We start from the raw sequence: 115,343 nt of genomic DNA, 5'->3' as shown, positions 1-115,343 counted from the left end.
GCAACAATATCTGCATAGTCACCGAGTATTGCGCCGAACCATCAGGACCTGTAGTCACAGTCACTGCAGGCAAAATACCCTCTTGTGCACTCACCTGACCTGACAGGCTAAATGCTATAATCCCTAACGTTATCAGTATCCATTTCATGATTGTGATGACTTCGCTTGTCTTAATCGGCTGGCAAAAGATTCTTGCTCAATATGTACAGGATGTTCCAACTTATCAATCAGGTTTACTTGTTGCGGCGTCACCCCAAGTAAATATTGCTGGCCATCGACTTCAACCAACACCATTTTTTCTCGTTGACCTAAAGGTGTTACCGCAATTGTTTTTAATGCACCGTGGCTAGTGGGTACCAGCTTCAAGCGCTTTACAATATAAGCTAATACAAAAATTATCACTAAAACAACGATTAAACCACCCAGCATATTGGCCATGGTGGTGATTGCCGGCTCTTTTTCCAGTGTGGCAGGAGCTGCGGCACTTACTGTGGTCACAGCCCATGATGAAATACTCATTTAACGCCTCACTTTAATTTTTTAATGCGCTCTGTTTGGCTAATCACATCTGTAAGTCGGATACCAAACTTGTCATTCACAACCACCACTTCACCATGAGCGATTAATGTGCCGTTCACCATCACATCAAGGGGCTCACCGGCAACACGATCAAGCTCCACAACTGAACCTTGGTTTAACTGCAATAAGTTACGAATGCTAATAAAACTGCGACCAACTTCCATGGAAATAGTCACCGGGATATCCATAATCGCGTCGAGCTTAGCAGCATCATCTTCTGACAAAGGCGCTGACTCATTAGCAAGCTCATCGAGCTCAACAGCCTGCGCTTCCTCTATCGCTTGCTCTGCCATTGCAGCAGCCCAATCATCACCTGTATCTTCTGTACTCATGTTTACTTACCTTTTTTACTTATGTCGCTGATTTTTAAGCGCCATACTATAATTTAGATTTCTTGTCTCTCACGCGCTTTACCTTTACGCGTGACCAACTGTAACTCAGATTTAACGGTCTCTGGCCGTGGGATTTTTGAACTTACGCTTAATGCTAAGTTTTCTCGACTTCGGCCTAACTTACACCGATAAGTCGGTAAATCTTCTACGCGCATCACAATATGCTCAGGCATTTCCACTGGAATGACATCGCCAGCTTTTAACTCCATCACTTGTTTAAGCGTGATTTCATGCTCTACCACAGTGGCATCAATGCCGACTTCGACATCCATGATTTCATCTTTTAATGCTTGCGACCAGCGCATGTCGGTATCTTGAGTATCACTTTGCACACCGGCATCTAGCAGCTCTCTAATGGGCTCAATCATGGAGTACGGCATCGTAATATGAAAATCGCCTCCACCGCCATCAACTTCAATATGAAATGAGCTGACAACAACAACTTCTGTCGGGCTAACAATGTTCGCCATCGCTGGGTTAACTTCTGAATCTAAATAATCAAACTCTACGTCCATAACCGGTGCCCATGCGTCTTTGTAATCTTCAAAGATGATTTTTAGCAGCAGTTGCACAATACGTCTTTCGGTTGGGGTAAACTCACGTCCCTCAATCTTGGCGTGAAAACGTCCGTCACCACCAAAAAAGTTGTCCACTAAAATGAAAACTAGCCTAGCTTCCATCGTGATCAACGCAGTACCTTTTAACGGACTAAATCTAACCATATTGAGGCTGGTCGGTACAAACAAGGTATGTACATATTCGCCGAACTTGAGCATTTGAACGCCATTGATCGATACCTCTGCAGCGCGGCGCATCATATTAAACATGCTGATGCGCAAATGCCGCGCAAATCGTTCGTTAACGATTTCCAACGTAGGCATACGACCACGAACAATTCGGTCTTGGGAAGAGAAATCATAGGAGCGCGCATCTAAGCTGCCATCGCCCGCATCTTCCTCTTCTACGTCATCAACACCATGCAGCAGCGCATCAATTTCGTCTTGACTTAATAAATCACTCACATTAGAGCCTTATTTATCCACATAATGCATTCATCAATTACTGCATTACAAAACCAGTAAATAATACTTTCTCTACCACTTTACGCCCTGTCACTGGTTGCAATGTATTTTGCACATTAAGCAATGCCAACTGACGCAATTCATCTTTACCCGCAAGCGAGCTAAGTTTTTGTTCATCCGAACCACTAAAAGTGGTTAACAGCGCATCTTCTATTAGTGGAATGTGCTTCTTAATGAGTACATCATCATCTGCGCCCCTCACCATCATCTGCACTTTGATTTCCACTAACCGCGAGCGAGTTTTTCCAGGTAAATTGAACACGAACGGCCTTGGCATCGCCACATAGAACGCTTCACCTTGATTGACTTCTTCAACCTGCTCCACGGCCTCTTCGCTACCTTCAGCTGCTGCCGTTTCATCATCACCACTAAGGAAAAACCACAAAGCCCCAGCAATAACCAGCGCCAAAACCAATCCTATCACGGCAAAAATGATAATTTTCTTTTTGCTTTTGGGCGCTTCGCTATCTTCTAACTCTAGTGACTCTTCTTCGGCCATCTCAATTCCCCTATCAATCATCCCTCACGGGTTTGAACTTATTGCTCAACCTTAATCTCTATAGGTTACCTGCTTATGCGTAATAATCTATACCCGATTGATAAGTAGTTGCTTGATTCGCCGCCAAAAGAGTTTCTTCTGCTGTATTTTCATCCATTTCATTCCCTAGCAAGCCATTTTGACCTTGCTCGCCATCAGCACCTTCCTCACCCTGCTGCTGTTGAGATACATCACTGTCGGTTAATTGCATTCCTTGCTCAGCCAGCATCTCTCTTAGTCTGGGTAAGGCCTGCTCAACGATATCTCTTGTTTGATGCTGAGCCACCTGGAATTGCACCTGAGTCTGATCGCCCTGAACCTGAATTCTTACCATCATTTGCCCAAGCTCGGGCGGATCTAGCCGGATTTCGGCATGCTGAATCCCCTGGCTGACCATAGTCACTAGCTGCTGGCGCATTACTGGACTGAATTTTTGAATCATATCCTGCATCTGCTGGGCGCCTTCATGCTGACTTCTTATAGAAACTTGAATTTGCGCCACTTCATTACGATTGATCTGCTGGGTCGCGGTAAACAATGGGTTAGCTTTTTGTTCAGCTGAGATTGAGTGAGTACTAGTGGTATCTTTTGCCTCAGCAATAGCACTATTGTCTAGACTACCATTGGCATTCAGACTGACGGCTAACTTGGCATCTTTTAATTGCATTGCAGCTTGAAGTTCGCCTGATGATACATTGCTATTACTTAACGCTGCGACTTTTTTAATGCTCACATCGTCGCTACTTGAGGTAGCAGAATTGCTGGCTGTTACCCCTTTGCTAGTATCTTCACCCAATATATTCTTTATTGAGGCTGATGGTGCCGTAGAAGACACCCCGGCAGCCGCAGTTTTTTCAACGCCGACAGCTGACTGATTAACCTGACTCACCGCATGCTTGTCTAGAACTTTGGCATCAACATTTTTTTCTGATGCCAAGCCTGTCGCTTGTGCAAGCACGCTTGCATCTGATTTGGTCTTGGGATCGACATCAGCTGCTAAGGTGCTTTTATCCGCTGCATGCCCTTGTCGTTTTAATTCCTCTACAGCTAATAGCTGTGCAGCATGGAGCTTTTGTTGTTCTTCAACGGTTAAATTCGATTTTGCTTGGGGTTCCGTTGCATTCTGAACCAGATTAGTCAGCTCAGTGGCTTGTATAATTGGCTTATCTTCAGTCCCTATTTGACTTACTAACTGCAGAAAATCTTTAGGCGGAAGGGCAATAAGCTCTTGTTTCGACATGCCTGTTTGCATAGAAACTAACGTAAGCAATTCCTCATCGCTCTGTAATTGTTTGCCGCTATCAATAACCTGCTGCGACACAAACAAATCCTCCCCATCATCAAGCGGCAATGATTCGCCGCTATCATCTGGCAAAGACTCTTCAGCTACGGCGTTGGCCAAATTAATTTGAGACAGTACTAGGTCAATATCTGCAGAGTCATCGCTATTAAATTGCTCATTATCCACCACAACTTCATCTGTCTCGCCTTTAGTCGATTCAGGTTGCTTACCCACAACGGCGGTGACAGTTTGTCTAGTCGGCACTTTACTCTCACCTTTTGCGGCTTGTTCCATCGCAAAGGAAAAGTCGTTATTTTTCGTTTGCTTAGTGGCCTCTCCCGTCGCATCACTGCTCAGCAGGCTGTTAGATTTGATGGATTGGCTGTCTGATCCCACATCGCTTTTGGTGTCAGATTTAGCCAGCAAAATATTGTTCATTTGGGTCATGGTTCCTCCGCAGACGTTACACGATGACGAACTGCAGTTCAGCTAACAGTGTCAAAAACCCATACAGATTGGGAGTTATTGGTATAAACCTTTGCAATTATGGTGCCACTTGAAAGCATAGAGGCGATAGAATATTGAGGCTGGGGAAATAAAAGTAGATTAACGGCGAGATTGTCTAAAATATTGCTGAGATGCAAATTCATCAAACATTTTTTGCTCTGCTTTATGGGCTTTTGTTGCGGCTTGCATCGCTTTCTTTTCTAACAGTAGCTCTACCGCTTTACGTTTCTGTTGTTTCTCTTGCCAATGATTTTGTCGATAGGTCACTTGTTTGTTGGCCTCAGCCACCCCAAGGTGCTGCTTAGTGATGGCATCATCGATTTGACGAACAAACTGATGAAATTGATGATAGTAGCTGGCGCTGATTTGCTGACCTTGCTGACCTTCCATCTGTTTCATGTAATCTAAACGGTAATTTTGCAAAGCGCTTAGTTGCGCCTGAGATTTTTGTAGATCAAGCCTCGCGCTTTTTAACTGCAAAGCAGCTTGCTCTTCTGCTTCGCTAGCGAGCTTTAATACCGTATGCAGCGGATCGGGTTTGGCCATCAATTATTCGTAATGCCCTATGCTTGGCACTGCGCTCCTAGTTGGGTGAGCATTAACTCACTACTATCAAAGGTTATCGCTTCTTTCATAGTTTGACGTAGAAACGCATTCATTGCCGGTTGTAAACGTATGGCATTATCAATACGAGGATCACTTCCCTGAGTGTAGGCCCCAATTGAGATAAGATCTTTATTCTGTTGATACAGTGAATACACTTGTTTCACTTTTCGCATCGCTTCTAAATGCTCAGCGCTGATCACCATCGGCGCAACACGACTAATTGAAGCTTCAACATCAATGGCTGGATAATGACCGGAGTCAGCTAGAGTACGCGACAATACGATATGGCCATCTAAGATTGCCCTTGCGGCATCGGCAATTGGATCTTGCAGATCATCGCCTTCGGTTAATACGGTATAAAATGCGGTGATGGAGCCCTGCTTGCCACCGCCGTTACCTGCACGCTCAACCAGTTTAGGCAGTTTTGCAAAAACCGATGGCGGATAACCTTTGGTCGCAGGTGGCTCGCCCACTGCTAAGGCAATTTCACGTTGCGCCTGGGCGTAGCGCGTCAAACTATCCATCAGTAATAACACGTTATAACCCAGGTCACGAAAGTACTCTGCGATGCGAGTTGAGGTTTCACAGGCTCTTAATCGCATCAGCGGCGAGGTATCGGCAGGCGCTGCGACAACAACAGAGCGAGCGCGACCTTGTTCCCCCAAAATCTCTTCAATGAACTCTTTCACCTCACGGCCACGTTCGCCCACTAAGCCAACCACAATAATGTCAGCGGTGGTACCGCGAGTCATCATGCCTAGCAGCACACTTTTACCGACACCCGAACCCGCAAACAGACCCATACGTTGGCCTTTGCCCACGGTTAGCATCGCGTTAATGGCGCGCACGCCAACATCCAGCGGCTGGGTGATCGCCCGCCGCGCGAGCGGATTAATGGCGGTAGATTGACGTGGAGCATGCTGCTCTGTATGCAGTGCACCGGCGCCATCAAGCGGTTGGCCGTTGCCATCTAAGACTCGTCCGAGTAGCGACAACCCAACAGGAATACCGGCTTGTTCACCTAATGGGGTAACTTTGGCGCCAGGCAATACCCCACTGAGTTCCTCAATGGGCATCAAATAGAGTAATTTATCATCAAATCCAATGACTTCAGCAACCAGATCACCAGTGATGGTTTCTATGCTGCACAAACTGCCAACGGACGCACGGCAACCCGATGCTTCTAGCGTTAACCCCACAACTCTGACTAGCTGGCCGCTTGCCTCCGGCATAAAGTGTGGCACTTTAGCCGTGTAGTTTTTAAGCTGATTAAGAAGATTAAGCTGACGGGCTTTCATCAGGATTTTCCACAGTATCAGTCGTTGCTGATTCGGCTGACACCGGCTCAACACCCGCTTGGTCGACTTCTGTTTGCTCGGCAGGCATGGGCTCTTGAGCGGTCGTTTCGGTGTGATTTACTTCAGCATCATGTTGCTCTGCACTGGGTTTTGCAAGTGCATCAAGCTTAGCCTGTTGCTCTTTTTGCAATCTTTCTAAATGGCCATCAACATCACTTAGCACCGAGTCCATGCGAGTTTGCAAACGCATATCTACACTGCTGCGTTGACTATCAATCACGCAATCCCCCGCAGATAAGCTTGGATCAGCTTCAAGCTGCCAACGATTCTTATCTAATTGCGCTTGCTCATACAGGGTATTGACGATGGCAAGATCATCTGGATGTAAGCGGATATTGATGTTTTGATCTTTTATCGGTAGGGAGTCAACGCCATGACGTAAAGCCGCCAGCACATGTTCAGGATGGGTATGCAGTTCATGTCCAATCACTGAGCGAGCCAAAGCCCGGCTCAGGTTAACCATCTCTAACTCAATTTCAGTATCAAGCAAACTCAGTGGCGCTGCAAACTGTTCAATAATATGGTTAAACTGCTCGATAAGCTGACTTGCCTGATTAAGTCCTTCCTGCAAGCCTTGCTCTTTGCCTTGCTCGAAGCCTTGTTGATGACCTTCTTCGAGCCCAGTTAAACGGCCTTGTTCTAGCCCCTCAGCGTGACCTTTTTCTGCACCTTCAGTAAAGCCAGCTTGTTCAGCTTCAGCGCGAATCTGTTCTATTTCCGCAAGTGTCGGTGGCTTAATTGCCTCAGGCTCTCCAACGACTTCTCTTACTGCATCGCGGCGCCCAAAAGCATTTAATGTATCGGCTGGGATCTGCTGAGTAACATCCGGTATATGCCAATGATGAAACTCACCATCATCTTGAGACACGCTGGCTGATTTAGCTGCTTTATCGTCGTCATTGGCCATAATTATAAGAACTCTTCTCCGCCACCGCCGCCGAGCATGATTTCACCGGCATCACTGAGACGACGCGCAATCGAAAGGATCTCTTTCTGCGCCACTTCCACTTCACTGATACGGATTGGCCCCATCGCTTCTAAATCATCTTTAAGCAGTTCGGCTGCACGCTTAGACATGTTGCCCAAAATCTTATCTTTAAGCTGATCATCAGCGCCTTTAAGCGCCTTCATTAATACATCTTGCTGTACTTCACGCAGCAAGACTTGAATACCGAGATCATCAACATCGGCTAAGTTCTCGAATACAAACATCAGGTCTTGGATCTGTTGCGCCATCTCTTCATCAGACTCACGCATGGTTTCCATCAATTGACTTTCTACGCCAGTGTCTAAGTAGTTCATGATATTAGCAGCCGCTTTCAGGCCACCCATCTTGGCCGCTTGCGCGCCACCTTGACCAGCAAACTGTTTCTCCATGATATCATTCAACTCTTGCAAAGCTGCTGGCTGAACTTCTTCCAAGTTGGCAATACGCATCATTAAGTCTAAACGGGTATTTTCTGGCGCTTGAGCAAAAATCTCAGCTGCCTGATCTGGTTCTAGGTATGACAGTACGATAGTTTGAATTTGTGGATGCTCATTCTGGATTATCGTGGCAACCTGTCTCGCATCCATCCATTTCAATGACTCAAGGCCTTTGGCCCCGCCACCCATGATGATCTGCTCAATTAAGTTGCCTGCTTTATCCTCACCAAGTGCAGCAGTCAGTGCTTTTCTAACAAACTCTTCACTGTTGAAACCAATGGATGAATACTTTTGTACTTCGTCAAGAAACAGCTTGTGAACGCCAATCACTTTCTCTTGACCAAAGTCTTGCATTGCCGCCATCGCCATGCCCACTTTTTGCACCTGCTTAGGCTCTAAGTGTTTCAAAATTGACGCGGCATCTGCTTCGCTCAAGCTCAGCAGTAAAATTGCGGTCTTTTCAATACCGGTTAAATCGTCGGTATTAAATCCTGCTGCAACTGTTAGTTCACCCGTTTCTTCACTCATTGTCTTGTAACCAACCTTTCACGACTTGCGTCGATAGTTCAGGCTCATTCGCCACTAGTGCTCGTATTGCTTTAATCATATCATCATCTTTATGAAGATCTGGTATTAAAATTGACCCGTCATCTGCGTAGCTGTACTCCGCTTCTGGACGGTTCAACATACCCAGTGTATCGGCTGCATATTGATCTTCAATTTCTGCTAACTCGTCGCCTAAGCTAGGTTCATCAGGCATTTTCTCTGAGTCAGGATAAATAAGGCGCTTAAGCATAGGTCTAACGACAAAGATAATCAGCGCCAGAATCACCAAGCCCCCCATCAATAGACGCGCAGCTCGCCAGAACCATGGCTGCTCCCACATTTCAGGTGCCGGGACTTCTTCAATAAGCTGGTCCATAAACGGTACCGTAACTACTTCAATCATGTCACCGCGTTGGCCGTTAAACCCAACCGCGCCTTCTAGCAGTCGGCGGATATTTGCCAGTTCTTGCTCTGTGCGCGGAACACGATTTACTTGTCCTTCTTCACCCGCAGCGCCGGTTTTAAAGTCCACCGCGACCGAAACACTCACTCGACGCACCACGCCAACTTGCTGACGGGTATGGCTAATGGTGGTATCAAGCTCATAATTTCGTGTTGCTTCTCGATGGCTACTGCCTGTACTTTCAGCCGCTTGGTCTTGATTAAGCGCGTCCTGTGGAATATTTGACTCCATAGGTGGCTGATTAGTTAGCGCGCCCGGAATTCCGCCAATGGTGCCGCCGTTGGCATTATTCTCAACGGTCATCTCACTGCGAATCGCAGGCAGATCGGGGTTATAACGCTTGGCTGTTTGCTCTACCGCTGTGAAGTCCATGTTGACATCAACTTGCGAGGTAAAGTTCTCGGGGCCTAAAATGGGCATCAGAATAGATTCAACTTTGTTGCGGTATTCCGCTTCTTTTTGCTGAACAATTTCTAGCTCACGACGTGCTCTTGCTGATACGGCAGTTTGACTGCCAGAGTTTAATAGGCGGCCGTTAGCGTCGGTAACCGTCACGCGCGCAGGCTCCAGCCCTTGCACTGCTGACGCCACGATATCAACAATTGAATCAACTTCTTCTTGACCAAGCCCTGCGCGGCGTGTGCTCACAACAACAGTTGCACTTGGCTTAGAGCGGTTTCTAGCGAAGACATTTTCTTTTGGAATGGCCAAAATCACTTTGGCGCGGGTAATACTGCGCAGCTCTTCAATCGTTCGAGCTAGGTTTTGTTCTTGGCTATGCTTAAGACGAGCTTGCTCCATGCGCTGCGATACACCAAAACCACTATTTTGATTTAAATAGTCATTGGCCGCTTCATTGTTATCAAGTCCTGCTCGGCTGAGCATCATTTTGACATCTTGATAGCGATCTTCAGCAACCTTAATCACATCAACATCAATTTGGTACTTAACCTTATTCTTGTCCAGTACATCGAGTACTTGAACCATCTCTTGGGTATCCATTTTCCCTAGCGGACGATATTCAGGCTCCTGAGCCCAGAGCATGACAAATACTGCAAGCGCCAAACAGATAGCAAGTGCTAGAATCATTGTGATCTGACGGAGCATATCAACGCCACCAAAACCACCAATGCCGCCTGGTTTATGCTCTTCTTGAACGCCACCAGCCAAGGTCGTGTCTGCTGTGCCAGCGTTGTTGCCTACCACCATATCCGTACTCACGATAGATACCTGCTCTTTCTAATTAAATTATTGCAATGCTTTAAAAATCAATGAGTGCCGCCTTATACAGGCATACTCATGATCTCTTTATAGGCTTCAACAAGTTTATTTCTGACTTGTACTGTCGCTTCAAAAGCAACACTCGACTTTTCTCTGGCAATCACAGTATCAGACAATGTCACGGTACTGTCGCCCATATCTAACCGAGTCGCCAAAGAAGCGGCGTTGGATTGTAACTCGCCGACTGTGCCCACGGCTTGAGATAGCAGCTGCCCAAAGTCACTGCCACTGGTGTTGTTTACCTGCTGAGTGATGCCTGTCGACATACCTGAAGGTTTAATTTCACCACTTAAAGACTGCATTTCTTGGAATAATGAATTGGCACCGATCTGCATACTAAGCTCCCATCGTCGTGTTTTTGACGAAACTTGATTGTTAGTAATCAATAAAGCAATTAGCTTGCCAACTTTAGAATGAATGAATCAATGGTAGGGTTAATGAGGTTTAACTGTTCACTAAAGCAGCGAAAGCAGATTTAAGCGCTAATGACACACAAAAACATCATGATACCTAACCTCGTCAGTTTACGACTCGGTATTGAGTATCATGATGTCGATAGCAATTTTAAGCCGGGATTTGAATACCCATGTCGCGCATTTTAGCCATTTTGTAGCGCAGCGTTCTGGCACTAATGCCCAGTTTTTCCGCCACCGCTTTACGACTACCATTACACTGGGTCAATGTCTCAAGGATGATGACGTGCTCTTTGGCTTTTAGCTCATCGCCCAATCCTTCAGCCTCGGGCACTGGGTGCGGCGCATCAAAGTGAATATCAAGCTCACTATCTTGGCTATCTAGCACAATATCGGCCAAAGTGATCGCTTCACCACTATGTAAAATCAATGCCCGTTGAATCACATTATCTAATTCACGCACATTACCCGGCCAGCGATGGGTCAACAAGCGGCGACTCGCTGCGTCATCAAGTTGCGGCACTGTGGTGACTCCACTTCGCTCCGCATGGCGCTGTAACAGATGTCGCGCTAACGGTAAAATATCCGCAGGTCGCTGATTCAGCGCAGGCCAAGTGAGTGGAAACACATTTATTCGATAAAACAGATCTTCTCGAAACTCACCGTTAGCAGCAGCCGCTTTAAGGTCCCTATTGGAGGTCGCGAGTACTCGAACATCCAATTTAATGGTCTTTCTGCCACCAAGACGCTCAACTTCACGCTCTTGGAGAACTCGTAAAAGCTTAGCTTGTAAGCCCAAATCCATCTCTGATATCTCATCGAGCAACAAGGTGCCGCCTTGTGCTTGTTCAAATTTACCAGGGCAAGCTTGCACAGCGCCTGTAAATGCGCCTTTTTCATAGCCAAAAAGGGTCGCTTCAAGCATATTTTCAGGTATTGCTGCACAGTTTATCGCCACAAAAGGCGCTTGATGGCGAGGGCTATTTTGATGAATAAAGCGTGCTAAGACCTCTTTACCTGACCCACTGGGCCCCATAATCATCACTGACGCATCTGATGCAGCAACCTTGCGCGCTAAGGCAAGCAAGTTAAGGCTTTTTTCATCAGCGACAACCGGGCTATCAACCACCAGTGCAGGTTTAATATAACGTGACACTTGGTTAAGTAATACCTCTGGCGCAAACGGTTTGGCAAGGTAGTCAACCGCCCCCTGCTTGATAGCATTCACTGCATTATCAATCGTGGCATAAGCCGTCATCAACAACATCGGCAGTTGGCTATGATGCTGCTGTAAGTACTGCAGCAAGCCTATACCGCCAATACCCTCCATTTGAACGTCACTGACCACTAAATCATAACACTGAGCTTTGAGGGCGACGATGGCTTCTTCTGCAGAGCCAACATCATCACACTGGTATTGTGCTAACAACAAAGTATCAACCAGTGCTTCTCTTAAGGCGCAGTCGTCTTCGACCAACAGAATCCTACCTTCAGACATGAGCTCCCTCCTCAGTACCTATATTGCTCAGCAAGGGTAAGACTATACTGGCTTTACAGCCCTTACCTTTAACGCAATGAAAATCAAACTTGCCATCGTGATTCGATACCACCGACTGCACCACCGCAAGGCCTAAACCTGTACCTTGTGATTTGGTCGTATAAAAAGGCTCTAACACTTGTTTTTGCATGGCAGAGTCTAAGCCCTTGCCGTTATCTATGACATGTAAGCTGACATGTTGCTCCTCAAGGGTAACTTGCAAAGCAATGCGATTGGCGCCGGCTTCAATGCTATTAATCACGAGATTATTTACCGCTGAGCTAAGAGTAGAAACATTGGCACTCACCAAATGCTCACCATCACCCAGCAAGGTCAATTGACAAGATTTTTTTTCCGCAATAGGTTCACAATTAGCCATGACACTGGCAACGACATCACTCATTAGCACAGGGACCATCTGCTCTTGTTGGCGCCCTTTAGCCATCATCAACATATCGTTGACTTGCTGCTCTAATTCGTTGAGTCGATCAACCAATTTGCCTTGAAAGCGCTCACGTCCGCGCTGATCAAGTTTATTGCTGCCAAGGTTGGATGCGTATAACAAAGCAGCAGACAATGGCGTCCTGACTTGATGCGCTAAGGTCGCCACCATTTTTCCAAGCGCTGATAAACGCTGCATGTGTGACACATTTTTCTGCAATAAGCGTGTTTCAGTCAGATCGGTCAGGACAATCAATTGCCCCGGCTCGGGCGTTAGAGGCGTAATCGCTAATTTCACTCGACGGCCATTTTTTAATGACACCTCATGGCCATCATCATCTTGCGGCGAAAACGCTCGGTTGATGACTTGTATCCAGCGTAGCCCTTCAAGTGGTTGGCCAAGCAGTTGCACCGCCACAGGATTGGCCTGTGTTACGACACCGTCGCCATTAATGATCACCACACCTGATGGCATGGCTTGTAGAATATGATCCATTCGACTGGATGCATTGGCATTGTCACTGTTTGCAACAGCACGCACCACCGATTGCTCAGGGGAGGACTGCTCTGATACATATTGTGTCGCCAACATAAAAACTCCGTCAAAATATTGCTGCTAACGGGGTTAATGCATATATCAGGCCAATGCTCTAAAACTAATTCAAGGAGACAAGTCAAAAAGGGCTTTTTAAACAAATTAGCCCCTAGAAATGACAAAGCCTCCAGTTGTAAAAACAACAAGAGGCTTTATTGGTATGTGTTACGGTTAATCTTTACTCATGCCATACTTACGCATTTTCTCAACTAATGTTGTACGACGAATACCGAGCATTTCTGCAGCTCTGGCAACAACATTGTCTTGCTGATCCAACGCCTGACGAATCATATCGATTTCAAGCTCTGCCAATAGATCTTTTAGATTAACCCCTTCCGGAGGAAGTTCACTCGGGAAGCGTGTTTCTGGAATATCTACCGGCTCTTCATCGTTGAAGATTGACGCCAGCGCTTCGCGCTCAAGCTCTTCTTCACTGACCTGCACTTCATATTCAGGCACATCAATATGTCGATACTTCATCGGTAAATCATTAACATCGACGAGACCACCTGGATATAAAATGGTTAAACGCTCAACCAAATTAGACAGTTCTCGAACGTTGCCTGACCACCCATGTTCTTTTAGTGATTCAATCGCACGCTGGGTAAATCGTACTTTACCGCGGCCTTCGTTATAAACTCGACTAACTAACTCTTGCAACAGCAGTGGGATGTCATCTTTACGCTCACAAAGCGCGGGCATTTCAATTGGGAAGACATTAAGGCGATAATATAAATCTTCCCTAAAATCTCCTTTTTCAATCATCTCTTCTAAATCGCGATGAGTTGCCGCTACTACGCGTACATCGGCACTAATAGAACGATTGCCCCCGACCCGCTCAAAGGTTCTTTCTTGCAAAACACGCAATAGCTTAACCTGCATTTGCAGCGGCATATCACCTATTTCATCTAAAAAGAGTGTCCCTTTTTCAGCCAATTCAAAACGACCTTTACGAGCACTAATTGCACCGGTAAAGGAGCCCTTCTCATGACCAAACAGCTCACTTTCAAGTAACTCTGGTGGAATAGCGCCGCAGTTAACAGGAATAAAGGGGCCTTCTCGGCGCTCTGAGAGATAATGCATGTTGCGCGCAACCACTTCTTTGCCTGTTCCAGACTGACCTAGAATCAAAACTGTGGCATCAGATGCCGATACTTGGCTGATAAGGTGGCGAACATTGGCAATCCCCTCACTGCGACCAACGAGGCTGCGAAACAGCTTTGTTTGATTACCGCTAGTCGGGATATCGGGTCGTTTAGCTTGACCAAACACCTGACAAAAATGCAGCAGTTCAGTCAATTGAGGATAATTGAGAGGCTCTTCAATAAAGCCCAGAATATTAGATGCACCAATATCTTCAGCCGGTCCCATAACCAGTACAGGTTGCCACGGGATAGACGCAGCAATGGATTGGATCAGAGTTTTAGTTTGGGCATCAGAGGTAATCACCAAGGCGCGGTAACGAGCATCTTGTAATCGCGCTTCAAGTTTATCGACGGCAATTAAGTCTACTTGTTCACCAAGAAACTCAAATACACATGATAAGCGATTTATTCGCTCTGATTGACTACCTACAATGAGAATTCGTTGATCTATTTGCATCATTTAAGAAGGCCGTAAAGCGCTCAGTATTATTCGCATTAATTATTAGTGTTCGTTGCCTAAAAGCTGAAAGTAGTCTTACTTAAACATTCCGATAAACGACTACCATGAGGAATAGTGTATTATCGGCAAGCTATTAGCAAGCCTCAGTTGCATTTTATGCTGAACTCTCATGATTTTAGCTCAAAATCTCAACGTATGCAGCAGCAGATGCCAAATGTTTGACACCTGCCAAGACTCCAAAGGTAATTACTGCAGGGCTAAATAGCCTCAGGCTGAGACGCCATGTGGTGTTGGTCGCTAGGAATAGCATCCCAACCTTCTTTGATAGTGCGAAGAATCTCACTGACATCATCTATCGCTTGTACGTCATTATTCATATTCGCTTCGGAGATTCTACGAAGCATAAAGTCATACAAATCGCTTAAGTTATTGGCGATTTCTCCACCTTCATCCATGTTCAAGCTGTTATTTAAACCAGTAATGATGCCAATGGCTTTACCAATATAAATACCTTTGTTGGTCACATCGTTTTGTTCGATAGCATAGCGACCTTGAGCAAGACGCTGCAGTGCGCCTTCAAACATCATTTGGATAATACGATGGGGTGAAGCTACAGATATTTCGCTCTCCACCGATACCTTTCGATATGACTGTAATGACCTTCTCATACACACCTACCTATTAGAATCTATAGACTTATAAACATTAAGTTGACGTTTACTTTTACGGCCGATGTGAAGCAATTCCTGCCGATGTTGAAGTACAGCTTTTGCCTGCACTTCAAAATCCCGAGTCAATTTCAGTTGCAACTCTAACTGCTCTCGGTCTTCATCTTTTGGGGCTAACAACAAGCCATCGAGTAAAAGTTGACGCTTTGCAATCAACTCCTGCAAATCTGATACCAACTTATCAGTTGCTTCATCTTCTGCAGGTAGGGCTTCTAACTTAACCAAGGTATCTGATACTGCATTATTAACTTGTTCTATGGTTTGCAACGATACAACTCCTGTCTCACAACCTAGCTTTATGAGCTACTTATAACGCCTGGTAATGAATTTAAGCCGTTTACTATACCGGAAGCTTGCTGATTTAACTGCCCAACCACCAAGTCCATCGCATTGAACTGTTTAAACAGCCTAGCCTCAAGCATTTCCATTTTCAATGCAAACGCCTCTCGATCACTATCTAGTCTTCTCTTGTCACTGGTATAAGCGTTATTGCGAGAATCAATTAAGCCGCCAGTTTTTACGTAACCTTCTGCAAGTTCATCAAGACGATTGGCTAATCCGGTTGTTTCGGTAGCAAATAGTCCTTCAATGCTCGCCATGTCATTCTTAATCACTTCATCAAGCTTTGCTGAATCAACACTCAACTTCCCGTATCGATCAGCCTCAATACCGATATCATAAAGCGCGATGCTTTTACCATCTACATCAACCCGACTACTAATCATATTACGCATTTGCGATTCTAAAGAGCGAATCATAGAGTCACCTTGCAGTGCAGCTGCTTCTTCTTTTTCAGCATCATAAGAAGACATCTTATCGATGGAGCTCATTAGGCTGTTGTAAGCATCAACAAACCCCTGCACATTCTCTTTTACCGCTTCATCATCTTGTTCAATTTTTAGCGTAGTGGTTTTATTTACATCGGCATCAGTCAGGTTCAACGTAACGCCAGCAATCGCGCCGGTAATTTCATTGGTTTGTGAATTTAACTGTTGCCCATCAACATAGATAATTGATTCTTGCACGGCTTGAACTTCTGTTAAGTTAATACCGCCAAACATATCATTAAGACCGGTTCCGGCAGTATCTGTGGCGCCAACGGTAATTTGATTGTCTGGGCCTTCGGTATCTGAGCTCAGTACTAAGCGGCTTCCCGAGTTGGTTGTGACAATTGTCGCGGTAACGCCCACGTTTTCAGATGAGTCGTTAATGTTTTTAGCAATATCTTCAAGTGTATCGGTCGCACCGACATCAACAGTAAATGACTCACCATTGACGGTAAAATCTAGGCTACCCTCTCCAATCGCAGCAGTTTTATCTGCGGTAAATGCGCCGGCAACTTTATGTGCTGTCGCCAATTGTTCAACTTGGATATTGTACGAACCTGTAGTCGCCGTTTTATCCGCAGTAGCGCTTAAATAGAGGCTGTCACCAGTTGATACAATTCGCTGATTAAGGCTTGCACCATCAGTCAATTTCTCGAGCGCATCTTGGAATGTGGATAACACACTTTTTAGTGTCCCAATAGCAGACACTTTGGCATCGATGGTTGCTTCTTTTTGGTCAAAAATAGCTTCTTTAGGGACTTTTTCGGCATCGACCAGCACACCGACAATGGTGTTAATGTCGAGCCCTGAACCGATACCCGTTGCTGTTAATGCCATAAAAACCTCTACTTAAACTATTTTAATACCGACAACCGTGTTTACGCCTCGGTTTTCATTAACAGACCCGTCACTTCCGTTAGTTTTTGCGCTAATTTAAGCGCTTCTTCGTTAGGAATTTGACGAATCACATCACCTGACTCAATGTCCATGACACTAACAATATTTGTGCCAGAATTTTCATCAATCTTAAATGCCAATCCTTTGCGCATCACAGCCATCATGGTCGACATATCGTCAACTAATTTCTGCATCTGTTCGCTAGTGGGTTCTTCCTCTGCTTTGGCTGTTTTTTCACTTTCTTCAACCGCTTGAATCGCAGAAGTTCTATCCAGCTCAGCATCCTTTGCTGCTGTAGGTTTTATAGGTGTGGTTCCTATATCTATCTTAGCAGTTGCGGCATTGGATTGAGTTACCAAATTCATATCCGTCACCATACTACACCCCCACGTTAATCATTATCCTTAAAATACGACAAAAGGGAGACTCGTTGCCGAACCTCCCTTGTTTGGTCAAATTAGCCTATCAATACCCAATATTATAGTAAAGATAGCGCCACTTGAGGAAGCTGGTTAGCTTGAGCCAACATTGCAGAACCCGTTTGTTGCAATACTTGGTTCTTGGTCATTGTAGAAGTTTCTTTGGCGAAATCCACGTCCACAATACGACTCTTAGCGTCAGCAACGTTTGCTTGAGTATTAGCACTGTTACTAATGTTATGCGATAAACGGTTTTGAATCGCACCTAACTCTGCACGCTGTGTATCGATGGTTTTAATTGCAGCATCGATTTTTCCTAAAGCTGAACCACGTGCAGCTGAAGTACTGTTATCTAAACCACCAACACTTAATGAACCAGCGTCTGAAGTTCCCACTTTAACGGTAATATCTTCACCATCTTGGTGACCAACTTGGAAGTTTTTACCTGCTGAAAATGAGCCATCTAACAGTTTAGTATCACCAAATGCAGTGTTATTACCAATTTCAGTGATTTCCAGTGCTAGCTGATCCATTTCAGCTTTTAGCGCCGCTAAATCATCAGAGCTGTTTGCACCGTTTTCCGACTGAATAGTCAAGTCACGCATACGTTGCAGCATGTTGGTTTGCTCTTGCATTGCACCTTCAGAGATTTGCGCAATTGAAATCGCATCGTTGGCGTTACGCATACCGACTTCAAGACCGCGAACCTGTGAGTTCAAGCGGTTTGAAATTGCAAGACCTGCGGCATCGTCTTTCGCACTGTTAATACGTAAACCACTTGATAAACGCTCCATAGAAGTCGCAAGATTACTGCTTGAGTGATTTAGGTTCTTCTGAGCTTTTAGAGAAGTAACGTTAGTGTTTACTGTAATAGCCATAATCTGTTCCTCTTAATACCTGACTTAAAACTAATGCCTGTCTGCTTAAGCCAGGCTGAGCTAATTGGTTACAGTAAATTTAACGGCAGAGGATTTTATATCTTTAGCTTTTTTTTAAAAAAAATATCAAATTCAATTAACCAACTGAATTTGATATTATTTTTAAATAGGGTTTGTGCACAACATGAGCGTTGCGCACAAACTTCAGGCTATTTTTCTATTAACCAAGTAACGATAATGCAACTTGCGGCAACTGATTCGCCTGCGCCAACATGGCTGAACCTGTCTGTTGTAGTACCTGGTTTTTAGTCATTGTTGATGTCTCTTTGGCAAAGTCCACATCTACAATTCGGCTCTTCGCGTCGGCAACGTTAGCTTGAGTATTGGCACTGTTACTAATGTTATGTGCTAAACGGTTCTGCACCGCACCTAACTTAGCGCGTTGGGTATCAATGACCTTGATGGCGTCATCAATCTTACCAATTGCCGAGTTACGGCCAGCACTGGTGAGTACCGTCAGCGCGCCTACCGATAAAACTTGCGCATTTAGTGTACCAACCGAAATAGTGACATCTTCACCATCTTGGTGGCCTACTTGGAATAGTTTACCCGCAGAGAAATCACCTGTTAGCAATTTGGTATCACCAAATGCAGTACTGTTACCAATAGCGGTGATCTCAAGTGCTAGCTGATCCATCTCATCTTTCAATGCTTGTAAATCAGCAGTACTGTTGGCACCGTTTTCAGATTGAATCGCCAAATCACGCATGCGCTGTAGCATGTTGGTTTGCTCTTGCATCGCACCTTCAGAAATCTGTGCAATAGAAATCGCATCGTTAGCGTTACGCATACCCACTTCTAAACCACGAACCTGTGAGTTCAAGCGGTTAGAAATAGCCAGACCTGCCGCATCATCTTTAGCACTATTAATACGTAGACCACTTGATAAACGTTCCATTGACGTTGCCAAGTTTTGCGTCGACATGTTTAAGTTCTTTTGCGCCTTCATTGACGTGACATTGGTATTAACATTAATAGCCATTGTGTTTTCCTCTTCTTGGTTGCACTGCCAAGACTTCGAGCTTGGCTAAATTAAACAGTTAAATTGTTAACCGATAAGCATCAGTTAGATATAATCAAACAGGGTCGTTGAACCCACTTTTGTAAACACACTTGATACCGCATTAAGTGCCAGTTGTTGCTTCTCTAGCTCCGTGATTGCGGAGGCGTAATCAAGGTCTTCTAACATTGATAACGCAGAGCTATTGACCAGCTTCTCTTCAACGTGTGTCGAACTGTGGCTTTCAAGACTCTTTAAACTATTTCCTGATACGCCACGGGCAATACTGATCTGATTTATGCCGCTATCTACATCATTCAATATCTGTGCCAGTTCCGCTTTACCTTGAGCCGTGTTTATCTTATTAGGATCTTCTAGCAAGGTTATTGCTTCATTGATGGAGTCAAAAATACTGACCGAATCTTGCGGGCTGATGCTGAAACTATCGCCAGCAGCGGGCATACCATCGAGTTTGACTTCAATACCGTTAAAGCTAACCGGATTAGTGGGATCAAACGCAGGTACTGTTGTCACTAAGGCATTACTGGAATCTCTGACCTCTAAGCTCGTGCCCACCATGTTAAAAGTGTAATCATCTTCTACATAAGTCAGAGGATCGACGATCTCAGCGCTTTCTACATTGAAATCACCTACTTGAGATGCCAAATAGTTGACACGAAAATCACCCAATCCTCCTGGTGCGTTCATAAAAGCCTGATCGCCAGGAACATTAGTGCCAACGACCACTCCAGAGGCGATAATCGCATCACGTACACCACTATCACCGGCATACACCATCTGGCCCGCCGCATCGAACTCAAAGGGTTGCTTACCAGTTTCATAACCGGCAAACATGTAGTTACCCGATTCGTCTTTGGTATTAGCGATGGCAAGTAACTCTTCAAGGGTTCCCTTGAGCTCATCGGCAACCATTTGCCGCTCGGAATCAGAAAGACCACCATTTACTGCCCGTAATACTTGTTCACGCACAGAAGTTGCCAGTGTTTCCGCACTACCAAGCTTGCTTTCAGTCAAACTAAGCCGACCGGTCGCGTAGTCAATGTTCTTCATATACTGATCAACTAGCGCATTTTGCTGGTTAAGGTTGTCGATACCAATTGCCGCGACAGGATCGTCGCCAGCGGTATTCACTCGCTTACCACTAGAGATCTGTTCGATGATCTTGCTTGTTGAGGTTTGTCTATCCAAAATACCGTTAATATTTTGGGTAAACATCTGCGCTGTTGAAATTCTCATACCACTAACTCCTAACGCACCGAACTAAATAAAGTATTGAAGATTTCATTGGCCGTAGTCATGATCCTTGCAGACGCTTGATAGGCTTGTTGAAAACGCATTAGATTGGCGGCTTCTTCATCAAGGTTGACCCCCGACTCACTCTGTACACGGTTGTACGCTTGGGTGTACACCGCTTCAGCGGAGCCCAGTGCAACCTGGGCAGCTTTGGCTTTGCCGCCAATGGATAATTTGGTCTGCTCATATACATCACTGAGCGTCGATGTGCCGTTATTCATTATTTTAGAATCACTTAGGCCAGCCATGGCAACAGCATTGCTGTTGTCACCTGGGGCAAAAGACAAATCAAAAGTAAATCGATCGGTAGCGCCTGCGGTTGACTCAACTTCAAAGGTAAAACCATAGGCACTGATATTCGGTGGCGTATAAGCAGCTGGCGCACCCAATGATGTCCCGTTTGCATCGAATACTTCAAAGGTATTGGTGGTGGTGTTTATCTCGAAGGTCAGCTCAGAACCTGTCACTGGAAAGTTGGCAGCGTTACGATCATCAATGCTAACCATTCTGACATCTGTATTGCCGGAGTTAGCTGCATCAGCGCTAATTGTTGGGCCTGCCGCCGCCAGTTTTTTAGCATCGGTCATCTCAACGGCAATACCTGATGCTGCACCAGAGGTAGGACGGATTTCAAATCGATCGCCAGAAGCCAAGGCACCCGAGTCAATATGCAAAGTGAAACCATCGCCACCTTGAAGTTCGCTACCAACTAACGTCAGTGGTGTAACCGCACCAGAAACATTGTCCTTTAACTCATAGGTCGATGGCGCAGTAAACGACAGCTCATAACTTGAACCTGTTAACGCTCCAACGTCATCTATATTAACTCTCAGCGCCGCGTTGCCAGTGTTATTGCCATAAGCGCCCACTCGGCCGTTAGCCATTGAGGGGTCATTGATGTCAACAAAGATGTTTTCTCCCACTTCACCATAGAGATCAAAGCCATCTTGCTGTGCTTGGTTAAATGCATCAGCAACGCCCAGTGCAAGCTGATTCACTTCAAGCTGGGCGGGTATCAAGGTCTCATCTCTAAATTGGAATAAGGCCCCTAAACTGCCCCCCATTTTAGATGGGTCAACAACGAGGTTTTGAGCGCCTGACGAAGTTTGAATCCGCAGCTCACCGGGATAAGGGTCACCCGTTGTGGTGCTCATTTGCATTGAAATCTGGCCAGATACCAACATCACCGAGCCACCTAGCATGATGCTTTTAGCGCCAGACTCCAGCGGTATCACATTCACTTGACCATATTCACTCAACTCTTTAATGAGCGCATCTTGTTGATCAAGTAACCCCATATCTTGACCCTGCGACTTCATCAACTCTTGGTTGATATGGCCAAGCTCGGTGCTAATTTCGTTAATTCGGTCTGTAATTGCCGCTATCTGGTCATTAGTTTGAGACATTTGACCATCAAGGTGTGATTGCATCTGATTTAGCGCCGATGCTATTTGATCGGCGTTGCCTAATACGCTACCACGGATACCTAAATCATCAGGTAGATCCGCTAAACTATTAAACCCAGCAAACAGATCGCTTAACCCTTGTGGGATAGACTTACCTATTTGCGAGAACAGCTGGTCCATCTCGCTCATCTTAATATCGGTAGCTTGCGCTTGACTCATTGCCGTCTGACCAATACGTAACTCACGAGACGCATACTCGTTATATATACGTTTTACATCGGAGATGTAGGTACCAGCGCCAAAGTAACTATTACCCATTCTTTGGGTATCAAGGCTCGACTGCTGCGCTACCTGACGGTGATAACCTTCGGTATTGGCATTGGTAATGTTATTACTGGTGACAGCCAGCTGCGATTGCGATGCCAGTACGCCAGTTCTAGCAATATTTAGTAGATCCATCGACATCAGCTAACCCTCGTTAATTGTTCAAGTTGGTCACAACGACATCTGATTAACATTACTGACCTCCTCCTAAGCTAACTGACACATCCTTACCTATGGACTGCATCACTCGCATCACTTTTTCGGCATATTTAGGGTCTGTTGCATACCCTGCATCTTGTAACCCTTGAATGAAATCTGACGGGTTCGCGGCTTTTTCTAGTGCTTTTTGATAACGCGGCCCATCAGAAATAAACGAAACAAAATCATCGAAACTCTGCTTGATATCATCATAAACGCGAAAATCAGCCCGTTGCTGCACTGCAATGCCTTGTTCAAATTCGAGCGTATTCACTGCTGCTTTATCACCTTGCCAACGTTTATCCGCTTTAATGTTGAATAAGTTGTTACTTGGCTGGCCATCTTTGGCCTGAATCACCTTTTGTCCCCAACCGGTTTCAAGTGCTGACTGGGCAATGAGAACTTCTGGTGTGGTTCCCAGCTTGGCTGCCGCTGTTTCTGCATGGGGGTATAACTGGCGAATAAAATCTTGTTGGTCGTTAAAGTGTGTCCCGCTACGCGCCACTTCAGAAGGCAAACTCTTGCCGCTAACAATGTCATCCAGTGTTGGCATTGCCGACGATGACTGCTGCATTTGCTGACTGAGATGTGCAGGCTTGCTCTGACTAACAGGTGATGCCATATCACCGCGCAATACCGAAGCAGGGGTGACATCACTAGTGCCTGGAGACAACTGTTGAACCATTAAATCCGCTAAGCCAAGCATGCCCTTATCTGACAGATTGACCGACATTTGTTGGTCATGCATTTGCTCATAAAACTTGGTGTACTGGCTATTCATCGGACTATCAGATTCAAAGACCGCATTGGCATCACGCATGCTTTTCATCAACATCTGTACGAATATGCCTTCAAACTGCTGGGCAACTTCCTTTAGCGCTGCTTGATCGTCCTTCTGGGCTTTGGCGCGCAGTGAATCTAGGCCGCCAATGTCCAGAAAGTGCGATGAGTTTGATAGCTTATCCATTTCAATACCGACAAAATTTAGATGATGATAAGTTCACCATGCAAAGCGCCTGCCATTTTTAGCGCTTCAAGAATAGCAAGCACATCTGACGGTGCCGCTCCCACTAAATTTACTGCTCTGACTAACTCATCTAATGTTGTGCCAGGATTGAACAAGAACATGCGATTATCTTCTTCAGCCACATCAATCGTGGTATCACTGGTTACCACGGTATCACCACCAGCAAACGGATTAGGCTGCGAGACCTGGGTTGCTTCAGCAATGGTCACAGTTAGGCCACCATGGGTTACCGCCGCAGGCAGCAAACGTACGTCTTGACCGACGACAATGGTGCCGGTACGAGAGTTAACAATCACTTTGGCAGACTCAGCAGCAGGCTCAACCTGAATGTTTTCTAGTGTCGCTAAAAACGAAACACGTTGAGATACATCACGAGGAGCACTGACTTGCACAGATGAAGCATCTAATGGTCTAGCCATGCCAGGGCCAAGTAACTCATTGATTGCGTCGGCCAATCTTTTTGCGGTTGAGAAATCAGCTCGGCGTAAATTAAAGGTCAAGTGGTCGCCCGTTGAAAACGGCGTAGCAACGGTTCGCTCAACAATTGCGCCATTAGGTACACGTCCAACCGTTGGGGTATTTTGAATCACCTTCGAGCCATCAAGACCTTCAGCACTAAAGCCACTGACCACCAAACTGCCTTGGGCAATGGCATATACGTTGCCGTCTACCCCTTTTAGGAATGTTTGCAGCAGTGTGCCACCGCGTAAACTCTTAGCTTCACCTAAGCTCGATACCGTTACGTCAAGAGTTTGACCCGGCTTGATAAAAGGCGGCATATCAGCATGTACTGCCACTACCGCGATATTTTTGATTTTAGGGCGAAAGTTATCAGGTAGGTTGATACCAAAGTTCTTCAACATCGTTTTAAAGGTTTGCTCGGTATAACGTGTTTTTTCCCCTGTACCGGGCAAACCCACTACCAAACCATAACCAATCAATTGGTTATTACGCACGCCCTGTACATTGGCAATATCTTTAATACGCTGTGCGTAGCTAAGATTTGCTAACAATAGTAAGACGACGGTAAAAAACAGTTTAATCTTCATGTGAACTCCTTAGAAAGGCCACCAGCTACCCATAAAGAATGAGCTAAGCCAGCCGACTTTCTGCACATCAGCAAATGTGCCGGTACCGCTGTATTGAATGCGCGCATTAGCTACGCGCGGAGAGTCAATCGTGTTGTCTGGACGAATATCTTGCGAGCGCACGACACCGGTTAGACGAACAAATTCGTCACCATTATTGATGCTGATCCATTTTTCGCCACGAATGACTAAGTTACCGTTATTGAGCACTTGCATCACGTTGGCTGAAATACTGCCAGACAAGCTATTACTTTGGTCTGCGTCGGACTCACGCTTGGTATTCATGCTGTCTTTGTAACGCAAATCAATTGGCTGACCGCCAATAGTTATATTGCCACCGCCCGCATATATGGGGTCTAACGTCAGATCCGTTCCCTTCTTGATTTCGTTGTTAGCGCTTTTGCTCGCTTGCGTCTCTTCCATCAAAATTACAGTAATGATGTCACCAACCTTCAGTGCTTTAATGTCTGAATACAGGCTTGAAGCTTGGCTATCTTGATAAACTGAGCCAGTGGCTGCGATTTTAGTTGGCGGTGCTTCCGGGTAAACCGGCGCATAATACGGATCATCTGGAATAGGCTTAGTATTCGATGAACTGCAACCGGCCAAAATAGCAGCGGCGGTTAGACATATCAGTAATTTATTCATCAATGCCTCCGTTTACAGATTTTGGTTAACATAAGAGAGCATCTGGTCAACGGCAGAGATAACCTTAGAGTTCATCTCGTAAATGCGTTGACTTTCAATTAGGTTCACCAGCTCTTCTGTTACATTGACGTTAGAAGTTTCTAGTGCACCTTGACGAATCGCGCCCATGCCATCCAGTGAAGCCGTGCCTTGAATTGGCGTACCGCTCGCACCAGTCTCTAAATATAAATTTTGTCCCATCGGATCTAAGCCGCTTGGATTGATAAAATCCGTCATACTCAGCTCACCCACAACTTGGTTATCTGCAGTGCCAGGAGTTTTCACTGACACCTCGCCTTCCGCCGACACAGTGATACTGATGGCATCATCGGGAATGGTGATCGGTGGCTGTACCACATACCCTGAACCTGGCGTGACTATTTGCCCGGTGTCATCAAGAGTAAACTGGCCATTACGGGTATAAGCGGCTGTACCGTCAGGTAACTGCACTTCAAAAAAACCTGGGCCTTCTACCATTAAATCCAGAGAGTTATCGGTGGTCAGCATGTTGCCTTGGGTAAACATCTTTTGAGTGGCGACCACCTTGGTACCGGCACCAATATTCAAACCGTTCGGCAATTTGGTATTTGAGGCGCTTATGCCGCCAGCTTGATTGACAGTTTGGTACAGTAAATCTTCAAATACAGCGCGGCTTTTCTTATAACCAACAGTGCTGGCATTAGCGACGTTGTTTGATATGACCGAAATATCGGTTTGCTGGGCATCAAGACCAGTCTTACTTATCCATAACGCGGGATGCATACTCTTTCTCCTAGCTAATGCGCATTAATGTTGAAGAAGCCTGATCGGTTTCTTCTGCGGTTTTCATCATCTTGACCTGCATCTCAAATTGGCGTTGCATGTCAATCAGCGAGACCATCTCTTCAACAGCATTGACATTGCTGCCCTCGATAGCGCCGCTCTCTACTGAAACAAAAGGGTTAGCGGGCGCGATTTCACCGGATATCTGCCTAAATAGTCCATCTTCACCACGCATTAAGTTCTCGTTGCCTGGACTCACTAGCTTTATGCGGCCGACCTCTTCAATAACCTCAGCGGTTGAACCTAACGGTCTGACCGAGATTGTGCCATCTTGAGCAATCTCAACTTTCTCAATTGGCAGCGGCAACACTATGGGTCCAGCATCCCCCATGACAGGGTTACCGCGGTTGTTTGACAACAGACCCGTAGAGTCAAAACTTAAGCTACCGGAGCGCGTATAGGCTTCTCCACCATCAGCACCTTGTACTGCTATCCAGCCCTCACCGGCTACTGCAATATCAAGATCACGGCCAGTGGTTTTAATAGGACCACTTGCAAAATTGGCTGAAGGGTTCTCTGTCATCGCAAATACGCGAGTTGGCAAACCTTCACCGAAAGCCTGCATAGTGCGAGCCTGTTCAAGATCAGCTTTAAAGCCATCAGTATTTGCATTGGCAAGGTTGTTAGCTCGCACAGCGAGCGAATTCATATTCTGCTTAGCGCCACTCATGGCGACGTAGAGTAATTTATCCACTTGCAGCTCCGTCAATCTTTCAACTTAAACTTCTATTAACAAGTTAAAAGCAAACTTCGTGCCAATAAATGTTCATAATTTTGGCGCTGGGGAGTTTTTCAAAATCAAGCGGTTAAACCATTGAAGGGGTATCACAAAAAGGAAGGCAATAGCAGGAGGCAAGGTGTTGCCGCCATCGGCAACACCTTAATAAAATCTAGCGGATCTGTAACACGGTTTGTTGGAGGGTATTGTTAACTTCCAAAGTACGGGAGTTTGCTTGGAAGTTGCGCTGCGCTGAAATCAAATCAACTAACTCTGTCGTCAAATCAACATTGGATTGTTCAAGTGCCGATGAGCGAATACTACCAAATGTACCACTGTTAGCTTCACCCGCTAGTGCAGGGCCTGAATCCAAACTCGCTTTCCAAGAAGTATTACCGACTTGAGTTAAGCCTTGCTCATTAGAAAAACGCGCCAGCGCAACACGTGCTAGCGGCACGGTCGAGCCATTACTGTAACTGGCATTAATCAGACCATCAGCGCCCACTTCCACATTGGTCAAACGTCCAACTGTGGTGCCGTCCTGAGTCAATTCAGTGACTTCAAATGGTGATGCATACTGGGTCGGGTTATTGAAGTTAACGGTTAATGTTTGCGTACCATCGGCACCTGGGCCTAATACGTTAGCACCATTAACACCAAGCTCTTCAGTGGTTATCACAGCAGGGTCGCTACCGGTGTAGGCGCCTGTGTCGTTAAAGGTTAATACTGCTCCTTTCCAACCACCCGCATTGGTCGCACTGCCAGTACCATCTGGGGTGCCATCACCATTGGTATCTGTTTGATAAGTACCCGCAGGACCATCTAAATCAACTTGTTGGCCATCAACAGCATAAAATGCCACCCAGTTACTTTCACCGGTATAGGCCGCTTCTGGCGGACGCACAAAATAGGTCGTCATAATGTGCGGCTCGCCAAGTGAATCATACATGGTGACCGAAGTAGAATTGTTATAGGTATCGGGATCGTTGGGATCAAAGTTTGCTGGGTCTAATGTTGCTTCGCCGGCATTTAAGTTCATTTGCAGGCCGACATTTTCTGACATCTGCGGACTACCTGCAGTATCAGGAATCTTAACCGGCTGCGTAGTCGTTAAGCTCACTGATGTAGAGTTACCGTCGGCATCAACCGGGAAGGTTTGTAAAAAGTTACCCGCAGAGTCAACCAAATAGCTATCCGCGTCCACCTTAAAAGCACCAGCTCGTGTGTAACTATGATCTTGTGAGCCTAGTTCTGATGAGGTAACGAAAAAGCCACCACCATTGATGGCCATATCAAGTGCGTTATTAGTAAACTGCAAACTGCCTTGATGAAATTGCTGGGCAACTTGTGTAGTCGTTGCACCGCCACCCACCGCCGTTTTACTATTGGCAAAAATTGAGTTGGCATACACATCTGCAAACTCAGCACGTGACTCTTTAAAGCCAACAGTATTAACGTTGGAAATATTATTAGCCGTAGTATTTAGATCTTTTTGAGCCGCGGCGATCCCACTCAATGCAATGTTAAACGACATAGTTCACCCCTATCATAAAATTCTGTATAAATTAGGCTTAAAGCCAAATCTGCCCAAATGTTAAGTTTCAGACACTGCCAAAACATCACCGAGCTTAATGCCACCGATACCTCTTAAATTTAAGATGGCACCTGTGCTTGCTGTTCCGAGTGACACACTGGTTACGTGTGCATAGGTTGAGACTGGCAAATCTTGATTCTCGCCATCAACTCGTCCTGTCGCTTTAATTGAGTAATTTCCACTAGCAACAGGCTCACCATTCTTGTCTAGGCCATCCCAAGCCACATCAATATTGCCGCCGGCACTACCATCTACGGTATAGGTCTTAACTAGCTGACCTTTCTCATCTTCAATTCGTACCGTAATGCTTTCTATAGGCTCTGGCGTACTGACAATACCTTTTAGGCTTGGGTCCTCAGCTGAGATATGACCAGTATCTGACGGAATCAGTACTTTCTGGCCGACCAAGCCTGACGCCTGCAACGCCTGACTCGATGTCATGACGGTATTAAGGTTTACAATCTCTTCATTAAGATTATTGATACCATCTACCGTAGAGAATGAGGCCATTTGCGCAATCATCTGATCGTTATCAACTGGCTTAAATGGGTCTTGCATCGATAACTGCTGACTGAGTAACGAGAAAAAGTCTTCTTGGGTCAATTCCTGGCTGTTGGCTTCTGGAATTGACGACTCTTCTGGTAGTCGAATGCCATCAAGGAATGGATTACCTGTTAGCTCAGTCTGAGTTTGAGCCGATGCACTGGCTCTACCAATATCACTAGTCGCTTGTGCCGGCGCTATCGTCTTGTCTGCCGTTGATTGACTCGACAGTGGTTGATTAGTTAACGGATTAATGAGGCTCACTGCTTACCTCCTACTGTTTGCCAATACGTAGTGTTTGTTGCAACATCGACTTTGCTGCATCTGCCACTTGCACATTCATCTGATAAGACCGTGACGCTGAAATCATATTCGCCATCTCCTCCATCACATTGACATTGGGCTTATAGATAAAACCATCTGCGTCAGCCATAGGGTGAGAAGGTGAGAATTCTTTTTGCAACGGCATATCACTTTCTACAATGCCTGCGACTTTCACTGAAGTAGTCGCTTGTTGCTGGTGAGTGGCTTTCGCCATCTCTGCTTCAAAAATGGGGTGTCTTGCTCGGTAAGTGCCTTCAACACTGCTAGAAACCGCATCAGCATTAGCAATATTACTTGCCGTTGTATTCAATCGGACCGATTGCGCTGACATGCCTGAGCCGGCCACATTAAAAATATCGAATAAGCTCATAATTAACTTCCTCTCAGGGCTTTTTTAAGGCCGGAAAACTTACTATCGAGAAATCCAAGCGACATTTGGTATTCCAAAGCATTTTGCATAAATTCAGATTTTTCGTGTTGCACATCAACGGTATTGCCATCACCTGTATCTGGCTGATTAGGCACTCGATAAGCAACATGCTGTTGGGTCAATGCTTTTAAATCAAAGTGCTTACTATTGGTTTCGCTCATTGCTAGGCCACTTTGATTTGAACGTGCTGATTGCATTGCCTTATCAAAGTCAATGTCTTGTGCTTTATAGTGAGGTGTATCGGCATTCGCTATGTTTGATGAGATCACCTGAGCACGTTGAGAGCGCACTCCCAATGTGTATTGATGAACCCCCAACGCTTTGTCAAAACTGATCGCCATAAAATTGCCTCCTCAAATAGATGTAATAAATAAAGCAATAGTTGTGCCAATAAAAACAAGAGGAGAGTAACAGAAGTGAGTTAAACGAAAATGCCAACACAATGGTTGGCATTTTTAGGCAATTAAATGGTAGTAAATGTCTGCTTAATTACGCTTTTGGTAATAAATCCCTGGGTTGCACCGCACCATATCAAATTCTTCAGTTAAACCAGCAATAGACTCGGATGCGCCCAAAAATAAAATGCCTTTTGGATTTAAAGCGGCAGCAAATTGCCGCAAGATTTTTGCCTTTGCCTCTGGTGCAAAATAGATCAGCACATTACGGCAAAAAATAATGTCAAACTTGCCTAACAAGGTATAACTCTCAAGCAAGTTATGTGCTCGAAAATTCACCAAACGCTTGACGTTAGGCTTAATGGTCATGGTGCTATTGGCTGTCGCATCAAAAAACTGACGCTTTCTTTCCTCTGACAAACCACGCCCCAAAGCCAAGCTGTCGTATTCGCCGCTTTTACACTTTTCTAGCATAGAAGGTGACAAATCTGTTGCTAATATGGATGCGCTTCCCGGCAGAGTGCCAGGGCGTTTTTGCTGATACTCCAGAATGGTCATCGCTAGTGAATACGGTTCTTGCCCTGATGAGCACGCCGCTGACCATATTTTTAACGGTCGACCAAGACGGCTATATTCAGGCAACAGCGTGTTGCCTAGCAATTCAAACGGATACCGATCGCGGAACCATAAGGTTTCATTGGTCGTCATCGCGTCAATCACTTCTGCACGCAATTGCCGCTCGGTTGGCTTCATTGAATGCTTCACCACCTCAGACAATGACGGCAAATTATATTTGCCCATCAATGGCGCCAACCGGCTACGAACTAAATATTGTTTATTGTCACCCAGCACAATACCGCTGTGTTGCTCCAGAAATAATCTGAATTGATTGTATTCCGCTTCAGCGAGTGATTTATTCGGCACCGTGGCATCCCAATATTAAATTAAAATCAGCTACAACATACACTATAGCAAGTAAATGGCAGCGCAGCTTTATACATTAGCTAACTGTCTGATACAAGATAAAAAGTGCATCTTATATCAATTTGCAGTTATAAACTTAAATGTTTGTTTACTGCTGCGGCAAGTTCATCTGGGTTAAATTTGGCAATGAAGTCATTAGCACCCACTTTTTCAACCATAGCCTGATTAAATACCCCACTTAACGACGTGTGTAGAACCACTTTAATGTCTTTAAGTTTTGGGTTATCGCGAATCTCAGCCGTCAGTGTATACCCATCCATTTCGGGCATTTCAATATCAGAGATAATGAGTGGGATTTCTGTGGCCACATTATCCATTTCAGCTGCAACTGCTGTCAGTTTATCTAACGCTTCACGGCCATCTTTTGCTGTATCAATTTGCAAACTCAAAGACTCAAGTGCTCTGATGATCTGTTTACGCGCCACAGCTGAATCATCAATGACCATAATATGGTAATGCTGCTCTCTATCAATTGTTAACTGCTCATCAACCTCTTTACTGATTTGGGTTTTCACCGGCGAGATCTCATCGAGGATTTTTTCAACATCCAATATCTCGACCAACTCACCTTCAATTTCAGTCACCGCAGTTAAGTAAGAATAACGACCTGCGCCCTGTGGCGGCGGCATGATAGCTTCCCAATTCATATTGATGATCCGCTCTACCGAGCTGACCAAAAAGCCTTGTACGCTGCGGTTATACTCAGAAATAATGATGAAGCATCCTTCCGTGTTTTCTATTGGGCGCCCACCTGTCGCAGCACTCAAATCAATCACCGAAATCGTCTTGCCTCGAATGTGAGCCACACCACGAACAAAAGTATTGAGTTTAGGTAACCCCGTCAGTGGTGGACACTGCAATACTTCTTTAACTTTAAAGACGTTAATACCAAAACGTTGGCGACCGTTTAATTTAAACAGCAGTAACTCTAAGCGGTTCTGACCAACTAATTGAGTACGTTTATTAACCGATTCAAGAATATTCGACATAATGCCTTGCCTTGTTGCCTTCCCGGCGTGGTGAATGCTGACCTAAAAATCTCTCGCGTAACTTGAGTATAGGCATACTAATTGCTTTATCTACTTTATATGACAACCTGACCGATATTTTGTCAAACTTCTGACGCTATTTTTGTTTTATTAATTGCTGTCAGTATCAGGTCACAACGAAAGTATAGGTGTAATCTAGCTGATCAAGCTAGTCTATTCATTATGAAAGTAAATTTAGCGTACTTTTTCATCATTTTACTGTTACCTTGGCACCTGAGTGCTGAGGTAAAACCGCATACCCCTTCTCTATCGACCATTTCCCAATTAGCTATAGGCATAATTGAAGATAATATTGATGTTCCGCCCCATGCCAAGGTATCCATCACACCGCAAAACCTTGATACCCGATTAAGTCCACCACTGTGTATAGGTCCTGTGAATGCTGAACTCGCGACCACTCGCGCCATAAAACGTAATAACACCATTAAGATAAGCTGCGAGACGCCTCAAATGGCGTATCCATGGCAAATATTTATTTCTGTCAGAGTAGACATTCTCTACCCTGTAGTCGTAGCCACCGAAACACTAGGCCCTGGTGATGTGATCTCATCGAGTGCAGTGGGCATTGAATATATCGAGCAAAGTCAGCTTCGTGGTCAACAGTTTGACGATACCGCACTGGTTGTCGGTACCCGAGTGAAGCGGCGTATTAGCATGAACCAGCCACTTTTTACCGATAACTTATGTTTTGTCTGCAAAGGCGATACGGTCTCTATCTATGCCAAAACGGCAAACTTTGAAATTAAAACCGTGGGTGAAGCACTGAGGGATGGAAATTTGGGCGACCGGATTAGAATTCGCAACAGCCATTCCAATAAAAAAGTCAATGCGAGGGTGATTGGTGTAGGCGAAGTTGAGGTACGTATGTAAGTCGTGAAATCTGCTAGCAAAAAAATTATAATAATTGCGCATCTTCAGCTAAAGCTTTAGAAATGCAGGCCGATAGACAGGTATGTTGATCTCATTTATACAAGTTGGAACTCACAATGGCTATTGATATAAAGCATGTAAATACAGGAACTAACAACCGAATTACGACACCAACAGGCGGTAAAAGTGGCGCAACTTCTGCACCTCAAACTGCCAGTAATGGTGGCGCAGCAACTAAAAGCGATTCGGTGTCGATCACCTCGCAAGCGCAGCAGTTGCAAAATGTACAATCTAAATTAAACGATATTCCAGAAGTGGACAGTAAAAAAGTGGAAGAGATTAAAGCTGCCATCGCAGAAGGCCGCTATAAGATTGATGCTGAAAAACTGGCCAGTAATATTGAACAGTTCGAGAACGAACTCAATGAATTAAGCTAGGATACTATGACCCCGATTAACGACTTAATTGATAAACAATTAGCATTATTGGCAAACTTAAAAGCAGTGACCGAGCAAGAAAAACAAGCTCTCATCAACCAAAGTGCAGATGAACTGTTGAACTTAGCAGGTAAAAAGTCAGACTTGCTCAATGAGATCAAAGCCAATGATATGTCGTTATCGGCCCACCCTGACGTCGCCCAGCTCAAAAGCAATCCCGAGCTAGCGAGTAAAGTCGCTACCGCTCAAACTTGTTTAAATGAGTGTCAACAACTTAATAGTGAGAATGCGACGTTAATTGACCACTGTATGGCCAGCGTTAGCCGCTTTACTCAAGCACTACATGCCTCAAGAAACTCATCAAGTTTAACCTACGATGGTAAAGGGCAAACATCGACTATTGCCACCTTGGGTAATGACTTAAAAGCCTAATCCTGTATAACAAATACGAAAAAAGCCATCAATGATGGCTTTTTTCGTGTTTGATGCTTTGTAACCAGTTTTCAGGCAGTCTATGCCGGTTTATCAACGTCTTCCAAAGAACCTCGGTCTTTCAACGAAACTAAAAGTAAGTCACTTCTTTCACTTTTTGAGGTCGGTTATGTTGCTGATACAAGGCCCAAACTTGCTCAAAATCTAATTCAAGCTCAGTAACGTAGTGTTCACCTGCCGGGTAGCTTTTCACCACTCTTGCACCGCGAATCACCCCAGAAACAGACGCCTGGATATCATCGCTCGTTAGCATCCAATCGTTAACTTGACTAGAAGCAGATAATTGCTGACCATACACTTGCTCAGCCAATTCTCTATACGCCGCCATCTTGGATGCTTGCATCGCCATCAGTACTTTCTGGGACTGCTCTGTCGCAGGCTGAGTAGCCAAAGGAGCATAGCCTATGGCAGTAATCTTAGGAAAGCTGGTCGGCGCTTCGGTTTCCCACTGAATGTAGCGATCATTTTGAGCACACCCACCTATCAACAAGGCGCCCAACAATAACAGTATTCTCATTGCTGCTCTCCTATCAGGCTGACTTTGCCTTGACCCATTTCGCTATGACGATACAACATGCCGCCTTCTGAATAGACTTTCTCTGAGGGTTTAGCAACGCTCGTTAATGCTTCAAGCTCATAACTGGCTTGCGAGGCTGACACCACACGATTATTGGTTACATTCACAATGCGGCTGTTGACGATCACTCCTTGGGTAGTTTTCGTCATTGTCGACACCAATACATGCTCAACCGGCAAGTCAGTTGGTAATTGCTGCCAATCGCGGGTCAGCAAAAAATCCCCTTCAGGGGTCACCCGAATGTTCTGTGCCACATTAATATCTACCAAATTAAACTGGTGTGAATGCATTGCCGCAATTAGGCCTTGTTGTAACTGCAGACCTAGCTCATTGGAACCTTGTAAGCTCTCTAACATCACTGGTGTTGCCACTAGTAAAGGTTGCGTTGGCAATAGTGCATCATTTTGCTTAACCAGCTCATTGCTAATCTGCAACGCTAAATGATTGACCGCCGAGGTTGACGGCAAATGGTTGCCGTCAGCGAGTTGCCCCTGCATGTCATCACTTGTACTGGCACACCCACCCAGCACAAGAAAAACTGATAATACCGCTGCTAATCGCATGTTAATACCTTGAAAATTCGATTAAACAAATATAAATGCTAAACAGTTGCGTCCGTTTTTTTATCGGATATTTAGCCCAAAAACTGACAGTTAGTAGGAAAGTGAGCAAAATTTACGCCAATTGATTCAGAATGACTCACTTGCTTTTGTATTATCGGCTTAGAAACGAAGAACTTTAACCTCAAGACATTATCTAAGTATAAATTTTAAAAGCGATGAGCTCGAAAGCAGGCACGATAATTGCTAATTATTTTATGCAAACAATAAACATTGCCAAATTCGCCATAAAAGTGGCACTGGCAAGATTTAACGTTAATACAGATTATGGCTAACTGGACAACCAAATGAATCGATTAATATGGGGCGTGTTGTTGATACTAAGTGGCAGTTTAATGCCCACATTCGCTGCATGGGTTGATGTACAAGGCGAAGCAAAGATCATCAACAACAATGTGACTCAAGCACGAGAAGAGGCCATTCATCAAGCCCTCAGCTATGTGAGCTTACGATCTGGCGGTAGCTTTTCTAGCAGTCAACGAATTGAAAACGGCCGGCTAGTAAAAGATCAATTCTCGATGGATCAATCGATTAATATTACTCAAGTGGAACTCGTTAGCGAGCGTGTTGTTGGTGACCGCTTAATGGTTAACATACGCGCAGACGTCAACAATGGAGCAAGCAGCCTGTGCACTAACGAGTCACTGAAAGCGTCTATATTGGTCCCGCAAGCGCAACTGCACCATCGTGAGCAGCTACGTTACGGCAATATCGGCCACTTTGAGCGTCACCTATCAGAAAGACTCGGCCAAGTTATTGAGCGTCATGGTAAAGCCAGTTTTCCCCATGTTCATGCCAGTGAACGCCTAGATATCGAACAGGCTTTAATCGACATAAGAGGCTATCGCTTACCCACTTGGTTAAGCGAAATTACCGACAGCCAATACTTATTGTTGCCAGAGATCATCGACATCTCTACCGCCCCACCGGAAACAAGTTTGTTTGGCATGATAAGTGATGACCCTCAGCGCCAGTTCCAACTCAAGCTGTCGCTATACCATGGTATCAGTGGTGAGATGATCTGGAGTGAGTTATACAATTCGCCGGCACCGTGGGAGTTTAAAAAACAGCTTACAGTGCCATCTAATAGTAATATCTTTTGGTCATCAAGTTATGGAAAAAATATTGAAAACATCTTGGTCCAAGCTAGTGAAGATATAGATAAAATTCTAAATTGCCGCCCACTTCTCGGTCAAATAGTCGCCAAACAGCATGATCGTATTATCATCAATTTGGGCCGCCGCCATGGCATCAAAGTTGGCGATGAGTTTCAGTTGGTATTACAGCAGAACATGCCAGATAGACTTGATAAAATGCGCGCGATAGCTGGCCAAAGCCGCACATCTATTAGCATTGACCAAGTTACTGAAGAAAGTGCCACAGCATTACTTCAAGGGCAAAATGCCTCTTTGAATATTCAAATTAACGACCTGGCAATCAAGCAATAGCACAACAGGTCGTATAGGAATTAAGCAACTCTATTTAAAGCGCTTTAACCAGCTCTTTTCATCTAGAGTAAAACCAGTATAATCACTGGCGTCTCCCTATAGCTCAACAGGATAGAGCAGTCGCCTCCTAAGCGATCGATCGGGGTTCGAGTCCCTGTGGGGAGACCAGTTTTAATCGCTTAGTTCGCAGGCTACCGCCTCTATCCGGTTTTGCTGCTTGCCATATTTACAGGTCGTAGTATTGCTTGTACCAAGATACAAACTGTTTAACGCCTTCCGCTATTGACGTCTTTGGTCTGTATCCAGTCGCTTTTGTAAGTGCTTCGGTTGATGCCCAAGTTGCGGTCACATCTCCTGGCTGTTGCTCCATAAAGTTCTTCGCCGCTTCAATACCAAACTCTTTTTCTAGACAGGCAATAAAGTCCATTAGCTTTACCGGCGAACCATTGCCAATATTATAAATCGCATAGGGAGCGGAACTAACGTTAGGCTGACCAGTTTCACTTTTTTCGCCAGTAGGTGCTAACACCAGCACTTTCATAATACCTTCAACAATATCATCAATATAAGTAAAGTCCCTCGACATCTCACCGAAGTTATAAACATCAATAGTTTTACCAGTTGAAATCGCTTTAGCAAATTTAAACGGTGCCATATCAGGCCTTCCCCAAGGACCATAGACAGTAAAAAATCTTAAGCCTGTAGTGGGTAGACTATATAAATGAGAGTAAGTATGTGAGATTAACTCATTCGCCCTTTTTGAAGCCGCATACAGGGAAATAGGATGATCCACGGGGTCGCTTTCTAAAAAAGGCTGCTTGTCATTGAGTCCATACACGGAGCTGCTTGAAGCATAGATCAAATGCTTGATTTGATTGTTTCGACAACCTTCTAATATATTAATATGACCAATGAGGTTTGTGTCGGCATAAGTGTGAGGATTATCAATTGAATACCTCACGCCAGCTTGCGCACCAAGGTGTATAACGTAGTCAAATTTCTCAGTTTCAAACAACTCAACAACTTCTTGTCGATTAAAAATATCAACTTTAAGGAATTGAAAACTGGGATAGTTTTCGACTCTTTTTAATCGGTCAAGTTTTAAAGATACGTCGTAATAGCTATTAAGATTATCAATTCCTATGACATCAGCACCCTGTTCGCAAAGACGCAAGCAAACAGCATTACCTATAAAACCCGCCGCTCCAGTCACTAAATATTTCATACAAACCTTTATTTACCCCAAACTAATGTCAGTAGGCTACAAGAAGCAACTCCATCTATCAATCTTAAACCTGACATTGCTCAAATCAGCATCAACCGTATAACTATTTAAAATTTAAATTAAAAAAGTACAGTCTTGAGCGCTCAGATTTTGGCTTTCAACTTATTTATTACTCTTGTATATTAACTGCTACCATGCTGGCGCTGTGCCGCAGTTTACAGGGATACTAGATGACTGAGCTTTTTGATTTAAACCTGTCCATCATCGATAAGCGGTGGCCACAACTAGCCGCAAAACTCAGAAACACTTCCTTTGCTCATCTCAGCCCCAACCTTGTTGAGGGTAAAACTCAAACCATTAGTGTCGATAATATTCAACTGAGCAGTCGCCATGACAGATTTCATGAAGCAGAACTGTTGATAAGCCAATACCCTGCTGATGCTACTGAGCTATATCTTTACGGTATCGGGATGGGGGATGTCCCGAGCCTATTAATCGATATTGACCAAATTCGCTCCATTACTATTTATCCATTGAATTTAGCCTTGCTGTCGCTACTGCTGTCGTACACAGATCAAAGTGAGTGGTTGTCGAATCCTAAAGTCACATTGACAGAGCATGGTCCAGACCAACATAAACTTGCCAGCCCTCACATTGCGCTAGCCCCCGATCTTGTCTTAGCAGATGAGCAACACGCGTCACTGCGAAATTACCTCAGTTACGAGATAAATCGTCACTTTGCCAGTAATAATCATAAGAACGATCCTGATTTCGCCGCTCGTATAGCATCCAATAGATCGGTACTGGCAAGGGATGAAAGTGCGGCTGTTTTGATTGGAAGACAACAATATGACAGTGCATTAGTGATTGGTTCAGGTCCAACACTCGCAACACACTTTCGCTACCTAAAAGAGCAAAGTGAGCAGCGCCATTTAACAAAGCAACTTATCATCTGCGTAGATACCGCGCTGCTGCCGCTATTACTCAACGGAATAAAACCGGATATAGTTGTCAGTATTGATAAGAATATCCTCAAGCAGCATTTACCCCAGCCTCTTCCTGATGATGTTAAGTTAGTTTACTTCCCCACTATTAGGAACGAAATCATTGAGAGTTGGCCAGGGCAGAAGTACGTCGCCTATGCTACGCATGCGGCCTATGATGAAGTAAGCAAACAATGGCCAAAAATCCGACTATTTGCCAACGGTAGCGTGATCCATCCAGCCATTGACTTGGCGGTGAATATGCAAGTTAACGAACTGACTTTATTTGGCTGCGATTTTAGCTTCCCAAATAATAAGACTCACACCTATTGGAACCAAGGCCAGCTAGGGTCTCACCCCAAAAGTCATAAGCACTGGGTATTGAATGGTCATAATCAAAAGGTTACCACCAATCTCAACTTTAGAGCGTACTTATTAGGCCTTGAGCATTACATTCGCGCCACACCCAGCGTCACGTTTTACCAAGCAAGTAAAGACGGCGCTAACATCAATGGCTGTCAATATAGAGAGTGCTTATAGTGAACAACAACCAAATGTCTCAACTCACTAGCCTGCTAGTTGAAGCCGCGCATCATTACCGTTTAGCTCAAGAAGCTTACGGCGCGAGAAAGCTAAAACAATGTCTAACCATTATTGAACAACTCAACGGTCATCCCAGTTTCGATCAGATAATGCAAGTCATGCCAGAAATGATAACCGCCCAAGAAAATCATGATTGGCTCGGCCTCGCCGACATATTGGAGTTTGAGCTTACTGCCTTTATTGGTTCAAACTCACAACACTAGCTAGGCGTGAAAAGTTTTAGTTCAGTTTTTCCTACTCAGGGCGATAGTTAAAGTAAACTAAGGTCTCCAAAGGTCATTATGAATTCAATACCACTATTTATTGCTGAGGTTTCAAGCAATCACCACCGCGATCTGCAAAGGTGCATCCAATTTATTGAAACTGCAGCAAAGATTGGTTGCCAAGCTGTCAAGTTTCAGCTGTTTAAAATAGACCAGCTATTTGCACCGCAAATTTTAGAAAAAAGCGAAGAGCACAGAAGGCGCAAAGATTGGGAACTACCAACCGATTTCCTACCAGAACTGAAAGCCGCTTGCGATAAGAATAATATTCAGTTTGCCTGCACACCTTTTTATCTCGACGCAGTAAAAGAGCTAGCGCCATTCGTCAGCTTCTTCAAAATTGCCTCTTACGAGCTACTTTGGGATGACCTTCTCATCTCTTGTGCAAAGACATCAAAACCTGTTGTGATTTCTAGCGGAATGGCCACAATCGAAGAAATTGACCATGCCATTGATGTGTTAAAGCGTGCGGGATGCCAAGACATTACCCTGCTACATTGCGTATCAGCTTATCCCACACCGACTAAAGATTGTAATTTAGCGGTACTTGAGACTTTCCGCCAACGTTATGGCGTTAAGGTCGGTTGGTCCGATCACAGCGTATCGCCAGCCGTACTGCAGCGAGCAGTTCATAGATGGCAAGCAGATTGCATAGAATTCCATATCGATTTAGACGAAACCGGCGCTGAGTATGCGGCGGGACACTGTTGGTTGCCAGCACAAATAGCCCCGATAATTGCCGATAGCAAATTAAGTCGTATTATTGACGGTGAATCTCGCAAACAATTTGTGCCAAGTGAAGCTCCAGATAGAGATTGGCGCGCCGATCCTATTGATGGCCTTAGGCCACTAATTCATATGCGTAATTAGTCCGTATTTAATGACAGCCATAACCAATTTATATAGAGAGAAAAACTGATGGCCGACAGACGCTGTATTGTTTGCAATGAAACACAATCAACACAGGTTTTTTCTAAGCCTTATAACCTTACGGGGCTAGGCGAGGTACCGATGGAAATCCATGTTTGTGAACGATGTGGAGCAGTTTTTCAAAATCCATTACCTGATCTCGAAAAAATTCGTACGACCTATAGAGATATGTCTAACTATACAAACCCTGGGCGCTCAGGAAAACCATCGGCGACTAAAATTAACGCAGTTGAACGGCAATTAGACTATCTAAGCCAGCACGTTGATACTAAAGGCAGTGCTTTTCAAGTTGGGTGCTCCGATGGATACACGCTGCATAGGTTTCAAAAGGCTGGATGGGAAGTCGATGGCATAGATCCATCTACTTCTGCTATCGCATTAGCACACAAACAATACAACTTAACGCTGCACAATGGTTTTATAGAAGACTATATTCATGATGGCACCTTATATGACCTTATAATATTGACACATGTTCTGGAGCATTTTGTCGATCCAGCAAGTGTATTGCAGACGTGTAAAAAAATGTTAAAGGCAGATGGTTTTATATTTATAGAAGTTCCCTCACTCATTGACCAAAGCAGCTGGCCTACAGGGTATTTCACCTTTGAACACTTAAACTATTTCTCACCGGTTTCGATGCTAAACCTGATGAGTCAGTGCGGAATAGAGCCGGTAAGCCCAGTCGCAACAGACTTTGATATCAAAGACCCATATCCGATTCAAATGTGCATCGGTAAAAAAAGCGAACAGAACCTTACGATTGAGAAAGATAAAACTGCACTAAATATGTGCTGTACTTACGTTGAGCGAGATCAAAGCCTGTGGCATGAGATTAATAACAAGATAAAGAATGCCACTAATTTAGCAGAAAGAATTTGTATTTGGGGAGCAGGCGTGCATACCGCTCAATTGCTAAAAGAAACTGAATTACTCACTCTAAACAAGCCGATTATGATGGTTGATATCGATCGACAAAAATGGGGAAAACAACAAAATGGCATTCAAGTATGTTCGCCAGATGAGATTGCTATAGAGGATCCACGGCTTACAATCATTATTTCTTCGTTTGTTTTTGAACAAGAAATAAAACAAACCTTGTTGAACAAGCCATCGCTAGCTGCAACTGTCCTTACGCTTTACTCATAGCTTTTAAGATGATGATGGATATATTTGAAAGCTCAACCCAAAAGACAGAGCAAAAAAAGTGGATAATTAGCTTAGGAGGAGGAGATGCTCAACTTCCACTAATTAAAGTGGCAAAGGCAATGGGTTATCAGATTTGCATCATAGATAGAGATACTCAATGTAAAGCAGCGAAAATTGCGAACCATTTTATCCAAGAAAGCACGCATAACACGGAACTCGTAATGCTTGCATTGCAGTCATTTGACCATAAAATTAGTGCTATCTTTGCTCGAACCTCTGGTCAAGCTCTTTATACTTTTGCAGAGCTTTCGAAAAAGTACAGCATTTATGGAATAAATAAGAAGCTGGTAGCATTATGCACAGTAAAATCCATATTAAGAGAATTTGCCAAGCAACACTCCATTCCAACACCTTTTGGTAATACGAATAAACAGGATGAAAAACACACTTTCCCTCTAGTCGTTAGACCAAACTTCCCTGTCATAGGAAAACAAGCTGTTACTGTGTGCTCCAATAAGCAGGAGCTAAGTATCGCAGTTGACCATGCGGTATCACGGTCAGCGAATAAAACTGCGGATATAGCTCAATTTATCGAAGGTAAAGATATTACATTACTCGCGCACCTAAAAAGTGGGGTTGTCACACCTCTGGCCTTTTGGGATGAAATAAATCAATTTAACAGTGGTAAATTAACTGCAATTGGTTTAGCTACTCCCACAAGCTCTACAGCCAAGCTTCAACACCAGTTAATTAAATATGCAACCTTATTTGCCAAACAGTTTTTATCCTTAAATTACATCCTAGCATTCAGTTTTAGAGTGGATGAAGAGCAAAAACCTTGGCTGATTGAGGTTCACGTGGATTTAACCGGTGACCTAATTTTGGATAAATTGCTACCTACAGCTTCCGGACTAAATACTATCGAACTAATCACTCGTGGTCTGCTGGGCGAGGAATATTCTGAGCTAACAGGTCAATCAATAACGCCAACCGGAATTCTATTTAACGAGGGTGGGCATGAACTAATCAAAGTAAAAAAACAGCAAGACTTACAATCTATTTTTTATCCCAGAGAGGAAGTTAGCATCGATGAGTAATTCTAAATCTGCAATACTAATCATTGGTGCTGGTCATATGCAAATAGAGCATATTCGCTGGGCGAAAGCTTTTGATCTGCATGTCATAGTTACCGATTCTCGCAATACTGCCACAGCCATAGATTATGCCGACGATTACTACCAAATCAGTGGCAGCGACGTGACTAAACTGACTGAATTGGCAATCAAGCTCAACTCTCAATTTAACCTTATTGGTGCATACTCAGGAAGTGATTTTGGACTGGCGTCCGTAGCCGCTATTCATAAACGATTAAATCTACCAGGCTGCTCCCCTGATGCAGTAGCTTTAGCACTAGATAAGCCGAGGGCAAAGAAAATTTGGATTGACCTAGGGCTGCCGACACCTAGAATGGAGCTTTGGAAGGAACTTCCCTCATATAAACAAATAAACGAAATATCCTACCCTATAATAGTCAAACCCCTTGATTCTTGCGGTAGCCAAGGTGTTACGTCGGTTAAGGATTCTTCACAGCTCCCTGCCGCCTTCTCATTAGCGAGTAGTTTCGGTACTCCAGTTTTAATGGAAGAGTATTTCGAAGGGATTGGAATAGACACAATTGGGATAATGCGGAATGGAGAGTTCATTCCGTGCGGTATTGGCGACAGATACTTTTCTTCACCGCACCACTTTCCAACTCATGGGGTAGTGCCAACTTCTCTTGCTGATGATGACGTTAAGCAAGCATATGAACTTACTGAACAAGCGTGCCGCGCATTGGGACTAAACAATACCCCCGTCAAAGCAGACTTACTGTATCGAAATGGACAATTCACAATTATAGAAGTTTCGCCTCGATTTCACGGTGATGTATTTACTACCAAGTTAATCCCCTTCTCAACCGGCAATAGCCCAATACAGAATTGGTTTTCCTTGCTCGCAAACAAAGACACTGAAAAACAAAGCGATAAGCCAACTAAAACAGTGATTTGGAAAGCATTATTTCCCTTGTCGGACAAAATTGATTTTAACGAAGTAGAGTTATACCTAGAAAAAAACACTGCTCTTCTTGAGTTTTTTTATGAATCGAGAAGATACAAGAAACACCATAATCATCAAGATAATACTAGTTTAGTGGGCTTCTTCTGGGCCGCAGTAAACAACCAACAAGATATTGAGCCATTTTTGGATTCATTTTCTGCTCAATTTAACGGAAAACTTTTATGATTACTTTCAATTTTGATAGCAAAATTGCACTTGTCACAGGATCATCACGCGGAATAGGAAAAGCTATAGCAAAAGCGCTTCTAGAAGCTAATTGCCAAGTCATAGGTACCTATTCTAGAGATGAAAAATCCGCACGATTATGTCGACAAGATTTTGAAATATATGGCAATAGGTTTCACCTGGTTAAGAGCGACGTAAGCGATAGAGAACAGGCTAAAGCACTATTCGCACAAGCTGAAGCATATTTTGAAAAGCCTATCTCTTACCTAGTTAACAATGCGGGAATCTTAAATCAAGGTGACTTCCTAGCGCTAACTGATGAGCAATGGGACAACACGTTTGCGGTCAACTTGAAAGGCCCCTTCATCTTAAGTCAAGAGCTAATGAAACAAACTGCTCACGGCGCGGCAATTGTGAACATATCTTCAGTTGGTGGCCAAATTGGCGGTAATAAAGCGCCAGATTATGCAGCAACTAAATCGGCATTAATCAGTCTCACCCGCTCAATAGCAAGGCTGGGTGCCGACTTGAATATTAGGTCAAATGCCGTCGCACCTGGTTGGATAGCCACAGACATATTTGATGACGATCAACTCAACGCACTACAACAAGAAGCTAGTAAGGCTATCCCATTGAAAAGAATGGGTACATCTGAAGAAGTTGCTAATGCGGTACTGTTTTTACTATCAGATACCTCATCTTATATTACTGGACACTGTATTAATGTTAACGGCGGGATGTATTTCGGATGAATAAACTAAGTACGATCACCAAACCTCAAGATATAAAAGCATACAACACTGACCAGCTATCTGAGTTAGCTGACGAAATACGAGCTTTTCTGATAGATTCGATAAGCCAAACAGGTGGCCATATCGGTGCAAACCTCGGAGTAATCGAGCTTACATTGGCATTGCATTATGTTTTTGATTTTGGCACTCAATCACAAAAAGGCGGCGACAGCATATTATTTGATGTCGGTCATCAAGGATACACCCATAAGCTTATAACAGGACGGTTAGCTGACTTTAGTTCACTGAATACTCCACAAGGCATGTCGAGATTTATCTCGAACCATGAGAGCGACTATGACCTAATGGAAGCATCTCATGCGGGAACCTCCATCCCTATTGCTACGGGCATGGCGTATAGCAAATTACAAAGCAATGATGAAGGCCAAGTGGTGGCATTTATTGGCGATGGTTCCATGGTCGAAGGAATGGCATTTGAGGGGTTGAATTTTGGTGCTGAACATCCAATTCCTCTAGTCATAGTAATAAATGACAATGGTATGAGTATTCCTAAAAACCTAGGGGCTATACACAAGCTATTTTCAAGTCCCGATTGGAGTACTAAGTGTGCATTGTGGTTTAAAGCTATTGGATACGACTACATTGCAGTACCTAATGGCCATAATATGGAAGAACTAATCGACAAGCTCTCAAATGCCAAATTAAAGGCTGAAAGCAATGCCATACCAAAACCTACGGTCATTCATGTCAAAACCCAAAAAGGAAAAGGATTAGCACTCGCTGACGAACATCCATACAAAATGCATTTCTCAATGCCATTTAACCCCGTAACGGGGGCTGGTGTAGCGTCAACACTTACAGGGCAAACTTATCAAGGCATAGTGGGTGATGTTTTAGAGAAGCACATGGCTCAAGCAAGTGATATTTTTGCATTAACGCCTGCTACCCCATATGCCTCTGGAATAGAAGCATTAATGAAAGCTTACCCAACCCAAGCTATTGACGTAGGTATGGCTGAACAACACGCAGTTGGAATGGCTGTAGGTTTGGCAATGGAAAGCAAACGTGTGTTTTTGTGTTTCCAATCTACGTTCATGCAACGAGCAATAGATCAAATTTTTCATGACGTTTGCTATCCACAACATCCAATTACGATTGTCAGTGCACGGTCTGGTTTCGCAGGATTTGATGGACCGACACATCATGGTATTTATGACTTCGGTTTATTAAGAGCATTGCCCAATATCCAGATTTTCTATGCTGGGACCGCTCGCGACCTCGAAGCAATCATATCAGCGAGAGCAAGCCAGCCACACGGGCCGATGATCATCTTACACCCATACGAAACAGTTCCACTCGAAGAAACAAATTTCTTGCCATCTAAGAGTACTCCACTAAACCAAGATGAAATAATTATTGAGGGGAAAGATGGCCTTATAATCACGATTGGCAACCATATTTCAACAGCATTAGCTGTAAGAGATAAACTGTTAAATCAAAAAGGGTTAAGCTATACGGTGTTAAACCTTAGGTGGATAAAACCACTTGCCCAATCTAGCTTAGTACCGCTATTAACTAAGCATAAACACGTCGTAACCATAGAAGAAAGCCAAAAAGACGGTGGTATAGGGGTGGCAATAAATCAATTGCTAACGGACAACAATATAGACGCTAAATTATGTGTTAATGCACTAGAACAAGGGTTTTTCCCTGCTGGAGATAAAGAAAGTTTATGTGCAGTTGGTAAGATAGATTCTCAATCTGTATACCAAAACATTATTGCTAACCGGAGCATGGGGTAATGGCCACAGTAAAGCATTTACTTGTTCTTGGTGCGGGTGCTGATCAAGTTTACATGATCCAAACCGCACAAAGTATGGGCATTAAAACGGTGGCTGTAGATTTAAACCCCCAAGCTCCTGGTTTATTTCTGGCTGATTATTCTAAGGCGATTGACTTTTCGGATGTTAAAAGTGTAATTGACTACTGTGAAAGCCTAATTGAACAGGGGGTTAATCTAGCAGGCGTTGCAACCATGGGAAGTGATATACCTCACTTAATCGCCCAGATCGCATCGCATTTCAATTGGCGAGGTCCCAGTCAAGAAACAGCTCGGTGGGCAACCCACAAATATCAAATGAAACGTCGATTGGTAACGATGGGAATTCCTGTCCCGTCATTTGCTTTAGTCCAGACAGAAAGTGATGTTATGCGAAACTGGCAAGATTGGCGTTGTGAAAAAGTAATAATTAAACCAACGGATAGAGCGGGCTCACGCGGTGTAAGAATTATAGCAGATCAGACAGACATTCAAGACGCATTGACGCATGCAAAGTCATTTTCTTTAAACAACGAAATTCTGCTAGAAGAATATATACCAGGGCGCCAAATTAGCACTGAGAGCATTATTGTTGAGCAACGCTCTTGCACACCTGGTTTTGCAGATAGAGTATATGAAGGCATGGAGTGTTTTTGGCCTAATATTATGGAAAATGGTGGCTGGCTCCCTAGTTCACTCACCTCAACAGAGAAACATGACATCTGTTTATTAGTAGAGAAAACAGCTCGAGCTTTAGGGGTTAATTGCGGTGTTGCCAAAGGAGATGTGGTAATTTGTCCTTCACGCGGGCCCATGATTATCGAAATGGCGGCACGATTAAGTGGCGGTGACTTCGCTGCAAGCCTAGTACCATTAGCAACTGGCATTAACTACGTAAAAAGCGTTATAAATCTCGCCTTAGGTAAAGATGTTAATCTAAAAGCGCTAACGGCTGAGGACAAATGTGCTGTGGCAAACCGCTACTTCTTTCTTCCACCAGGAAAATTGGAAGCCATTGAAGGTATCGATTGGCTTGGACAACAAGAATTCTGCTGCAAAGTGGAGTTTTACCCCAGTATCGGAGAACAACTTCACCATATCCAATCTCACGGTGACCGCGCTGGCGTGTTCGTCCTAAAAGCGGACAACCGCTCAATATTAGCTGAATATATAGAGTTAGTTTATAGCACTTTAAAATTTAAGATTGATGGTCACTGGTATTCAGGCCGTCCAACTAGCCTTCTTGAGTAGATATAACTAGATACCACCAAGCTTAATTGAATATATGAAAAGGTAAGCTATGCCAGAAGAATCCAAACATCATCGTGGACCTGTTATTGACAAAGTTGATAATAAGGAAGTTGTTGACTGCCAAGTATGTGGTTTCAAGCACGTATTACCCTTACCGACGAAGGCAGAACAAGAAGATTTTTATCGTCAAGACTTTTATGAATCAGAGAAACCTTTATTTTTTAAACAAAAAGAGGAGGATGAGTCTTGGTTAACCCTTCAATATTCGGATAGATACGATACATTTGAATCATCCCTACCTGACTCTAGAAGAAGAATTCTTGACGTAGGTACAGGTCCTGGTTTTTTTCTTAAACACGGTAAAAGTAGAGGTTGGGAAGTAAAAGGGATCGAGCCATCAACTAGCGCGGCACAATACGCTAACACTATGGGATTAGATGTCGATGAGGCATTTTTAGATGCTAGTAATTCAAACAAACTAGGTAAATTTGACGTGGTTCACGCAAGTTTAGTTCTGGAACACGTCTACAACCCAATAGAATTAATTCAATTGATGCACTCAATGTTAGAAGAAGGCGGTCTTCTATGCATTACAGTACCAAACGATTATAATCCCTTCCAAGCTACTTTAAGAGAAGTTGACACGTTCCAACCATGGTGGGTGTGCCCAACTCACCACGTGAATTATTTTTCACCACATAGCCTATCTACCTTAATTTCGAACAGTGGGTTTACTATTCTTCTGAAAGAAACTTCATTTCCTATGGATCTTTTTTTGCTAATGGGAGACAACTACGTTAACGATGGTAAGCTTGGACGTACTTGCCACCATAAACGAGTGGCATTTGATACAAAACTGGCGAATGCAGGGAGAAATGATTTAAAAAGAAAACTATATCAAGCATTTGCTGAGCTAGATATCGGAAGAGAAATCTGCATTTATGCAAAGAAAAATTAGGTTCGTAAAAGAGTTTTAGCACTGAAATAGAGACAATTGAATGACATCGGATAGAGTTCAGCCAAAAACCAATATTTATGCAATATTTCATATGAATTTAGCTTTTTCTTCTATTGAAATAGAGTCTCATGCCAAAGTCATAAATAAATGTTATTGGCCAATTTTAAATCTAGTCGAATCTGGCTACCCTATTGCTCTGGAAATGACGGCTTATACACTTGAAGCCATTAGTGCAATTGCTCCTGAATGGGTTGCTAAGTTCAAGCAACTGTTGAAAAGTAACCAATGCCAACTAATTGCAAGTGGCGATAGTCAAATTATCGGCCCACTGATCCCTACAGAAGTTAATAAAAATAATCTGAGAATAGGTTTAAACTCCTATAAAAATATACTCGATGTTAGCCCGAAAATTGCTTATGTAAATGAGCAAGCAATCTCGGCAGGATTACTTGATATCTACCTCGATGCAGGATTTGAGGCTGTAGTTGTAGAGTGGGATAATCCATACTCTCATAGTGAAGATTGGACAAATAAAGATTTTTTCAAACCACAGCAACTTAAAACTGCAAGCGGCCGTTCAATAAAGGTGGTATGGAATAATGCAATAGCGTTTCAAAAGTTCCAACGTTACGCTCATTCTGAAACGGTGCTAGAAGATTATTTAGGTTATTTAGAAAAAACAACTTCAATGGGAATGTTAGCTTTTCCAATTTATGGTAGCGACGCAGAGGTATTTGACTATAGGCCTGGGAGGTATAACACCGAATCGGCTAAGATTAGTCAAGAATGGAAGAGAATAAGCGAACTATTTGACCATCTCTCGAAAAATCAGCGATACCATTGGTGTCATCCATCAGAGCTACTAGCCTTAGCTTCGAACGAAGAGCCGTTGCATATAACCAATGCAGCACACCCCGTTTCTGTCAAAAAACAAGCAAAGTATAATATTACACGCTGGGGCCTTAGTGGACGCAATGATTTACAGTTAAATACTTACTGCAATAGTAGGTATGAGTACCTCATAAAAAATACTATTGATGACGATGAACAATGGCGTGCACTTTGCCGATTATGGTCTAGCGACTATCGTACTCATTTAACAGAACTACGTTACCAAAAAATAACAGTCCCACCCCAAAAGAGACTAGACAGACTTGCGAAACTCAAAGACCCTGCAGCTGAAGGCACCGACGTAATTTTTGATAGAAATCGCAAGCGAGTATCCATAAACACTGGAAACTTACAATTGGTACTCAATGCTGGACGAGGCCTCGTAATAGAGAGTTTAGCATTTGCTAGTAATAATTTTATCCCTGTAGTCGGTACATTATCCCACGGACACTTTGACCACATAAGTTATGGTGCAGACTTCTATAGTAACCATATGCTAATGGAAAGGTTCAAACAAAGAGACAGGATAACTGACTTAAACCCAATTAATTATGAGATAAGCCATGAAGGTAGTGAGACACTAATACAATGCCGCCAAGACTTATCCATTGGCACCGTTGTAAAGTATTACAGAATTATTGGCGAATCCGTAACGACAGGCTTTATCTTTAATAATCAAGAGCGCCCAGAAGCCTCGCTTAGGCTTGGATTTATTACTTTGCTCAATTGTGATAGCCGGTGCTGGTACCAAACACACTTAGGGAGTGATCACTTCGAACGGTTCAATTCAACTACAGATTTTGACCATGGTCAGCCAGTTTCTTCGATAGTCTCTGCTAACGGGGCGTTAGGCGCTACACAAGGCAAAATTGCATTTGGTAATGACCAAAGTGGTGTTCTATTAGATTGGCGCCCTAGTCAATGTGCCGCGCTGCCAATGCTAACCAGTAAAAGGGTTGGCAATTTGTTTTTCAACAGACTCTGGTTTTCTCTTATCGAAGCTGATGAAACCCTTAAAGCTGGCGGTGAACTTTGTGATTTCGAATTCACTATACGTCCATTTTCGATGGAGTCCGAAAATACATGAACACCCTAGCCATTGTCGGCGCAAGACTAAACTCAAGCAGGCTGCCAGGAAAGCATTTACTTGAACTCGCTCAAGAACCAATGATTAAGCGTTTATGGCAACGTTTAATCAAATGTAAAAATGTCGATCACTCAGTGCTAGCGACGACGGCAGATCAATACAACCAGCCTTTATTAGAGTGGGCTCAAGCCTCACAAGTTGAAAGTTTTGCCTATAATGGCGACGTTAACGATTTAGTTGGGAGAATAGATGCCGTAATTAGACATCACAAACCTAAATATATTGTGTACATTTGTGGCGATAGTCCTTTAATTGAACCTGCATTTATAGACCATGGAATAGCTAAGTTAAAATCAAACCCAGCCGCGGAAAAAATAGTTCTTTCAGAGCATGTGAGAACACTTCACGAGGGCATGTCTTTTTACAGCGCTGAAGGCTGGGAAAAGTTAGCTAAAATAAGTTCGACTAAAATGGCTAAAGAGCATGTTGGCTATGGCGACGTAGAAGTACCAACCTTAAACAAACTGGCAATTGACGATGTCGCTGATTACAGCCAAATAAAACACCGCATCTCCGTTGATACACCTGCAGACTACCACTTTATGCAAACAATATATCAAAAATGGTATGAAAATAACCCAGCGTCCAGCATTGTGAGTTTACTGTGGGTTCAAGAGCAATTGCTAAGCACAAACAGCCTTAGAGAAATAAACCAACACGTCACTCAAAAGCTAGCCAATCAAAAGTATAAAAAAGTTTCGCTGTACTGCCACACTTCAGCAGAAGCTGGTGCAGGACATCTAAGAAGGTGCGCACTGCTCGCAGCAGGACTGCAAGAGCATTTAGGGTTTGGCACCACAATTTATATTCATGGCACCCCTCTCAATTACCCGTGGCTTAATACCCAACATCAATGGCTTGCAAGCGAAAGTGACCTTTTAAATATGCTTAAAAAGGACAAAAATCCAATATTACTAATGGATTTTTCACCTAGGCATATCAACATGATGAAACTGTCTGATTTATGCCGAACGTTAACTGAAAAGCAAATTATCGCAATCGATCAGCTAGGTGAGCTACAACCATGGGTTGACCTTGTATTCATCCCAAGTTTTTATTCCGAACTTAAGGCAACGAATGTTTCATTTGGTTGGCAAAACTACTTAAGCCAACCCGCAAAAACAAATCCAAGAAAAAATCGTCAAATATTGATAATGACAGGTGGAAGCGATGCCTTAAATTATGGGAATCAACTCCCTAGTTTATTAGAAGAGTCCGGAATAGATTGGCCTATCCTATGGGTTCAAGGACCTATGGCTCAATCGCCTAAATTAAAAATGGGCAGTAACATCAAAGTACTAAAAAACCCAGATAATCTATTGCAGCTAATGGCTGAGTCGGAGATTATTTTAAGTTGCTACGGCTTATCCTTTTTTGAATCTTTAGCGAATTACGCCGCCACAATTCTCCTACCTGTTGCCCACCTTTGCGACAAAAATGAAATCACTGCACTCGAAAAGGAAAACTGCTGCATCATCAGTAAATCTTTGCAAGATTCGATAGACAAACTTCAGGACTTAATAAAAAACAAACAACAAATTTCTACTCTGCAAGATGCCGCGATTCAAAAGTTCAACACCAGCCAAAAAACGGGAGTTAAAAAGCTTTGCGAGCTTGTGCAGGCATCAATCACTTAGTATTCCTTAAACGATTAATACTCTGTCAATGCCAGCTGATTAAGCTCTGTAATAATAAAATCAACCTCTGAAGCATTGAGATTTGGATGAAGTGGTAACGTAAGGATCTGCTGATAAAATGCTTCAGCTTGCGGAAAGTCACCGCTCTGAAATCCCAATTTCAAATAAAAAGGTTGCAAGTGAACGGGGTAATAATGCACGTGCACTTGTATCCCCTTCTCTCTCATTTTATTGAACACCTGTTTGCGTTGTTGAAAATTCAGCAAACGCACGATCTGCAAGTGATAAGCACTTTGGGATGAGGTAATTGGTTTAACGGTGAAAATATGTTTAGCATCTAGGCCAGCATCATAAGATTGGGCAATTTGGTTACGGGTAGCCACAAAATCATCTAGGCGCCCCAATTGCGTTATCCCTAGTGCTGCCTGCAACTCCGTCATCCGGTAATTAAAACCCAAATGATGCTGTTCGTAATACCATTCACCTTCATCAGGTCGCAGCAGTTGCGTAGGTTCTTTGGTCACGCCATGACTGCGTAACATCGCCATTTTCTCTGCAAGATCGCTATCTTGAGTGGTAGCGACGCCGCCCTCTGCGGTAGTGATGATTTTTACCGGGTGAAAACTGAATATGCAAACTTTACTGTACTGACACGCGCCAATTTTCTCTGAACCGTAATCACCACCAATAGCATGTGATGCATCCTCGATAATGTCAAAACCATACTGGTCAGCTAATAAGGCTAACTTAGCCATATCACAGCTATGACCGGCAAGATGTACGGCAATAACAACTTTGGGCAAGGTTCCTGTTTGGTTTGCTACAGCAAGTTTAACGGCAAGCGCATCTGGGCATAGGTTGCCGGTGTTAATATCAATATCGACAAAATCTACACTGGCGCCACAGTAAAGTGCACAATTTGCAGACGCAACAAAGGTTATCGGCGAGGTCCATACGCTATCGCCATTGCTCACCCCTAACGCTAAGCAAGCAATATGTAATGCTGAAGTCGCGCTATTGACCGCAACCGCATACTTAGCCTTAGTATAATCACAAATTGCTTGTTCAAATTGCGGTACTTTAGCGCCTTGAGTCAAAAAGTCAGACTGCAACACATCAACGACTGAGTCGATATCGAGTTGGTTAATGTCTTGCTGGCCGTACAAAATCACTGTTCTTGGATCTCATCTAACGCAAGTATCTCTTCGACACTTAGAAAATGCGTGTTGCTGCCTGAGTTAAAGTCAAACCCTTCACTGACCAGCTGCCCTTTTTCACCGAGTTTATTGGTGGTGTAATCAATATCCCCACCATAAAATCGGATACTGGGTGTAATCACAAAGTGATCGTCAAATACTAAAGTATGATGTGAATCATCTGCTGGGCACATGATCTCATGCATTTTTTCACCAGGGCGAATACCGATAATTTCTTGTTGCAGATTGGGGGCATAAGCCTGAGCAATATCGGTTATTTTTACCGATGGAATTTTGGGAACAAAAATTTCCCCGCCTTGCATACGAGAAAAATTCTTCAATACAAAATTAACCCCATCTTGCAAGGTGATCCAAAAGCGGGTCATATCGGGGTGAGTAATAGGTAGTGAAGTTGCGCCATTGGCTATCATTTGCTTGAACAGAGGCACAACAGAGCCTCTAGAACCGACCACGTTGCCGTAACGTACAGCGGCAAAGCGGGTTTTGCCTGAACCGACTATATTATTGGCCGCAACAAAAAGCTTATCCGATGCAAGCTTAGTGGCGCCATATAAGTTAATTGGGTTTGCAGCTTTGTCGGTAGAGAGTGCAATAACCTTTTCAACATTATTGGCAATCGCCGCTCTGATGACGTTTTCTGCACCATGAATATTGGTTTTAATACACTCCATTGGGTTGTATTCTGCAGCTGGCACTTGTTTGATTGCCGCTGCGTGGATGACGTAATCCACATCTTTAAACGCCTGCATTAGCCTGTCACCATCACGCACATCACCAATAAAGTAACGCATGCATGGATCATCAAAAACTTGCTGCATTTCGTATTGCTTTAGTTCGTCCCTGGATAAGATAATTAAGCGCTTGGGCTTATATCTAGCGAGAATAGTTTTGGTGTATTTTTGACCAAACGAACCGGTGCCGCCTGTTATTAAAATTGATTTATTGTCAAACATGTACTCTCCATATTCCCACTCGCTACAACGCATAATAAAACTTAATCAGCGCTGTTGATAATTTGCTCTTTAACGCCGCACTATCTACATTAAAGCAATTTTTACACCATACTGACCTTTCGTGCTTGAATCAAACTTGTTGAATATCACGCAGTGGCAATGTCTAGCTGGCTATTATTATAAATACTTTCAATTTTAGTAACTTAATGCGCGATGTCTAACATTATTTGTATAGAAAGCCGATGAACCCGATTATTTGCGCATTTTTTCGCTCAATCACTGACATATGCTATAAATGATGGCATGAAAATCGCATTTATCTGAATGCAAAAGAAATGAACCTAAGTTAAGTACTCACCGTGACATTTTTTTGACAGATATTTTCGATAAGCCATCGTTGAGGGTAAAATGCTAAACAATCAGACCGAGATAGCCAGCACATTCGCTGTCAGTCAATTTAACGAATACTATTTACCCAGTGTAAATCGAAAAACATTCGAAAAAATCGACTCTACCACTCTCTACAACAACAAGTTTAAGACACCATTCTCAGTTGAAGATACGCTGCACATCATTGTTGGGTTAGACTCAGGCCTATTAGCCAATTTTGTGATGAACAGCTTAGCGACCGAAAATAGCAAATATGTTTTTGTCGAATCCGATGCTGTTTTGTCGATGTTAACTGTCGATATTCCTGCTGAACAACAAGATAAGATTCACGTGGTTAGCTTTGATGAGTTCGCAGAACTGATTAAAGAACCCCAATTTAATCTCTATATCGTTAAACAAAAGTTCAAGTTACATCGCTCTTTAGCTGTAGAGAGTAACCATTTAGAAAGCTACACCATTTTATATGCCAGTGTAGACAATACAATCAAGCAGGAATTTTTTGAGCAAAGCGTCGGTTTTTCACAGAAAATCTTTGTAAAGACTCAACTAAAAAATGTTGCCGAAACGAATAAGCCTGCCAGTATCCTCAAGCACAAATTCAACGGCAAAACCTGTATTGTCCTAGGGGCAGGCCCCTCGTTAGACGATGAAGTGAGTTGGATAAAGGAAAACGCCACCAACCTCGTCATTATCGCCGTTTCTCGCATTGCCGGAAAGCTAGAAAAACTCGCGATAAAACCTGACATTATCGTCTCGGTCGACCCTCAAGCGGTGAGTTTTGATGTAAACAAAGACCTCATGTCCCTTCCGCCGCAATCGTTGCTTATTTGCTCCTATCATGTCGCGCCGCTAATTCTAGGGCAATGGGGTGGAAGTGTGCTGTATACCGGAACCAAATACCCATGGTATAACTCTGTCGCTAACGACAATATTCAGTCTATTGGGCCCACGGTGACGAATGCCGCACTAGAAATCGCGATTGAAATGGGCTTTGAACAAATCCTCATGTTGGGCGCTGACTTTTGTCACTCGCAAGCTGGAGTTAGCCATACTTCAGGAACTTATGGAGCAAGTTTGGGACCGAATATAGGTACAATGCATGAGTGGGTAGAAACCTATTCAGGTGAGATGGCAGAAACCCCAATGCAACTACTTAGTGCGGCAGAGACTATTGCCGAACAAGTAAAAGCCAATAGTAATCCAACCTACATCAATTTATCAAAAAACGCCGCTAAAATTCCTGGAGTGATATATCAGGATACTGCTGATGTGGAGCTTAATCGAATTAGTACCGAGCAGCGAGCCCTACTCAATCCTAGCCAGCACCACTGTAGTAACGATGAGTACCTGCAATCGCTGAGCCTATCTAACGATCAATTAATCACTACCCGCAAAAAACTCAACGCACTCATTGATAAGAACTCTGACGCACTTCACCTAATAGATAAAATAGAAAGAAACATAAACAGTAATGAGAAAGTAGCAAAGCTTGCTAACAAGCTTGAAAAAATTGAAACATCCATTAGCAATCAATTTAGTAGCCTTTCTGCACTAATAAAGTTTTATGGCTACTATGAGTTCAGTCACTTTCTGTCGACCAAATCGATGGATGAAGGCAGTGACTGGACCCAAGAAGAAATTAATACCAGAACCCGCATTTACTATAATGCTTTTAAAGATATGGGGAATGAAATACTTGACCATGTCGAGCAAGCTTTAACGCTGTTAGCAATGCGAAAAGCAGAATTTTCAAGCAGTCCAAATTTGGACGAACTGATTAGATATTGGCGTGAGAATAATCTTTGCGGCCGCGCACTCATTTGGCAGCAACGTAACCCTGAAAAGTATGAGCAACTCTCAAGTACTGATAAGGCTAATTTGACGCAATGCCAGCAAGATTATCTAAACCTGTTTATTGTTAAAGCGTACATCAATACACCGGAAGATAAACAGGTTAGAGCCCTAGATAAAGCCCAGTTTAAGCTGCAAACTTTGATGCTAACCAAACACCTATTAGGCATCTCAAAGATGGCGCAATATACCGCGCCTTTCATCGATAGTGATCCGCTTGTGGCACGCTTGCATAATCTCGCTCTGAGTTATCAATACACGCTAGAAGGCAACAACGCACAGGCGTTGACAGCGGTAATGCAAACGCCTGAATCAGACCGCCACGAAGAGGATCTCAAACAAATTGTGCAGTTAAGCCTCAAACTCAGCGATTTAGAGTCCGCATTACAACATTACCCCGCACTGACAAAGTTCAGTGATGAATACCTGCCACTGTACGCGCATAGTTTACGGCTGGCAGAAAGACCCCAAGAAGCGCTCGAGGTCTATCTAGACTATTTGGACAAATACCCTCAGGACATTCCGGTAACACTGAAGTTAGGTATTTTCTTAGCCGAGGTTGGCCAAATTGATGGCGCTAAGTCCTGCTTCCTGCAGGTGCTCGATATCGACCCGGACAACTATGCCGCTAAAAATTATCTACAGCAGGTAGGCGGATAGCCAGTATCAGGGTGAAAGATGGACTATCTTTCGCCCTGTTTGATTGACCTTTATGACAATACTCGCATTCATATATTGGCTAGGGTTATAATGCGCGGGTCATTCATTTTTTACCTTTGAGGCATTGTGGCACACACCTACCTTCCCCTTGAACAATACAAACGCAAATGGATTTTTAATCACAAAGATCTTCCTGTCTCTGAGGCCGATAAGGCACTCATCAAACCATTAGATCAAAAATCGTCGATGGAAGTTTGGAACAAGTGGATTAGTAACCGCAGCAGCCGTACCGAACAGTTTACCAAAGGTGATTGGGCCGCTAAAGGTGATGCCTGGAGCGAAACTGACCACTGGCAAAGTGCCTGGGACAGTGAAGATTCATCCATGCCAGAAATTTTGCAGCTACATTTTGACTGGCTAGAAGAAGCACCGGTCTATTTTTGCTATGAAAAGTATCAAGTCATAGAAACAACTTGGGGTGTATTTGCGCGCAACTGGAAGTGCTTTTTGTTTTTTGACGACGGTCCTTTGCTTATCTCGCCAAAGAAGAAACAGGCGGCGATATTCCATCAGTCTGGTCAATATCAAGTTGGCTCACGCGGTTAAGCCATAATTATTTAAAGAGGTTATATGAAGTCCCTCAAAACCAGTATATTAGCTGCAGCGTGTCTGCTAGCCATACCTGCACAAGCCACCACGGTTAGCGGTATTGAAATCGCTGACAATATTAAGCCAGCACAAGACACGCTTGTGTTAAATGGTGCAGGTGTTCGCAGCAAGTTTTTTATCGATCTTTATGTTGGCAGCCTATACCTGTCGCAGCCAAGTCAGCAACTTGACGATATTCTGGCACAGCCCAGTGTCGCAGTGCGGCTCAATATCACCTCAGGTATGATCACTAGTGATAAAATGAAGGCAGCCATCATCGAAGGTTTTGATGATGCAACCGATGGTGATACCCAGGCCATTCAGCCACAGATTGATGCCTTTATGGCGCTATTTTCCGATGAAATAAAACAAAATGATCAGTTTACTTTATTGGCACAAAAGCAAACTGGAGTCACGGCATATAAGAACGGCCAGGCACAAGACACCATTAGCGGAGAAGCGTTCCGTCAAGCACTACTGAAAATTTGGTTGGGTGACCAGCCTGCGCAGAAGAGCCTTAAAAAGGCAATGTTGGGTCAATAAGCCAATTAACTTAAATACTGCCCCAGCCAAATAACTGGGGCACGAGTTTAAAATTTGTATTCTAATGCCAGCGCCAGCGCTGTCTGATTATCAATCTCTTCCACGATTTCTGGACTATTGAGCTCCATTTCACTGTTGAAATAGTAACCTGCATAGCCATTTAACATTAGCGAATCTGTGACCGCCCAACCGGCACGCAAGAAGCTGACCCACTCATCTATCTCAATTGTCTGTTCATCATCGGCGACTAAAAAGCGTTGAGTACGTTTAGATGCGCCAAAACCCATATCGATCGTGTCGGTAAATTGATAACTCAACTCTAAACCCGCAGGCCCACTAAAACCGGCACTAAATGGGTTACTAAGCTTCAACTGTTCAGATATCTGCCAATTCACGGCGAGGTAAGGCACAGTACGAACTTCAGAGATATCATTAAGGTAAGCTACCCCCAAACCCAGCAAGTTGCCATTTCCAAAACGATACATACCCGATGCAACGACACCATAGCTTTGCGCATTAGAAGACGATGCACCATCGGCATAGGCATACTGCAGTTTAGGCGCCAGCATGAACATCCACTGGGCATTGGGTCGATACATTAAAGAGAGCCCTGCCCCATAACGGTCAACATCTCCCCAAGGCGCAATATTATTGGCAAACAAGGTTTGATTGCTCTGTGCCCAGTCAAAGTTGAGCTTGTCGTAATTAACGTTCAATCCAATAGACCATTGACGATTGATCGGAATACCGGTTTTTGCCCCCAGCAACCAAGTATCCCGCTGCAGATTTTGACCTTGGTCACCCACATCTGCTTCAAAGGTAGAAATTCGCGATACTGACACACTGAAAGGAGAGTATGGTTTACCGGCAGCATAACTAGGAGCTGACAGCAAAGACGATGCAACCACAACAGTACTTAATTTAACAAAGTTCATGCTAACTCCATTAGCGAAAAATAGGTGTCCGACGTTTAACTTATTGAGTGTTCAACAACGGACGATATTGTTATTGTTGCATAATGTACGAAAGCCAAGTTGAAGTCGATCACCTTTGTGTGACAATTTGCTAAACATTATTCACTGATGTATCAGCAAGGAGAATACTGGTGCAGATTAACTCACACGGTAGGCGCGTAAGAACATCCTAATAGTATCCTTAACATAGTCCGCTTGTTCATTTTCCAAACCTGCTGTATCTAGCCCTAGTTCGAGTTTTAGTCTCATTTCACCGTAGAGCATTAAACACAACCTCACCGCGGCGTGACGATGATTGCCAAAATCAAACTCGCCTCGTGCTTGAATACGTTGTAGATAGTCTGCAAGCAGGCCCAGTAAATTCTCTGGGCCGGCATCATAAAACAGTTCTGAGACTTCTGGGTGGGTTTCATGTTGGGCAACACAGGCGCGAAATACCGTAATGGCCTCTGGGCTAACAATCATCTCGTTAAAATGGATACCAAAATCTATTAACGCAGCTTCAGGATTTTCTAACTCAATAAACGCACCTTCGGTCATGTTATGCACGACACATTTCGAGGTGATTGATGCAATAAACAGATCATCTTTACTGCCAAAATGTGAGTAAACAGTTTGTTTAGACACACCGGCGTGTTTAGCCACTTCATCCATGCTGGTATTGGGAAACCCCTGCGCGCAAAAAAGTTCTATTGCAGACTCAAGCACTTGAGCGCGCTTTTTTTCACTACGACTTAAAGGTTGAACAGTTGTCGGCATATGGTTTGGCTCTTTTATCGTTATTTTTCGTAACAACTTTACAAAAACTAGACTAGACAGTCCAGTTTTATTAATCTAGACTCGCAAGTCTAGTTTAACTGTTTTACAACCTATCTTAAACAACGGAAGTACAACACATGACAATTTTCGCAGTAGGCCCAGTGCAGAAAACGATGACCGTACTCGTTTTAGTGGGTTTGTTAAGTGCATGCCAACAGGACGTTGCAACAGAAACAAGTGCGCTAACCTACCCTAGCGTAAGCAGTCAGACGCTTAAATTAGTTGACCACTATCAAGCGACACAAACCTTTACCGGTAGTATTCGCGCCGGTAACACTACCGGTGTCGGGTTTGAGCTTGCGGGTAAGATAAAGAGGCTTGCTGTTGACAGTGGTGATAGTGTTGCTAAAGGCCAGTTACTCGCCGAGCTCGACACCGTACTTTTAGAGGCTGAAAAACAGGAGCTACTTGCGAGTCTGAATCAGAATGACGCCGATCTCGAACTCGCACAAAGTACCTTAAATCGGAGTTTGGAACTCAAAAAACAAGGTTACGCATCCGACCAAACCTTAGATGAACTAAAGGGTCAGTTAAACAGCTTGAAAGCGGCGAAAAGTCGCCTTAATGCTTCGCTACAAGCTAATACACTGCGTATCGAAAAATCACGTTTAATAGCCCCATTTAGTGGCACCATTGCTAAGCGCAGCAACAACCTTGGCGAGGTGGTTACTGCAGGCTCACCGATATTTGTACTAGTAGAAGACAATAACCCCCAAGCAAACGTAGGCGTGACGGTTAACATCGCTCAAACGCTCAGCAACGGTACCCAATTGCCTATCACCGTTGGTAAGCAACAATTCCAAGCCACTATTGCCGGTATAGGCGCAGAGGTTAACCCCATTACCCGTACCGTCCCCTTAAGGCTGTTATTGCCTCAAGATGCAAAAGTCATAAACGGGGAGCTAGCCTATTTACACTACAAAAAGGCCGTTGAACAAGCGGGATTTTGGGTGCCAATCTCGGCATTGACAGACGGTCTAAGGGGGTTGTGGAATCTGTATGTACTGCAACCTAATAGTGACGGTAAATTGGTGGTTGAGCGACGCGATGTCGAGATTGTTTATACCCGCGACGATCAAGCATTTATTGTCGGCGCGGTGAATAACAACGAACAATTTGTCAGTGGTGGATTACACAAGCTCGTGGTTGGTCAGCAAGTCATTGCAACCACAGCAACAGCGGCGAGGTAACCCCATGGTAAAGTCATTGGTCGAAAACGCTCGCCTTGCCAGCTTAGCCATCGCACTATTGATTGTGGCCGGTTTAGGCGCCATCTCTAGTTTACCTCGTATGGAAGACCCTGAGATCACCAACCGTTTCGCCACGGTGATCACTCAGTATCCTGGTGCCTCTGCAGAACGTGTTGAAGCATTGGTTACTGAAGTGCTTGAAGAGCAACTTAGACGTTTAGAAGAACTTAAGTTAGTGCAGTCAACTTCCCGTCCAGGGATTTCAGTCATTACTCTCGAACTTAAAGATAATATCATCGACACGGATTCGGTATGGTCACGGGCCAGAGATCTTGTCAGCGACGGCCGCGCGCAATTGCCCACCAGCGCCCAAAATAGCCTATTAGATGATCAATTAGGCTATGCCAATACTGCCATTCTGGGCTTAGTGTGGAAAGGTGGTGGCGAAGTACGTACAGATATCTTAAACCGCTACGCCAAAGAGCTGCAGAGCCGGCTAAGGTTGGTTTCAGGCACCGACTTCGTCAAGCTATATGGCGCCCCAGAAGAAGAAATCCTCGTGCAATTAGATGGGCAGCGAGTCAATCAAATCGGTCTGTCACCTGCAGCGGTTGCACAAATTCTAGCTAATGCGGATTCAAAAATATCAGCAGGAGAGCTAAGCAATAATCATTTCCGCGCGTTAGTCGAGGTTTCGGGTGAACTCGACTCCATCACCCGCGTAGGTCAGGTCCCACTGAAAGTCGACGCTAGCGGCCAAATCGTTAGATTAGCAGATGTTGCCGCCGTCAGCCGCCAACCCAAAACACCAGTCAACTCCCTCGCCCTCATTGAGCGCGAACCGGGTGTGATGGTGTCGGCGCGCATGCTCAGCGATACCCGGATTGATAAATGGCTAGCCCGTATCGACAGTGTTGTGACTGAGCTTCAGGCAAGCTTTCCCGCCAATATCGAAGTGCAGTGGCTGTTTGACCAAGAAAGTTATACCACGGTGCGTTTAACCGATCTTGTCGGTAGCCTACTCATGGGCTTCATTATCATTTTGTTAGTATTGATGCTGACCTTAGGCTTAAGAAATGCGGTGATCGTCGCCATCTCTTTGCCGCTAACGGCGCTGTTTACTCTCACCTGTATGAAGTACGTCAACTTGCCGATCCACCAAATGTCAGTCACGGGTCTGGTCGTTGCATTAGGTATCATGGTGGATAACGCCATTGTGATTGTTGATGCCATTGCACAGCGGCGCGCCCAAGGGCTTAACAAATTACAAGCCGTTGGCGATACACTAAAGCATTTCTGGTTGCCATTGGCGGGCTCCACTATCACCACAATGTTGGCGTTTGCGCCTATTGTATTAATGCCAGGTGCGGCGGGCGAGTTTGTAGGTGGCATTGCCATCTCTGTGATGTTTGCATTACTCGGTTCCTACCTTATCTCACACACCCTCATTGCCGGACTGGCCGGGCGCTTTGGCTCTGACGGTGAAGGCCAACACTGGTATCAAAAAGGTATTGATCTGCCAGTGGTGAGTAACGCGTTTAGACGCTCATTAACCTTGGCGTTAAAGCGTCCTCTTTTAGCGGGATTAGTCATAGGAACACTGCCTATCGCCGGATTTATCGCCTCAGGACAGATGACGGAGCAGTTTTTCCCGCCAAGCGATCGCGACATGTTTCAGGTTGAAGTCTATTTACCCCCCCTACTCCAGCATCACTAACACCAAAAACATGGTACTGGATGTCGACCAACACATTCGCGAGCAAGCAGGTGTTGAACGTATCGACTGGGTGGTCGGTGGCAATGCGCCCTCGTTTTACTACAATCTGTTGCAACGTCAACAAGGTGCGGCCCACTATGCTCAAGCAATGGTGAAAGTGACTGATTTTGACCGCGCCAATGCCTTGATCCCCCAGTTGCAAAATACCTTGGATAAACACTTCAGCGGCGCGCAAATTTTAGTTCGAAAACTAGAGCAAGGCCCGCCATTTAATGCCCCAGTTGAGCTACGTGTTTATGGCCCTAACCTTGAACAACTGCGAATCATTGGTGACGAAGTGCGGCGCATTCTGGCGCAAACGAATGATGTTATCCATACTCGCTCCACCCTCAGTGCTGGCGCGCCAAAAGTATGGTTTCAGGTCAATGAAGACGCCAGTATGATGAGTGGCTTAACGCTCACTGATATTGCCCAGCAAATACAAATGGCGACCACAGGTGTCAACGGCGGCAGCATTTTAGAACAAACTGAGTCACTGCCTATTAGAGTGCGGGTTGACGATGTCACTCGCGAGCAACAAACCAACCTGAGCGACATTAGCTTACTCAGCAGCAGCGGCCACGGCATTCCGCTTTCGGCGCTCGCAAGTAGCCAAATAGAAGTGAGTCGCGGAGCCATACCCCGCCGTGATGGGCAGCGAGTCAATACCGTTGAGGCCTATATTGCTGCAGGTGTATTACCACAAACCGTGCTCAATGATGTTCAGGAAAGGCTCAATGCGTTAGCACTGCCGCCGGGATATCATATTGAGGTAGGTGGTGAAAGCGCAAAACGTGATGAAGCAGTAGGTAACTTGTTGTCAAACATTGTACTGGTAATGACCCTGTTGTTGGCCACCATCGTTCTATCATTTAACTCATTTAGACTGACAGCCATCATCCTAGCCAGTGCATTCCAATCGACAGGCTTAGGGTTGCTCGCAGTCTATGTGTTCGGTTACCCGTTTGGTTTTACCGTTATCATCGGTTTACTTGGCCTGATGGGGTTAGCCATTAATGCTGCCATTGTCATTTTAGCCGAGCTAGAAGATCAGCCCAATGCGCGGCAAAGCAGTGTTGAAGCCATTGTTGATGTCGTTAGCAGTTGTGGCAGACACATAGGGTCCACTACCATCACTACCATTGGCGGTTTCTTACCACTAATCATTGCCGGCGGTGGTTTCTGGCCACCTTTCGCCATTGCCATTGCCGGTGGTACGTTGCTGACAACCTTGCTGTCACTCATTTGGGTGCCAACAATGTACAAACTCATCATGAAACCTCGCTGCCCACAAAAGCAGCAGCAACCTAACATAGCCTAATCAACCCTTTGGTGTCTTGGCTGCATAATCACTGTCAAGACACCATTTTTTCATCGCTAAGATATTGTTTGACCACAAACAACAAGTCAACATGACCTAAGTATTCACTTTTATTTGTCGCCTTACCTTAGACCTATATCAATTAATTTAATCACAATTTGATATACATTAATCGCACAATAAAGATGAGTAATGGATGAACCGCAATGAATTATAAAAACTGGCCAATCGCCAAGCAGATTGGTGTGCTCTCACTGCTGCTAACGATTGTCGTGTTCAGTGTGTTAGGCAGTATCTCCTATTTTACCGCCGCTAAAGTGCTTGAGGAAAAAGGCATTTCGGCGATGCACGACCAGATGCAAAGCACTGCTGACTTGATAGAACTGCAATACAGCAGTCTGCTGGCCATTGCTCGCCGTAATGCCGACGTATTACGGGGAATGTACCCTGGACAATTTAGGCTACCGGACAAAACAGTTAGAGTACTCGGTAAGCCTACCCCGGCTCTTGCCCATGAACGTGAACAAATTAACGCGTCAAAAAGTAAAGTAGACAGATATTCAAATATTACTGGTGGTACAGCTACGGTTTTTGTTAAAGATGGCGATGACTTTTTACGCATCTCAACCTCACTGAAAAAGGCCGATGGTAAACGGGCACTGGGCACCTACTTAGGGCAAAAACACCCAGGTTATAACGCCTTGATGCGCGGCGATGTGTACGAAGGCTATGCCCATCTATTCGGTAAAGACTATATGACCGTCTACCGCCCCATTACAGGGCCTGAGGGCAATGTGATAGGTATTTTGTACATCGGCTTTGATATTACCGACTCCTTAGTTGAACTAAGACAATCCATGAACAGCTTAACCCTTGAAGAGTCTGGGTTGTTTATGCTTATACGCGCAATCGATCAAAGTATTGTCTCTCACCCTCAATATGAATTTGGTACGCCGGTAACCTCTCAGGTACTTAACGGCCTTAATCAACAGCAGGCCAACACCAATCAAGGCTCGTGGCAATACCAAAACCCACAAGGGGATGACATGTATGCCTATAGCCTCACTATTCCAGGGTGGAACTGGGTATTAGTGGGTCAAACTAAAGTGGCTGAGTTAAAAGAAGAGAGCTTAAAGCTTTTGAGTATTAATGCAGCTGTCGCGGTGTTTGGCATTATCATCATTACATTAATGTTGTCTTTTGTACTGCTTAAGGCACTTAGGCCACTGCGGGTATTGCAGCAGCAACTCGATAAACTCGGTCGCGGTGACTTGTCACAGAAGTTTGCGCAACCCGATAGCAACAGTCAAAATGAGGTGGACAAGATCACCATCAGCACCTCACAAATGGCCGACGGACTGCGCCAGCTCATCACTGCCCTTGGCCAATCTGTCACAAGATTGGAACAACGAGCCAGCGAAGCGCAAGAAATTGCCAAGCTTAACGGTGAAGAAGCGCAATCGCTAATGGCACAAACTGACCAAATTGCTACCGCAATTGAAGAGATGTCGACATCGATACGAGATGTGGCCACCCACGCCAGTGAAGGTGCTAACAAGAGCCAACAGGTTGATACCGCATCGCGTGAAGGTCACAGCCAATTAGCACTGGTTGTAGAGGGGCTGGGCAAGCTAAGCCAACAGCTCAATGATAGTCACCTAAGCGTAGAAAATGTCAGTAAAGAAAGTGAAGCGATTAGCCAAGTGACCGAAGTGATTAATTCGATTGCCGAGCAAACCAACCTACTGGCCCTCAACGCAGCGATTGAAGCCGCACGAGCGGGAGAGCAAGGAAGAGGTTTTGCCGTGGTGGCCGATGAGGTACGCACGTTAGCGCAGCGCACCCAGACATCGATTTCAGAAATTGGCCAAACAATCACCCAGCTGCAATCGCAAATCAAGGTGACCGCCGATCAGATGGGACAAAGCCATCAATTGGGCAATGAGTCAGCCACCCAAGGGCAGGAAGCTAGTGAGCAGCTGGATCATATTACCCACAGCATTGGCGAACTTGCTATTTCTTCAAGCAGCATTGCCAGTGCCACGGAACAGCAAAGCGCCGTAGCTGATGAAATTACCCGTAACTTGCATCAAATCACCGAGCTCGCCCGAGACGGTGAACAGCGCGCAGGTTCAACGGTGGATGCTGCACTCGAACTATCAGAATTAGCCAAAGAGCTAAAAGAGAAAATTAGCGTATTTAAAGCCTAGAGAATATGCGCATGGATAATGCGCATTGCTACAGGTTTGCCCTTAAAGGCTTGAAGTTGACTTCAAGCCTTTTTAATACCCGCTTCTCAGCCTTTAAATGTTCTGCCCGCCTCTTCGCACATAATCTTAGTCACAACGCTGTAATGGCTTTGCAGGCAATCTATGGTTCAAGAAAAATTGGGTCAAGGATACATTGTTCAAGGATAGTCTGGCTCAAGGAAAGATGGTTCAAGGAAAGATGGTTCGAGGAAAGCCGAAGCGCGTGAACATAATCAGGTGTGAAACAAGGTCAAACCAATCTGCCGATTACCTTAGCTGTGATAACTGCTTAATATGCGCTTTTAGCGCCAATAAATACACTGGCAACTGGCGTGAGAATAATACCAATCAGTATAAACATTTAGTCACTCAGCGAGAGTTTAGCGGTTCTGAGGTAAGGCAACGAGTGAAGAGCATAGTTATTCTACGGTTAAGCTCGTTAACACAGCATCAGAATCGCTAAAACTCGCCATTCTGGCGCGTTTTAGGCTGCCTACTTCTGCGTTGAATAATTTCACAAGGGAACAACCATTGTTTCAATCATTCGCCTTGAATTAGTTTGCCCAAAGCGCGCTGAGTAGATCAAATTCTTATACTGATTGGTATAACTGCAATGCTTGTTGTTTCTGCTACAACACCAGCTTAGAGATTCGTGTAACGAGTGACTCATTGTGCCAATAAAAAAGCCCTAACTGAACCAGTTAGGGCTTTTCGGACTAGGTCAGATTACTCATCAGCTTCTGAATCTCGGTCCATATTTTCAGTATTTTCAAGCCATAGAGCGTTGATAATCCCGAAAGAACACGCCAGCAAAATACCTAATATCCAAGCAAAATACCACATAGTAAGGGCTCCTTATTAGTACAGTGACGTCTTGTTATTTTCAATGTAGTTACGCGTTAGGCGACCAAACATCTTCAAGTAGGTCCAAATCGTGTAGCTCAGTACGATTGGTACAAAGATGATTGCAGCCCAAGTCATTACCGTTAGCGTCATGTGACTTGCCGTTGCATCCCACATAGTCAAACTGATGTTTGGCTCAAGAGATGAAGGCATAACGAATGGGAACATTGCTGCACCACAAGTTAGAATCACACCCGCTACTGCTAGCGAACTAAAGAAGAATGCAAAACCACTACGGTTAAACTGGCTGCTCGCGAGTACAAGCAATGGCATCGCTAAACCAATCACAGGGAACAGCATAGTGATTGGGTACTTGTCGTAGTTAGCAAGCCATGCACCTGATTCAACTGCTACTGTCTTAAGCGCTGGGTTTGATGCACCTGCGGTATCAATCGCAGAGGTGATCACATAACCATCAATACCGTTAGCTAACCAAACACCCGCAGCAGCAAACAAGGCAAACAATAGACCAGCCGCAACTTTAGTTGCCATCGCAGCACGTTCGCGCAGCTCACCTTCGGTCTTCATTTGCAGCCAAGCGCCACCTTGCATGATGAACATGCTCACGCTCACAAGGCCTGCTAATAATCCAAATGGATTCAGTAGACCAATCAGGCCACCGTGGTAATAAGCACGTAAGTACTCATCGAAGTTAAACGGCACACCTTGAAGTAGGTTACCAAATGCAACACCGATGATAAGTGGAGGCACAAAGCCACCGACAAATAGCGCCCAATCCCACGCTTTACGCCATCTTGGATCTTCAATCTTAGAACGATAGTCGAATCCAACCGGGCGCAAGAACAAGGCAAACAGTACCAGCATCATCGCAACATAAAAGCCCGAGAATGACACGGCGTACACCATTGGCCATGCAGCGAACAATGCGCCACCAGCGGTGATTAACCAAACTTGGTTACCGTCCCAGTGCGGGGCAATCGAGTTAATCATGATACGGCGTTCAGTGTCATCTTTACCGATAATCGGTAGTAGCGCACCCACTCCCATATCAAAGCCATCTGTCACGGCAAAGCCGATAAAGAGCACGCCAATCAGCGCCCACCAGATAAATCTTAATACTTCATAATCAAACATAATCAGATCTCCTGTTTAGGCGTCTAGCTTTTCAAAATGATAACGGCCAGTCTTCAAGCAACTTGGACCTTGCTTAGCAAACTTAATCATTAGGAACAGCTCAATAACCAATAGTACTGAGTAGAACAGCGTGATAGTGATAATACTGAACCACAAGTCGCTAACAGTTAGGCTAGACGCTGACATGAATGTCGGCAGAACTTCTGAAATCGTCCATGGTTGACGACCATACTCGGCCACAAACCAACCACATTCGATCGCAATCCACGGTAATGGCAAGCTATATAGTGCAGCTTTCAATACCCATGGTTTTTCATCAATCTTATGACGTGTGCTTTGCCAGAATGCCGCAGCAAAGACGAACAGCATAATCACACCAAGACCTACCATCACACGGAACGACCAGAATAGTGGTGCAACCGAAGGAATAGAGTCTTTGGCAGCCGCTTTAATCTGCTCTTCTGTCGCATCGACAACATCAGAGGTATAACGTTTAAGTAGCAAGCCGTAACCTAGGTCAACTTTCGCTTCTTCAAAAGCGGCACGCAATTCAGGAGTCTCGTTACCCGCACGTAATTCAGTTAACATCGCATAGGCTTCCATACCGTTACGAATGCGCACCTCATGCTCATCGATAAGGTCAATAATACCGGTGACCTCTTCATCCAATGAACGGGTAGCAATAATACCCATTGCATATGGAATCTTGATTGCATAATCGTTGTGCATCGTTTCACTGTTAGGCATACCTACCACAGTAAATCCGGCTGGAGCAGGTTCTGTATGCCATTCAGCTTCAATTGCAGCCAGTTTAACGCGTTGCGCTTCACCCACTTTATAGCCTGACTCATCACCTAGTACGATAACGGATAAAATTGACGCCATACCAAAACTTGCTGCAATCGCAAATGAGCGACGAGCAAAAGGTAAGTCACGCTTTTTCAAAATGTAGTAAGCACTGATTGATAGCACGAACATTGCACCAGCAACGTAACCTGACGCTACAGTATGAACAAACTTAACTTGGGCAACAGGGTTAAATAACACCTCACCGAAGCTAGTCATTTCCATACGCATGGTTTCATAGTTAAACACAGAGCCAATTGGGTTTTGCATCCAACCGTTTGCCACTAGAATCCACAATGCTGACATGTTAGAGCCTAGGGCAACTAACCAAGTAACCGCTAGATGCTGACGCTTGCTAAAACGATCCCAACCGAAGAAGAACATACCTACTAAGGTCGACTCTAAGAAGAATGCCATCAGGCCTTCAATAGCAAGAGGCGCGCCGAAGATGTCGCCAACATAGTGAGAATAATAAGACCAGTTTGTACCGAACTGGAACTCCATCGCCAAACCGGTGGTGACACCTAGCGCGAAGTTAATACCAAACAACTTACCCCAAAACTTGGTCATGTCCTTATAGATTTGCTTATCTGTCATCACATAGAGCGATTCCATGATGGCAAGCAAAAAGGCCAATCCCAGTGTTAAGGGTACAAATAGGAAGTGATACATAGCGGTCAACGCAAACTGCAAGCGCGATAACTCTACAACCTCTTCTAAGATCATCAGTGACTCCTTAGGTGCTACTGTCACTTTTCATAGTTAGATCCCCATCAACTATGAAAAATGCCTAATTAGGAATTTTATTTTTAAAGTGTTTGCCTCATCTTCATTCAGCAAACGGTTAAATTTACATTTTCTATCTTTCGTCGCGAAATTACATCATTCGTGATAAAACAACCCGCCAATGAGACCTGTGTCACACAACCTGTTAATTCTGTGACACCTAACATTCGGCGTGTCGTAACAAAAACAACAAATCTTTATTTCTCAGTAGCTTGTGGTTAACAAACTTTAATTTCACTATCAATTTATACCATTGTAATTTGATTCAAATCAATCAAACACCGCGCGGATAATGGGTTTTGAGGGATTGGGCACACTTCCCCCTACGACCTTATTGCAAAGCAAGCCATTTCATGATAGGGGTGACCTTTACAAGGTAAACAACTAAAATAGTCACCTTAAAATCACAAATTGCCTCGTAAAACGCAAAAAATAAAACCATATCTATTTTCAAGGCTAGTTATATTAATACGCAACAAAAAACAAACAAATAAAAATATATTTAAAAACAGTGTTTTAATTAATATTTGAACATACAGATCACTTTAACATCAACGCAAAGCATTAGAATTAATAATGACAACATACAATTTTTCTCGTTTGTTGCCTGGCAAACAAAACTTTAATATAGCTCCTGTGTTAAGGAGACGGTTTAACAAACCCGGTGTCGTAGCCCGGACAACCTCACTCCGCTTACATGACCTTTAACTTTGTGGAGACATACTATGAAAAACTTATTCGATCGTCTGGTTAACCGTTACAAGCGTACTTTCGTTGAGCTTTATACCGCTCGCGAGCTGTAATAACAGCAAGATAGACCCAATTGAAAGTTTTGTTAGCGCAAAACCGCCGCTTTAGCTCTTAGCAGTTAAAGCGGCTTTTTATTACCTCATTGCCTTAGAAAACCACTTATCAACAACACGCTAATTTAGCATAGCTTAATAAATCCTTGCGTGCGGCTCTAACTTCTTTACATTAATAAACCCGCGGTATTGTTGGTTTGAGTGCTGATGACTATAAAAGCCGTGTTTTGCTTCGTTTCAGTAAAGACTAATCAAAAAGGAACCAGCTAACTAGTTGGTTCAAAAGCGTAATTAATTACAAATTTCAGGCAATAAAAAACGGGCTTCGAAATTTCGAAGCCCGTTGCAAAACCAAAACGTTTTAGTAGGTTAAAACTAGCCTAAATTAGCACGCACGTTGCGGAACATACGCATCCATGGGCTATCCTCTCCCCACTCGTCAGGGTGCCATGAGTTAGCAACCGTTCTGAAAACACGCTCCGGGTGTGGCATCATAATCGTCACTCGACCATCTTCGCTACAAATGCCACTCAATGCATTCGGTGAACCATTGGGGTTTTGTGGATACTTAGTGGCTATTTGACCATTACCATCAACATATCGCAGTGCTATGGTACCAGATGCTTCTGCAGCAGCTTGAGCGCTGCTCGAGCTAAATTCAGCACGGCCTTCACCATGAGAAACAGCAATCGGCATTCTAGAGCCTTCCATGCCTTGGAAGAACAATGATGGGCTCTTCTGCACTTCAACTAAACTAAAGCGCGCTTCAAAACGCTCTGAGCGGTTAGTAACGAAGTGTGGCCAATGTTCGGTACCTGGAATGATATCTTTAAGGTTTGACAACATTTGGCAACCATTACACACCCCCAAAGAGAAGCTGTCTTCACGCTCAAAGAAACGGGTAAACTGCTCTCGAGCACGGGCATTAAATAGAATCGATTTAGCCCAACCTTCACCAGCGCCCAGTACGTCACCGTAAGAGAAACCACCACATGCCGCGAGGCCTTGGAAGTCATCGAGGCTAATGCGACCGCTGAGCACGTCACTCATGTGCACATCACGACTTTCAAAGCCCGCACGATCAAATGCCGCCGCCATCTCTAAATGAGAGTTAACGCCCTGCTCGCGTAAAATCGCCATCTTCGGCGCTGCACCTTTAAGAATGTAAGGTGCTGCAATGTCCTCACTCGGGTCAAAGGTCAAATCAACCGTTAAACCAGGCTCTTGCGGATCTTGCTTTAACTCAAACTCTTCTTTGGCACATTCTGGGTTATCACGTAGCGCTTGCATACGATAGGTCGTTTCAGCCCAGATGGTACGTAACTCTGTACGCGACTCAGACAATAAAGATTGCTGACCATCTTTAATAGTGATGGTGTCTCCTGTGACTAGCGTACCAATTTGGTGAACAGTCACACCAGCGTCACTGAACAATGCACTAATAGCAGCGGCTTTATCTTTCGATACTTGCAGCACACCGCCTAACTCTTCGTTAAACAGTTGCTCAACAGCCGTGCCTGATAAGCTTGCTAAATTGATATCTAAACCAACATTACCAGCAAAGGCCATTTCCACTAGAGTGGTAAACAAGCCACCGTCACTGCGGTCGTGGTAAGCAATCACATCACGGTTCGCGACTAGCGGCTGCATCACTTCAAAGAAGCCACGTAACTGCGTTGCGCTATCTAGATCGGGCGCTGTATCACCTAGCTCACCATAAACTTGAGCCAGTGCCGAGCCACCCATGCGGTTTTTGCCATTGCCTAAGTCAACCAGTAGCAGTTCAGTGTCACCTTTATCACTGCGAAGCTCAGGGGTCACGGTATTACGAATGTCTTGAACCGCGCCAAATGCTGTAATCACCAATGACATTGGTGATGTCACCGTTTTATCAACACCTTGGTCTTGCCAAGCTGTTTTCATCGACATTGAATCTTTACCAACAGGGATGGTTAGATCTAGCTCTGGACATAGCTCTTCACCGACGGCTTTTACAGCCTCGTAAAGGCCAGCGTCTTCACCAGGGTGACCTGCTGCTGACATCCAGTTAGCTGACAACTTAATGCGTTTAAGTGCACCAATGTCAGTACCTGCAATGTTTAAAATTGATTCTGCCACCGCCATACGTGCCGATGCACCGAAATCGAGTAGTGCTAATGGGGTACGCTCACCCATCGACATGGCTTCACCGGTGTACGAGTCAAAACTCGAAGCGGTTACCGCGCAATCTGCAACAGGGACTTGCCATGGGCCGACCATTTGATCGCGGTTAACTAAACCGGTCACACTACGATCGCCAATGGTAATAAGGAAGGTTTTCTCAGCGACAGTAGGAAGACGTAACACTCGGCGTACTGCGTCTTTAATATCGACCTGAGTTTGATCAAGTGCCGGTGACTGTGCTTTAGCAGACACAACATCACGGCTCATCTTGGGCGCTTTACCTAACAGCACTTCAAGTGGTAAATCAATCGGCTTGTTGTCAAAGTGCTCATCGCTTAATGACAGGTGACGTTCTTCTGTTGCCACACCGACAACCGCAAATGGTGCGCGTTCGCGCTCACAGATAGCAGTAAATGTATCGAGGTTTTCTGGTGCAACTGACATCACATAGCGCTCTTGTGATTCATTACACCAAATCTCTAGTGGGCTCATGCCTGGCTCATCAGAAGGCACATTACGTAGCTCAAACTTACCGCCACGCTCACCATCGTCTACCAGCTCAGGGAAGGCATTGGATAACCCGCCTGCACCCACATCATGGATAAACTGAATAGGGTTATCATCACCCATCTGCCAACAGCGATCGATCACCTCTTGACAGCGACGCTCCATCTCTGGGTTTTCACGCTGCACTGAAGCAAAATCTAAATCTTCGCTTGATTGACCCGATGCCATAGAAGAAGCCGCGCCGCCACCCAGACCGATGTTCATGGCAGGGCCGCCTAATACGATAAGCTTGGCACCGACGGTAATCTCGCCTTTTTGTACATGCTCTTCGCGAATATTACCTAAACCACCCGCCAACATGATTGGCTTGTGATAACCGCGCATCTCTACGCCATTGTGGCTGCTGACTTCCTGCTCATAGGTACGGAAATAACCTAATAATGCTGGACGACCGAACTCATTGTTAAATGCCGCGCCACCAAGTGGGCCTTCGGTCATAATATCTAATGCGTTAACAATGCGATCTGGCTTGCCATAATCCCCTTCCCAAGGTTGAACAAAACCTGGGATTTTTAGATTGGAGACACTGAAGCCAGTTAAACCCGCTTTAGGTTTAGAACCACGACCTGTTGCCCCTTCATCGCGGATTTCACCGCCTGAACCGGTTGCTGCACCAGGATACGGACTAATAGCCGTTGGGTGGTTATGAGTCTCGACCTTCATCAAAATATGCATGGGTTCAGTGTGATAAGCATACACACCGTCTTGCTCTGGGAAGAAGCGCCCTGCGACACTACCTTCCATTACGGCGGCGTTATCTTTATACGCTGACAACACATGCTCAGGCGTTTTCTCAAAGGTGTTTTTAATCATTTTGAACAATGACTTTGGCTGTACTTCACCATCAATTGTCCAATCTGCATTAAAGATTTTATGACGGCAATGCTCAGAGTTAGCCTGAGCGAACATCATTAATTCAACATCGTTGGGGTTACGACCAAGGCGAACAAAGTTCTCTACCAAGTAGTCGATTTCATCAGGTGCTAACGCTAAACCCAATTCAACATTCGCCTGCTCTAAGGCACGCTTACCTTCACCTAACACATTCACGCTGGTGAACTTAGCTGGCTCTGTGCGCGCAAACAGCACAGCTGCTTGTTCAAACTCAGGTAAAATCACTTCAACCATGCGGTCATGCAGCAATCCATTGAGGATTTGCTGTTGCTCAGCGCTCAACGCCTCACCTTGCACATAGTATGCAACACCGCGCTCAAGACGTTTTACTTTGTCTAGACCACAGTTATGGGCGATATCGGTAGCTTTTGACGACCAAGGAGAGATAGTGCCAGGACGAGGGGTCACGAAATAAAGCGCACCGGCTGGTGCATGAGCTTCAATCGCAGGTCCGTAAGTCAGCAACTTGGCAAGTTGTTGCTGCTCATTTTCCTCTAAAGATTCAGTTAAATCAGCTAAATGGATAAACTCAGCGTAGATATCAGTTACTGGCAAATCAGCACTTTTACATGCTTCCATAAGCTTTTGAACTCTAAACGCTGATAATGCTGGGGCTCCGCGGATGATCTCCATCACGTCTATTCACCTTATAAATTATAATTGCAGGGTCAGATCTGGGCGCTATTATAGGGAAATGTCACCGACAAATCACCCGTGTTCTAACCTCAAAACAAAGTTTCCTGTCATAAAAAAAGGTCAGCGAATAAAAAAAACCATCAATTGACAAACAATCTCGGTTAACTCAACATTTATGGCACATAATTAGAGCTGAGATAGTTGTCAGCTTAGGCAAAGGATAAGCCGCTGCGTCAGGGACTAATAGGCAATTATTGAGTTGCGATAAGCTGTGATATAATTCACCGCTGGGCTCAATAAAAACCATTGATAAGACACTAATTTAATGAAAAAACTCTTGCTAATTCTCACCACCATTTTGTTACTGGCAGCCTGCCAGCCTGTGGTTGTGGAATCAGCAAAGCAAGTTGAACCCACCATCAAAACCCACCTCAACGTCGGCACCCTATATGGCTCGCAAATTTTTGTCACAACAGGCCAAGGCGAAGCAGGTTTTGATTATGAGATGGCAAGCAAGTTTGCTCACTATCTTGGTTTAGAGCTCAACATGAAAGCTTACGGTAATATTGGCGAGCTGTACGCTGCGCTGAACAATGGCGAAGTGGACCTACTTGCTGCCGGTTTAACCGATACCGACCATCGTCGCCAACATTTTCGGTTAGGTCCACCGTTATATTATGTCAATCAACTGCTGGTCTATAAACAGGGAACCCGCGCGCCTAAAGATATCTCCGAGTTAGACGATGTCATAACAGTGATCAGCGACTCATCCTTTGTTGAAACACTGGCCAACTTACAAAAACTCTACCCCGAACTGGTTTGGAATCAGGAGTCAGACAAGGACAGTGAAGAACTGCTGGGTATGATAGCCCGCGATGAAATCAGCTATACCATTGCCGATTCAACCACCTTTGAGATCAGTCGTCGCTTTATGCCTGAACTACGCCCCGGCCCCGTACTAAGAGAGAAACAACCGGTAGTCTGGCTATTACCGTCACAAAATAGCGACAAGTTAATGAGTGATTTGCTCAGCTTTTGGCATGGAGAGCGCCTAGCCGGTACCTTAGCCCACCTCAATGAAAAGTATTTTGCTCATGTTAAGCGATTTGATTATGTTGATACCCGCGCCTTTTTGCGGGCAATTGATAGCAAATTACCAAAATACAAAGACCAGTTTATCAAATATGCTGGCGATATTGACTGGCGAAAACTGGCGGCCACCGCTTATCAAGAATCCCACTGGAATCCAAACGCACGTTCGCCCACTGGCGTGCGCGGTTTGATGATGCTAACACTGCCTACTGCTAAACAAGTGGGCATTAGTAATCGCCTTGACCCCATGCAAAGTATTAAAGGTGGTGCCAAATACCTTAACGATATACTTAAGCGTCTACCGGATTCAATTCCAGAAAACCAGCGCATGTGGTTTGCCTTAGCCTCATACAATATTGGCTATGGCCATGTTGAAGACGCCCGACGCATAGCCCAAGGCATGGGATTAAACCCCAGTGCTTGGCGCGATTTAAAACAGGTGCTGCCTTTATTGCACAAGCGCAAGTACTATCAAAAAACCCGCTATGGTTATGCTCGAGGTAACGAAGCGGTGCATTACGTAGACAGTATTCGCCGTTACTACGACACCTTAGTGTGGATAGACAACCAGAACCAACAGCTTGAATCTGTACCTAATGCAACCGATACACAAACGGCAGACTCAGCTTCGGACTCAGAGTTAGTTGGCGCTCAACCTCAATAACTCACTAAGTACATACATCGCTCATAGTATTGGGCTAAATGGCTTTGTGATTTTGATGTGGCTCAGGATCTGGCTCAAGGTGAAATCTGCACATAATCGATGCAACGTCACAATTTCGTCATCAAATTCAACTAAGCTAGCCAGTAGCGGCAATCTAATATGTATGGACTCACTACATTAGCTGTAAATTGTGAACCCGAGCACGTATCATTAGCAATGGATGTCGCTATAATGCGGCCGTGAATACCCTGGCAAATCGTTGCGAAAAGTGCAGCTATAAGGGTATTTTAATTGGAGGATAATATGCGTAGAAAAACCTTAAATAATATGGCTTCTCGTCGCCGAACCCAGATGAAAAATCGTCACCAACGAACCCTTAATCGTCAAAAACAGTTCTTTGTTTTTATTAAGCCTTCGGAATAATACCAGCAACACAAGTAGAGCATATGATCTGGCAAGGACGGGGTCATGCTCTACCTAGTTAGCCCCTCAGAACCGTTGCCAAAGTGACCACCGCAATCAGGTATTTTTAGCTGCCGCCTTTAAGGCTTTTTTCTCTTTGCGTCGACGACGAAAAAAACTACTTAATTGCTCAGCACACGCTTCAGCCAATACGCCGGATGTGACTTCCAATTGATGATTAAAATCGCTGTGACGCACAAGATCTAATACTGTTCCCGCTGCACCCGTTTTCTGATCTGTTGCCCCAAATACTAATCGCTTAATTCGAGCATGTACCATTGCCCCGGCGCACATTGCACAAGGCTCCAAAGTGACATACAAGGTAGTGTCGAGCAGTCGGTAATTGCTCAGCACTTTGCCCGCCGCTTTTATGCAATCAATTTCGGCATGGGCACACGGATCATGATGGCTAATGCTCAAGTTATATCCCGTTGCAATCACCTCATTATCTTTAACCAACACCGCGCCTACCGGCACCTCACCGCGCGCTTCGGCCTCATTGGCCTGCTCCATGGCCAGCGCCATAAAGTATTGATCTTTTTCTACCTGAGTGAATTCTTCACTAAAGACTGGGCTCTGATTCATATTCGATAGTAACTATTAAAATGGGCTCGCAAATACTGCGGCAATATTACCATAAACAAAGGCTACGATAACGATTTAGTGACTATACTGATAATAATAACCACCGTTAGAGAGCGTAATAGTGCTACCAAGATTTGCCAATCAACTGATGGCGCTATTAGTCGCCGCTTTATTTTCTGGTTTACTTATTTTGTCTACTAGCACCAATACTAGCCCCCATACTATTGAACTCAGTAGTGAGATAGTTCGCAGTTTGATCTGTGCCATTTTGATGTTTTATATCGAACGCACAAAAGCGCAAACCTTTATCTACTTGCCATTACTCTTCGGTTTCATCTTGCTATTTTATGGTACCTGGTTAAATGCACTAGATGATCTGTTGATGATTGAACATCGCTCGATTGATTTAACTGAAGATATGCTAATAACGCTTGGCTTAATTTTGACGTTATTGGGTATCATCAATTGGACGCAACACTACCAACAACAAATATCAAAATTAGAGCAACAGTCACAGCAAGACCCACTAACCCAGGCGCTCAATCGACAAGGGATATTAAAGAAACTAGCCAACGCTGAACAACAGCAGCGCCCTCTTACTATCATGGTGATGAGTATCGACCACTTCAAACAGATCACCCGCAGTTATGGCTATGCGTTAGGGGACAAGTTGGTGTGTTTGATTTATCAAGAGCTACAAGCGCTACAACCAGATAACAGTGACATTGGCCGCTGGAGTGATGATGAATTTTTACTGCTCTATCCGCTGACAGATAAACAGCATGTCACCAAATTGGCTCAGCATATTGCCCAACATATGGAGTCATCGGTGTTTACCCCGGCGAATACGCTGATTTCAGTAACGGTATGTATTGGTGCAGCAGCAGGACAACACTTAGCGGTAGAAGACAATATCAAGCTGGTAGAAAATGCGCTCTATCATGCACAGCAATCAGGTCACAATCAAATATCAATCATCTGATTAGGTTGGTGCGACATCGAGACTCAATAATGCCGCTCATAAAAAAAGGGGCTAATGCCCCTTTTTAATTTCTTATATGACTATTCCCACTCAATGGTCGCAGGCGGCTTACCAGAGATATCGTAAACCACACGAGAAATACCATCGATTTCGTTGATGATACGATTTGAGACTCTGCCGAGGAAGTCATATGGCAGATGTGCCCAATGGGCAGTCATAAAGTCAATAGTTTCAACAGCACGTAAAGACACAACCCAGTCATACTTACGGCCATCACCCATCACACCCACCGAACGCACCGGTAGGAATACGGTAAAGGCTTGACTCACTTTATGGTATAGCTCAGCTTTATGAAGCTCTTCAATGAAAATAGCATCAGCACGGCGAAGTAAATCGCAGTACTCTTTTTTCACTTCACCAAGTACACGTACACCAAGACCCGGTCCTGGGAATGGGTGGCGATAAAGCATGTTGTATGGCAAACCAAGCTCTAAACCAATTTTACGTACTTCATCTTTAAACAGTTCACGTAGTGGCTCAACTAGGCCTAACTCCATATCATCAGGTAAGCCACCCACATTATGGTGAGACTTAATAACATGCGCTTTACCCGTGGCACTGCCCGCAGACTCAATCACATCAGGATAAATTGTACCTTGTGCTAGCCATTTAGCATTAACACATTTCTTCGACTCTTCATCGAAGATATCCACGAATACATGGCCGATAATCTTACGTTTAGCTTCTGGTTCGGCTTCGCCCGCCAACGCATCTAAGAAGCGATTTTCAGCATCAACATGTACAATGTTCAATCCAAAATGGTCACCGAACATTTCCAACACTTGGTCGGCTTCATTCAGGCGTAGCAGGCCATTGTCGACAAACACACAGGTCAGCTTATCGCCAATAGCACGATGTAATAGCATCGCCACTACTGATGAATCGACGCCACCTGACAAACCTAGAATCACTTCATCGTCGCCAATTTGCTGCTTCAAGCGCTCAATGGCATCATCGATAATTGAAGCGGGTTTCCAATTGGCTTCACATTGACAAATATCCAAAGCAAAATGCTCAAGCATACGCTTACCCTGGCGAGTATGTGTCACCTCTGGGTGGAATTGCACACCATAGAACTGCTTATCTTCATTGGCCATTGCCGCGAAAGGACAAGTATCGGTATTGGCAACTGCCACAAAGCCCGCTGGAATTTCAGAGACTTTATCACCATGGCTCATCCACACATCAAGTAGTGGTTTGCCCGCTGGGCTTACCGCATCTTCAATGGCTTTAAACAAGGCTGACTCAGTTTGTACCTCAACTTGAGCGTAACCAAACTCGCCTTCACCCACACCTTGAATAACTTTACCACCCAGCTGCTCTGACATGGTTTGCATGCCATAACAGATACCCAATACAGGTACGCCTGCATTAAAAACGTACTCAGGCGCACGAGGTGAATTAGCAGCGGTTACACTTTCTGGTCCGCCGGCAAGAATAATCCCGTTAGGTGCGAACCCTTTAATCTGTTCTTCAGATACGTCCCACGCCCACAATTCACAGTAGACACCGATTTCACGAATTCGGCGGGCAATCAATTGCGTGTACTGAGATCCAAAATCAAGAATGAGGATCTTATGATCATGAATATTGCTCATGGATAACCTTTTATCTTTAGTCTTACTAATTGGTCAATTATGGCGATGGGTCATCACCATAAAGATACAAATTGGGCGACACTCAGTGTCGCCCAATGCTAATTAAGAACCGCTACGGTAGTTAGGCGCTTCTTTGCTGATGGTGACATCATGTACGTGGGATTCACCCATACCTGCTGAAGTCACTTTAACAAATTCCGCTTTCTCGTTTAGGTCTTTGATTGTCGGACAACCCGTTAAGCCCATGCAAGAACGTAAACCGCCCATATGCTGATGGATGATCTCTTTCAGCTTACCTTTGTAAGGTACGCGACCTTCAATCCCTTCAGGAACAAGTTTGTCAGCCGCATTATCGCTTTGGAAATAGCGGTCTGATGAACCTTGAGTCATGGCGCCTAGTGAGCCCATACCACGGTATGATTTGTAAGCACGGCCGTTATAAAGTTCAGTTTCACCTGGCGCTTCATCGGTACCGGCAAACATAGAACCAGCCATAATGCATGATGCGCCAGCTGCCAAAGCTTTGGCTAAATCACCAGAGAAGCGAATGCCACCATCGGCAATGACTGGAATACCTAAATCTTTTACCGCTGCTGCAGCATCAGATACGGCGGTAATTTGCGGTACACCCACACCGGTGACAATACGAGTAGTACAAATAGAACCAGGACCAATACCCACTTTAACCGCGTCAACACCGGCTTCTACCAGCGCTAATGCACCTTCTGCGGTAGCAACGTTACCGCCAACAATTTGCAGCTCTGGGTATTTAGCACGTGTATCACGAATACGCTGTAATACACCTTCTGAGTGACCGTGAGAAGAATCAATCAATAACACGTCAATACCCGCTTTAACAAGGGCATCGACACGTTCTTCATTACCGGCACCGGCACCAACTGCTGCACCAACACGTAAGCGACCTAACTCATCTTTACATGCGTTTGGTTTACGCTCGGCTTTTTGGAAATCTTTAACCGTGATAAGCCCTTTAAGCTTAAAGTTATCGTCTACAACCAATACTTTTTCAACACGGTGGGCGTGCATTAACTTTTGCACTTCGTCCAATGGTGTGCCTTCAGACACAGTCACTAAACGATCTTTTGGGGTCATCACTTGATCAACAGTACGACTCCAATCAGTGATAAAGCGCACGTCACGGCCAGTAATAATACCCACTAGTTCATTAGCTTCATTGACGACTGGATAGCCGGCAAAGCCATTTTTCTTAGTGAGAATTTTCAAATCTTCTAGCGTGGTTGTCGGCGTCACAGTCACTGGCTGTTGAACGATACCCGCTTCATAGATTTTTACTTGGCGAACTTCCTCGGCTTGCTGCTCAATGCTCATGTTTTTATGGATAAAACCAATACCGCCTTCTTGCGCCATAGCGATAGCTAAGCGTGCTTCAGTCACGGTATCCATCGCGGCCGAAACAATAGGCATATTTAGTTCGATCTTTTTGGTTAAACGAGTCTTAAGAACAGCAGTGTTAGGGAGTACAGTCGAGTGTGCAGGGACAAGCAATACATCATCAAAGGTAAGTGCTTCTTTTTTTAGGCGTAGCATGGCAACATCTCCCCATGTAGGTGTGATAAGAGGTAAAATATTGCGGCGGGATTATACCTTGCATATTGGGCTTGGTAAATGGAAAATAGGAAAAAAGTCGCTTTAGATGCAAAATTCTTATGAAAATGCCGAAAAATAATGTTTACACCGTGTCTCGCCTCAATGGTGAAGTCAGACAACTTCTGGAAGGTGAGCTGGGTAAAGTCTGGTTAGAAGCTGAAATATCGAATTTTGCATCACCGGCATCAGGGCATTGGTATCTAACCTTAAAAGATAGTCATGCGCAAATACGCTCAGCCATGTTTAAAGGCCGCAATCGCAGCGTCACTTTTAGGCCTGCCAATGGTCAGCAAGTGTTGGTTAAAGGGGCTATCAGTGTTTACGAGCCCCGCGGCGATTATCAGCTAATCATTGAGTCCATGCTGCCAGCAGGTGATGGTCTGTTAGCCCAGCAATACGAAGCGTTGAAAATGAAACTGGCTGCCGAAGGCTTATTTGCCATGGACACCAAACGTCCCCTGCCCAGCAGTATCACCCGTATCGGCGTCGTCACCTCACCTACGGGCGCCGCAATTAAAGATATTTTACATGTACTTGCAAGGCGCGACGCTTCTGTTGAAGTGATTATCTACCCAACTGCGGTGCAAGGCGCTGACGCCGATAAAGACATTTGCCGCGCTATTAACACCGCCAATCAACGCCAAGAAGTTGATGTGCTGCTTGTTAGCCGCGGCGGTGGCTCGTTAGAAGATTTATGGTGCTTTAACAGTGAAGCCCTTGCTCACACTATTTATAACAGCGGTATTCCGGTGGTCAGTGCCGTCGGTCATGAAGTCGACCACACCATTAGCGACTATGTGGCCGACTTGCGAGCCCCTACCCCGTCAGCCGGTGCAGAGCTACTGTCTGCAGACGCGGATAACAAAGCCCAGCACCTAGGCAACAAACAACGTCAACTTGCCCAAGCTTGGCAGCATTATCAACTGCGCCAAGCCCAGCGTGCTAGTACCCTTGAGCATCGACTTACGCGGCTGGACCCAAAAAGGCGCTTGCAGCAATATGAACAGACCTTTGACGAAATGCAGCTTAGGCTCACCAACGCCTTACAAAGCCAAATACATAGCCTAACCCTTAAGCAGCAAAATTTGAGTTTACGGCTCAATAACCAGAGCCCAAGCTATCAACTTGATCAAGCACAAACACAGCTAGCGACATTATCTACACGTTTAAATAAAGCGCTGACTCAGCATATGAAGGACAAACAGCTGCAGATCCAAACAGCGGCACATCAATTGGAAGCGGTCAGTCCACTGGCGACCCTAAGCCGAGGTTATAGTATCAGCCAAGACAGCCAAGGCAAGGTGCTGCAAGACAGTAACGAGGTGGTCAGTGGCGATATCATCACCACCACATTACTTAAAGGTAAAGTGACATCTAAAGTTCAGTAGCTGCCGGGCTGCAAACGGTAGTGGATTCATGGCAATGAATTAGAAAGTGAGTCTAGATTGAGTCGCTTTCATAGGATAATTCAATCAAGCAATGGACTTTTAATACAGTATAGAACGACAAGCTACTTGCTACTGATCGATCTTTAAACGCCGTGCATCAGACAACAAAAAGCCAGCTACATAGCTGGCTTTTTTAATGGTAATAGCGAAGTAATTACTTCTTCTTATCCTTGATGTGGCTCATCATGCGTTTACGACGACGCTCTTGGCTCACAGTCAGCTTTTTGGTGTTCATCCCTTCAAATGGGTTACCACCTTCTTGGAAGCGCACCTGAATAGGTGTCCCCATCACTTTTAGTGAACGACGATAGTAATTCATCATAAAGCGCTTGTAAGAGTCTGGTAGCTTCTTAACTTGGTTACCATGCACAACCACTATGGGTGGGTTATAACCCCCCGCATGGGCGTATTTGAGTTTCACACGACGGCCATTAACCAGCGGTGGCTGATGATCGTCTTGCGCCATCTGCATAATACGGGTCAGCATAGAAGTGCTCACGCGGCGAGTGGCGCTCTCGTAAGCTTCTTGGACTGACTCAAATAAGTGTCCTACGCCAGTGCCGTGTAGCGCTGAGATAAAGTGAATGCGGGCAAAGTCGATAAAGCCAAGACGACGATCTAGTTCGCTCTTAACACGCTCTTTGACCTCTTGGTCAATACCATCCCACTTGTTAACCGCAATCACTAACGCACGCCCAGCATTAAGTGCAAAGCCAAGTAATCCTAAATCTTGTTCCGCAATGCCTTCACGGGCATCAACAATTAGCAGTACCACGTTGGCGTCTTCTACCGCCTTAAGCGTTTTAATCACCGAAAACTTTTCAACGGTTTCATGTACCTTACTGCGACGACGTACACCAGCAGTATCGATAATGACGTACTCTTGGCCATCACGCTCAAGGGGAATATAAATACTGTCACGGGTGGTGCCTGGCGCATCATAAACCACGACACGTTCTTCACCTAAAATACGATTCGTTAGCGTTGATTTACCCACATTAGGCTTACCGATAATGGCTAACTTAATTGGCAAGTCTTGCAAGCGCTGCTGTTCAGCTTCCGCTTCTTCTTCGGTATATTCGCGCTCGTCCGCTTGTTCTTCACCTTCATCTTCACGCTTAATCCCCATGGCTTCGGCATAAGGTGTTAGCGCGTACTCAATCATGTTGGTTACGCCGCGGCCTTGCGAAGCGGCCATTTGGTAGACTTCACCTAGGCCTAACGCCCAAAACTCAGCACAGGCTGAATCAGCATCGATGCCATCAACTTTATTGGCAACCACAAAGGTGACTTTCTCGCGGCGGCGTAGATGCTCAGCGATAGCTTCATCTGCCGCGGTTAGGCCCGCGCGTGCATCGGTTAAGAACAACACCACATCCGCTTCTTCAATGGCAGCAAGTGATTGCTCGGCCATCCGCGTTTCAATGCCTTCTTCAGTGCCATCAATACCACCAGTATCAACAACAATAAACTCATAACCTGAAAGATGAGCTCGGCCATACTTACGATCCCGAGTAAGTCCTGGGTAGTCTGCAACAAGTGCATCACGAGTACGTGTCAGTCGATTAAATAGCGTCGACTTACCTACGTTTGGTCGACCTACTAGGGCCACTACTGGAATCATTTTCTTGCCTCTAATTCTACAAAACTTACTGAATATCAAAAATAAAAAACCCCCAGAACAAACGTCTAGGGGTTTTAAAACCTAATCCGCTTATTTTAAGGGAGCGTTATTCTAGCGACTTTTCCGTCCCGCGTCTGTAAATAGATGCGATCATCTACAACAACCGGCTGGGTGAACAGTCCAGAACTGTCAACTTGAATACGGCCAACTATTTTACCAGTAGCGCGTTCAAGGAAATGCAAGTAACCTTCAAAGTCACCTACTACAATATAATCTTTATAAGCCGCCGCTGACGTTAAACCACGGTTAGTCAGCTCAGTATTACTCCAAGACTCTAGACCGTTACGTCTATCTACTGCATAAACTCGGCTATGATCGTCAACTAAAATCAAGTTTAGACCTGACATTGCTAGCTCATTAAAGCTTGAGTACTTACGTGTCCAAACTACACGGCCTGAACGAAGCTCCATTGACACTAAGTTGCCATTATAGCTGACCGCATAGAGGTTCTCACCTAGGATTAGCGGTTGCATATCTACATCGGCCATGCGCGTAAACTCATTGCCACCCGTTGGGGTATATACCGCTTGCTCCCATGCTGCTTGGCCATTGTCTTTGATCACAACTGCAATTTTGCCTTCTGCAGTACCAACAAAGAACCCACCCGCTTCGTAGCTGGCAGAACCTGTACCGCGTAAAGTTAACGTAGGCAGCTTAGTTTCATAGGTCCATAACTTCTCGCCATCGTCAATATTGAACGCTTCAAGATTACCTGAACCGGTATTGACCACAACAACATCATCACCCACTGTTGGTGCCGAAAGCAGCTCACTGCTGGCCATGACATGCCATTTGGTTTCACCGGTTTCTGCGTCAAGCGCGCCAAATAAGCCGCTTTCACCGCCAATAAACACGGTGTTTCTTGCGACCGTCACACCGGCTGCTAAACGCGCACCTTTATTTTTAGCTAACAGGTTATCTTTAAAAGCAGAGCTAATGTCTTTGCTCCACACTCTCTCACCTGTGGCCTCATCAAAGGCAACGATTTCGCCAAAACGATCGGCAACATATAGTTTGTCATAGCGTACGGTTGGACGAAGGTTAGAGTAATAATCACCTACCCCTTCGCCTACCTGAGTGCTCCAACTTATCTCAGGGAAAACAGTCGCTTCGATTTCCGTTAATTCACTGACCACTTCCTCTTCAACATCACTTGAAGAACAAGCCGATAACAGGCCGATACTTAATCCGCAGGCAAGCAGCGTTTTACACCAAGACTTCATGGGCAGCTTCCTTATGCCTTGTTCAGATTATCAAGCTTCATTTGCAATGCTGGGCTAGTTGTCAAACCGCCATTATCAATCGCAGCTTGGTAGACAGATTTTGCTTTATCAGCGTCACCCTGACGCACTAAAAAGTCACCTTTAAGCTCATCACGTTGAGCCGCAAATGACGGTGCTGATACTGAGTCTAATGTGGTGATTGCAGTCGCCAATTGACCTTGCTCAGCTTGAACACGTGCAAGACGCAGTGTTGCTACCATCACTAAACTCTCTTCAGGTTTGGCAGCTAACACACGTTTAAGCGCCTCTTCTGCTTTACCTAGCTCACCCGCATCTACAGCCGCTTTTGCCACTAATAGGTCAAGCAAAGACTGGTAGCCTTGCTGAGAGTGATTTTTAGCAAAACTCTCAGCAGCTGTTAGCATAGAAGCTGAGTTAACACTGGCAGCTTGAAACGCTTCTGACGCTGCTTGCGCTTGCGCGACTTGATGATCTGAATAATAGTTCCAGCCATATAGGCCACCAAAGCCTATGACCGCACCACCAATAATTGAGGTGCCATAATCTTTCCAGAACTGTTTGATAGCATCGACTTGTTGTTCTTCTGTGCTATAAATTTCCACGTATACTTCCCCTTTAAATCAGTTCTGCTAAATGAGTTGCCAACGCATCACGTGCAACTAATTGTTGTTCTTTATCTTCACGCAAGTATTTAAGTGCGACTTGGTTGTTGGCTAGTTCGTTTTCACCAATCACCAATGCCACCTGGGCACCGCTTTTATCTGCGCGTTTCATCTGTTTCTTAAAGTTACCACCACCGCAATGGCTCATTACCTTAAGTGTTGGTAGTGCATCACGCAAGCTTTGAGCAATTTTTATCGCTTCAACCTTACAAGCATCGCCCATCGCAGTCACATAAACATCGACAGGACCTTTAACATCGTCAGTTAAAGATAATGTCTCAAGCATCAATACAATGCGCTCAAGCCCCATGGCAAAACCAACGGCTGGGGTATCTTTACCTCCAAGCTGGCCAACAAGGCCATCGTAGCGACCACCTGCCAACACGGTACCTTGAGCCCCCAGACTGTCAGTCACCCACTCAAATACCGTGCGGTTATAGTAATCTAAACCGCGCACTAGACGTGGATTGATTTTGTATTGGATGCCAACAGCGTCAAGTAGTTCACATAAATGTGCAAAATGCGCTTTGGTTTCTTCACCGAGATAATCATCTAGTGCTGGTGCATCTACCAATACTGCTTGAATTTCTGCATTTTTGGTATCGAGTACACGCAGCGGGTTAGTGTACATACGACGCTTAGCATCTTCATCAAGAACATCTTGATGCTGCTCAAGAAAGGCAATTAATGCATCACGATAAACACTGCGCTCTTGCGGATCGCCCAAAGTATTGAGCTCTAGCGTCACATGGTCAGTGATCCCGAGCTTTTGCCATAAGCGCGCAGACATCATCAGCACTTCTGCGTCCATGTCTGCACTTGGAATACCGTAGATTTCTACACCAAACTGGTGGAACTGGCGGTAACGCCCTTTCTGAGGACGCTCGTGGCGGAACATGGGGCCCATGTACCATAATCTTTGCTCTTGATTGTAAAGCAAGCCATGTTCGTTACCGGCACGCACGGTCGATGCGGTACCTTCTGGGCGTAAGGTTAAATAGTCACCGTTACGATCTTCAAAGGTATACATCTCTTTTTCGACAATATCGGTCACTTCACCAATAGAGCGCTTGAAAAGGTCGGTACTTTCAACAATTGGCGTGCGAATTTCACTGTAGCCATAAGATGCTACGGTTTCACGCAATACTGTTTCTAACTTTTGCCACAAAGGGCTTTGAGTGGGCAGAATGTCATTCATTCCGCGAATCGCTTGGATCTGTTTTGCCACGTTATGACTCATCCGACTTAAACTAAAAAATAAAAAGCGCCCCGCATTATAGGCGCTTCAATACTAAACGCAAAACTGGCTTGTACGCCAGTATCGCTAGCCACCACTGCAAATAATTGGGCGGTGACTCGCAGGCGTATTACTTAGAAATATCCTTAGCAGGAATACGCTCATCGATCATAGCGACCTTGGCGCGAATCTTTGCTTCTAACGAATCAACAATGTTGTCGTTATCAAAACGTTCTTTCTGGCGAACACCGTCGTCGTAATAACCGCTCTTACGATTACCACCAGTAAGGCCAATATCTGATACCAGCGCTTCACCTGGGCCGTTAACTACGCAGCCAATAATGGACACATCCATCGGCGTCACCACATCTTCAAGGCGCTGCTCTAACTCATTGACTGTCGCAATCACATCAAATTCTTGACGAGAACAAGAGGGGCAAGCAATAAAGTTAATGCCACGGGAGCGAATACGCAGTGACTTTAAAATATCAAAACCCACTTTAATCTCTTCAACCGGATCGGCCGCGAGTGAGATACGCAGTGTGTCACCAATACCTTCAGCCAATAACATCCCAAGACCAACAGCAGACTTCACCGAACCTGCGCGTGCACCACCAGCCTCGGTAATACCTAAATGTAAAGGCTGCTTGATCTGTTTTGCCAATAAACGATAGGACTCTACCGCTAAAAACACATCGGATGCTTTAACACTGACTTTAAATTGATCGAAGTTAAGCCTATCTAAAATATCCACATGGCGCATCGCTGACTCAAGCAGTGCTTCAGGCGTCGGCTCTTTGTACTTGTCCATTAGATCTTTCTCTAATGAACCGCCGTTGACCCCAATACGAATAGGGATATTTTTGTCTCTCGCACATTCAACAACGCTGCGAATACGCTCTTCATTACCGATATTACCGGGATTGATGCGCAAACAGTCAACGCCATACTCGGCAACCTTTAACGCGATTCGATAATCAAAATGAATATCGGCAATCAATGGAATATTGGTTTGCTGCTTGATTAACTTAAACGCTTCAGCGGCGTCCATCGTTGGCACAGAAACCCTAACGAGATCAGCACCGACATTCTCTAAAGACTTAATTTGAGCGACCGTTGCTGCCACGTCGGTAGTACGGGTGTTCGTCATCGACTGCACAGCAATAGGCGCACCGTCACCGATAGGGACATCGCCAACATATATACGAGTGGATGGTCGGCGGATAATGGGTGATTCGTTATACATGATCAATTTACTCTATTTCAATCAAGCTCTACTGCACATTTGGCAAGGTTAAGCGCGCGACACGCCCACTTGGATATTGCGCCAAATTTACCGGCTGATCGTTTAATTTTAACTGCACAACTTGTGGTGCACCTAAAGTTATATTAAATGGCGCCTGTCCGCTGACATTGTGTTCACTGCCAGCCAATTTTAAATCGTTAATCAGCACCTTGCCTTGGGCATCTTTTACCTGGATCCAGCAGTCACCATCAAGTACTAGGCTCAACTGCCCCAATGAGCTATCACTCATGGCGATCTGGCTGGCCGCTGATTGCTCAGCATCTTGATGAGTCGCCGGTTGTGAAGGGGCTGCATCCTGAGCGACTGCATCTTGAGTTGCCATTTGCACTGCGCTGTCATTTGACATTGCTGCATCATCGGCTTCAGTGGCGTCGCTGCCTGCGGCCACTTGCTCTACTATGTCAAATGCATTGGGCGTGATACTGGCATGCAGCAAACCATCTGCTGGCATTTGCGGGTCTGTTGTGTCTTGGGCATTAATCTCAGCAACTTCTTCAACGGTTGGCTTGGAGAAATCGATACCGGACAGCATATTAGATTTTTGTACCCACCAAAGCACAAGCAGTGCCAGTAATATGGCAACAATAAGATAGGTCACCAGCATAAAACGGCCATCACGGGCCTGACGGCTAGTTTTGCGAGAAAAGCTTTGCATCTCTGGGTCGGCGATAGGCGGGAACTGCTTGGCGACACATTGATCGACCACGGTTTGCTCTGCGCAAACTAGTCGAGCGTAGTTTTTAATATACCCTTTGACATAGATGGTCGACCCCATGTCATCAAAGTCATCAGCTTCTATATCTTTTACTATGCCGGGTCGAAGATTCAGTGATTTAGCAACTTGCTCTATCGACAAGCTCTTTTGGTTTCGTGCAGCCGCCAGCACCTCGCCGATGGTCAACGTATCAGTGGCTTCGGCTTTGTCATCTAGCATATCGATCTGTTTATCTGTCATTAGTGCATACTTGCTCGATATTGCTTAGCCTCTTCAGATGCTGGAAATTTTGCCAGGAGTAAAATACCAAATTTACGCGCGGCTTCCGTATCGTTTAGGCCATGCTCAATTTCAATTCCTAAAGCTAAACTCTCTGCGGACTCAGGTATTACACGGTGGTAGCGTGCGAGTCCCTGTTTAGCTTGCTGATAATTCTGTAGCTCAAGTTCTATCTCGGTTAGCTCCAACAAAGAAACACTTCTTCGTGGGTCGTACTTCAGCGCCATACCGAAATATTGTTGTGCTTTGTCTAAGTCACCGGATTTTCGACTACATATGCCCAAGTTTTCATAACTTGAAGCGGAACGGGTGTACTTAGGCATTTTGACCGCGCGCAGAAACATTCGTTCTGACTCGGCATACTTTTCTTGCTGGCATAAAAATACGCCAAAGTTGTTCATTGAGTCGCCTGTCGCATCACTGGCATTGATCGCACGACGATATGCCTTCTCTGTCAGCTCAAGCTCTCCGACAGACTGGTAGTAATACGCCATAGCCACATGCACATCTTCAAGGTTAGGAGCAAACTCTTCGGCTTTATCTAAGTTATACTTAGCCTGTTCGCTATTACCTTTTTGAAGGTACATCAAGCCCAATTGTACCCGTTGTCTCGCAGCGGCGGAATTATCAAACTCACGCTCTGTGACGGGCACATCAGTACCGCTATAAGTGCGTTCGGTGACACAACCCGTCATCAGTACCGATGACAGGGCAACAATAACAGATAATTTTTGCACACTTAGGTTCATCAGTGGGCCTATCTAACTTAAGATACAATGAGTTAGTTTATTGTGACCGATATTTGATTATCTTGCATGCGTTTTTTCGCTAAACGTTTGGTTCTATCGCGAATGTCCCCTGCAAGCTGACCACAAGCGGCATCAATATCATCACCTCGAGTTTTACGTACAATCACCGTTAAGCCGTATTCCATCAGTACTTTAGAGAAACGATCGATACGTGAATTAGACGAACGACCATAAGGCGAACCTGGATATGGGTTAAACGGAATTAGATTGATCTTACAAGGTGTATCTTTCATCACTTTAGCTAATTCGTGTGCTTGGTCCGTGCTATCATTGATATGATCGAGCATGACATATTCCACCGTCACTTTACCTCGATTAGCGTTTGACTTAGCTAAGTAGCGGCGAATTCCGGCTAAAAAGTCCTCTAATGGATACTTTTTATTCACTGGCACTAACACATCACGCAGCTCGTCATTCGGTGCATGAATACTTACCGCTAAAGCCACATCTAGCGCGTCACCAAGCTTATCAAGTGCTGGCACCACACCGGAGGTCGATACTGTCACGCGGCGTTTAGACAAACTGAAACCAAAATCATCCAGCATAATATCAATAGCAGGTATGACGTTATTTAGGTTCAGTAGCGGCTCACCCATTCCCATCATCACCACATTTGAGATCGGACGATCACCGGTCTCTTTTTGAAAACCTAAAAAGTGCGATACTCGCCAAACTTGGCCAACAATTTCTGAGACGGTGAGGTTACGGTTGAAACCTTGCTGCGCAGTTGAGCAGAAAGTACATTCTAGTGCACAGCCAACTTGAGAAGACACACATAAGGTCGCTCGGTCTTCTTCAGGAATATAAACCGTTTCGACTTCCTGGCCTTGACCAACATTAATAGCAAACTTGATGGTGCCATCGTTTGACTTTTGGTAGCTGGAAATTTCCGGTGCGACAATTTCACAACGCGCCGCAAGCTTTGCTCGTAGCACTTTGTTTATATTAGTCATTTCTTCGAAGTCGCTAACACCAAAATGATAAATCCACTTCATCAATTGATCGGCACGAAAAGGTTTTTCACCCATTTCAGTAAATAACGCTCTTAATCCTTTACGATCAAGATCCAATAAATTGATTTTTTTCTCACTCATTTTGCACAACCTCAACACGAAAACCCGCCACAGGGCGGCGAATTATACAGACTCCCATTCATTATAGCTAGCATCTCGCTAACATGGGTTGCCGAGTAAAAGCCATATTTAAGCTAGGGCTTTACCGATTAATTGCTGCCATATTGGCCTATAAAAGCTGGGCTATTGATTGGCATTTGATGAATAATGTTTAATCGATAAATATGTTAAGTACTTTTTAGAGACTGTGATAGAATCCGATCAAGCTAATATTGGCTTGATACTCGGAGTTGTTCTTCCACCCACATGGTCACCCTCATTGTTATTATCCTTGTTGCTATCGGGATATCATTTCTTTGTAGTGTTTTTGAAGCTGTTCTACTGTCTGTCACCCCAAGCTATATTGCGACATTAGGTCAAACTAATGCCACAGCGGCTGATCGATTAAATCGACAAAAAGCCAATGTTGAGTCGCCTCTAGTGTCTATCTTGACCCTCAATACCATTGCCCACACCGTAGGTGCTGCCGTTGCCGGTGCGCAAGCTGCGAAAGTATTTGGTGATGAGATGCTTGGCGTATTCTCAGGCGTACTGACTTTTCTGATTTTATTCTTTTCAGAGATCATCCCAAAAACACTGGGCGCCAACTATTGGCGTTCGCTCGCGCCAACCGTCTCTTATGCTCTGATGTGGATGGAGCGCCTAACTAAACCGTTAATTTGGATGTCACAACAAGTGACGCAATTAATGGGTAAAGGTGATGAAGGCCAGTATATCCGCCAAGAAATGAGTGCTATGGCCAAAATTGGTCAAGAGTCGGGCGAGCTTGATGAGCAAGAGTCACAAATTTTAACCCAGATGTTGTCGGTTAAAGAGATGCCTGTTACTGCAATTATGACACCGCGAACCGTGATGTTTAGCCTGCCAAGTGACATGACTCAGGAAGAATTTGCCACTTTACATAAGGCCAAACCTTTTACTCGGATTCCTATTTATCATAATGAACCTGACGATATCATCGGTTTCATTAATCGCAATGACATTCTATTGGCCGAGCGACAAACACCGCAGAGCCGCATTTTGGACTTAAAACGTAGTTTGATTGTCGTACCTGAAACGGCAAAAATTCTCCCGTTATTTGAGCTTATGATTAAGCGAAATACCAAAATGGCAATGGTTGTTGATGAATACGGCAGCGGTCAAGGTATTGTCACCTTAGAAGATATTATTGAATCTTTGCTTGGGTTAGAAATTGTCGACAGTAACGATCCTGTGACTGATATGCAGCAACTGGCGCGTAAGCTATGGAAACGCCGCATGAAGCACAAAGGTATTCGATTATCATCAGACGGGGAATTTGACTCTTACGTTGAATCACCGCAAACAGAAAAAGACAGCTAGTCTTTATTCTGACAACAAGGGAGCTGCGGCTCCCTTTTTTATTACCAAATGCAATGCAACTCCAAAGCGGATGCTAAGGTGTAAAATTCTTAGGTTGGCCCCCAAAAGCTATGGTAAACTTTGCGGCCGCGTTATTTGAGGCAATTTATGACTACTTACTCGCTTTCACTGGCCCACATCAATGATACCCACTCACATTTTGATCCTAACCATGTGCAGTTTGATGTGCAGCTAAACGATAAGCAGTTTGAAGTTTATAGTCATAGTGGCGGTGCCGCGCGTATTGCCTATCAAGTTGCCCAAGCACGAAAGTTGGCCCAAGAGAAACAGCAGCACTTTCTATTTCTGCATGGCGGTGACAGTTTTCAGGGCACGTTGTACTTCAACCAGTTTAAAGGTAAAGCCAACGCTCACCTGCTTAATTTATTGGCCCCTGATGCGATGGTTTTGGGTAACCATGAAATTGATGCCGGCAATGCCCCGGTAAGCGATTTTCTTAACAATATTCAATTCCCGTTGCTGGCAGGCAATATGGACTTAAGCGCAGAAGATGCTACTAAAGCCCATAAACTCGCTAATCACCCTAACTTATACGACTACGATCCGCAGCTAGGTATTGCCAACTATATTGTGCAACCTTTTTACGATGAGCAACTCGCGATTGTCGGTATTACCCTCGATCAGATGAAACAGATTGCTCGACCCGATGCCGATACCGAGTTTGTCAATGCTGTGGCAACGGTGCGGCAAACAATTGAGCATCTGCACCAGCAAAATATCAAGCACATCGTCGTGCTCAGCCATTTAGGTATTATTCAAGACCGCGAGCTTGCCGAACAAGTCGACGGCATAAGCTTAATTGTTGGCGGGCATAGTCACACCTTACAGGGCGATTTTAGTCAGCTTGGCCTAAGTGCCTCACCCTACGGTGAAATACGCAATCACACCCCGATTGTGCAGGCGGGTAAATACGCCGAAACCATCGGATTAGCCGAGATAATTTTTGACAGCCATGGCAAAGTCACCCCACTTACCGGTGACAACTACTTCATGCTGGATAAGACCTTTTTAGCTGAATCAGCTCAAGGAGTCACCCAGATAGAGCAGCAACAACTGGCCGACCTTTTAGCGGCTAAAGCTAATTTATTAGGGGATGATAGCTGTAATGACATACAGCATGTGATTGACCTGCATTACCGCCCCGCAATTGATGCCATGGAGCATCAGGTACTCGGTTTTATACCACGTAATCTCGTCCATACTCGATTACCAAGCAAAGCCCTGCCCCATGGCAGTGAGATTGCACCGTGGATCTGTAAGAGCATTTACCATCAAGTGCATCGTCACCATTGCAAGGTCGACTTTGTACTGCATAATGCTGGCGGCGTGCGCCAGTCCTTAAATAAAGGTCAGCTCACCTTAGCAGATGTATTAGGCCGAATTTTGCCATTTGATCTGCCTTTGGTTAAGTACCGCATTAAAGGTCAATATTTAATTGAAGCACTGGAATCTGCCATTAATAGTGCCACCAACAATAGTGTCACAGGCACTGGCGCGGGTAGCTTTCCTTATACTTATGGGGTGCGTTATTTCTATGATGGCCGCCAAGGCATCGGCCAACGTATCGTAAAAGTAGAAATACTCAGTCATCAACAAACTGATACGTGGATCGCGATTGACCCCAATCAGTTTTACCATGGCGTATCATCCGCCTATACCACCTCAGGCAAAGAAGGTTATAGCCCATTGCTAAAGGCATGCTGGCAACGCACACTAGCTGGGGTCACCCTGCCATCTGCATTTATCGCCTATATGCAAGAACAACATATTGATGAAGCACTGAGCCCACAGGTTAACTATTTAAGCCACTCCTTAGCCGACTAGCTAACTCATTACCAGGTTTATAACCGCATCAGGTTAAGTTTTTATACAGCGCAAACCCAGCAATCACTTCACCGTTTTTTTGCTGGTAACGCCTATGATGCAGTTGAAAACCTTGACGGATAAACACCGGCTTAGACATCGCGGATGCATCGACAGTTATTTGCCGGTACCCTTGCTCAATTGCCCATTGCTGCACCTGCACGATAAGTGCAGTGGCAATGCCTTGGTGTTGGTATTGCGGTAGAACATACAAACTATCGATATAACCGCGAGAATGAAAATGGGTTTCCATGTTGATAAAGCCCACGCATCGCCCAGCAACAATTGCTAGCCAGCTACGAGTTTGGCTTAAGCGCTTGCGCCAGTGATAGGTTGAGCGCGGCGCAGCAGACCAAGCATTGAGTTGCGCTGTAGTGTAAAACTCGCCCACATAGCTGTGCACGGCCTGATGATACAATGGGCCTATCTGCTCTGCGTACTGTTTATCAAACTCCACTAACTCAAAATTCATCGCCGCGCCTTGTCACTATCGCACATAAAAAAACGGCGTTAATAGTAAACTACTAACGCCGTTTTAAATAATTCGGGATTATTTTTTATCAATACGACCAACAAACAGTAGCTCGTCAAAAGTACGATCTAGCGTTTTACTGGTGAAGTCGTTCATCCACATCTGTTCTTGAACAACGACGGTATCGCCTTTGCTGATCTCAACTTGTGGGCCAGCAGCCCAAAAAGTCTTGTCTGAATCTTTAATTTGCACATAGGTATAACCACCACCGTTCATGGTATCGACAACGGTACCTTCATGAACAACACCTGCAGCCCATGCACTTGAAATACCCAACGCAAGCGTTGCCACAGCCGCTAGTTTGACCAATTTAGCTATCATTACAATTTCCTTAACGATTTAGATTTGCCAATTATTAAAGCACGCACTCGATAATAAATCTCTATCTAAAGTAGCTAATTACTATTTGATTGCAAACTTTTAGACTTAGCTCTCATTTGCTGCTAGGCGCGCCTATTTGTCGGGAACTTTATTCAATAACGGCTGCAACATCTGCTCCAAGCCATTGAGTTTTATCTCGTACATTAACGCCAATTGCTGACCTAACTTACCTTCTGGGAAGCCTTTTGAGTGGAACCAGACCAAATAGGGTTCAGGTAAAGTGAGCAGTTTTCGTCCAGCATATTTACCAAAGGGCATCGTTTGATTGATTGCCTCAACCAATTGCTTCTCGTCCAACCAGCACTCTCCTATCATTCAATAATCAGCTCATGGGTTATTGGAACACACCGCGCTTACTGACGCTAGTCGCAACTTGGCGTGTGCTCGCCTTAGCTCTGATTTAAGACCTATATCAAATATATATAACAAAGCCTTACATACTATAAATATAGTTATAAGAAATGGATTATTAGCAGCGATTTTACGACAAACACCCGGCAAGTTCAGCCAGCATTTAGCAGTAACATCGGTGTAACATACTGTATTTGTTTTATTATCTAACCATAACTAAACCGAGAATCAATCATTGTCAATTAACTGTCTTATTGCCAGAACCGTCAAGGGATTAACATCAGTCAAAAAAACAAAAAACGTCAAAAATCATACAGTTGACCCTCGATTAATAAGCCTCTAAATTTGATCATAGACACGCAGTTAACTCATTAAAGTTGCACTAATTTCATTGCGATACCTGCGGTTTTATCGGGTCTCGGACAGGCGCAACAACACCAGTACAAGCAAGGGGAAGCATATGATCATACTCGTCGGCGGAGAAAAAGGAGGAAGCGGCAAGAGTTGCATTGCGCAGAATCTAGCCGTTTTTCTCAGTGCAGAATGCGGCGCTTCCATAATCATGGTCGACTGTGACCCCCAGCGCACGACATCAGACTGGATTCAAGCAAGAAATAACAATCCAGAACTCACCAGCATTAATTGCGTGCAACTATATGGCAAGATTCGTAATGATCTTCTCAGCTTAGAGCAACACTATGACTATGTCATCGTTGATTGCGGTGGCCAAGATAACTTGGCACTGCGCGCCACTATGTCTGTGGCATCCCATGTACTGATGCCGCTTCGCCCTAAACGTCGCGATCTGAAAACGGTTAGCCACATGGATGATATTGTCGCGACGTGTATGATGATCAACCCTAAAATGCAGGCCTCGTTTGTCATTACTCAATGCCCTAGCCTGCCCAATCAAGCTAACCGAATTTTTGAAGCAAAAGATGTGTGTCGCACCTATGACATCAATGTGCTCGATGCTATCACTTACAGTCGTAACATCTACGGTGACAGTGAAGAGTCAGGTCTATCAGTGATAGAAATTCAACCAAATGGCAAAGCCGCTGACGAAATTCGCGGTATAGCCTGTGAGCTATTCAATGTAAAAAGTGCCACAGAGGTGCGCAATCAACTGGCGCAAAAACAGCAAGCCAAAATAAGGGGTGATTATGGGACTGGCAGATCTCAAGAAAAACTCTACGCAATCTAAGCGCCAAACCCATATCGATGTGCCCGAACAAATGTCATTGGATGACTTTATTGACGGCTTCATTGATCAGGCTACCACTTATGCTGCTGGCGGTGAACAATCCAACAGCATTGCAGAAATAATAGAATTTAAACCTCATCAGGAGGACAAACAAACGGTTAATCCGGTTCGTACAATAGGTAAAGGCAATGCCCCATTTAGGAAAGCTACTTTTACCTTGAGCGAATCAGCCATTAGTCATCTAGCAGACTTAGCCAGTGGTTGTGATGTGGCCAAGTCAAAACTAATACGCTTCCTCATTGAGCATCATTATTCGCTCAGTGATGATGAACGTAGAAGAGTCGAAAAATCTATCATAGTTGAGTAGACAAACTGTAACACCAAAGTATGTACGCGATCTTTTGGGTTCCTCCCAACCTTTCACTGGCAGCTTACTTTTCCCATAAAGTACTTTCCGAGCTGCCAGTTTTTTTCTTTTGCAGCCTCCAATTGTAAATAACAAGTAAAATAATTATGTACAAGTTTAAGCTAGGATAGTATTAATACTATATCCAAGCCGTTTTACTGGAGTATTGTTTGGTGCAAAAGTTCTTTGCTGCGATTTTCATCTATTACGCTTTCATGGTATCAAACAATACTTATGCCCAATTCACACTCGCTGAAATTCCGCCGCTGGACAATAAAAAGCCGCTCACTCTGGTAGCCGAGAAGGGTTTTTGGACCGATTATCTGCAACAACAACTGCTACCTAAGTTCACCGCCCAAACCCAAGTCCCCGTCAATGTAGTCTCACTGCCACTTGAACAGATGTACCCTTTGCAAACTCAGTCATTACTCGCGGGCAAAGGCCAATACGATCTATTAACCATGGAAGCCGGTTGGGCCAAAGAGTGGGCATCCAATGGATATACTGTGCCCTTAACAGAACTCGCCAGTTTGTATGACCCCCAAGGCGAGCAAGCGATGAACCATTACTTAGAACCTTATTATGCCTCGTTACTCAATATTCTATCTTACCGCAACCAAGTGCACGCCATCCCCTACAACAACTATGTAATGGGTAACCACTATCGCTCTGATCTATTTGAACATGCTGAAGAGAAAGCCAATTTTAAAGCCCGTTATCATTATGCTTTAGCACCACCCCGTGACTTTAAACAGCTACTCGACATCAGTGAGTTCTTCACACGCCAAGCAGGAGACACTTTAGCCGGGCAACGCCTAAATCAACCTTTTTATGGCCTGACCTTGATGGCCGGTAAGCGTCCCCATATTAATGATGAGTTTTCCAGTATTTTGTGGAGCCTTGGCGGACATTGGATGAAGCCCAATTATCAACACGATGAGCTCAGCCTGTTCACCATTAGCGCCGATAACCAACCACTGAGACAAGCCGCAGAAATCTACCGTCAACTGCTTCAATACGCCTATCCCACTGATAAAAACTTCGCTTTTGAGCAAGCAGCCAATGCGCTAGCTAACGGCAAAGTGGCGATGTGGCCCTTTGCCTACAACAACTTATGGCAAGCATCTTATAAAGCAGAGCAAAACATTAACGGCGCCCGTCTTAAGGTCACCCAAGTGCCCGGCGGGAAGCCCTACAATGGCGCCTATGCCTTTGCCGTTGCTTACGACTCACATAATCCCACTGCGGCATATTGGCTGCTTAAGTACATGGGATCATATCAAGCACAATATGACTACGCACTGGGTGGTGGTAATCCGTGTCGTGCTGATGTCGTATTGTCAGCCGAACTGGGTCAACCGCAACTCAGGGCCATTAATGGTGCGCTAACCGCAAGCCACAAAGCCAACATCTCCTGGGCTAAAAATATCGCCAACCAAGGACACTTTACCAGCAGTGCTATGGGCAGAATCTACCCTGAACTGACTAAGGCTTGCTATCAACTCGCGAATAAAAACAATGATATCGACAGCCAAGTACAGTTACTTCGACAGCGGATTCTTGAAATTCAGAATCACCATGGTGAGGTTCCAGCGATCGTAAAATGACTATGACAAAGCCACTAAAAAGCCTTAAACAACGGTCAAGATTTGTCTTTATCGTCATTGCAATGATGTCGCTCGCTATTGGCAGTGTGTCACTGTATTTATCGACTCAACTGCAACAACGAATTGACAACTTAGTTAATCACGACACGGTTAAGATAACCACCGCACTGCGTTTAGCCAAAGATGCTCAGCGCCTGCAAGTGATCACTAATCAACTCAAATCGTTTAGTTCAGAAACTCAAAGGCAGCAACTACTACACGCGCTATCTACCCAGTGGCAACTGCTGATATCAGCTACGCAACAACTGCAATTAATCCCTTTACCTGACAATAAAAAAGCCCGGTTGGTTAAGTTCGAATCACGACTCATCAAAGAGCAATCACAACTGCCTTTACTTAACTCCTTAACTCAATCAGCTTTTTCGGCTAATCAAGCAATAGCCGCAATTGAAAGCCAACTAATAGAGGATGAAGAGCAGATTTTTAACGCCATACAGCAACAGTTAACGGTGTACGACCAAAAAATGATGCAAAGCTTACAACATGCGCCGAAAGCATCATTATAGGCGCAGCTAACACAACATCAAACCTTAACGGAGCTACTACATCAATTTCAACTGCTGTTCGCTGAGCTTAATCAGCTGCGCCATACCAAAGATATATTGACTATCAATCAGATCCAGCGGCGAACATTGAGATTGTATTTACAGTTAAAATATATCGAAATCGACGATAGCCAAAATCATCAACTTACTCAAGATTGGCTAGCGCGTTTAACGCCTTTGTTAACGGGGCAAAATAACCTCTTTCAATTGAGTCGGAACGCGGTTAATACCGACGCCATTGCCGATGCCCACCTCGATCTGCAGGCTGAATTTTCGCAGCGTATATCCGACTACACGTTAGATTTTGTCAGTCGCAGTGAATCTAAACTTCAACAAAGTGGAGAGCAACTTAAACAAGAAAGTGACTGGTTCGTAATTCTCATTTTCTGTGCGGGCGTGCTTTACACTTTAGTGGTTGCCTTGACTAACTGGCGCTTAATCTCACAAGGCATAGTCGAACCAGTAATCGCCACCAGCTCTGCCATGCACGCGATCGCCAACGAAAAACCACACACACCTTTGCCGCAAACCAATAACCTTGAACTGCAACAAATGGTCAGCGCCCTAACAACCCTAAAACGCTATGCCACCAAGGTTAAGTCCATTTCTGAAATTGACGGCCTGACAGGGGCATTTAATCGACGTTACTTCGACCAGCGGTTAACAGTAGAGATGCACAAATCAATGCAGTACCAACAACCGCTAGCCTTATTACTGTTTGATATTGATCGATTTAAACAATTTAACGACAGATACGGCCACGTTGCCGGAGATGAATGTTTAAAGACTATCGTCAAAACCATCACTAAGGTTGATGGCGTGACTGACGGAATCTTTGCGCGTTACGGTGGTGAAGAATTTGTGCTGTTATTACCAAATACGCACCGAGAAGCCGCTTTCAATCTAGCAAAAAAAATGAAACATGCGGTACGATTACAATCTATCCCCCATCAAGACTCTGAGTTTTTTGGCATGCTGACGATAAGCATTGGCCTGTGCTGCACCACCATCAACGAAAAAGACTGTGCCACGACACTAATCCAACGTGCAGATGAAGCATTGTATCTGGCTAAACACAGCGGTAGAAATACCATCAAGGTTGACGAAACCGACTAGAAATTAAATCTTATACCAATCATTGAAAAGCGGTCCTTACTCCCCTATATCAATAATAACTAATTAATTTGTGTACGGGATAAGCCATGATGATTGCGTTAATTTTTTTGCTCAGCACCGTGGCTATCGCGTGGGTGGCCACCAGCCAGGTGCGGCTCACGCGTCGGCGTCAACGCATCGCCAATAAACCGTTTCCTCGACAGTGGCGCAAAATACTGCAAACAAAGGTTCCTTACTATCGCCACTTACCAGCAGATTTGCAGTTACAACTAAAAAAACATATTCAAATATTTCTCGATGAAAAGGCTTTTGTTGGCTGTGATGGCATGGTGATTAATGATGAGATTCGACTGACAATTGCTTCTCAAGCCTGTTTGCTGTTGTTAAACCGCCCAACCAATTACTACCCTAAGCTACGCAAAATTCTAGTCTACCCCAGTCCCTTTATCGTCAGTAACCAAATGGTGGCGCAAGGTGGGGTTGTCTCCGAGCAGCAACGGGTACTAGCGGGTGAGTCGTGGGAAACAGGCACGGTAATACTGTCATGGCAAACCACCCAAAAAGACACAGCAAACCCTTGTGATGGAAGCAATGTTGTTTTGCATGAATTTGCCCATCAGCTTGATCAAGAAACTGGCCCCGCGAATGGCGCACCACAACTGGACAACACTGAAGATTATCAGCAATGGTCGCAGGTGTTAGCAAACGAGTTTGAGCGCTTGCAAAATGCCGCTCACAGTCATGAGTACTCACTGTTTAGTTATTATGGTGCAACTAACCCCGCCGAGTTTTTTGCGGTCATCACCGAAGTATTTTTTGAGCGTCCCCACGCGCTGTTTACTGAGCACCGTCATTTATATCTACAACTCAGTCACTTTTTTAAACTTGATCCAGTAAACTGGCATTAGTAGATAAAATAAATCACTAGCCACAGCCAAACTGGGTAAGGTAAAAGGATGATAACAATAATGAATAAGCTGTTCGGCCATAAGAGAGTAACACTGAATTTCGCGCTAGCATTTGGGGTTTTATGCTTAACTTTGACGGGCGCCAACGCTGAGACACAGTCTCAAGGGCACTCGCTCGCCAGCGCGATGGCAAAAGACTCGGCAGGAAAGGTACTTGATAAGTTGCATCACTATGCCGCCGATGCCGATTGGGACAATTATTTTGCCCTGTATAGCAAAGATGCGGTCTTTATCGGCACCGATGCAGCAGAGTATTGGGACATGAAACAGTTCGCATCCTATGCGCGCCCAACCGACGGCTGGCGCTATCAGCCCATTAGTCGCCGCCTGATGCAATATGGCGATACTATGGTGTTTGATGAGTTATTAGACAGCCAATCATATGGCACAAGCCGCGGGACTGGCACCTTGATTCTGAACGAAAATGGCTGGCAGATCGCCCAGTACCACTTGAGTTTCCCCATCCCCAACGATATTGCTAAATCTATTACCCAACAGATTAAGACCCACGAGGCGGGCGTACGCAACAGTGAACAGTAAAATCTAAGTTTGGCGTTTAAAGGTTAATGGGCGTGCAAAGCTGCGCCCAAACACACATTGGCCAGCTGGGCAAAATGGGTAAAGCCATCATATTCAATCGCGGTAATTACGCGCTCGGTTTGCAACCTGTCAGCAAAAATCACCCCAATCACTTTAGAGTCCACCACCACAGGCGCCAACATAAACCCATGGTGGCTGGTTAATCCACGCAGTTCATCATCAATATACATACGCCATTTACTGGAATTGGGGTCATCGACAAACATGGGGCACTTAAGTGAGATTGCATCAGCAAACACTCCGCTTTTTTGCGAGACATCGACCATAAAATCCTGCTTCATCTGTTCAGACTCTTCGCCTAGCACTAGTCGAGGTTGTAATCTTTTACGATTGGGTGATAGCAACATCAAGGCACAGCGATCAACCCCCAAGCCTTCTAGTATGCCTTCAAGTGTTACCGTAAGCACACGATTAAAGTCGGCTTGCTCCACTGCGCAGTTGGTAAGCTCTCTGAGTTTCTTTAGCTGAATTAATTGATTGGGCTCACGCACAAACTGCTCAACTTCTGCCACTTGATAATCTAATGTCAGTAGCTCAGTCTTGGGTAGAAAATCTACCAGCACCTTAGCACCATATGCATCAGCAAGCTTTGCCGTTGCCTTAGTGCAGCGGATCATCCGGCCTTTAAACTCATCAACTTCAACATCGAGCATCTCTGCGGCTTGAGTTATCCGTAGGTTTAATGCGGCTAAATCAACGTTAGGCTCTGCCATTAATTCACTTATCTTATTCGCCAGAAAAATAGCGCGAATTTCAGGGGTGCGCTCATCGGGATGACTGAGCGATTTAAGTAACACTTCTCCCAGTCCCCAACTTCTGGCAATACCCATTGATAGCTGATTAAAAGAGCCGCCTAGATAGTGGCGCACCGCCGCTTTTTGCGCCTTGTCATCTTCGCATTCATTCAGCAGCCTATCGAGCTGCTCAGTGGGTTCTCCCCCCATGCTCCAAAATGCACTTTCACCAAGTTGGTATAGCAAAGCGGCAACAAAGACCTCTTCTTGTAATTCTTCGCCGTGTTCTTTTAGCATCATCTTCGACAGCATCGCCGCCTGAAAAGAACTCGCCATTAACTTAATTAAGCGCTGATATACGTTCTCAGACAAGCCTTTATTTTCTAGCAGGCTACTCAGCAATTTGGCAGTGATACAAATATTTCTAATAGTATCAAAACCTAACACCACAGCCGCACGGCTAACGGTGGTAACTTGCGTAATGCCTTTACTGTAAATGGCACTATTTGCCACCTTAAGGATTTTTGATGTTAACGCATTATCATGCATCACACTGCGGCCAAGAATCGCCAAAGAGGACACATCATCTTTAGCCAGCTTCTCTAAAGATTTGACGGTAGAGCATAGCGCGGGCATCTCCTGCTCGCTGATACGCTGGGTCCAATAATCGACTCCCTTCGATTGATGTGGATGAGGATTGGTCGTTTTCAAAACGCTCTCTTAATTTGTAGGGGCGCAAAGGGACAAGATATTAAATTGAGTATTACTCTCATCTATAGATGAGCCCATAGTAACGCCCGTTAAAATCCTCTGCATTTATCTTATAAACATAGCGGATATTATGCTGTTATACCTAGTAATTATAGCGACAAATAATACCTTATTTTACCAATGGATGAGCGCTTATTGACCTAAATCATACATTAGTTGGTTAATCATGGTGCACGGGGACAATCAATTTGCATGGATAACTCAATGGCTAAAAAAGCGCGACAACGTGTTGCACTAGGGGCAAGTAACAAAAATTTGGATAAAAAAAGCGACTCAATGAGTCGCAAACACAAGCAAGGCTATCGTAGCAATAGAAATGAATAGCCCAGATTAAAAGCCCGCATCGCACGTAGGAATACAACGCGGGAACAACCGGCACACGTGTGGCAGATTGAAAAGGGTGGTAAATTTAAGCATGATGTTAATAGCCAGGTTAAGCGCTATGCCGTTAACATCTCGTAGCCAGGTAAAGTCAGAAAATCAACTAACTCATCTGCAAGGGTTATTTGCTCCAGCAATACCGCGGCCTGAGTATAGTTACCATGGGTAAAGCTATCGGGTCCCACTTCTGTTTTAACCGTGGCAAGCTCTTCTACCAACATTGTCTTAAACAAGGCTTTAGTGACCAACTCACCGCTGTCTAAACGCTGTTGATGTTTAATCCATTGCCAAATAGATGCGCGCGAGATCTCAGCTGTCGCAGCGTCTTCCATTAATCCATAAATGGGGACACAACCATTACCGCTGATCCAAGCTTCTATGTATTGCAATGCGATACGAATGTTTAGGCGCATACCCGCTTCTGTTCGCTTGCCATCACAAGGGCTCAACAGCTCTCTTGCTTGAATAGGCGCATCTACATCGCGGGTAATGTGCAATTGATTGACATGATTATTACCAATAAATTCATTGAAAATACTCATCGCAGTATCTGCAAGTCCTGGATGGGCAACCCAAGTACCGTCGTGACCATTGCGGGCTTCAAGTTCTTTATCGCGGCGCACCTTCGCAAGCACTTCATTATTTTCGCGCTCAGTTTTCGCCGGAATAAATGCAGCCATTCCTCCCATAGCCAAGGCCCCACGTTTGTGGCACGTTTTAACCAACAAACGCGAATAGGCGTTCAAAAAGTCTTTGTCCATGGTTAAATCTTGGCGATCAGGCAATATCCGGTCACTGTGTTGTTTCAGCGTTTTGATGTAGCTAAAAATGTAGTCCCAGCGGCCACAATTAAGGGCGACAATGTTAGAACGTAGCTCATACAGGATTTCATCCATTTCAAACACGGCTGGAAGCGTTTCTATCAAGCAAGTACATTTAATCGTGCCTGGCGCTAAGCAAAAACGTTGCTCAACATAGTTAAATACTTTTGCCCACCAGCGCGCTTCAAGATGACTTTCCATTTTAGGAATATAAAAGTAGGGACCAGAGCCATTTTCTAGCAGCTGCCTGTGGTTATGATAAAAGTACAAGCAAAAATCAACTAGCGCCGCAGCGATTGGCTTATCGTTGAATTCAAGGTGCTTTTCTGGCAAATGCAAACCGCGCACTCGGCAAATCAATACCGCGGGATCATCGTTAAGGCTATAGTGCTTACCCGTTTCCGGTGCAGTGTAGCTGATGGTACCGTTAACAGCATCCATCAAGTTTTGCTGACCCTCTATGACCTTTTTCCATGTTGGAGCTAGAGAGTCTTCAAAGTCGGCCATGTAGACTTTTGCATTAGCATTTAGCGCGTTAATCACCATTTTACGATCAACTGGGCCAGTGATCTCTACCCGTCGGTCCTGCAGATCGTCAGGAATGCCGCGGATCTGCCAGCGACTATCGCGGACTTTTTTAGTTTCAATCAGAAAGTCGGGTAACTCTCCGCCATCAATACGCTGCTGCTTTTGATTACGGGCCTGTAGTAATTGCTCAACCTCGGGACCAAACATCTCACACAGTTTGGTAAGTAGCCCAAGTGCACCAGATGTTAGCACTTGCTCTTGTCCTGCAACCTGCTTCCCTTTAATGGCAATTCCTGTCGCGGTCGGCGCTCTTTCTATTGTTTGAATTGTCATCCATCTGCCCTCTTATGCAATTAAACTATCTTTACGGTGAGCTAAATCGTTTATCGCGATTGCTAATATTAAACTGTCACCAAACTGAAACCTGACTAAAACCTAACCACAAAAAATGTCGATTGCAACAAAGCTGTAACCTAGAATCGCTTGCGAAACAATGTAAAAACCATGAGTTAAAATGGTAAAGCCAGACAATTAAAACCCTAAAAATCAGTAACTAAATAAGAAACCCAAGCCATTTTACTTTTAACTTTTCAATTTGTCAGACAAATTGACCATCAAGCTCAACAAGAAAGTTATTACGTAATTAAGCAACTTAAAGTAAATATAACTTTCCAGGCAAATAGCAAATTTAGACTAGGCGGATTAATAATCGGCGTTTGGCTTTACCTGCCACGGAAAGAAGGCAAACCATTAATAATCAATACCTTAAGTAAAGAATCAATCAACAGTAATTCAAACGAACGTTTTAATTTTACGTTTACGTAAACTAGAGGTAAAAGGTTAAGACTAGATATGCAAATGGCAGATTAGTATGTCGATCAACATCGAAAATTAAATTGGTTTACCGACAAAAAAACTAAATAAAATCTCATAAAACCGCCTTAATAGCAGAAATCACTAAAAATAAGCTAATTAGTTCTAGTGTTTAGCCTATCTCTATATTTGTGTACAAAGAGGTGATTACGCGGATAAATAAGATGGATTTACATACTTCAGAGGCTTGGCTAACGAGCAAGCTTGTCTAACTGAGCAATAAGCAAGGTGATGCTCCACCAGTTTGAACAGCCAAGCCAATGCATACAACTAACTATGAGTTACCAAACTAACCACTCATAACATCGACAAAACTTTAGCCTTAACGCTGCTGATTGAACCTGCCATAAAAAAAACAAAGACACTGTCTTTGCTTTTTTAAGGGTATTTAAAGCTAATCGCTAGCCCAATGCGAATTTACTCTGGTAAGCATTCGGTAGCGTTTCTCCACTATTATCAAGCTGAAACACCACAGTATTACGGCCAGCTTTTTTGGCTCGATACATGGCTAAATCGGCGCGGTGGGTAATAGGGTCCAAGCTCAAATCGTCAGCTAAGTTACTGGTAACGCCAAAGCTGGCTGTGATATCAAAGGTATAGTTATTATATTTCCCTTCTATTGCAGCAATCCCTTCACGACACAACTCAGCAATTTGTTGCGCTGCCTCGCTGTCACGGTTAGGCAGGAAGATCGCAAACTCTTCCCCACCCATCCGCACCAACATATCCTGGCCGCTAATACACTTGCGCACCACCTTAGCAACCTGCTTAAGACTCCAATCACCGGCATGATGGCCATAACTGTCATTAATCAGTTTGAAATTATCTAAATCTAATATAATAACGCTAAATGGTTTATGGTAAGCGACAGTTTTAACGTAAATATTCTCTGCCAACTCTTGTCCTATGCCGCGATTATAGGCACCAGTGAGTGGGTCAAACTGGGCCAGTTTTTTATAGCGCTGCTTTTGTACTAAGGTGGTTATACCAAAAATAGAGACTAAAACCATACCGCCCAATGTCACCAATAAAATCATACTATTGCGACTATCTTCTAGCGCCTTCAGTTCTTGACGGGCACTGTACAACTCGCGATCTTGTTCAAGCATTCTTACCTGACGAGTCATTTCGCCGTTTTCAAATTTGGCCATATGATAAGCCTGTGCCTTGGCTTTAGTTTCATCGAGTAATGTTTTAGCTAACGCTTGGTGCAAAGCTAAAGAGTCATACGCCTGTTGGTAATTACCTTCTGCATGGGCTAAATAGGCAAGCACTTTACTAGCAATCACTTTATTTTCGATATTTATCGGCGCTTCAGGTAACGCCATAATCGCATTTGCAGCCAATTTTGCTTGGGCGGGTTGCTGCAAATGGTAATAGGTTTCAGCCAATAATGCGGTAACGCTATTAAGCTCCATTTGAAAAGCAAAAGTTTCATAGCCCGCCTGCGCCTCCAATAACAAGCTCAACGCTTCTGAATAATTTCCCCGCTTAAGGTGGGTTTCGGCTTTGCCTTTGTTGCTCATAGCAACAACTAAAGGAATATTGTTGGCTGCACAAAAATCTTGGGTAATCTGGAACAGCTTTTCTGCCTGCATATACTTAGCTTGTTTAAACTCTGCAACAGCTAAAAACAATGAAGCATAGCAATGGTTTAGCGGGTCAGTATCTTTACTCAACTGCCAAACAAGCTGGGCGTAATGTGTCATTTCGCTGTAGGCTTCTAAACTGGCATATAAATTTGTTAAACGTAGGTAGGAGCTTATCTTAATATCCAGTTCATCTAATTGCTCAATCCGTGAGAGGTTTTTGGCAATGATGTCAAGAGCACTCTCATAATCCCCGAGACTCAAATAAGTGGTAGCTTGATATAAATAGTTACTGGTTAACCTTGAATTTGACACCGTTAACCGCTCTGCATGTTGCAGGTTATCTAATGCCAACTGAAACTTACCATCTAACAAATGGACAATACTTTGACTGATCAACAAGCGGCTCAGTTGCTCATTACTTAGCTCACTTTTTAGTGCAAGTAACCTTTCTATTTCAGCTCTAGCTTGTTGCGGTTTGGCAACTTGAATACTCTCTAAGTGGTCCAAGGCCGCTTCATAACTGGCGCGGCTTTCTGCCATGGCAGGCATGACACCTGACAAGCAGAAAGCAAGTACTAAAAATAGAGAGCGAGTAAAACTACTTTTTGTTGGCATGAATAACAGTAAACGCCTGTCTTGATTTACCATCACCTAAGAGTTTCTTTATATCATCATCGTTACCCGACATCACCACCTTAATTTCCTTATCAGTCACACCATTGGCTTGCATCACCCCAACAGGGTCTTTCTTATAGGCTTCGAGTAATTTTGCATCTGTGCCTAAACGCTCGAAAAAATCACTTAACTTTGACATGGTCTCTCCCTTTTAGACTTTCGTTGGTTTATTGTTATTCATACACTTGCTAACTATAGCTAGCATTTCACTATTAACCTTAATCTATCTTATATCTGCCTTAAATCTAGCCTAAATCCGTCGCAGATATCCCAAGCTTGCTAAGTATTTCATTATTATGGCTCAAGGGTTTAGATGGCGGCACCAGCAATGTCGTAATGCCAGATAACTTGGCTTGCGGCAGTGATGCAAGAGCAATGCGCTCTATGCGTGGCTGCAAAGTCGCCAAGCTCGCCGCTTCATACAATACCACTTGATGCTCAGCCGGATACCACTGCTGCAACTGCTCCACCAACACCTGTAACTTTTCACTAGTGGTAGAAAATTGCGTCAGTGTATGTTCACCCGCAATACCAATTTGCCAAAGTAACAAATGGGCGCAAGGATCCGGCGTATGCTGATAAAACATAAACTGACTCGCTTCAAAACTTTGGTGACCACAGCTGCCAGGATCAATGCCCAAATCAGCCCATAAACAATCTTCAGCTGAAATCCCTGGCAACATTTGAGCGCTATAACCTTCTTCTGTCGCTTGCTCTATGGCTAAGTGCGAAACGCAAGCAAACACACCTGGATGGCCATAAAAAGCACAGACAACATCTTTGCCATTTTTAACCTCTGTGAGAATCGCATCAACCATTTGTGCGTAACTATCGCGACGATTTTTGATCTCTCCAGCCTTAGCATAATAGCCTTGCAGTGATCGTACATCGTGGTTGAGCTTTTCAAGCCATCTCTCTGTGTAGGCTTCAGGAACTAACGAAAACACTACATCTGCAGACTCGATGTAGCTTTTAGCAAGTACACTTATCTGCCCCGCTAGCTGCATTCCCGTGCCTACACACACCAAACTGCCCTGCTTTTGCGCCATCTATTTTCCAGTATTCATTAAGGTGGTCAGTAAATATTTAACGTTCGCTTACTTGGGTGATTCTTCATCTAACTCATTGCATTGTTGCGACTTTATAATGACTTTGCAATAGCTTGTTAGCAATTTACTTGTAGCAAGTTACCTTGAATATTTCTGTGATATAAAAATCAAAATGTGCACTTATCCAGCAGCAAACAACGAACAAGATGAACTTAATCATCTGATATGAGTCTCAATGCTCAAGGTTTTAACAACAATAGAAGACAATAGCGCTTGTCAGCAGGGTAAGTGCTTGGTTATCATGGCCGACAGATTTTTAGGATGTAACGCAATCAATGACCGATATAAAGCCAAGTAAAACGACAATTAAAAAACGAAGTCTGACTCTATTAGGTGCTGCAGCGCTTTCTCTATCATTGAGTGGCTGTGGTGTATTTGACTGGTTAGTCTACAAGCCTGATATTCCTCAAGGTAACTACGTAGAAACTCAACAGGTTGAGAAGCTTCGTATAGAAATGACCAAAGAGCAGGTAGAGTATATTCTCGGCCGCCCTGTGTTACGAGATAGCTTTGCTGATGACACTTGGTATTATGTTTACCATTATAAAAATGGCCGTAATGCGCAAATCACCCACAAAGAGCTCATTATCCACTTTGACGGTGACCAACTCAGTAAAGTGGATGGGGATTATGAGCTAGACGACGATTTCAATACTCCACTTGAGCAAAGTTCATTACCTGAAATTGCACAGGAGCTGAGTAACCAAGGTGACTTAGAACCACTTAACCCAGAAGTGCGTCCTGAAGCGAAACCCGAAGTCGACGAGCAGCCACTGAACGAGCTCAAAGAGTTCGAATAAGCACTCAAGAAAAATTAATAAAAAAGGTCGAATACTGAGGTATTCGACCTTTTTTGTGTCACTTAGGCAACTCAATTTGTGGCTAATTGATTTAGGCTACCCCTTCGCCAATTGATGCCAAGCTATGATTTATCATATTAATGGCTAGACACGTCCACCAGTGATTTTATTGGCTCTGCCTTCATCTTTGGCTTTTTCTGCGCGCTTGCGGCGCACATCTTTAGGATCGGCAATTAAGGGGCGATAAATCTCCACCCGCTGCCCAGGTTGCAATACCTCATGGTGCTTAACCGCACGACTGAAAATCCCCAGTTTAACCTTAGCTAAATCAATATCAGGAAAGAAACTTGCCATGTCACTGAGCTCTACAGCCTCTATGCAGGTAGTACCCGGTGCTACGGTCACTTGAATGCGCTTTTGTTGCTCTGGCAAGGCATATATCACCTCAACCGCAAAGTTATCTGTTTGGTTTGACACGCCTGTGCCCTCTACAACGTTGATAAATACGATCTCACTTAGTCATGCTATATCTGCGGATATTGCTTTACTTATAAACGACTTTAGCGCGCTCGGTAAAGGCGGTGACCATTGAAGCCATCAACTCTTTAAAAATCCGCCCAAACGCCATATCCGCCACACTGCTTGAGAATTCAAAATCGAGTTCGAAATTCACTTTACAGGCATCTTCTGTCAGCTCAGTAAATACCCACTCACCGCGCAAATGCTTAAAAGGGCCATTTTCCAGTGCCAACTCTATGCGTTTACCCGGTACCACTTGGTTACGTGTGGTAAACGTCTTACTGATGCCCGCTTTAGCCACGTCGACCGACGCTACCATGGTTTTACCATCAAACTCGAGCACTTTACCGCCCACACAGCCGGGCAGAAACTCTTTATATGACTCAACATCATTAACTAACTGGTACATCTGCATTGCGCTAAAGCGAACTAAAACGCTACGGGAAATCTGTGGCATCGATTTAAGTTACCTATACAAGTATCTGAACGGTTAAGGCTAAAAGCAGCAAATTTTAACATGCTAACCGCGTAAGTACACCCACACAAAAACCACCATTTAAGCGAACAAAAAAACCGCAAACTGTCATCTGATCGCGCTAATTTCTATAAATAATGACAAAGGGGAATTCCAAATTGGCAAGGCGCGCGTATAATGGCCGCCTATGGCTAAGAAAAACGCAAAAAAATCAAAGAACCCACCAGCAACAATCGCACGTAATAAACGCGCGACTTTCGATTACAAATTCGAAGAGAAGTTTGAAGCTGGCTTATCCTTAATGGGATGGGAAGTAAAAGCAATTCGTGTGGGTAAAGTAAACCTGTCAGAAAGCTATGTCTTCATGCGTGATGGCGAAGCTTGGCTGTTTGGTTGCACCATTACGCCGCTAAATACCGCTTCGACTCACGTGGTATGCGATCCAATGCGCGATCGTAAATTACTATTAAACCGCCGTGAACTCGACAAGCTACAAGGACTGGTAGACCGTCAAGGTTATTCTATTGTCCCCATCTCCATGTACTGGCGTAAAGGCGCTTGGGTCAAAATGGAAATTGGCTTAGGTAAAGGTAAGAAAGAACACGACAAGCGCGACGACACCAAAGAGCGCGAATGGAAGATTGAAAAATCACGTACGATGAAAAAAGCGGTTCAACAGTAAGTTGCACGCGTAAAACGTACGGATAACGAACAATCGATTGCACTTGTGGCATTTATCCTTGTTAATCGAGGAAAGCACAGGTTACAATCAGTTTGTACTTGGGGGCGATTCTGGATTCGACAAGATTCACGAAACCCTAGGAGCATGCCGAGGGGCGGTTGGCCTCGTAAAAAGCCGCACAGTTATAGTTGCAAACGACGATAACTACGCTCTAGCAGCTTAGGCTCGCTAGCCATCTTGCTCACGTTTCTCAAATGGGCAGAGTATCTAGATGGTCACCTTTACATTTGATAGCGAGGGAACCTTGTTCAGGGGTGAACCGCGAAACAGTACTGAACTCGCCAATTGCAATCCTGTCTTTCGGAGTGTACTTGGTTAACCAAAAGAGAGACTAAGCATGTAGCGCCGAGGATGTAGGCTTTTTGGACGCGGGTTCGAGCCCCGCCGCCTCCACCAATTCAGAAAAGGCCCCAACACGAAAGTGTTGGGGCCTTTTTTATTGGTTGGCAATTTAGATTGCAATACTACGGGCGAGAGGCCGCATAAGGGTTCGACACGTTTGTCAGGAACAACGCCGTGGCTCCACATAAAATAGCCAGTTGAACGTCGCTCGCGGCGGCTCTGATGGGGCGAGTATCAGGATGATACGAGTAATACCAATCAGTATAAGAATTTGATCTACTCAGCGCGCTTTTGGCAAACTAATTCAAGGCGAATAACTGAAACAATGGTTGCTCCCTTGTGAGGTTATTCAACGCAGAAGTAGGTAGCCAAAAACGCGCCAGAATGGCGAGTTTTA

At 44.6% G+C, this 115,343-nt stretch carries 101 protein-coding genes, 1 tRNA gene, 1 other RNA gene and 1 pseudogene (1 of these 104 running past the window's edge); 38 read left to right on the top strand and 66 right to left on the bottom strand.

Annotated elements, in window-relative coordinates:
* The 34 genes from fliP to L865_RS0101935 form a co-directional block, all read right to left on the bottom strand.
* A protein-coding gene (fliP, locus tag L865_RS0102100; protein ID WP_028771712.1) for a flagellar type III secretion system pore protein FliP crosses the window boundary here: on the bottom strand, window positions 1–151 show its 5' end (the start). It extends 599 nt beyond the left edge of the window; 151 of the gene's 750 nt are visible here — the first part of the coding sequence; its start codon is at window positions 149–151; the stop codon falls past the left edge of the window.
* The gene (gene fliO / locus L865_RS0102095) at window positions 145–519 is read right to left on the bottom strand and encodes a flagellar biosynthetic protein FliO (RefSeq protein ID WP_028771711.1); all 375 of its coding nucleotides are present in this window, start codon (window positions 517–519) and stop codon (window positions 145–147) included. Before fliO ends, fliP begins: the two co-directional genes overlap by 7 nt.
* Before the next feature lie 8 nt (window positions 520–527).
* Entirely contained in the window at window positions 528–911 is a 384-nt protein-coding gene (gene fliN / locus L865_RS0102090; protein ID WP_028771710.1) for a flagellar motor switch protein FliN, read from the bottom strand.
* Window positions 912–964: 53 nt separating this feature from the next.
* Window positions 965–1,993: a flagellar motor switch protein FliM gene (gene fliM, locus L865_RS0102085; protein ID WP_028771709.1), complete on the bottom strand. Its 1,029-nt coding sequence runs from the start codon at window positions 1,991–1,993 to the stop codon at window positions 965–967.
* Window positions 1,994–2,030: 37 nt separating this feature from the next.
* Window positions 2,031–2,552, bottom strand: a complete 522-nt coding sequence (gene fliL / locus L865_RS0102080) for a flagellar basal body-associated protein FliL (protein ID WP_028771708.1) — start codon at window positions 2,550–2,552, stop codon at window positions 2,031–2,033.
* A gap of 73 nt (window positions 2,553–2,625) precedes the next feature.
* Window positions 2,626–4,320 carry a flagellar hook-length control protein FliK gene (locus L865_RS22895; RefSeq protein ID WP_051484393.1) on the bottom strand — a complete coding sequence of 565 codons (1,695 nt, stop codon included), beginning with the start codon at window positions 4,318–4,320 and terminating at the stop codon, window positions 2,626–2,628.
* Window positions 4,321–4,479: 159 nt separating this feature from the next.
* On the bottom strand, window positions 4,480–4,926 hold the full coding sequence (fliJ, locus tag L865_RS0102070) for a flagellar export protein FliJ (RefSeq protein WP_028771707.1): 447 nt from the start codon (window positions 4,924–4,926) through the stop codon (window positions 4,480–4,482).
* A 17-nt stretch (window positions 4,927–4,943) separates the two neighbouring features.
* Window positions 4,944–6,284 carry a flagellar protein export ATPase FliI gene (gene fliI, locus L865_RS0102065; protein ID WP_028771706.1) on the bottom strand — a complete coding sequence of 447 codons (1,341 nt, stop codon included), beginning with the start codon at window positions 6,282–6,284 and terminating at the stop codon, window positions 4,944–4,946.
* Window positions 6,265–7,251, bottom strand: coding sequence for a flagellar assembly protein FliH (fliH, locus tag L865_RS22890; protein WP_037470380.1), 987 nt, complete (start codon window positions 7,249–7,251; stop codon window positions 6,265–6,267). The genes fliI and fliH overlap by 20 nt, the downstream gene beginning before the upstream one ends.
* A gap of 2 nt (window positions 7,252–7,253) precedes the next feature.
* Window positions 7,254–8,297, bottom strand: coding sequence for a flagellar motor switch protein FliG (fliG, locus tag L865_RS0102055; RefSeq protein ID WP_028771705.1), 1,044 nt, complete (start codon window positions 8,295–8,297; stop codon window positions 7,254–7,256).
* The gene (fliF, locus tag L865_RS0102050) at window positions 8,290–9,987 is read right to left on the bottom strand and encodes a flagellar basal-body MS-ring/collar protein FliF (protein WP_028771704.1); all 1,698 of its coding nucleotides are present in this window, start codon (window positions 9,985–9,987) and stop codon (window positions 8,290–8,292) included. The genes fliG and fliF overlap by 8 nt, the downstream gene beginning before the upstream one ends.
* Window positions 9,988–10,061: 74 nt before the next feature.
* Complete coding sequence (fliE, locus tag L865_RS0102045; protein ID WP_028771703.1) at window positions 10,062–10,394, bottom strand: flagellar hook-basal body complex protein FliE; 333 nt, start codon at window positions 10,392–10,394, stop codon at window positions 10,062–10,064.
* 229 nt (window positions 10,395–10,623) lie between these two features.
* Window positions 10,624–11,970 (bottom strand): sigma-54-dependent transcriptional regulator, encoded by a 1,347-nt coding sequence (locus L865_RS0102040; protein WP_028771702.1) that lies wholly within the window; start codon window positions 11,968–11,970, stop codon window positions 10,624–10,626.
* The gene (locus L865_RS22885) at window positions 11,963–13,042 is read right to left on the bottom strand and encodes a sensor histidine kinase (protein WP_051484392.1); all 1,080 of its coding nucleotides are present in this window, start codon (window positions 13,040–13,042) and stop codon (window positions 11,963–11,965) included. The genes L865_RS0102040 and L865_RS22885 overlap by 8 nt, the downstream gene beginning before the upstream one ends.
* A gap of 174 nt (window positions 13,043–13,216) precedes the next feature.
* The gene (locus L865_RS0102030) at window positions 13,217–14,650 is read right to left on the bottom strand and encodes a sigma-54 dependent transcriptional regulator (RefSeq protein WP_028771701.1); all 1,434 of its coding nucleotides are present in this window, start codon (window positions 14,648–14,650) and stop codon (window positions 13,217–13,219) included.
* A gap of 257 nt (window positions 14,651–14,907) precedes the next feature.
* Window positions 14,908–15,318 carry a flagellar export chaperone FliS gene (gene fliS / locus L865_RS0102025; protein WP_028771700.1) on the bottom strand — a complete coding sequence of 137 codons (411 nt, stop codon included), beginning with the start codon at window positions 15,316–15,318 and terminating at the stop codon, window positions 14,908–14,910.
* A gap of 6 nt (window positions 15,319–15,324) precedes the next feature.
* Entirely contained in the window at window positions 15,325–15,645 is a 321-nt protein-coding gene (locus tag L865_RS0102020) for a hypothetical protein (protein ID WP_028771699.1), read from the bottom strand.
* Between the two features lie 29 nt (window positions 15,646–15,674).
* Window positions 15,675–17,042, bottom strand: a complete 1,368-nt coding sequence (fliD, locus tag L865_RS0102015) for a flagellar filament capping protein FliD (RefSeq protein ID WP_028771698.1) — start codon at window positions 17,040–17,042, stop codon at window positions 15,675–15,677.
* 41 nt (window positions 17,043–17,083) lie between these two features.
* Window positions 17,084–17,467, bottom strand: a complete 384-nt coding sequence (locus L865_RS0102010) for a flagellar protein FlaG (protein WP_245608376.1) — start codon at window positions 17,465–17,467, stop codon at window positions 17,084–17,086.
* A gap of 113 nt (window positions 17,468–17,580) precedes the next feature.
* Entirely contained in the window at window positions 17,581–18,399 is an 819-nt protein-coding gene (locus L865_RS0102005) for a flagellin N-terminal helical domain-containing protein (RefSeq protein ID WP_028771696.1), read from the bottom strand.
* Between the two features lie 220 nt (window positions 18,400–18,619).
* A complete protein-coding gene (locus L865_RS0102000) occupies window positions 18,620–19,441 on the bottom strand; it encodes a flagellin N-terminal helical domain-containing protein (protein ID WP_028771695.1) in 822 nt (273 codons plus the stop codon).
* 84 nt (window positions 19,442–19,525) lie between these two features.
* Entirely contained in the window at window positions 19,526–20,716 is a 1,191-nt protein-coding gene (gene flgL, locus L865_RS0101995; RefSeq protein WP_028771694.1) for a flagellar hook-associated protein FlgL, read from the bottom strand.
* Window positions 20,717–20,727: 11 nt separating this feature from the next.
* Entirely contained in the window at window positions 20,728–22,644 is a 1,917-nt protein-coding gene (flgK, locus tag L865_RS0101990; protein WP_028771693.1) for a flagellar hook-associated protein FlgK, read from the bottom strand.
* Between the two features lie 52 nt (window positions 22,645–22,696).
* Window positions 22,697–23,668, bottom strand: a complete 972-nt coding sequence (gene flgJ / locus L865_RS0101985; protein ID WP_028771692.1) for a flagellar assembly peptidoglycan hydrolase FlgJ — start codon at window positions 23,666–23,668, stop codon at window positions 22,697–22,699.
* A gap of 17 nt (window positions 23,669–23,685) precedes the next feature.
* Entirely contained in the window at window positions 23,686–24,777 is a 1,092-nt protein-coding gene (locus L865_RS0101980; protein ID WP_028771691.1) for a flagellar basal body P-ring protein FlgI, read from the bottom strand.
* A 9-nt stretch (window positions 24,778–24,786) separates the two neighbouring features.
* The gene (gene flgH, locus L865_RS0101975) at window positions 24,787–25,464 is read right to left on the bottom strand and encodes a flagellar basal body L-ring protein FlgH (RefSeq protein ID WP_028771690.1); all 678 of its coding nucleotides are present in this window, start codon (window positions 25,462–25,464) and stop codon (window positions 24,787–24,789) included.
* A gap of 12 nt (window positions 25,465–25,476) precedes the next feature.
* Entirely contained in the window at window positions 25,477–26,265 is a 789-nt protein-coding gene (gene flgG, locus L865_RS0101970; RefSeq protein WP_028771689.1) for a flagellar basal-body rod protein FlgG, read from the bottom strand.
* A gap of 10 nt (window positions 26,266–26,275) precedes the next feature.
* On the bottom strand, window positions 26,276–27,019 hold the full coding sequence (gene flgF, locus L865_RS0101965) for a flagellar basal-body rod protein FlgF (RefSeq protein WP_028771688.1): 744 nt from the start codon (window positions 27,017–27,019) through the stop codon (window positions 26,276–26,278).
* Window positions 27,020–27,215: 196 nt separating this feature from the next.
* The gene (flgE, locus tag L865_RS0101960) at window positions 27,216–28,577 is read right to left on the bottom strand and encodes a flagellar hook protein FlgE (protein ID WP_028771687.1); all 1,362 of its coding nucleotides are present in this window, start codon (window positions 28,575–28,577) and stop codon (window positions 27,216–27,218) included.
* A 60-nt stretch (window positions 28,578–28,637) separates the two neighbouring features.
* On the bottom strand, window positions 28,638–29,444 hold the full coding sequence (gene flgD, locus L865_RS0101955) for a flagellar hook assembly protein FlgD (RefSeq protein ID WP_028771686.1): 807 nt from the start codon (window positions 29,442–29,444) through the stop codon (window positions 28,638–28,640).
* Window positions 29,445–29,454: 10 nt separating this feature from the next.
* A complete protein-coding gene (flgC, locus tag L865_RS0101950; protein WP_028771685.1) occupies window positions 29,455–29,874 on the bottom strand; it encodes a flagellar basal body rod protein FlgC in 420 nt (139 codons plus the stop codon).
* A 2-nt stretch (window positions 29,875–29,876) separates the two neighbouring features.
* The gene (flgB, locus tag L865_RS0101945) at window positions 29,877–30,275 is read right to left on the bottom strand and encodes a flagellar basal body rod protein FlgB (RefSeq protein WP_028771684.1); all 399 of its coding nucleotides are present in this window, start codon (window positions 30,273–30,275) and stop codon (window positions 29,877–29,879) included.
* A 144-nt stretch (window positions 30,276–30,419) separates the two neighbouring features.
* Window positions 30,420–31,253 carry a CheR family methyltransferase gene (locus L865_RS0101940; protein ID WP_028771683.1) on the bottom strand — a complete coding sequence of 278 codons (834 nt, stop codon included), beginning with the start codon at window positions 31,251–31,253 and terminating at the stop codon, window positions 30,420–30,422.
* Between the two features lie 128 nt (window positions 31,254–31,381).
* Window positions 31,382–32,302, bottom strand: a complete 921-nt coding sequence (locus L865_RS0101935) for a chemotaxis protein CheV (RefSeq protein ID WP_028771682.1) — start codon at window positions 32,300–32,302, stop codon at window positions 31,382–31,384.
* Window positions 32,303–32,524: 222 nt separating this feature from the next.
* Here L865_RS0101935 and flgA point away from each other — a divergent pair, with 222 nt between their 5' ends.
* The 3 genes from flgA to L865_RS0101920 all read left to right on the top strand — a co-directional run bounded on the left by flgA (window position 32,525) and on the right by L865_RS0101920 (window position 34,101).
* On the top strand, window positions 32,525–33,232 hold the full coding sequence (flgA, locus tag L865_RS0101930; protein ID WP_028771681.1) for a flagellar basal body P-ring formation chaperone FlgA: 708 nt from the start codon (window positions 32,525–32,527) through the stop codon (window positions 33,230–33,232).
* A 116-nt stretch (window positions 33,233–33,348) separates the two neighbouring features.
* Window positions 33,349–33,669 (top strand): flagellar biosynthesis anti-sigma factor FlgM, encoded by a 321-nt coding sequence (gene flgM / locus L865_RS0101925; RefSeq protein WP_028771680.1) that lies wholly within the window; start codon window positions 33,349–33,351, stop codon window positions 33,667–33,669.
* Between the two features lie 6 nt (window positions 33,670–33,675).
* Window positions 33,676–34,101 carry a flagella synthesis protein FlgN gene (locus tag L865_RS0101920; RefSeq protein ID WP_028771679.1) on the top strand — a complete coding sequence of 142 codons (426 nt, stop codon included), beginning with the start codon at window positions 33,676–33,678 and terminating at the stop codon, window positions 34,099–34,101.
* Between the two features lie 130 nt (window positions 34,102–34,231).
* On the opposite strand, the gene L865_RS0101915 is transcribed toward L865_RS0101920, so the two are convergent.
* Together L865_RS0101915 and L865_RS0101910 are read right to left on the bottom strand one after the other, a co-directional pair.
* The gene (locus tag L865_RS0101915) at window positions 34,232–34,678 is read right to left on the bottom strand and encodes an LPP20 family lipoprotein (RefSeq protein WP_028771678.1); all 447 of its coding nucleotides are present in this window, start codon (window positions 34,676–34,678) and stop codon (window positions 34,232–34,234) included.
* Window positions 34,675–35,301, bottom strand: coding sequence for a FlgO family outer membrane protein (locus tag L865_RS0101910; RefSeq protein WP_028771677.1), 627 nt, complete (start codon window positions 35,299–35,301; stop codon window positions 34,675–34,677). The genes L865_RS0101915 and L865_RS0101910 overlap by 4 nt, the downstream gene beginning before the upstream one ends.
* Window positions 35,302–35,645: 344 nt before the next feature.
* On the opposite strand from L865_RS0101910, the gene L865_RS0101905 reads away from it, so the two are divergent.
* Together L865_RS0101905 and L865_RS0101900 are read left to right on the top strand one after the other, a co-directional pair.
* Entirely contained in the window at window positions 35,646–36,806 is a 1,161-nt protein-coding gene (locus L865_RS0101905; protein WP_028771676.1) for a flagellar assembly protein FlgT, read from the top strand.
* Window positions 36,807–36,898: 92 nt separating this feature from the next.
* Window positions 36,899–36,974, top strand: a tRNA-Arg gene (locus L865_RS0101900).
* A gap of 58 nt (window positions 36,975–37,032) precedes the next feature.
* Here L865_RS0101900 and L865_RS0101895 read toward each other — a convergent pair.
* Window positions 37,033–38,031 (bottom strand): NAD-dependent epimerase, encoded by a 999-nt coding sequence (locus L865_RS0101895; RefSeq protein ID WP_028771675.1) that lies wholly within the window; start codon window positions 38,029–38,031, stop codon window positions 37,033–37,035.
* Between the two features lie 230 nt (window positions 38,032–38,261).
* On the opposite strand from L865_RS0101895, the gene L865_RS0101890 reads away from it, so the two are divergent.
* The 12 genes from L865_RS0101890 (at window position 38,262) to L865_RS22875 (ending at window position 52,697) form a co-directional block, all read left to right on the top strand.
* A complete protein-coding gene (locus L865_RS0101890) occupies window positions 38,262–39,554 on the top strand; it encodes a motility associated factor glycosyltransferase family protein (protein ID WP_028771674.1) in 1,293 nt (430 codons plus the stop codon).
* Window positions 39,554–39,820: a hypothetical protein gene (locus tag L865_RS0101885; RefSeq protein ID WP_051484391.1), complete on the top strand. Its 267-nt coding sequence runs from the start codon at window positions 39,554–39,556 to the stop codon at window positions 39,818–39,820. Before L865_RS0101890 ends, L865_RS0101885 begins: the two co-directional genes overlap by 1 nt.
* Window positions 39,821–39,898: 78 nt before the next feature.
* Window positions 39,899–40,750 carry an N-acetylneuraminate synthase family protein gene (locus tag L865_RS0101880; protein WP_037470373.1) on the top strand — a complete coding sequence of 284 codons (852 nt, stop codon included), beginning with the start codon at window positions 39,899–39,901 and terminating at the stop codon, window positions 40,748–40,750.
* Window positions 40,751–40,798: 48 nt separating this feature from the next.
* The gene (locus tag L865_RS0101875; RefSeq protein WP_084632445.1) at window positions 40,799–41,959 is read left to right on the top strand and encodes a class I SAM-dependent methyltransferase; all 1,161 of its coding nucleotides are present in this window, start codon (window positions 40,799–40,801) and stop codon (window positions 41,957–41,959) included.
* A 14-nt stretch (window positions 41,960–41,973) separates the two neighbouring features.
* Entirely contained in the window at window positions 41,974–43,056 is a 1,083-nt protein-coding gene (locus L865_RS0101870) for an ATP-grasp domain-containing protein (RefSeq protein WP_211237682.1), read from the top strand.
* Window positions 43,049–44,242 carry an ATP-grasp domain-containing protein gene (locus tag L865_RS0101865; RefSeq protein WP_028771669.1) on the top strand — a complete coding sequence of 398 codons (1,194 nt, stop codon included), beginning with the start codon at window positions 43,049–43,051 and terminating at the stop codon, window positions 44,240–44,242. Before L865_RS0101870 ends, L865_RS0101865 begins: the two co-directional genes overlap by 8 nt.
* On the top strand, window positions 44,239–44,994 hold the full coding sequence (locus tag L865_RS0101860; RefSeq protein WP_028771668.1) for an SDR family NAD(P)-dependent oxidoreductase: 756 nt from the start codon (window positions 44,239–44,241) through the stop codon (window positions 44,992–44,994). The genes L865_RS0101865 and L865_RS0101860 overlap by 4 nt, the downstream gene beginning before the upstream one ends.
* Window positions 44,991–46,796 carry a 1-deoxy-D-xylulose-5-phosphate synthase gene (locus L865_RS0101855; RefSeq protein ID WP_028771667.1) on the top strand — a complete coding sequence of 602 codons (1,806 nt, stop codon included), beginning with the start codon at window positions 44,991–44,993 and terminating at the stop codon, window positions 46,794–46,796. The genes L865_RS0101860 and L865_RS0101855 overlap by 4 nt, the downstream gene beginning before the upstream one ends.
* Complete coding sequence (locus L865_RS22880; RefSeq protein WP_051484390.1) at window positions 46,796–48,064, top strand: ATP-grasp domain-containing protein; 1,269 nt, start codon at window positions 46,796–46,798, stop codon at window positions 48,062–48,064. The genes L865_RS0101855 and L865_RS22880 overlap by 1 nt, the downstream gene beginning before the upstream one ends.
* Before the next feature lie 49 nt (window positions 48,065–48,113).
* Window positions 48,114–49,022 carry a class I SAM-dependent methyltransferase gene (locus tag L865_RS0101845; RefSeq protein ID WP_028771666.1) on the top strand — a complete coding sequence of 303 codons (909 nt, stop codon included), beginning with the start codon at window positions 48,114–48,116 and terminating at the stop codon, window positions 49,020–49,022.
* Between the two features lie 40 nt (window positions 49,023–49,062).
* On the top strand, window positions 49,063–51,000 hold the full coding sequence (locus L865_RS0101840) for a glycoside hydrolase (RefSeq protein ID WP_028771665.1): 1,938 nt from the start codon (window positions 49,063–49,065) through the stop codon (window positions 50,998–51,000).
* Complete coding sequence (locus tag L865_RS22875) at window positions 50,997–52,697, top strand: cytidylyltransferase domain-containing protein (protein ID WP_037470371.1); 1,701 nt, start codon at window positions 50,997–50,999, stop codon at window positions 52,695–52,697. The genes L865_RS0101840 and L865_RS22875 overlap by 4 nt, the downstream gene beginning before the upstream one ends.
* Before the next feature lie 14 nt (window positions 52,698–52,711).
* On the opposite strand, the gene pseC is transcribed toward L865_RS22875, so the two are convergent.
* Together pseC and pseB are read right to left on the bottom strand one after the other, a co-directional pair.
* Window positions 52,712–53,869 (bottom strand): UDP-4-amino-4,6-dideoxy-N-acetyl-beta-L-altrosamine transaminase, encoded by a 1,158-nt coding sequence (pseC, locus tag L865_RS0101830; protein ID WP_028771664.1) that lies wholly within the window; start codon window positions 53,867–53,869, stop codon window positions 52,712–52,714.
* Window positions 53,866–54,867, bottom strand: a complete 1,002-nt coding sequence (gene pseB / locus L865_RS0101825; RefSeq protein WP_028771663.1) for a UDP-N-acetylglucosamine 4,6-dehydratase (inverting) — start codon at window positions 54,865–54,867, stop codon at window positions 53,866–53,868. The genes pseC and pseB overlap by 4 nt, the downstream gene beginning before the upstream one ends.
* 408 nt (window positions 54,868–55,275) lie before the next feature.
* Here pseB and L865_RS0101820 point away from each other — a divergent pair, with 408 nt between their 5' ends.
* The 3 genes from L865_RS0101820 (at window position 55,276) to L865_RS0101810 (ending at window position 58,959) form a co-directional block, all read left to right on the top strand.
* On the top strand, window positions 55,276–57,768 hold the full coding sequence (locus L865_RS0101820) for a 6-hydroxymethylpterin diphosphokinase MptE-like protein (RefSeq protein ID WP_037470368.1): 2,493 nt from the start codon (window positions 55,276–55,278) through the stop codon (window positions 57,766–57,768).
* 126 nt (window positions 57,769–57,894) lie between these two features.
* Entirely contained in the window at window positions 57,895–58,374 is a 480-nt protein-coding gene (locus L865_RS0101815) for a DUF2947 domain-containing protein (protein ID WP_028771661.1), read from the top strand.
* 24 nt (window positions 58,375–58,398) lie between these two features.
* Window positions 58,399–58,959 carry a chalcone isomerase family protein gene (locus tag L865_RS0101810; protein WP_028771660.1) on the top strand — a complete coding sequence of 187 codons (561 nt, stop codon included), beginning with the start codon at window positions 58,399–58,401 and terminating at the stop codon, window positions 58,957–58,959.
* Window positions 58,960–59,006: 47 nt separating this feature from the next.
* Here L865_RS0101810 and L865_RS0101805 read toward each other — a convergent pair whose 3' ends face one another.
* Together L865_RS0101805 and L865_RS0101800 are read right to left on the bottom strand one after the other, a co-directional pair.
* Complete coding sequence (locus tag L865_RS0101805; RefSeq protein WP_028771659.1) at window positions 59,007–59,894, bottom strand: DUF6268 family outer membrane beta-barrel protein; 888 nt, start codon at window positions 59,892–59,894, stop codon at window positions 59,007–59,009.
* Between the two features lie 177 nt (window positions 59,895–60,071).
* Window positions 60,072–60,692: a TetR/AcrR family transcriptional regulator gene (locus L865_RS0101800; RefSeq protein ID WP_028771658.1), complete on the bottom strand. Its 621-nt coding sequence runs from the start codon at window positions 60,690–60,692 to the stop codon at window positions 60,072–60,074.
* A 137-nt stretch (window positions 60,693–60,829) separates the two neighbouring features.
* On the opposite strand from L865_RS0101800, the gene L865_RS0101795 reads away from it, so the two are divergent.
* The 3 genes and pseudogenes from L865_RS0101795 (at window position 60,830) to L865_RS0101785 (ending at window position 67,229) form a co-directional block, all read left to right on the top strand.
* Window positions 60,830–61,942, top strand: coding sequence for an efflux RND transporter periplasmic adaptor subunit (locus tag L865_RS0101795; RefSeq protein ID WP_051484389.1), 1,113 nt, complete (start codon window positions 60,830–60,832; stop codon window positions 61,940–61,942).
* Between the two features lie 4 nt (window positions 61,943–61,946).
* Window positions 61,947–65,019, top strand: a pseudogene (locus L865_RS22870) (efflux RND transporter permease subunit).
* Between the two features lie 206 nt (window positions 65,020–65,225).
* Window positions 65,226–67,229: a methyl-accepting chemotaxis protein gene (locus L865_RS0101785; RefSeq protein WP_028771656.1), complete on the top strand. Its 2,004-nt coding sequence runs from the start codon at window positions 65,226–65,228 to the stop codon at window positions 67,227–67,229.
* A gap of 765 nt (window positions 67,230–67,994) precedes the next feature.
* On the opposite strand, the gene cydX is transcribed toward L865_RS0101785, so the two are convergent.
* From cydX to purL, 4 genes are all read right to left on the bottom strand, one after another.
* On the bottom strand, window positions 67,995–68,111 hold the full coding sequence (cydX, locus tag L865_RS24780) for a cytochrome bd-I oxidase subunit CydX (protein WP_028771655.1): 117 nt from the start codon (window positions 68,109–68,111) through the stop codon (window positions 67,995–67,997).
* A gap of 15 nt (window positions 68,112–68,126) precedes the next feature.
* Window positions 68,127–69,266: a cytochrome d ubiquinol oxidase subunit II gene (gene cydB / locus L865_RS0101775; protein WP_028771654.1), complete on the bottom strand. Its 1,140-nt coding sequence runs from the start codon at window positions 69,264–69,266 to the stop codon at window positions 68,127–68,129.
* A 15-nt stretch (window positions 69,267–69,281) separates the two neighbouring features.
* On the bottom strand, window positions 69,282–70,838 hold the full coding sequence (locus L865_RS0101770; RefSeq protein ID WP_028771653.1) for a cytochrome ubiquinol oxidase subunit I: 1,557 nt from the start codon (window positions 70,836–70,838) through the stop codon (window positions 69,282–69,284).
* Window positions 70,839–72,076: 1,238 nt separating this feature from the next.
* Window positions 72,077–75,958: a phosphoribosylformylglycinamidine synthase gene (gene purL / locus L865_RS0101765; protein WP_028771652.1), complete on the bottom strand. Its 3,882-nt coding sequence runs from the start codon at window positions 75,956–75,958 to the stop codon at window positions 72,077–72,079.
* 328 nt (window positions 75,959–76,286) lie between these two features.
* Here purL and mltF point away from each other — a divergent pair, with 328 nt between their 5' ends.
* Complete coding sequence (gene mltF / locus L865_RS0101760; protein ID WP_028771651.1) at window positions 76,287–77,717, top strand: membrane-bound lytic murein transglycosylase MltF; 1,431 nt, start codon at window positions 76,287–76,289, stop codon at window positions 77,715–77,717.
* Window positions 77,718–78,236: 519 nt separating this feature from the next.
* On the opposite strand, the gene tadA is transcribed toward mltF, so the two are convergent.
* On the bottom strand, window positions 78,237–78,764 hold the full coding sequence (gene tadA / locus L865_RS0101755; protein WP_028771650.1) for a tRNA adenosine(34) deaminase TadA: 528 nt from the start codon (window positions 78,762–78,764) through the stop codon (window positions 78,237–78,239).
* A 121-nt stretch (window positions 78,765–78,885) separates the two neighbouring features.
* On the opposite strand from tadA, the gene L865_RS0101750 reads away from it, so the two are divergent.
* The gene (locus L865_RS0101750) at window positions 78,886–79,746 is read left to right on the top strand and encodes a GGDEF domain-containing protein (protein WP_028771649.1); all 861 of its coding nucleotides are present in this window, start codon (window positions 78,886–78,888) and stop codon (window positions 79,744–79,746) included.
* Window positions 79,747–79,826: 80 nt separating this feature from the next.
* Here the strand turns inward: L865_RS0101750 and guaA are convergent, their stop codons facing one another.
* On the bottom strand, window positions 79,827–81,404 hold the full coding sequence (guaA, locus tag L865_RS0101745) for a glutamine-hydrolyzing GMP synthase (protein ID WP_028771648.1): 1,578 nt from the start codon (window positions 81,402–81,404) through the stop codon (window positions 79,827–79,829).
* Between the two features lie 102 nt (window positions 81,405–81,506).
* The gene (gene guaB, locus L865_RS0101740) at window positions 81,507–82,973 is read right to left on the bottom strand and encodes an IMP dehydrogenase (protein ID WP_028771647.1); all 1,467 of its coding nucleotides are present in this window, start codon (window positions 82,971–82,973) and stop codon (window positions 81,507–81,509) included.
* A 119-nt stretch (window positions 82,974–83,092) separates the two neighbouring features.
* Between guaB and xseA the strand changes: the two genes are divergently transcribed.
* Window positions 83,093–84,421, top strand: coding sequence for an exodeoxyribonuclease VII large subunit (gene xseA / locus L865_RS0101735; protein ID WP_028771646.1), 1,329 nt, complete (start codon window positions 83,093–83,095; stop codon window positions 84,419–84,421).
* Window positions 84,422–84,635: 214 nt separating this feature from the next.
* Here the strand turns inward: xseA and der are convergent, their stop codons facing one another.
* The 8 genes from der to rlmN form a co-directional block, all read right to left on the bottom strand.
* Window positions 84,636–86,105 (bottom strand): ribosome biogenesis GTPase Der, encoded by a 1,470-nt coding sequence (gene der, locus L865_RS0101730; protein WP_028771645.1) that lies wholly within the window; start codon window positions 86,103–86,105, stop codon window positions 84,636–84,638.
* A 95-nt stretch (window positions 86,106–86,200) separates the two neighbouring features.
* On the bottom strand, window positions 86,201–87,388 hold the full coding sequence (bamB, locus tag L865_RS0101725) for an outer membrane protein assembly factor BamB (protein ID WP_028771644.1): 1,188 nt from the start codon (window positions 87,386–87,388) through the stop codon (window positions 86,201–86,203).
* 11 nt (window positions 87,389–87,399) lie between these two features.
* Window positions 87,400–88,011 (bottom strand): tetratricopeptide repeat protein, encoded by a 612-nt coding sequence (locus L865_RS0101720; protein ID WP_028771643.1) that lies wholly within the window; start codon window positions 88,009–88,011, stop codon window positions 87,400–87,402.
* 13 nt (window positions 88,012–88,024) lie between these two features.
* Entirely contained in the window at window positions 88,025–89,299 is a 1,275-nt protein-coding gene (gene hisS / locus L865_RS0101715; protein ID WP_028771642.1) for a histidine--tRNA ligase, read from the bottom strand.
* A gap of 139 nt (window positions 89,300–89,438) precedes the next feature.
* On the bottom strand, window positions 89,439–90,554 hold the full coding sequence (gene ispG / locus L865_RS0101710; RefSeq protein ID WP_028771641.1) for a flavodoxin-dependent (E)-4-hydroxy-3-methylbut-2-enyl-diphosphate synthase: 1,116 nt from the start codon (window positions 90,552–90,554) through the stop codon (window positions 89,439–89,441).
* Window positions 90,555–90,582: 28 nt separating this feature from the next.
* The gene (locus tag L865_RS0101705) at window positions 90,583–91,569 is read right to left on the bottom strand and encodes a RodZ domain-containing protein (protein ID WP_028771640.1); all 987 of its coding nucleotides are present in this window, start codon (window positions 91,567–91,569) and stop codon (window positions 90,583–90,585) included.
* Window positions 91,569–92,357, bottom strand: a complete 789-nt coding sequence (gene pilW / locus L865_RS0101700; RefSeq protein WP_028771639.1) for a type IV pilus biogenesis/stability protein PilW — start codon at window positions 92,355–92,357, stop codon at window positions 91,569–91,571. Before pilW ends, L865_RS0101705 begins: the two co-directional genes overlap by 1 nt.
* A 32-nt stretch (window positions 92,358–92,389) precedes the next feature.
* Window positions 92,390–93,511 carry a dual-specificity RNA methyltransferase RlmN gene (gene rlmN, locus L865_RS0101695; RefSeq protein ID WP_028771638.1) on the bottom strand — a complete coding sequence of 374 codons (1,122 nt, stop codon included), beginning with the start codon at window positions 93,509–93,511 and terminating at the stop codon, window positions 92,390–92,392.
* Window positions 93,512–93,796: 285 nt separating this feature from the next.
* Here rlmN and L865_RS0101690 point away from each other — a divergent pair, with 285 nt between their 5' ends.
* Together L865_RS0101690 and L865_RS0101685 are read left to right on the top strand one after the other, a co-directional pair.
* Complete coding sequence (locus L865_RS0101690; RefSeq protein ID WP_028771637.1) at window positions 93,797–94,891, top strand: CNNM domain-containing protein; 1,095 nt, start codon at window positions 93,797–93,799, stop codon at window positions 94,889–94,891.
* Between the two features lie 147 nt (window positions 94,892–95,038).
* Window positions 95,039–96,775 carry a bifunctional metallophosphatase/5'-nucleotidase gene (locus L865_RS0101685; protein ID WP_028771636.1) on the top strand — a complete coding sequence of 579 codons (1,737 nt, stop codon included), beginning with the start codon at window positions 95,039–95,041 and terminating at the stop codon, window positions 96,773–96,775.
* A 28-nt stretch (window positions 96,776–96,803) separates the two neighbouring features.
* On the opposite strand, the gene L865_RS0101680 is transcribed toward L865_RS0101685, so the two are convergent.
* The 3 genes from L865_RS0101680 to L865_RS0101670 all read right to left on the bottom strand — a co-directional run bounded on the left by L865_RS0101680 (window position 96,804) and on the right by L865_RS0101670 (window position 98,024).
* Window positions 96,804–97,286: a GNAT family N-acetyltransferase gene (locus L865_RS0101680; protein ID WP_028771635.1), complete on the bottom strand. Its 483-nt coding sequence runs from the start codon at window positions 97,284–97,286 to the stop codon at window positions 96,804–96,806.
* A 78-nt stretch (window positions 97,287–97,364) separates the two neighbouring features.
* Window positions 97,365–97,667, bottom strand: coding sequence for a hypothetical protein (locus L865_RS0101675; protein WP_028771634.1), 303 nt, complete (start codon window positions 97,665–97,667; stop codon window positions 97,365–97,367).
* A 132-nt stretch (window positions 97,668–97,799) separates the two neighbouring features.
* A complete protein-coding gene (locus tag L865_RS0101670) occupies window positions 97,800–98,024 on the bottom strand; it encodes a DUF3820 family protein (protein WP_028771633.1) in 225 nt (74 codons plus the stop codon).
* Window positions 98,025–98,538: 514 nt separating this feature from the next.
* On the opposite strand from L865_RS0101670, the gene L865_RS0101665 reads away from it, so the two are divergent.
* From L865_RS0101665 to L865_RS22860, 7 genes are all read left to right on the top strand, one after another.
* The gene (locus L865_RS0101665) at window positions 98,539–99,282 is read left to right on the top strand and encodes an AAA family ATPase (RefSeq protein ID WP_028771632.1); all 744 of its coding nucleotides are present in this window, start codon (window positions 98,539–98,541) and stop codon (window positions 99,280–99,282) included.
* Complete coding sequence (locus L865_RS0101660; RefSeq protein ID WP_028771631.1) at window positions 99,242–99,649, top strand: hypothetical protein; 408 nt, start codon at window positions 99,242–99,244, stop codon at window positions 99,647–99,649. The genes L865_RS0101665 and L865_RS0101660 overlap by 41 nt, the downstream gene beginning before the upstream one ends.
* Window positions 99,650–99,903: 254 nt before the next feature.
* Complete coding sequence (locus tag L865_RS0101655) at window positions 99,904–101,295, top strand: ABC transporter substrate-binding protein (protein WP_037470399.1); 1,392 nt, start codon at window positions 99,904–99,906, stop codon at window positions 101,293–101,295.
* Window positions 101,292–101,861 (top strand): hypothetical protein, encoded by a 570-nt coding sequence (locus L865_RS24775; RefSeq protein WP_157577395.1) that lies wholly within the window; start codon window positions 101,292–101,294, stop codon window positions 101,859–101,861. The genes L865_RS0101655 and L865_RS24775 overlap by 4 nt, the downstream gene beginning before the upstream one ends.
* 126 nt (window positions 101,862–101,987) lie before the next feature.
* Window positions 101,988–103,016, top strand: coding sequence for a GGDEF domain-containing protein (locus L865_RS24770; RefSeq protein WP_157577393.1), 1,029 nt, complete (start codon window positions 101,988–101,990; stop codon window positions 103,014–103,016).
* A gap of 86 nt (window positions 103,017–103,102) precedes the next feature.
* A complete protein-coding gene (locus L865_RS0101645) occupies window positions 103,103–103,924 on the top strand; it encodes a M90 family metallopeptidase (protein ID WP_037470364.1) in 822 nt (273 codons plus the stop codon).
* Between the two features lie 60 nt (window positions 103,925–103,984).
* On the top strand, window positions 103,985–104,524 hold the full coding sequence (locus L865_RS22860; RefSeq protein WP_051484388.1) for a nuclear transport factor 2 family protein: 540 nt from the start codon (window positions 103,985–103,987) through the stop codon (window positions 104,522–104,524).
* 23 nt (window positions 104,525–104,547) lie between these two features.
* Here L865_RS22860 and L865_RS0101635 read toward each other — a convergent pair whose 3' ends face one another.
* From L865_RS0101635 to L865_RS0101610, 5 genes are all read right to left on the bottom strand, one after another.
* The gene (locus L865_RS0101635) at window positions 104,548–106,029 is read right to left on the bottom strand and encodes an HDOD domain-containing protein (RefSeq protein ID WP_028771628.1); all 1,482 of its coding nucleotides are present in this window, start codon (window positions 106,027–106,029) and stop codon (window positions 104,548–104,550) included.
* Between the two features lie 500 nt (window positions 106,030–106,529).
* Complete coding sequence (gene aceB / locus L865_RS0101625) at window positions 106,530–108,152, bottom strand: malate synthase A (protein ID WP_028771627.1); 1,623 nt, start codon at window positions 108,150–108,152, stop codon at window positions 106,530–106,532.
* Window positions 108,153–109,093: 941 nt separating this feature from the next.
* Window positions 109,094–110,899 (bottom strand): tetratricopeptide repeat-containing diguanylate cyclase, encoded by a 1,806-nt coding sequence (locus tag L865_RS22855; RefSeq protein ID WP_051484387.1) that lies wholly within the window; start codon window positions 110,897–110,899, stop codon window positions 109,094–109,096.
* The gene (locus L865_RS0101615) at window positions 110,883–111,098 is read right to left on the bottom strand and encodes a hypothetical protein (RefSeq protein WP_028771626.1); all 216 of its coding nucleotides are present in this window, start codon (window positions 111,096–111,098) and stop codon (window positions 110,883–110,885) included. The genes L865_RS22855 and L865_RS0101615 overlap by 17 nt, the downstream gene beginning before the upstream one ends.
* Before the next feature lie 106 nt (window positions 111,099–111,204).
* Window positions 111,205–112,008, bottom strand: a complete 804-nt coding sequence (locus L865_RS0101610; RefSeq protein WP_028771625.1) for an SAM-dependent methyltransferase — start codon at window positions 112,006–112,008, stop codon at window positions 111,205–111,207.
* A gap of 335 nt (window positions 112,009–112,343) precedes the next feature.
* Between L865_RS0101610 and L865_RS0101605 the strand changes: the two genes are divergently transcribed.
* On the top strand, window positions 112,344–112,868 hold the full coding sequence (locus L865_RS0101605; protein ID WP_028771624.1) for an outer membrane protein assembly factor BamE: 525 nt from the start codon (window positions 112,344–112,346) through the stop codon (window positions 112,866–112,868).
* A gap of 144 nt (window positions 112,869–113,012) precedes the next feature.
* Here L865_RS0101605 and L865_RS0101600 read toward each other — a convergent pair whose 3' ends face one another.
* Both L865_RS0101600 and L865_RS0101595 read right to left on the bottom strand, forming a co-directional pair.
* Window positions 113,013–113,345 (bottom strand): RnfH family protein, encoded by a 333-nt coding sequence (locus L865_RS0101600; RefSeq protein ID WP_028771623.1) that lies wholly within the window; start codon window positions 113,343–113,345, stop codon window positions 113,013–113,015.
* Window positions 113,346–113,412: 67 nt separating this feature from the next.
* A complete protein-coding gene (locus L865_RS0101595) occupies window positions 113,413–113,844 on the bottom strand; it encodes an SRPBCC family protein (protein WP_028771622.1) in 432 nt (143 codons plus the stop codon).
* A gap of 205 nt (window positions 113,845–114,049) precedes the next feature.
* Here L865_RS0101595 and smpB point away from each other — a divergent pair, with 205 nt between their 5' ends.
* Both smpB and ssrA read left to right on the top strand, forming a co-directional pair.
* Entirely contained in the window at window positions 114,050–114,544 is a 495-nt protein-coding gene (gene smpB, locus L865_RS0101590; RefSeq protein ID WP_028771621.1) for an SsrA-binding protein SmpB, read from the top strand.
* A gap of 100 nt (window positions 114,545–114,644) precedes the next feature.
* Window positions 114,645–115,000: a transfer-messenger RNA gene (gene ssrA, locus L865_RS24765) on the top strand.
* Window positions 115,001–115,343 lie beyond the last annotated feature (343 nt).

The sequence above is a fragment of the Shewanella waksmanii ATCC BAA-643 genome (genome assembly GCF_000518805.1).
GTDB lineage: Bacteria > Pseudomonadota > Gammaproteobacteria > Enterobacterales > Shewanellaceae > Shewanella > Shewanella waksmanii.
This window is presented reverse-complemented; position numbering and strand designations above follow the sequence as displayed.

Bases quoted from the DNA above. Each gene is read 5' to 3' on its own strand.
- L865_RS0101820 (WP_037470368.1), top strand. From the start codon at position 55,276: ATGCTAAACAATCAGACCGAGATAGCCAGCACATTCGCTGTCAGTCAA.
- fliI (WP_028771706.1), bottom strand. From the start codon at position 6,284: ATGAAAGCCCGTCAGCTTAATCTTCTTAATCAGCTTAAAAACTACACG.
- pilW (WP_028771639.1), bottom strand. From the start codon at position 92,357: ATGAACCTAAGTGTGCAAAAATTATCTGTTATTGTTGCCCTGTCATCG.
- L865_RS0101805 (WP_028771659.1), bottom strand. From the start codon at position 59,894: ATGAACTTTGTTAAATTAAGTACTGTTGTGGTTGCATCGTCTTTGCTG.
- der (WP_028771645.1), bottom strand. From the start codon at position 86,105: ATGATTCCAGTAGTGGCCCTAGTAGGTCGACCAAACGTAGGTAAGTCG.
- L865_RS0101615 (WP_028771626.1), bottom strand. From the start codon at position 111,098: ATGTCAAAGTTAAGTGATTTTTTCGAGCGTTTAGGCACAGATGCAAAA.
- L865_RS22855 (WP_051484387.1), bottom strand. From the start codon at position 110,899: ATGCCAACAAAAAGTAGTTTTACTCGCTCTCTATTTTTAGTACTTGCT.
- L865_RS0101595 (WP_028771622.1), bottom strand. From the start codon at position 113,844: ATGCCACAGATTTCCCGTAGCGTTTTAGTTCGCTTTAGCGCAATGCAG.
- L865_RS0102030 (WP_028771701.1), bottom strand. From the start codon at position 14,650: ATGATGCAAATAGATCAACGAATTCTCATTGTAGGTAGTCAATCAGAG.
- L865_RS0101610 (WP_028771625.1), bottom strand. From the start codon at position 112,008: ATGGCGCAAAAGCAGGGCAGTTTGGTGTGTGTAGGCACGGGAATGCAG.
- L865_RS0101810 (WP_028771660.1), top strand. From the start codon at position 58,399: ATGAAGTCCCTCAAAACCAGTATATTAGCTGCAGCGTGTCTGCTAGCC.
- fliO (WP_028771711.1), bottom strand. From the start codon at position 519: ATGAGTATTTCATCATGGGCTGTGACCACAGTAAGTGCCGCAGCTCCT.
- fliJ (WP_028771707.1), bottom strand. From the start codon at position 4,926: ATGGCCAAACCCGATCCGCTGCATACGGTATTAAAGCTCGCTAGCGAA.
- L865_RS22860 (WP_051484388.1), top strand. From the start codon at position 103,985: ATGAATAAGCTGTTCGGCCATAAGAGAGTAACACTGAATTTCGCGCTA.
- L865_RS0101910 (WP_028771677.1), bottom strand. From the start codon at position 35,301: ATGCGATTAGCAGCGGTATTATCAGTTTTTCTTGTGCTGGGTGGGTGT.
- fliL (WP_028771708.1), bottom strand. From the start codon at position 2,552: ATGGCCGAAGAAGAGTCACTAGAGTTAGAAGATAGCGAAGCGCCCAAA.
- bamB (WP_028771644.1), bottom strand. From the start codon at position 87,388: ATGAAGTCTTGGTGTAAAACGCTGCTTGCCTGCGGATTAAGTATCGGC.
- L865_RS0101915 (WP_028771678.1), bottom strand. From the start codon at position 34,678: ATGAGAATACTGTTATTGTTGGGCGCCTTGTTGATAGGTGGGTGTGCT.
- guaA (WP_028771648.1), bottom strand. From the start codon at position 81,404: ATGAGCAATATTCATGATCATAAGATCCTCATTCTTGATTTTGGATCT.
- pseB (WP_028771663.1), bottom strand. From the start codon at position 54,867: ATGTTTGACAATAAATCAATTTTAATAACAGGCGGCACCGGTTCGTTT.
- flgH (WP_028771690.1), bottom strand. From the start codon at position 25,464: ATGAATAAATTACTGATATGTCTAACCGCCGCTGCTATTTTGGCCGGT.
- L865_RS0101855 (WP_028771667.1), top strand. From the start codon at position 44,991: ATGAATAAACTAAGTACGATCACCAAACCTCAAGATATAAAAGCATAC.
- L865_RS0101675 (WP_028771634.1), bottom strand. From the start codon at position 97,667: ATGATAGCTAAATTGGTCAAACTAGCGGCTGTGGCAACGCTTGCGTTG.
- fliH (WP_037470380.1), bottom strand. From the start codon at position 7,251: ATGGCCAATGACGACGATAAAGCAGCTAAATCAGCCAGCGTGTCTCAA.
- L865_RS0101840 (WP_028771665.1), top strand. From the start codon at position 49,063: ATGACATCGGATAGAGTTCAGCCAAAAACCAATATTTATGCAATATTT.
- fliG (WP_028771705.1), bottom strand. From the start codon at position 8,297: ATGAGTGAAGAAACGGGTGAACTAACAGTTGCAGCAGGATTTAATACC.
- mltF (WP_028771651.1), top strand. From the start codon at position 76,287: ATGAAAAAACTCTTGCTAATTCTCACCACCATTTTGTTACTGGCAGCC.
- L865_RS0101890 (WP_028771674.1), top strand. From the start codon at position 38,262: ATGACTGAGCTTTTTGATTTAAACCTGTCCATCATCGATAAGCGGTGG.
- L865_RS0101785 (WP_028771656.1), top strand. From the start codon at position 65,226: ATGAATTATAAAAACTGGCCAATCGCCAAGCAGATTGGTGTGCTCTCA.
- L865_RS0101680 (WP_028771635.1), bottom strand. From the start codon at position 97,286: ATGAATTTTGAGTTAGTGGAGTTTGATAAACAGTACGCAGAGCAGATA.
- L865_RS0101875 (WP_084632445.1), top strand. From the start codon at position 40,799: ATGGCCGACAGACGCTGTATTGTTTGCAATGAAACACAATCAACACAG.
- flgB (WP_028771684.1), bottom strand. From the start codon at position 30,275: ATGGCGATCAGTTTTGACAAAGCGTTGGGGGTTCATCAATACACATTG.
- L865_RS0101800 (WP_028771658.1), bottom strand. From the start codon at position 60,692: ATGCCGACAACTGTTCAACCTTTAAGTCGTAGTGAAAAAAAGCGCGCT.
- fliN (WP_028771710.1), bottom strand. From the start codon at position 911: ATGAGTACAGAAGATACAGGTGATGATTGGGCTGCTGCAATGGCAGAG.
- fliF (WP_028771704.1), bottom strand. From the start codon at position 9,987: ATGGTGGTAGGCAACAACGCTGGCACAGCAGACACGACCTTGGCTGGT.
- smpB (WP_028771621.1), top strand. From the start codon at position 114,050: ATGGCTAAGAAAAACGCAAAAAAATCAAAGAACCCACCAGCAACAATC.
- L865_RS0101895 (WP_028771675.1), bottom strand. From the start codon at position 38,031: ATGAAATATTTAGTGACTGGAGCGGCGGGTTTTATAGGTAATGCTGTT.
- L865_RS24775 (WP_157577395.1), top strand. From the start codon at position 101,292: ATGACTATGACAAAGCCACTAAAAAGCCTTAAACAACGGTCAAGATTT.
- L865_RS0101660 (WP_028771631.1), top strand. From the start codon at position 99,242: ATGGGACTGGCAGATCTCAAGAAAAACTCTACGCAATCTAAGCGCCAA.
- L865_RS0101880 (WP_037470373.1), top strand. From the start codon at position 39,899: ATGAATTCAATACCACTATTTATTGCTGAGGTTTCAAGCAATCACCAC.
- fliD (WP_028771698.1), bottom strand. From the start codon at position 17,042: ATGGCATTAACAGCAACGGGTATCGGTTCAGGGCTCGACATTAACACC.
- L865_RS0101795 (WP_051484389.1), top strand. From the start codon at position 60,830: ATGACAATTTTCGCAGTAGGCCCAGTGCAGAAAACGATGACCGTACTC.
- flgK (WP_028771693.1), bottom strand. From the start codon at position 22,644: ATGTCGATGGATCTACTAAATATTGCTAGAACTGGCGTACTGGCATCG.
- rlmN (WP_028771638.1), bottom strand. From the start codon at position 93,511: ATGAGTGAGAAAAAAATCAATTTATTGGATCTTGATCGTAAAGGATTA.
- L865_RS0102040 (WP_028771702.1), bottom strand. From the start codon at position 11,970: ATGTCTGAAGGTAGGATTCTGTTGGTCGAAGACGACTGCGCCTTAAGA.
- L865_RS0101865 (WP_028771669.1), top strand. From the start codon at position 43,049: ATGAGTAATTCTAAATCTGCAATACTAATCATTGGTGCTGGTCATATG.
- L865_RS0101665 (WP_028771632.1), top strand. From the start codon at position 98,539: ATGATCATACTCGTCGGCGGAGAAAAAGGAGGAAGCGGCAAGAGTTGC.
- L865_RS0102010 (WP_245608376.1), bottom strand. From the start codon at position 17,467: ATGAATTTGGTAACTCAATCCAATGCCGCAACTGCTAAGATAGATATA.
- flgL (WP_028771694.1), bottom strand. From the start codon at position 20,716: ATGAGAATTTCAACAGCGCAGATGTTTACCCAAAATATTAACGGTATT.
- L865_RS22895 (WP_051484393.1), bottom strand. From the start codon at position 4,320: ATGACCCAAATGAACAATATTTTGCTGGCTAAATCTGACACCAAAAGC.
- L865_RS0101860 (WP_028771668.1), top strand. From the start codon at position 44,239: ATGATTACTTTCAATTTTGATAGCAAAATTGCACTTGTCACAGGATCA.
- flgE (WP_028771687.1), bottom strand. From the start codon at position 28,577: ATGTCGTTTAACATTGCATTGAGTGGGATCGCCGCGGCTCAAAAAGAT.
- L865_RS0101980 (WP_028771691.1), bottom strand. From the start codon at position 24,777: ATGAAGATTAAACTGTTTTTTACCGTCGTCTTACTATTGTTAGCAAAT.
- L865_RS0101905 (WP_028771676.1), top strand. From the start codon at position 35,646: ATGAATCGATTAATATGGGGCGTGTTGTTGATACTAAGTGGCAGTTTA.
- L865_RS0101655 (WP_037470399.1), top strand. From the start codon at position 99,904: ATGGTATCAAACAATACTTATGCCCAATTCACACTCGCTGAAATTCCG.
- L865_RS22875 (WP_037470371.1), top strand. From the start codon at position 50,997: ATGAACACCCTAGCCATTGTCGGCGCAAGACTAAACTCAAGCAGGCTG.
- tadA (WP_028771650.1), bottom strand. From the start codon at position 78,764: ATGAATCAGAGCCCAGTCTTTAGTGAAGAATTCACTCAGGTAGAAAAA.
- xseA (WP_028771646.1), top strand. From the start codon at position 83,093: ATGAAAATGCCGAAAAATAATGTTTACACCGTGTCTCGCCTCAATGGT.
- L865_RS0101845 (WP_028771666.1), top strand. From the start codon at position 48,114: ATGCCAGAAGAATCCAAACATCATCGTGGACCTGTTATTGACAAAGTT.
- L865_RS0101705 (WP_028771640.1), bottom strand. From the start codon at position 91,569: ATGACAGATAAACAGATCGATATGCTAGATGACAAAGCCGAAGCCACT.
- guaB (WP_028771647.1), bottom strand. From the start codon at position 82,973: ATGCTACGCCTAAAAAAAGAAGCACTTACCTTTGATGATGTATTGCTT.
- aceB (WP_028771627.1), bottom strand. From the start codon at position 108,152: ATGACAATTCAAACAATAGAAAGAGCGCCGACCGCGACAGGAATTGCC.
- cydX (WP_028771655.1), bottom strand. From the start codon at position 68,111: ATGTGGTATTTTGCTTGGATATTAGGTATTTTGCTGGCGTGTTCTTTC.
- L865_RS22885 (WP_051484392.1), bottom strand. From the start codon at position 13,042: ATGTTGGCGACACAATATGTATCAGAGCAGTCCTCCCCTGAGCAATCG.
- L865_RS22880 (WP_051484390.1), top strand. From the start codon at position 46,796: ATGGCCACAGTAAAGCATTTACTTGTTCTTGGTGCGGGTGCTGATCAA.
- flgM (WP_028771680.1), top strand. From the start codon at position 33,349: ATGGCTATTGATATAAAGCATGTAAATACAGGAACTAACAACCGAATT.
- flgC (WP_028771685.1), bottom strand. From the start codon at position 29,874: ATGAGCTTATTCGATATTTTTAATGTGGCCGGCTCAGGCATGTCAGCG.
- fliS (WP_028771700.1), bottom strand. From the start codon at position 15,318: ATGAGAAGGTCATTACAGTCATATCGAAAGGTATCGGTGGAGAGCGAA.
- L865_RS0102000 (WP_028771695.1), bottom strand. From the start codon at position 19,441: ATGGCTATTAATGTTAATACCAATGTCACGTCAATGAAGGCGCAAAAG.
- cydB (WP_028771654.1), bottom strand. From the start codon at position 69,266: ATGTTTGATTATGAAGTATTAAGATTTATCTGGTGGGCGCTGATTGGC.
- L865_RS0101645 (WP_037470364.1), top strand. From the start codon at position 103,103: ATGATGATTGCGTTAATTTTTTTGCTCAGCACCGTGGCTATCGCGTGG.
- L865_RS0101870 (WP_211237682.1), top strand. From the start codon at position 41,974: ATGGATATATTTGAAAGCTCAACCCAAAAGACAGAGCAAAAAAAGTGG.
- fliE (WP_028771703.1), bottom strand. From the start codon at position 10,394: ATGCAGATCGGTGCCAATTCATTATTCCAAGAAATGCAGTCTTTAAGT.
- L865_RS0101605 (WP_028771624.1), top strand. From the start codon at position 112,344: ATGACCGATATAAAGCCAAGTAAAACGACAATTAAAAAACGAAGTCTG.
- flgG (WP_028771689.1), bottom strand. From the start codon at position 26,265: ATGCATCCCGCGTTATGGATAAGTAAGACTGGTCTTGATGCCCAGCAA.
- flgJ (WP_028771692.1), bottom strand. From the start codon at position 23,668: ATGGATAAGCTATCAAACTCATCGCACTTTCTGGACATTGGCGGCCTA.
- ispG (WP_028771641.1), bottom strand. From the start codon at position 90,554: ATGTATAACGAATCACCCATTATCCGCCGACCATCCACTCGTATATAT.
- L865_RS0101690 (WP_028771637.1), top strand. From the start codon at position 93,797: ATGGTCACCCTCATTGTTATTATCCTTGTTGCTATCGGGATATCATTT.
- L865_RS0101770 (WP_028771653.1), bottom strand. From the start codon at position 70,838: ATGATCTTAGAAGAGGTTGTAGAGTTATCGCGCTTGCAGTTTGCGTTG.
- purL (WP_028771652.1), bottom strand. From the start codon at position 75,958: ATGGAGATCATCCGCGGAGCCCCAGCATTATCAGCGTTTAGAGTTCAA.
- L865_RS0101935 (WP_028771682.1), bottom strand. From the start codon at position 32,302: ATGTCGAATATTCTTGAATCGGTTAATAAACGTACTCAATTAGTTGGT.
- flgA (WP_028771681.1), top strand. From the start codon at position 32,525: ATGAAAGTAAATTTAGCGTACTTTTTCATCATTTTACTGTTACCTTGG.
- L865_RS0101685 (WP_028771636.1), top strand. From the start codon at position 95,039: ATGACTACTTACTCGCTTTCACTGGCCCACATCAATGATACCCACTCA.
- L865_RS0102005 (WP_028771696.1), bottom strand. From the start codon at position 18,399: ATGGCTATTACAGTAAACACTAACGTTACTTCTCTAAAAGCTCAGAAG.
- L865_RS0101920 (WP_028771679.1), top strand. From the start codon at position 33,676: ATGACCCCGATTAACGACTTAATTGATAAACAATTAGCATTATTGGCA.